This is a genomic window from Herbiconiux sp. (genome assembly GCF_023264855.1).
Classification (GTDB): Bacteria; Actinomycetota; Actinomycetes; order Actinomycetales; family Microbacteriaceae; genus Herbiconiux.
The window spans coordinates 1-115,343 of sequence record NZ_JAHFUW010000004.1 but is presented as its reverse complement, the minus strand read 5'-3'; the positions used below and the strand labels follow the sequence as shown (position 1 = coordinate 115,343).

Annotated in this window: 98 protein-coding genes, 4 tRNA genes and 1 riboswitch (1 of these 103 running past the window's edge); of the genes, 34 read left to right on the top strand and 68 right to left on the bottom strand. The window is 69.9% G+C overall.

Features of this window, described 5'->3' with window-relative positions; translation table 11 throughout:
• Together Q0D75_RS02995 and Q0D75_RS02990 are read left to right on the top strand one after the other, a co-directional pair.
• Positions 1-210, top strand: the end of a protein-coding gene (locus Q0D75_RS02995) for an ABC transporter substrate-binding protein (RefSeq protein ID WP_291049199.1). It extends 861 nt beyond the left edge of the window; 210 of the gene's 1,071 nt are visible here — the last part of the coding sequence; its start codon lies beyond the left edge, outside the window; it ends in the stop codon at positions 208-210.
• 7 nt (positions 211-217) lie between these two features.
• Positions 218-1,618, top strand: coding sequence for an NtaA/DmoA family FMN-dependent monooxygenase (locus Q0D75_RS02990; protein WP_291049197.1), 1,401 nt, complete (start codon positions 218-220; stop codon positions 1,616-1,618).
• Positions 1,619-1,688: 70 nt separating this feature from the next.
• Here the strand turns inward: Q0D75_RS02990 and Q0D75_RS02985 are convergent, their stop codons facing one another.
• The 13 genes from Q0D75_RS02985 to Q0D75_RS02925 form a co-directional block, all read right to left on the bottom strand.
• Positions 1,689-2,669, bottom strand: a complete 981-nt coding sequence (locus Q0D75_RS02985; RefSeq protein WP_291049195.1) for an aldo/keto reductase — start codon at positions 2,667-2,669, stop codon at positions 1,689-1,691.
• Entirely contained in the window at positions 2,666-3,871 is a 1,206-nt protein-coding gene (locus tag Q0D75_RS02980) for a benzoate/H(+) symporter BenE family transporter (RefSeq protein WP_291049192.1), read from the bottom strand. The genes Q0D75_RS02985 and Q0D75_RS02980 overlap by 4 nt, the downstream gene beginning before the upstream one ends.
• A 56-nt stretch (positions 3,872-3,927) precedes the next feature.
• Positions 3,928-5,205 carry an ATP-dependent Clp protease ATP-binding subunit ClpX gene (gene clpX, locus Q0D75_RS02975; protein ID WP_291049190.1) on the bottom strand — a complete coding sequence of 426 codons (1,278 nt, stop codon included), beginning with the start codon at positions 5,203-5,205 and terminating at the stop codon, positions 3,928-3,930.
• 83 nt (positions 5,206-5,288) lie between these two features.
• Positions 5,289-6,110, bottom strand: a complete 822-nt coding sequence (locus tag Q0D75_RS02970) for a sulfite exporter TauE/SafE family protein (RefSeq protein WP_291049188.1) — start codon at positions 6,108-6,110, stop codon at positions 5,289-5,291.
• Positions 6,107-6,850, bottom strand: coding sequence for an AAA family ATPase (locus Q0D75_RS02965; protein WP_291049186.1), 744 nt, complete (start codon positions 6,848-6,850; stop codon positions 6,107-6,109). Before Q0D75_RS02965 ends, Q0D75_RS02970 begins: the two co-directional genes overlap by 4 nt.
• Positions 6,851-6,893: 43 nt before the next feature.
• Entirely contained in the window at positions 6,894-7,559 is a 666-nt protein-coding gene (locus Q0D75_RS02960; protein ID WP_291049183.1) for an ATP-dependent Clp protease proteolytic subunit, read from the bottom strand.
• A gap of 33 nt (positions 7,560-7,592) precedes the next feature.
• The gene (locus tag Q0D75_RS02955) at positions 7,593-8,186 is read right to left on the bottom strand and encodes an ATP-dependent Clp protease proteolytic subunit (protein WP_291049181.1); all 594 of its coding nucleotides are present in this window, start codon (positions 8,184-8,186) and stop codon (positions 7,593-7,595) included.
• 94 nt (positions 8,187-8,280) lie between these two features.
• Positions 8,281-9,666 (bottom strand): GH1 family beta-glucosidase, encoded by a 1,386-nt coding sequence (locus tag Q0D75_RS02950; protein WP_291049269.1) that lies wholly within the window; start codon positions 9,664-9,666, stop codon positions 8,281-8,283.
• Between the two features lie 41 nt (positions 9,667-9,707).
• Positions 9,708-12,071, bottom strand: coding sequence for an alpha-xylosidase (yicI, locus tag Q0D75_RS02945; protein WP_291049179.1), 2,364 nt, complete (start codon positions 12,069-12,071; stop codon positions 9,708-9,710).
• Entirely contained in the window at positions 12,072-14,681 is a 2,610-nt protein-coding gene (locus Q0D75_RS02940; RefSeq protein WP_291049177.1) for a glycoside hydrolase N-terminal domain-containing protein, read from the bottom strand.
• 1 nt (position 14,682) lies between these two features.
• A complete protein-coding gene (locus Q0D75_RS02935; protein ID WP_291049174.1) occupies positions 14,683-15,648 on the bottom strand; it encodes a carbohydrate ABC transporter permease in 966 nt (321 codons plus the stop codon).
• Positions 15,638-16,582: a sugar ABC transporter permease gene (locus Q0D75_RS02930; protein WP_291049171.1), complete on the bottom strand. Its 945-nt coding sequence runs from the start codon at positions 16,580-16,582 to the stop codon at positions 15,638-15,640. The genes Q0D75_RS02935 and Q0D75_RS02930 overlap by 11 nt, the downstream gene beginning before the upstream one ends.
• A gap of 3 nt (positions 16,583-16,585) precedes the next feature.
• A complete protein-coding gene (locus Q0D75_RS02925; RefSeq protein ID WP_291049168.1) occupies positions 16,586-17,908 on the bottom strand; it encodes an extracellular solute-binding protein in 1,323 nt (440 codons plus the stop codon).
• Positions 17,909-18,042: 134 nt separating this feature from the next.
• Between Q0D75_RS02925 and Q0D75_RS02920 the strand changes: the two genes are divergently transcribed.
• Entirely contained in the window at positions 18,043-19,008 is a 966-nt protein-coding gene (locus Q0D75_RS02920; protein WP_291049166.1) for an acetylxylan esterase, read from the top strand.
• A 14-nt stretch (positions 19,009-19,022) separates the two neighbouring features.
• Here the strand turns inward: Q0D75_RS02920 and Q0D75_RS02915 are convergent, their stop codons facing one another.
• From Q0D75_RS02915 to Q0D75_RS02900, 4 genes are all read right to left on the bottom strand, one after another.
• The gene (locus Q0D75_RS02915) at positions 19,023-21,059 is read right to left on the bottom strand and encodes a beta-galactosidase (RefSeq protein WP_291049164.1); all 2,037 of its coding nucleotides are present in this window, start codon (positions 21,057-21,059) and stop codon (positions 19,023-19,025) included.
• 73 nt (positions 21,060-21,132) lie between these two features.
• Positions 21,133-22,275 (bottom strand): ROK family transcriptional regulator, encoded by a 1,143-nt coding sequence (locus tag Q0D75_RS02910; RefSeq protein WP_291049162.1) that lies wholly within the window; start codon positions 22,273-22,275, stop codon positions 21,133-21,135.
• Between the two features lie 81 nt (positions 22,276-22,356).
• Positions 22,357-23,718 carry a trigger factor gene (gene tig, locus Q0D75_RS02905; protein ID WP_291049160.1) on the bottom strand — a complete coding sequence of 454 codons (1,362 nt, stop codon included), beginning with the start codon at positions 23,716-23,718 and terminating at the stop codon, positions 22,357-22,359.
• A gap of 44 nt (positions 23,719-23,762) precedes the next feature.
• Positions 23,763-23,837 (bottom strand) — tRNA-Pro (locus Q0D75_RS02900).
• A gap of 163 nt (positions 23,838-24,000) precedes the next feature.
• On the opposite strand from Q0D75_RS02900, the gene Q0D75_RS02895 reads away from it, so the two are divergent.
• Together Q0D75_RS02895 and Q0D75_RS02890 are read left to right on the top strand one after the other, a co-directional pair.
• Positions 24,001-24,071 (top strand) — tRNA-Gly (locus Q0D75_RS02895).
• 74 nt (positions 24,072-24,145) lie between these two features.
• Positions 24,146-25,006 (top strand): LLM class F420-dependent oxidoreductase, encoded by an 861-nt coding sequence (locus Q0D75_RS02890; protein WP_291049157.1) that lies wholly within the window; start codon positions 24,146-24,148, stop codon positions 25,004-25,006.
• 91 nt (positions 25,007-25,097) lie between these two features.
• Here Q0D75_RS02890 and Q0D75_RS02885 read toward each other — a convergent pair whose 3' ends face one another.
• Positions 25,098-26,309 carry a hypothetical protein gene (locus Q0D75_RS02885; RefSeq protein ID WP_291049155.1) on the bottom strand — a complete coding sequence of 404 codons (1,212 nt, stop codon included), beginning with the start codon at positions 26,307-26,309 and terminating at the stop codon, positions 25,098-25,100.
• A gap of 63 nt (positions 26,310-26,372) precedes the next feature.
• On the opposite strand from Q0D75_RS02885, the gene Q0D75_RS02880 reads away from it, so the two are divergent.
• From Q0D75_RS02880 to Q0D75_RS02865, 4 genes are all read left to right on the top strand, one after another.
• On the top strand, positions 26,373-26,708 hold the full coding sequence (locus Q0D75_RS02880) for a hypothetical protein (protein ID WP_291049153.1): 336 nt from the start codon (positions 26,373-26,375) through the stop codon (positions 26,706-26,708).
• 11 nt (positions 26,709-26,719) lie between these two features.
• Positions 26,720-27,514 (top strand): nitroreductase family protein, encoded by a 795-nt coding sequence (locus Q0D75_RS02875; RefSeq protein ID WP_291049151.1) that lies wholly within the window; start codon positions 26,720-26,722, stop codon positions 27,512-27,514.
• Positions 27,515-27,592: 78 nt separating this feature from the next.
• Entirely contained in the window at positions 27,593-28,057 is a 465-nt protein-coding gene (locus Q0D75_RS02870; protein ID WP_291049149.1) for a hypothetical protein, read from the top strand.
• A gap of 84 nt (positions 28,058-28,141) precedes the next feature.
• Complete coding sequence (locus Q0D75_RS02865; RefSeq protein ID WP_291049146.1) at positions 28,142-28,627, top strand: DNA starvation/stationary phase protection protein; 486 nt, start codon at positions 28,142-28,144, stop codon at positions 28,625-28,627.
• A 139-nt stretch (positions 28,628-28,766) separates the two neighbouring features.
• Here the strand turns inward: Q0D75_RS02865 and Q0D75_RS02860 are convergent, their stop codons facing one another.
• From Q0D75_RS02860 to Q0D75_RS02840, 5 genes are all read right to left on the bottom strand, one after another.
• Entirely contained in the window at positions 28,767-30,320 is a 1,554-nt protein-coding gene (locus tag Q0D75_RS02860; protein WP_291049144.1) for an amidohydrolase family protein, read from the bottom strand.
• On the bottom strand, positions 30,317-31,057 hold the full coding sequence (locus Q0D75_RS02855; RefSeq protein ID WP_291049142.1) for an FMN-binding negative transcriptional regulator: 741 nt from the start codon (positions 31,055-31,057) through the stop codon (positions 30,317-30,319). Before Q0D75_RS02855 ends, Q0D75_RS02860 begins: the two co-directional genes overlap by 4 nt.
• Positions 31,058-31,075: 18 nt before the next feature.
• Positions 31,076-32,152 (bottom strand): DNA glycosylase, encoded by a 1,077-nt coding sequence (locus tag Q0D75_RS02850; protein ID WP_291049140.1) that lies wholly within the window; start codon positions 32,150-32,152, stop codon positions 31,076-31,078.
• A 15-nt stretch (positions 32,153-32,167) separates the two neighbouring features.
• Positions 32,168-32,656 carry a ribose-5-phosphate isomerase gene (locus Q0D75_RS02845; RefSeq protein ID WP_291049138.1) on the bottom strand — a complete coding sequence of 163 codons (489 nt, stop codon included), beginning with the start codon at positions 32,654-32,656 and terminating at the stop codon, positions 32,168-32,170.
• A 136-nt stretch (positions 32,657-32,792) separates the two neighbouring features.
• Positions 32,793-33,404: a DsbA family protein gene (locus Q0D75_RS02840; RefSeq protein WP_291049135.1), complete on the bottom strand. Its 612-nt coding sequence runs from the start codon at positions 33,402-33,404 to the stop codon at positions 32,793-32,795.
• A 72-nt stretch (positions 33,405-33,476) separates the two neighbouring features.
• Between Q0D75_RS02840 and pepN the strand changes: the two genes are divergently transcribed.
• The 4 genes from pepN (at position 33,477) to Q0D75_RS02820 (ending at position 39,414) form a co-directional block, all read left to right on the top strand.
• Entirely contained in the window at positions 33,477-36,029 is a 2,553-nt protein-coding gene (gene pepN / locus Q0D75_RS02835) for an aminopeptidase N (RefSeq protein ID WP_291049133.1), read from the top strand.
• 228 nt (positions 36,030-36,257) lie between these two features.
• On the top strand, positions 36,258-37,232 hold the full coding sequence (locus Q0D75_RS02830) for a mechanosensitive ion channel domain-containing protein (protein WP_291049130.1): 975 nt from the start codon (positions 36,258-36,260) through the stop codon (positions 37,230-37,232).
• Between the two features lie 12 nt (positions 37,233-37,244).
• Positions 37,245-37,676 (top strand): globin, encoded by a 432-nt coding sequence (locus Q0D75_RS02825; protein ID WP_291049128.1) that lies wholly within the window; start codon positions 37,245-37,247, stop codon positions 37,674-37,676.
• Between the two features lie 58 nt (positions 37,677-37,734).
• The gene (locus Q0D75_RS02820) at positions 37,735-39,414 is read left to right on the top strand and encodes an FAD-binding dehydrogenase (RefSeq protein ID WP_291049125.1); all 1,680 of its coding nucleotides are present in this window, start codon (positions 37,735-37,737) and stop codon (positions 39,412-39,414) included.
• A 15-nt stretch (positions 39,415-39,429) separates the two neighbouring features.
• Here the strand turns inward: Q0D75_RS02820 and Q0D75_RS02815 are convergent, their stop codons facing one another.
• Entirely contained in the window at positions 39,430-40,110 is a 681-nt protein-coding gene (locus Q0D75_RS02815; RefSeq protein WP_291049123.1) for a hypothetical protein, read from the bottom strand.
• A gap of 77 nt (positions 40,111-40,187) precedes the next feature.
• On the opposite strand from Q0D75_RS02815, the gene Q0D75_RS02810 reads away from it, so the two are divergent.
• Positions 40,188-41,057, top strand: coding sequence for an acyl-CoA thioesterase II (locus tag Q0D75_RS02810; RefSeq protein WP_291049120.1), 870 nt, complete (start codon positions 40,188-40,190; stop codon positions 41,055-41,057).
• Between the two features lie 25 nt (positions 41,058-41,082).
• On the opposite strand, the gene Q0D75_RS02805 is transcribed toward Q0D75_RS02810, so the two are convergent.
• The 6 genes from Q0D75_RS02805 to msrA form a co-directional block, all read right to left on the bottom strand.
• Entirely contained in the window at positions 41,083-41,445 is a 363-nt protein-coding gene (locus Q0D75_RS02805; RefSeq protein ID WP_291049117.1) for a DUF4440 domain-containing protein, read from the bottom strand.
• A gap of 57 nt (positions 41,446-41,502) precedes the next feature.
• Positions 41,503-41,991, bottom strand: a complete 489-nt coding sequence (locus Q0D75_RS02800) for a thioesterase family protein (RefSeq protein ID WP_291049114.1) — start codon at positions 41,989-41,991, stop codon at positions 41,503-41,505.
• Positions 41,992-42,002: 11 nt separating this feature from the next.
• The gene (gene ettA / locus Q0D75_RS02795) at positions 42,003-43,685 is read right to left on the bottom strand and encodes an energy-dependent translational throttle protein EttA (RefSeq protein ID WP_291049111.1); all 1,683 of its coding nucleotides are present in this window, start codon (positions 43,683-43,685) and stop codon (positions 42,003-42,005) included.
• Between the two features lies 1 nt (position 43,686).
• Positions 43,687-44,199, bottom strand: coding sequence for a hypothetical protein (locus Q0D75_RS02790; RefSeq protein ID WP_291049108.1), 513 nt, complete (start codon positions 44,197-44,199; stop codon positions 43,687-43,689).
• 136 nt (positions 44,200-44,335) lie between these two features.
• Complete coding sequence (locus Q0D75_RS02785) at positions 44,336-44,872, bottom strand: single-stranded DNA-binding protein (protein WP_291049106.1); 537 nt, start codon at positions 44,870-44,872, stop codon at positions 44,336-44,338.
• Between the two features lie 140 nt (positions 44,873-45,012).
• Positions 45,013-45,537 carry a peptide-methionine (S)-S-oxide reductase MsrA gene (gene msrA / locus Q0D75_RS02780; protein ID WP_291049103.1) on the bottom strand — a complete coding sequence of 175 codons (525 nt, stop codon included), beginning with the start codon at positions 45,535-45,537 and terminating at the stop codon, positions 45,013-45,015.
• Between the two features lie 51 nt (positions 45,538-45,588).
• On the opposite strand from msrA, the gene Q0D75_RS02775 reads away from it, so the two are divergent.
• From Q0D75_RS02775 to Q0D75_RS02765, 3 genes are all read left to right on the top strand, one after another.
• Entirely contained in the window at positions 45,589-45,807 is a 219-nt protein-coding gene (locus tag Q0D75_RS02775) for a hypothetical protein (protein ID WP_291049101.1), read from the top strand.
• 63 nt (positions 45,808-45,870) lie between these two features.
• Entirely contained in the window at positions 45,871-46,767 is an 897-nt protein-coding gene (locus Q0D75_RS02770) for a hypothetical protein (protein WP_291049098.1), read from the top strand.
• A gap of 80 nt (positions 46,768-46,847) precedes the next feature.
• Positions 46,848-46,920, top strand: a tRNA-Arg gene (locus Q0D75_RS02765).
• A gap of 87 nt (positions 46,921-47,007) precedes the next feature.
• Here the strand turns inward: Q0D75_RS02765 and Q0D75_RS02760 are convergent.
• The 3 genes from Q0D75_RS02760 to Q0D75_RS02750 all read right to left on the bottom strand — a co-directional run bounded on the left by Q0D75_RS02760 (position 47,008) and on the right by Q0D75_RS02750 (position 51,329).
• Positions 47,008-49,854, bottom strand: a complete 2,847-nt coding sequence (locus tag Q0D75_RS02760; protein ID WP_291049097.1) for a hypothetical protein — start codon at positions 49,852-49,854, stop codon at positions 47,008-47,010.
• A gap of 178 nt (positions 49,855-50,032) precedes the next feature.
• On the bottom strand, positions 50,033-50,983 hold the full coding sequence (locus tag Q0D75_RS02755) for a hypothetical protein (RefSeq protein ID WP_291049095.1): 951 nt from the start codon (positions 50,981-50,983) through the stop codon (positions 50,033-50,035).
• A 127-nt stretch (positions 50,984-51,110) separates the two neighbouring features.
• Complete coding sequence (locus Q0D75_RS02750; RefSeq protein WP_291049093.1) at positions 51,111-51,329, bottom strand: SCO4848 family membrane protein; 219 nt, start codon at positions 51,327-51,329, stop codon at positions 51,111-51,113.
• An 85-nt stretch (positions 51,330-51,414) separates the two neighbouring features.
• On the opposite strand from Q0D75_RS02750, the gene orn reads away from it, so the two are divergent.
• The 4 genes from orn (at position 51,415) to Q0D75_RS02730 (ending at position 53,922) form a co-directional block, all read left to right on the top strand.
• Positions 51,415-52,035, top strand: a complete 621-nt coding sequence (gene orn / locus Q0D75_RS02745; protein WP_291049090.1) for an oligoribonuclease — start codon at positions 51,415-51,417, stop codon at positions 52,033-52,035.
• A gap of 49 nt (positions 52,036-52,084) precedes the next feature.
• Positions 52,085-52,160: transfer RNA gene (locus Q0D75_RS02740), tRNA-His, on the top strand.
• Positions 52,161-52,215: 55 nt separating this feature from the next.
• Complete coding sequence (locus Q0D75_RS02735) at positions 52,216-52,566, top strand: metallopeptidase family protein (RefSeq protein WP_291049088.1); 351 nt, start codon at positions 52,216-52,218, stop codon at positions 52,564-52,566.
• Between the two features lie 69 nt (positions 52,567-52,635).
• Positions 52,636-53,922, top strand: coding sequence for a hypothetical protein (locus tag Q0D75_RS02730; RefSeq protein ID WP_291049086.1), 1,287 nt, complete (start codon positions 52,636-52,638; stop codon positions 53,920-53,922).
• 39 nt (positions 53,923-53,961) lie between these two features.
• On the opposite strand, the gene Q0D75_RS02725 is transcribed toward Q0D75_RS02730, so the two are convergent.
• From Q0D75_RS02725 to Q0D75_RS02710, 4 genes are read right to left on the bottom strand one after another with little or no spacing between them, the layout of a single operon-like run.
• Complete coding sequence (locus Q0D75_RS02725) at positions 53,962-54,483, bottom strand: ATP-binding protein (RefSeq protein ID WP_291049084.1); 522 nt, start codon at positions 54,481-54,483, stop codon at positions 53,962-53,964.
• Positions 54,484-54,499: 16 nt separating this feature from the next.
• Positions 54,500-55,282 (bottom strand): energy-coupling factor transporter transmembrane component T, encoded by a 783-nt coding sequence (locus tag Q0D75_RS02720; RefSeq protein WP_291049082.1) that lies wholly within the window; start codon positions 55,280-55,282, stop codon positions 54,500-54,502.
• The gene (locus Q0D75_RS02715; RefSeq protein WP_291049081.1) at positions 55,279-57,030 is read right to left on the bottom strand and encodes an ATP-binding cassette domain-containing protein; all 1,752 of its coding nucleotides are present in this window, start codon (positions 57,028-57,030) and stop codon (positions 55,279-55,281) included. The genes Q0D75_RS02720 and Q0D75_RS02715 overlap by 4 nt, the downstream gene beginning before the upstream one ends.
• 25 nt (positions 57,031-57,055) lie before the next feature.
• Positions 57,056-57,700, bottom strand: coding sequence for an ECF transporter S component (locus Q0D75_RS02710; RefSeq protein ID WP_291049080.1), 645 nt, complete (start codon positions 57,698-57,700; stop codon positions 57,056-57,058).
• An 89-nt stretch (positions 57,701-57,789) separates the two neighbouring features.
• Positions 57,790-57,890: riboswitch (TPP riboswitch) on the bottom strand.
• Positions 57,891-58,564: 674 nt separating this feature from the next.
• Here Q0D75_RS02710 and Q0D75_RS02705 point away from each other — a divergent pair.
• Complete coding sequence (locus Q0D75_RS02705) at positions 58,565-59,128, top strand: DUF559 domain-containing protein (protein WP_291049079.1); 564 nt, start codon at positions 58,565-58,567, stop codon at positions 59,126-59,128.
• A gap of 110 nt (positions 59,129-59,238) precedes the next feature.
• On the opposite strand, the gene Q0D75_RS02700 is transcribed toward Q0D75_RS02705, so the two are convergent.
• Positions 59,239-59,616, bottom strand: a complete 378-nt coding sequence (locus tag Q0D75_RS02700; protein WP_291049078.1) for a hypothetical protein — start codon at positions 59,614-59,616, stop codon at positions 59,239-59,241.
• 100 nt (positions 59,617-59,716) lie between these two features.
• Between Q0D75_RS02700 and glgX (Q0D75_RS02695) the strand changes: the two genes are divergently transcribed.
• Genes glgX (Q0D75_RS02695) through treZ form a run of 3 tightly spaced genes read left to right on the top strand, consistent with a single transcriptional unit; the run spans position 59,717 to position 66,115 of the window.
• A complete protein-coding gene (glgX, locus tag Q0D75_RS02695) occupies positions 59,717-61,918 on the top strand; it encodes a glycogen debranching protein GlgX (protein WP_291049075.1) in 2,202 nt (733 codons plus the stop codon).
• Positions 61,919-61,931: 13 nt separating this feature from the next.
• The gene (treY, locus tag Q0D75_RS02690; RefSeq protein WP_291049072.1) at positions 61,932-64,313 is read left to right on the top strand and encodes a malto-oligosyltrehalose synthase; all 2,382 of its coding nucleotides are present in this window, start codon (positions 61,932-61,934) and stop codon (positions 64,311-64,313) included.
• Positions 64,310-66,115, top strand: coding sequence for a malto-oligosyltrehalose trehalohydrolase (gene treZ / locus Q0D75_RS02685; RefSeq protein ID WP_291049069.1), 1,806 nt, complete (start codon positions 64,310-64,312; stop codon positions 66,113-66,115). The genes treY and treZ overlap by 4 nt, the downstream gene beginning before the upstream one ends.
• 118 nt (positions 66,116-66,233) lie before the next feature.
• Here the strand turns inward: treZ and Q0D75_RS02680 are convergent, their stop codons facing one another.
• Complete coding sequence (locus Q0D75_RS02680; protein ID WP_291049068.1) at positions 66,234-67,502, bottom strand: DNA polymerase IV; 1,269 nt, start codon at positions 67,500-67,502, stop codon at positions 66,234-66,236.
• Positions 67,503-67,720: 218 nt separating this feature from the next.
• Between Q0D75_RS02680 and Q0D75_RS02675 the strand changes: the two genes are divergently transcribed.
• Both Q0D75_RS02675 and Q0D75_RS02670 read left to right on the top strand, forming a co-directional pair.
• Entirely contained in the window at positions 67,721-69,025 is a 1,305-nt protein-coding gene (locus Q0D75_RS02675) for an alpha/beta hydrolase-fold protein (RefSeq protein WP_291049065.1), read from the top strand.
• Positions 69,022-71,616, top strand: coding sequence for a DUF2156 domain-containing protein (locus tag Q0D75_RS02670; RefSeq protein ID WP_291049063.1), 2,595 nt, complete (start codon positions 69,022-69,024; stop codon positions 71,614-71,616). The genes Q0D75_RS02675 and Q0D75_RS02670 overlap by 4 nt, the downstream gene beginning before the upstream one ends.
• A gap of 72 nt (positions 71,617-71,688) precedes the next feature.
• On the opposite strand, the gene Q0D75_RS02665 is transcribed toward Q0D75_RS02670, so the two are convergent.
• Positions 71,689-72,189 (bottom strand): GNAT family N-acetyltransferase, encoded by a 501-nt coding sequence (locus Q0D75_RS02665; protein ID WP_291049059.1) that lies wholly within the window; start codon positions 72,187-72,189, stop codon positions 71,689-71,691.
• 133 nt (positions 72,190-72,322) lie between these two features.
• On the opposite strand from Q0D75_RS02665, the gene Q0D75_RS02660 reads away from it, so the two are divergent.
• Positions 72,323-72,940, top strand: coding sequence for a TIGR03086 family metal-binding protein (locus Q0D75_RS02660; protein WP_291049056.1), 618 nt, complete (start codon positions 72,323-72,325; stop codon positions 72,938-72,940).
• Here the strand turns inward: Q0D75_RS02660 and Q0D75_RS02655 are convergent.
• The 6 genes from Q0D75_RS02655 to mnmA all read right to left on the bottom strand — a co-directional run bounded on the left by Q0D75_RS02655 (position 72,889) and on the right by mnmA (position 80,477).
• Positions 72,889-73,425 carry a hypothetical protein gene (locus Q0D75_RS02655; protein ID WP_291049054.1) on the bottom strand — a complete coding sequence of 179 codons (537 nt, stop codon included), beginning with the start codon at positions 73,423-73,425 and terminating at the stop codon, positions 72,889-72,891. The genes Q0D75_RS02660 and Q0D75_RS02655 overlap by 52 nt on opposite strands.
• Before the next feature lie 85 nt (positions 73,426-73,510).
• Positions 73,511-75,028: an Asp-tRNA(Asn)/Glu-tRNA(Gln) amidotransferase subunit GatB gene (gene gatB / locus Q0D75_RS02650; RefSeq protein ID WP_291049052.1), complete on the bottom strand. Its 1,518-nt coding sequence runs from the start codon at positions 75,026-75,028 to the stop codon at positions 73,511-73,513.
• Positions 75,028-76,572 carry an Asp-tRNA(Asn)/Glu-tRNA(Gln) amidotransferase subunit GatA gene (gatA, locus tag Q0D75_RS02645; protein WP_291049050.1) on the bottom strand — a complete coding sequence of 515 codons (1,545 nt, stop codon included), beginning with the start codon at positions 76,570-76,572 and terminating at the stop codon, positions 75,028-75,030. The genes gatB and gatA overlap by 1 nt, the downstream gene beginning before the upstream one ends.
• Positions 76,569-76,868, bottom strand: a complete 300-nt coding sequence (gene gatC / locus Q0D75_RS02640) for an Asp-tRNA(Asn)/Glu-tRNA(Gln) amidotransferase subunit GatC (protein WP_291049048.1) — start codon at positions 76,866-76,868, stop codon at positions 76,569-76,571. The genes gatA and gatC overlap by 4 nt, the downstream gene beginning before the upstream one ends.
• Before the next feature lie 40 nt (positions 76,869-76,908).
• Positions 76,909-79,323 carry an NAD-dependent DNA ligase LigA gene (ligA, locus tag Q0D75_RS02635; protein WP_291049046.1) on the bottom strand — a complete coding sequence of 805 codons (2,415 nt, stop codon included), beginning with the start codon at positions 79,321-79,323 and terminating at the stop codon, positions 76,909-76,911.
• Entirely contained in the window at positions 79,323-80,477 is a 1,155-nt protein-coding gene (gene mnmA, locus Q0D75_RS02630; RefSeq protein WP_291049044.1) for a tRNA 2-thiouridine(34) synthase MnmA, read from the bottom strand. Before mnmA ends, ligA begins: the two co-directional genes overlap by 1 nt.
• A 118-nt stretch (positions 80,478-80,595) precedes the next feature.
• Between mnmA and Q0D75_RS02625 the strand changes: the two genes are divergently transcribed.
• On the top strand, positions 80,596-81,573 hold the full coding sequence (locus tag Q0D75_RS02625) for an endonuclease/exonuclease/phosphatase family protein (RefSeq protein ID WP_291049042.1): 978 nt from the start codon (positions 80,596-80,598) through the stop codon (positions 81,571-81,573).
• A 188-nt stretch (positions 81,574-81,761) separates the two neighbouring features.
• Here Q0D75_RS02625 and Q0D75_RS02620 read toward each other — a convergent pair whose 3' ends face one another.
• From Q0D75_RS02620 to Q0D75_RS02610, 3 genes are all read right to left on the bottom strand, one after another.
• Positions 81,762-81,944, bottom strand: a complete 183-nt coding sequence (locus Q0D75_RS02620; protein ID WP_291049039.1) for a hypothetical protein — start codon at positions 81,942-81,944, stop codon at positions 81,762-81,764.
• Between the two features lie 191 nt (positions 81,945-82,135).
• Complete coding sequence (locus Q0D75_RS02615; protein ID WP_291049036.1) at positions 82,136-83,029, bottom strand: hypothetical protein; 894 nt, start codon at positions 83,027-83,029, stop codon at positions 82,136-82,138.
• Positions 83,030-83,213: 184 nt separating this feature from the next.
• Positions 83,214-84,599, bottom strand: coding sequence for a cysteine desulfurase family protein (locus tag Q0D75_RS02610; RefSeq protein WP_291049034.1), 1,386 nt, complete (start codon positions 84,597-84,599; stop codon positions 83,214-83,216).
• Between the two features lie 134 nt (positions 84,600-84,733).
• Between Q0D75_RS02610 and glgX (Q0D75_RS02605) the strand changes: the two genes are divergently transcribed.
• A complete protein-coding gene (glgX, locus tag Q0D75_RS02605; protein ID WP_291049032.1) occupies positions 84,734-86,800 on the top strand; it encodes a glycogen debranching protein GlgX in 2,067 nt (688 codons plus the stop codon).
• A gap of 372 nt (positions 86,801-87,172) precedes the next feature.
• On the opposite strand, the gene Q0D75_RS02600 is transcribed toward glgX (Q0D75_RS02605), so the two are convergent.
• The gene (locus Q0D75_RS02600; protein ID WP_291049030.1) at positions 87,173-88,624 is read right to left on the bottom strand and encodes a DHA2 family efflux MFS transporter permease subunit; all 1,452 of its coding nucleotides are present in this window, start codon (positions 88,622-88,624) and stop codon (positions 87,173-87,175) included.
• Positions 88,625-88,703: 79 nt separating this feature from the next.
• Between Q0D75_RS02600 and Q0D75_RS02595 the strand changes: the two genes are divergently transcribed.
• Entirely contained in the window at positions 88,704-89,339 is a 636-nt protein-coding gene (locus tag Q0D75_RS02595; protein WP_291049028.1) for a TetR/AcrR family transcriptional regulator, read from the top strand.
• Here Q0D75_RS02595 and glgP read toward each other — a convergent pair.
• A complete protein-coding gene (gene glgP, locus Q0D75_RS02590) occupies positions 89,320-91,968 on the bottom strand; it encodes an alpha-glucan family phosphorylase (RefSeq protein ID WP_291049026.1) in 2,649 nt (882 codons plus the stop codon). The two genes, Q0D75_RS02595 and glgP, sit on opposite strands and share 20 nt — an antisense overlap.
• 328 nt (positions 91,969-92,296) lie before the next feature.
• On the opposite strand from glgP, the gene Q0D75_RS02585 reads away from it, so the two are divergent.
• Positions 92,297-94,324: an alpha-1,4-glucan--maltose-1-phosphate maltosyltransferase gene (locus Q0D75_RS02585; RefSeq protein ID WP_291049267.1), complete on the top strand. Its 2,028-nt coding sequence runs from the start codon at positions 92,297-92,299 to the stop codon at positions 94,322-94,324.
• Entirely contained in the window at positions 94,321-96,543 is a 2,223-nt protein-coding gene (gene glgB, locus Q0D75_RS02580; protein WP_291049265.1) for a 1,4-alpha-glucan branching protein GlgB, read from the top strand. The genes Q0D75_RS02585 and glgB overlap by 4 nt, the downstream gene beginning before the upstream one ends.
• A 131-nt stretch (positions 96,544-96,674) precedes the next feature.
• Here glgB and Q0D75_RS02575 read toward each other — a convergent pair whose 3' ends face one another.
• Positions 96,675-97,652 (bottom strand): tetratricopeptide repeat protein, encoded by a 978-nt coding sequence (locus Q0D75_RS02575; protein ID WP_291049262.1) that lies wholly within the window; start codon positions 97,650-97,652, stop codon positions 96,675-96,677.
• 2 nt (positions 97,653-97,654) lie between these two features.
• Positions 97,655-99,508: a hypothetical protein gene (locus Q0D75_RS02570; protein ID WP_291049024.1), complete on the bottom strand. Its 1,854-nt coding sequence runs from the start codon at positions 99,506-99,508 to the stop codon at positions 97,655-97,657.
• A 159-nt stretch (positions 99,509-99,667) separates the two neighbouring features.
• On the opposite strand from Q0D75_RS02570, the gene Q0D75_RS02565 reads away from it, so the two are divergent.
• Positions 99,668-100,723, top strand: a complete 1,056-nt coding sequence (locus tag Q0D75_RS02565; RefSeq protein WP_291049022.1) for an AI-2E family transporter — start codon at positions 99,668-99,670, stop codon at positions 100,721-100,723.
• Here Q0D75_RS02565 and Q0D75_RS02560 read toward each other — a convergent pair.
• The 15 genes from Q0D75_RS02560 to rpsB form a co-directional block, all read right to left on the bottom strand.
• Entirely contained in the window at positions 100,720-101,460 is a 741-nt protein-coding gene (locus Q0D75_RS02560; RefSeq protein ID WP_291049020.1) for an alpha/beta fold hydrolase, read from the bottom strand. The genes Q0D75_RS02565 and Q0D75_RS02560 overlap by 4 nt on opposite strands.
• A 2-nt stretch (positions 101,461-101,462) precedes the next feature.
• Entirely contained in the window at positions 101,463-101,762 is a 300-nt protein-coding gene (locus Q0D75_RS02555) for a hypothetical protein (protein WP_291049018.1), read from the bottom strand.
• 61 nt (positions 101,763-101,823) lie between these two features.
• Positions 101,824-103,464, bottom strand: a complete 1,641-nt coding sequence (locus Q0D75_RS02550) for a sodium:proton antiporter (protein ID WP_291049015.1) — start codon at positions 103,462-103,464, stop codon at positions 101,824-101,826.
• A 76-nt stretch (positions 103,465-103,540) separates the two neighbouring features.
• Complete coding sequence (locus Q0D75_RS02545) at positions 103,541-104,197, bottom strand: lytic transglycosylase domain-containing protein (protein WP_291049013.1); 657 nt, start codon at positions 104,195-104,197, stop codon at positions 103,541-103,543.
• 5 nt (positions 104,198-104,202) lie between these two features.
• Positions 104,203-104,895, bottom strand: coding sequence for a lytic transglycosylase domain-containing protein (locus Q0D75_RS02540; protein WP_291049010.1), 693 nt, complete (start codon positions 104,893-104,895; stop codon positions 104,203-104,205).
• 13 nt (positions 104,896-104,908) lie between these two features.
• Complete coding sequence (locus Q0D75_RS02535; protein ID WP_291049008.1) at positions 104,909-106,726, bottom strand: ABC transporter ATP-binding protein; 1,818 nt, start codon at positions 106,724-106,726, stop codon at positions 104,909-104,911.
• Positions 106,723-107,772 carry an ABC transporter permease gene (locus Q0D75_RS02530; RefSeq protein WP_291049007.1) on the bottom strand — a complete coding sequence of 350 codons (1,050 nt, stop codon included), beginning with the start codon at positions 107,770-107,772 and terminating at the stop codon, positions 106,723-106,725. Before Q0D75_RS02530 ends, Q0D75_RS02535 begins: the two co-directional genes overlap by 4 nt.
• Before the next feature lies 1 nt (position 107,773).
• Complete coding sequence (locus Q0D75_RS02525) at positions 107,774-108,859, bottom strand: ABC transporter permease (protein WP_291049005.1); 1,086 nt, start codon at positions 108,857-108,859, stop codon at positions 107,774-107,776.
• A 108-nt stretch (positions 108,860-108,967) separates the two neighbouring features.
• Positions 108,968-110,587, bottom strand: a complete 1,620-nt coding sequence (locus tag Q0D75_RS02520; RefSeq protein WP_291049003.1) for an ABC transporter substrate-binding protein — start codon at positions 110,585-110,587, stop codon at positions 108,968-108,970.
• Between the two features lie 242 nt (positions 110,588-110,829).
• Entirely contained in the window at positions 110,830-111,387 is a 558-nt protein-coding gene (locus tag Q0D75_RS02515; protein ID WP_291049001.1) for a DivIVA domain-containing protein, read from the bottom strand.
• Positions 111,388-111,414: 27 nt separating this feature from the next.
• Positions 111,415-112,371, bottom strand: a complete 957-nt coding sequence (locus Q0D75_RS02510) for a phosphatidate cytidylyltransferase (RefSeq protein ID WP_291049000.1) — start codon at positions 112,369-112,371, stop codon at positions 111,415-111,417.
• A gap of 16 nt (positions 112,372-112,387) precedes the next feature.
• Positions 112,388-112,942, bottom strand: a complete 555-nt coding sequence (frr, locus tag Q0D75_RS02505; RefSeq protein ID WP_291048999.1) for a ribosome recycling factor — start codon at positions 112,940-112,942, stop codon at positions 112,388-112,390.
• A 58-nt stretch (positions 112,943-113,000) separates the two neighbouring features.
• Entirely contained in the window at positions 113,001-113,723 is a 723-nt protein-coding gene (pyrH, locus tag Q0D75_RS02500; RefSeq protein WP_291048996.1) for a UMP kinase, read from the bottom strand.
• A 139-nt stretch (positions 113,724-113,862) separates the two neighbouring features.
• Entirely contained in the window at positions 113,863-114,690 is an 828-nt protein-coding gene (tsf, locus tag Q0D75_RS02495) for a translation elongation factor Ts (protein ID WP_291048994.1), read from the bottom strand.
• Positions 114,691-114,796: 106 nt separating this feature from the next.
• The coding region (rpsB, locus tag Q0D75_RS02490) for a 30S ribosomal protein S2 (RefSeq protein ID WP_291048992.1) at positions 114,797-115,343 on the bottom strand (547 nt) is incomplete at its 5' end.

Here is a 115,343-nt window from a genome sequence, read left to right as displayed (position 1 = left end):
CTCGACCTCGAGCAGCAGACCCTCTCCGGCGAGGCCTTCGCGAAGCTGATGGAGAGCCCCGCCACCGACGAGCACGGCTTGCTGTACATGGATCTCGACCGGCTCGAGACCGAGATGTACCCGGCCCTGGAGGCCTCCGGGATCACGGACCTGCCGCCCGTGGACGAGGCGGTCGACCTGAGCCTGCTCGACGAGATCGAAGCGAAGTAGCGCGGCCGTGGCGAAGCGGATGATCCTCGGCGTGTTCGAGGCGGGCACGCAGCAGATCGGGGGCACCACGAGCTGGGCTCATCCGCGGAGCCAGAACGGCGACTTCCGCGACATCGAGTACTGGATCGACATGGCGAAGATGCTCGACGACGCAGGGTTCGACCTGCTCTTCTTCGCCGGCGGATCGTTCGGCTACGCGTCGCTGAAGGGCGAACTGTCCGACGTGCTGGTGCGGGCGGGGATGATGTTCAGCCTCGACGGGGCGTACCTCATCCCCGCCCTCGCCGCCGCCACCGAGCGGCTGGGTTTCGTGGTCACCACCACGACCGGGTCGGATCATCCGCTGCACACCGTGCGCAAGTACTCCACGCTCGACCACGTCACGAAGGGCCGGATCGGCTGGAACATCGTCACCGGCGCGTCGCAGAACACGATGTCGAAGATGCTCGGCCAGTCGGAGATGGTGCCGCACGACAAACGCTACGAGGCGGCTGCCGAGTACGTCGAGGTGGCGCTGAAATTCTGGGAAGGCGGCAACGACGACGACGCGGTGGTGCTCGATCGCGAGGGCGGCGTCTTCGCCGATCCGGACAAGATCCACCTCGTCGAGCACGAGGGCGAGTACTACCGCTCGCGGGGATACCACACCCAGCCGCCGTCGCCCCAGCGCTCCCCCGTGCTCTTCCAGGCGGGCACCTCGGAAGCGGGGCGTGCCTTCGCGGCGAGGCACGCCGAGGGCGTGTTCATCCAGGGCACCACGTACGAGCAGACCGCGGCGAGCGTGGCCGACATCCGCCGGCGCGCCGCCGAGCTCGGGCGCGACCCGCACGACATCAAGCTGATCGTGGGGGTGACCATCGTCACGGCGGCGACGAGCGAGGAGGCGCACCGGCTGCGGGCCGAGTTCGAGCAGTTGCAGACCGACGAGCTCGCCGCGCACTACTACTCGGGCAACACCGGGCTGAACCTGATGGAGTTCGACCCCGACCTGCCGCTGAAGCAGCAGCTGCCCGACGACGGCCTGGCGGGCCAGATGGGCGTGAGCAACATCGAGCGCTTCTACTCCCGCCCCGACGGCAGCGCACCGACGGTGCGGGAGATCCTCGACGACCTCAAGGGGCGCGGCACGCGGGGCTTCGCCATCACGGGCGACCCCGTGGAGGTGGCCGACGAGCTCGAGCGCATGATGGATGCGACGGACCTCGACGGCTTCATGCTCGAGGCCGTGTTCAACACCGCCTCGATGCGCGACGTGATCGACCTCGTGCTGCCCGAACTGCGCCGGAGGGGCCGCCTCGACCCGGCGCCCGAGGGCGGCACCCTGCGCGAGCGCCTGCTCGGCAGGGGCCCGCACCTCGCGCCGGAGCACCCGGCCTCCGTGCCCCGCGCAGTAGGTCTGACAGTCTGATCGGACATGCGCTCGAGCCATTCGCCCGGCTGGATGGCAGCCCTCCCGAGATCGGACGACCTGCGTCGCTCTAGAACTCCGGGAGGCGCGGCGTGTAATGCTCCTCGAGCGCGGTGAGCTCTTCGGGGCTGAGCGTCACCTCGAGGGAGGCGATCGCGTCGCTGAGGTGCTGCGGCTTGGTGGCCCCAACGATCGGCGAGGTGACGGCCTTCTGCTGCCGCACCCAGGCGAGCGCCACCTGCGCCCGGCTCACTCCGCGCGCCTCGGCGACCCGGCCCACGGCCTCGGTGATCGCGCGGTCGGCGGCATCCGCCTGGCCGTAGAAGCGCTTCGTGACCCAGTCGGTCTCGGTGCGCTCGGTCTCCGTGCCCCACGGCCGCGTGAGGCGGCCCCGGGCCAGCGGGCTCCACGGCAGCACGCCGACACCCTGGTCGAGCACCAGCGGATGCATCTCCCGCTCCTCCTCGCGCTGCAGCAGGTTGTACTGGTCCTGCATCGACACGAACCGGGTCCACCCGTTTCGCTCGGCCACGTGCTGCGCCTTCGCGAACTGCCAGGCGAACATCGACGAGGCACCGATGTACCGCGCCTTGCCCGCGCGCACCACGTCGTGGAGGGCCTCCATAGTTTCCTCGATCGGCGTTTCGGGATCCCAGCGGTGGATCTGGTACAGGTCGACGTAGTCGGTCCCGAGCCGGGTCAGGCTCGCATCGATGGCGTTCAGGATGTGCGCCCGCGAGAGGCCGTGGTCATTCGGCCCGGCATCGCGCGCCAGTGGGAAAAACACCTTGGTGAAGATCTGCACCTCGTCGCGGCGGGCGAGTTCGCCGAGCATCCGCCCGGTGATCTCCTCGCTGGTGCCGTCGGAGTAGCTGTCGGCCGTATCGAAGGTGGTCAGGCCTGCCTCGAGCGCCTGCACGAAGAACGGCCGCGACTGCTCTTCGGGCAGGGTCCAGGTGTGGGTGCCACGGTCGGGCACGCCGTAGCTCATGCAGCCGAGCACGACGGGTGAGATGCTGAGGCCTGAGCGGCCGAGGCGAACGCTGTTCACGATGATCCTTTCGTTGTGCTGCGGCGGCGCCACGGGAAGGCGCTCCACAGCATGATGACGCCGCCCACGAGCAGCCCCCAGAACGCCGATCCGATACTCACCACGACGATCCCGGATGCCGTGACCAAGAAGGTCGCGATCGCCGGGATGCGATGGGCCGGCACCTCGATCGCCGCCGACACCGAGGTCGCCAGGGCACCGAGCAGTGCCAGACCGGCCACGGCCGTGATGAGGATGGGCGGCGCCGCCGAGATGAGCGCCGTGGCCACCCCTGCGGCCAGCCCGAACACGATGAAGCCGATGCCCGAGGTGACGGTGGCGATCCACCGCTTCGACTTGTCGGGGTGCGAATCCGGGCCGGCCATCAGCGCCGCCGTGATCGCCGCCAGGTTGACGGCGTGGCCGCCGAAGAACGATCCGGCCATCGTTCCGAGGCCCGAGGCCAGCAACGCCGGGCGCGGCGGAACGGTGTAGCCGAAGGTCGACATCACGGCGAAGCCTGGAACGTTCTGCCCGGCCATCGTCACCACGAACAAGGGGATGCCGAGGCTCACGATCACCAGCGGATCGAATGCCGGCGCCACGAACGTCAGCTGCGGCGAGAGCGACGCCTCGCTCAGCCACTCGGTTCCCGCACTCACGCCGATGCCGATCGCGGCCACCACCATCGCCGCCGGCACCGCCCAGCGCGGTGCGAAGCGGAACAGCACCAGCCAGGTCAGGATGACGGGCAGGGCGAGCCACGGGATCTCGATCGCCGCCGTGATCGGCGCCAGGCAGATCGGGAACAGGATGCCGGCGAGCATCGCGCTCGCCAGCGGCCGCGGGATGCTCGTGATCGCGCGCCCGAGCGCCGGCCAGAGCCCGCAGAGCACGATCAGGGCCCCGCACACCAGGAACGCGCCCGTGGCGGCCCGGAAGTCGTTCGTGGTCGCCGAGGCGGCGACCAGCAGGGCCGCCCCCGGAGTCGACCAGGCGAACGAGATCGGCATCCGGAACGTGACGGCGAGCAGGATGCAGAGCACACCGCTCAGCACGCAGACGACCAGCAGACCGCTCGCCGCCTGGGCGTCGTTCGCCCCCACGGCGTGCAGGCCGGCGACCACCAGCACGAACGAACTCGCGAAACCGGTGATCGACGCGACGATCCCGGCAGAGATGGGCTGGATGATGAGCGCGTCTCCCCCGCGACGGACGGTCACCGCTTGGATCGGTTAGAACAAAGCGGCTGAAACGGAATGGCTGCTGCGGCGGCGGCCTAGGCCGACTTCTCTTCGCGGCGCGCCTTGCGCGGCACGATGGTGGGCGCGGCGTTCTCAAGCACGGCCTCGCGGGTGACGATCACCCGGGCGACCTCGTCGGTAGAGGGAACCTCGAACATGATCGGCCCGAGCACCTCCTCCATGATCGCCCGCAGACCTCTCGCACCGGTCTGCCGCAGCACGGCCAGGTCGGCGATGGCCTCGAGCGCATCCGTCTCGAAGTCGAGCTCGACGCCGTCGAGTTCGAACATGCGCTGGTACTGTCGCACCAGCGCGTTACGCGGTTCGGTGAGGATCTGCATGAGGGCGGCCTGATCCAGCGGCAGAACCGTGGTGACCACGGGGAGCCGGCCGATGAACTCGGGGATGAGCCCGAACTTGTGCAGGTCTTCCGGAAGCACCTCGCCGAACAGGGAGGCTTCGGCCTTCTTGCTGTAGAGGGGCGAGTTGAAGCCGATGCCGCGCTTGCCGGCGCGCTGCGAGATGATCTCCTCGAGCCCCGCGAAGGCCCCCGCCACGATGAACAGCACGTTCGTGGTGTCGATCTGGATGAACTCCTGGTGCGGATGCTTGCGCCCGCCCTGCGGCGGAACGCTCGCGACCGTGCCCTCGAGGATCTTCAGCAGCGCCTGCTGCACGCCCTCGCCCGACACGTCGCGGGTGATCGACGGGTTCTCGGCCTTGCGGGCGATCTTGTCGATCTCGTCGATGTAGATGATGCCGGTCTCGGCGCGCTTCACGTCGTAGTCCGCGGCCTGGATGAGCTTCAGCAGGATGTTCTCGACGTCTTCGCCGACGTATCCGGCCTCGGTGAGTGCCGTGGCATCCGCCACCGCGAACGGCACGTTCAGCCGCTTCGCCAAGGTCTGCGCGAGATAGGTCTTGCCGCAGCCCGTGGGACCGATCAGCAGGATGTTGCTCTTGGCGATCTCGACCTCGTTGGCCTGGGCCTCGGCCGAGACGATCGTGGTGCGGGCGCGGGTGCGCTTGTAGTGGTTGTAGACGGCCACCGACAGGGCGCGCTTGGCCGCATCCTGACCGATGACGTACTCCTCGAGGAAGGAGTAGATCTCTTTCGGCTTGGGCAGCTCGAACTCGCCGGCCGCTTCTTCGCTGGCCTCCGAGAGACGTTCTTCGATGATCTCGTTGCAGAGCTCGACGCACTCGTCGCAGATGTAGACACCGGGCCCGGCGATGAGCTGCTGGACCTGCTTCTGGCTCTTTCCGCAGAATGAGCACTTGAGCAGGTCGGCGCTCTCTCCTATGCGTGCCATGCCCAGCCTCCTAGTCGCTGTGTTCTGACGAGCCTAACCCGAACCCCAGACACACTTCGACAGCCACGCACGAATCGAGACCCTTACGGTCGGATCCGTCGCGCACGGCCCGTTCCGCGTCGTCCGCGGCGTGTCCGGCCGAGTTCACGCCAGAGCATCTGGCCCGCCACGAGCACAAGGAACACCGCGAAGGCGATCGAGGCGGCGCGGGTGGGGATGACCGCGGCCGTCCAGCTGCCGGCCACGGTGGCGACGGATCCTGCCAGGCCGATCACGAGACCGGCCCTCAGGTCGGCGTTCCGGCGCCGCAGGTTCGCCACCGACGTGGTGATGCTGCTCGGGGCGATCGCGATCAGCGAACTCCCCTTGGCCACGAGGTCGCCCACGCCGCCGCCGAGCACGAGCGCCGGCACGATCACGATGCCACCGCCCACGCCGATGACGCCGGAGAGCACGCCGGCCACGAAGCCGACGGCCACGAGCAGCACGCCGCCGAACACGGTGAGCTGCGGCGCAGCCGCGCTCGAGGGCTCGGAGAACACCAGTCGCACCGCCACGAACAGCAGGAAGACGATGAACAGCAGGGCGATGGCTCGCGACGGCAGCTTGACCAGCAGCCAGCTGCCGAGAAAACCGCCGCCCACCGCGCCGGCGGCCAGCAGCAGGCCGTAGCCCCAGTTCGCCGTGCCGAGCACGGTGTAGCTGAGCGCCCCCACGATCGTGACGGGCGCGATGGCCAGCAGCGAGGTGCCCGAGGCGAGCTTCTGCGAGAAGCCCAGGATGCCGACCAGCGCCGGCACCACGATCGTGCCGCCGCCCACGCCGAAGACGCCTGAGAGGAAGCCGCCGGCCAGGCCGATGGCGATCAGGATCCAGACGGTGGCGCGCGGCCCCGGCGGCGTCATCCGTTCCCCGCCCGGTCGGCATCGGTGTCGATCAGGTGGCGCAGATAGCGACCGGGCGCATCCAGGAACCGGCGCCAATGGCCCACGAGTTCCAGATCGTCCCACTCGGTGCGCCGGATGCCCCACTCGCCGAGTTCGAGGATGGTGGCTCCCGGCAGGGAGGCCAGCACGGGCGAGTGCGTGGCGCAGACGACCTGCGCGCCCGCCTTCGCGAGGGCGTCGAGATCGGCCAGGTAGCGCAGCGTCGACTGGAACGACAGCGCCGCCTCGGGCTCGTCGAGGCAGAAGAAGCCGGGCGAGTCGATCTTGCGGTCGAGCAGGGCGAGGAACGACTCGCCGTGGCTCATCTCGTGCAGGTCGCGGTCGGGCGAATCCGGCAGCTGCTCGAGATAGCTGTAGTAGCTGTGCATGGTCTCGGCGCGCAGGAAGAAACCCCAGCGCGGCGCCACCAAGCCGCGGTCGAGCTTCAGCCACTCCCCCAGCGGCGACTCGCTCGCGCGGGTGCGGCCTCCCCCGTTGCGGCTTCCGCCCTCGGCGGGGAATCCGAAGGCCATCGCGATGCCCTCGAGCACCGTCGACTTGCCGCTGCCGTTCTCGCCCACCAGGAAGGTGATCCCCGGATCCAGTTCCAGCCCGCCCTGCAGCTGGGCCACGGCGGGCACCGTCATGGGCCACGAACCGGCGACAGCCGGGGCATCCGAGAAGAAGGAGATCTTCCGGATGGCCCGGCTGTCGGTCAACCAGTCCTGGTCGGACACGGCGTCGCTGCGGCGTGCGGTGAGGTCAGCTGACCAGCGCCGGCACGTTCTTGCGCGAGGTGAGCACCTGGTCGATGAGGCCGTAGTCCAGCGCCTCGGCGGCCGAGAGGATCTTGTCGCGGTCGATGTCCTTGTTGACCTGCTCGAGCGTGCGGTTCGAGTGGTGCGACAGCGTCGACTCGAGCCACTCGCGCATCCGCAGGATCTCGCGGGCCTGGATCTCGATGTCGGACGCCTGGCCGCCGCCCTGGCCGGTAGCCGGCTGGTGGATCAGGATGCGCGCGTTCGGGAGTGCGAGGCGCTTGCCGGGCGTTCCGGCCGCGAGCAGCACGGCCGCGGCGGAGGCCGCCTGGCCCAGGCACACGGTCTGGATCTGCGGGCGCACGTACTGCATCGTGTCGTAGATCGCCGTCATCGCGGTGAACGAGCCACCGGGCGAGTTGATGTACATCTCGATGTCGCGATCGGGATCCTGCGACTCGAGCACCAGCAGCTGGGCCATCACGTCATCGGCCGAGGCGTCGTCGATCTGCACGCCGAGGAAGATGATGCGGTCTTCGAAGAGCTTCGCGTACGGGTCCTGACGCTTGAAGCCGTAGGCCGTGCGCTCTTCGAAGCTGGGCAGGATGTAGCGGTCGGTGGGCATGGTGCCGTTGCGGTAGGCACTCGCACCGAAGGTGGGGGTTTCCATGGGTTCTTTTCCCTGTTCTCGTATCGGTGCGGACTAGAGCTGGTCGGCAGCCGTGCCGGCGCCGCCGACGACATCGCTGGCGAACTCGCGAACGTGGTCGACGAAGCCGTACTCCAGCGCCTCCTGGGCACTGAACCAGCGGTCGCGGTCGCCGTCTTCGTTGACCTGCTCGACGGTCTTGCCCGTCTGGTCGGCCGTGATCTGGGCGAGCGTGTGCTTCATGCTCAGGATGAGCTGCGCCTGGGTCTGGATGTCGCTGGCGGTTCCGCCGAATCCGCCGTGCGGCTGGTGCAGCAGCACGCGGGCGTTCGGCGTGATGTACCGCTTGCCCTTGGTGCCGCTGGTGAGCAGGAACTGGCCCATCGAGGCGGCCATGCCGATGCCCACGGTCACGATGTCGTTCGGCACGAACTTCATGGTGTCGTAGATCGCCATGCCGGCCGTGATCGAGCCGCCGGGCGAGTTGATGTAGAGGTAGATGTCGCGCTTGGGGTCTTCGGCCGCGAGGAGCAGGATCTTGGCGCAGATCTCGTTCGCGTTGTCGTCGCGGACTTCCGACCCGAGCCAGATGATGCGGTCCTTCAGCAGTCGGTCGAAGACGCTGGATGGAAGAGCCGTTTCGGCCATGTGTGTCGCTCCAATTCGCTTGCAGTGGTTTGAATCTACTGGAGCGCACCGCTCTGGCGGCCCGTGTTCGCCGTCGGCAGATAGTGGAAGGCGATCAGGCGTGCAGGCGGTGGGACGCGACGAGCTCCGCGAACCAGCCCGCACTGTCCTTCGGCGTGCGCTGGAGCGTGTCGTAGTCGACGCGCACGATGCCGAACCGCTTGGAGTAGCCGTAGCCCCACTCGAAGTTGTCGAACAGCGACCAGACGAAGTAGCCGCGCACGTCGACGCCCCGCGCGATCGCCCGGTGCACGGCCGCGAGGTGCCGGTGCAGATAGTCGATGCGGTCGGGATCGTGGATGTCGCCGGCATCCGTCACCGTGTCGGCGAAGGCGGCGCCGTTCTCGGTGATCATCAGCGGCAGGCCGGGGAACTCCTCGTGCAGCGCCCCGAGCAGCTCGTCGAGGCCGGCCGGCTCGATGTTCCAGCCCATGTCGGTGTAGGGCCCGGGTTGAGGCACGAACTCCACGTCGGAGGCGCCCGGCCAGGGCGACCCGCCCATGTCTTTGTGCCCGTCGCTGTTCTGCCGGGGGCTGACGCCGTCCCAGAGCCGCACCCGGGCCGTGGAGTAGTAGTTCACGCCGAGCACGTCGAGGGGCTGGTTGATCGCCTCGAGGTCGCCCGGCCGCACGAACGCCCAGTCGGTGACCTCGGCGGTCTGCGCGATCAGGTCGGCGGGGTACTCCCCCTTGAGAATCGGATGCGTGAACGCACGGTTCGCGAGCGCGTCGATCTTCTGCATCGCCGCCGGGCCCGTCTCGCCCTCCCCGCGCAGCACGTGGAAGTTGAGCGTGACGGAGTAGTCGGGCTCGTTCGTCACGACCGAGCGGAGCGCCTGCACTCCGAGGCCGTGCGCGAGATTGAGGTGATGCACGGCGGCGAGCGCATCGGCGCCGTCGGTGCGGCCCGGCGCGTGCGCCCCCGACCCGTAGCCGAGGTACGCCGAGCACCAGGGCTCGTTGAGGGTGGTCCAGGTGGCGACCCGGTCGCCGAGGGCCCGGCCGACCACCGCGGCGTAGTCGGCGAAGGCCTCCGCGGTGGCGCGGGCGGGCCAGCCGCCGGCATCCTCCAGCGTCTGGGGAAGATCCCAGTGGTAGAGCGTGGCCACCGGTGTGATCCCGCGTTCCAGCAGGCCGTCGACGAGCCGGGAGTAGAAGTCGATCCCGGGCTGGTTCACGGCGCCGGTGCCCTCGGGCACGATCCGCGGCCAGGCCACCGAGAAGCGGTAGGAATCGAGCCCGAGCGAGGCCATGATGTCGAGATCCTCGTCGAGGCGGTTGTAGTGATCGCACGCCACGTCGCCGGTGTCGCCGTTCCAGACCTTGCCCGGCGTGTGACTGTAGGTGTCCCAGATGGAGGGCCGCCGGCCGTCGGCCGCAACGGCGCCCTCGATCTGGTACGAGGCCGTCGCCGATCCGAACACGAAATCGGGACCGAACATGAGACCGGTGTCGCGATAGTCGTTCCGCAGCACGTCAGGGTTCACCAGGCGACCTCCAGTTCCGCGCCGCGGGCGGGCACGGGATCACCGTAGCCGCCGCCCTCGGGATGCGCGATCCTGGCCGACCAGGCGGGCAGGTCGGATTCCCCGGCCGAGCGGGCACGCACGCACGCGCGCCGCTCACCGAACTCCACCTCGAACACGATCGAGCCGCCATCCGGATTCGTCACCGTGACCTCCCGAACGCCCTGGAACGAGCCCGGATACAGGGTCAGCACGAGCTGATCGAGGTAGTCGTAGTCCGGCCGGTCGTCGCGACCGCCCAGGGCGATCACGGCGCCTTCGCGCACGTAGAGCGGCAGCGAGAGGAAGCCGTGGGTCTCGGTGCGCCAGGCGCCGCCGCGCACGGGCTCACCGGTGCGCTGATCGGTCCAGGTGCCGTCGGGCAGGTAGAACTGCACGTCGCCGTCGGCGCTGAACACCGGAGCGACCAGGATGTCGGCCCCAAGCAGGTACTGCCGGTCGAGGTACGCCACCGCCGGATCGTCGGGGAACTCCAGCGGCATCGGGCGCATCAGAGGCGTTCCGCGCTCACTCGCCTCGATCCCCGCCGCAAAGAGGTAGGGCATCAGGCGGTTCTTCAGTTTCGCGAACACGCGCGTGACCTCGACGGCTTCCTCGTCGAACGCCCACGGCACCCGGTACGACTGGCTGCCGTGGAAGCGGCTGTGGCTGGAGAGCAGACCGAACGCCGTCCAGCGCTTGAACACCGCCGAGTCGGGGGTTCCCTCGAAGCCGCCGATGTCGTGACTCCAGTAGGCGAAGCCGCTGTAGGCCAGCGAGAGGCCGCCGCGCAGGGTCTCGGCCATCGACTCGAACGTCGAGGTGGAGTCGCCGCCCCAGTGCACGGGCAGCTGCTGACCTCCCGCCGTGCCCGAACGGGCGAACAGGATCGCCTCGCCGACCCCGCGCTTCTCCTGCAGCACCTCGAACACGGCCTCGTTGTAGAGCTGCGTGTAGTAGTTGTGCATCCGCTCGGGGTCGGAGCCGTCGAACCACACCACGTCGGTGGGGATGCGCTCGCCGAAATCGGTCTTGAAGGCGTCGACCCCCTGATCGACCAGCGCGCGCAGCTTGTCCTTGTACCACTCGGTGGCATCCGGATTCGTGAAGTCGACCAGGCCCATCCCGGCCTGCCAGAGATCCCACTGCCAGACGTCGCCGTTCGCCCGCTTCACCAGGAAGCCCAGGGCCCTGGCCTCGTCGAACAGCTTCGAGCGCTGGCCGATGTAGGGATTGATCCACACGCAGACCCGCAGGTCTTTGGCGTGCAGGCGCTCGAGCATCCCGTCGGGGTCGGGGAACACCCGCGGATCCCACTCGAAGTCGCACCAGTTGAACTCGCGCATCCAGAAGCAGTCGAAGTGGAACACGGCGAGCGGGATGTCGCGGCGCGCCATCTCGTCGACGAAGCCCGAGACGGTCTCCTCGTCGTAGCTCGTGGTGAAGCTCGTCGAGAGCCACAGCCCGTACGACCAGGCCGGCACCACGGCCGGGCGCCCGGTGAGCCGGGTGTACCGGTCGAGCACCTGCTTGGGGTCGCCCGCGATCACGTAGTACTCCAGCCGCTCCCCCGGCACCGAGAACTGCGCCCGCTCCACGGCCTCCGAGCCGATCTCGAACGAGACGTGCCCCGGGTGGTTCACGAACACGCCGTACCCGCGGTTGCTGAGATAGAACGGAACGCTCTTGTACGACTGGTCGCTCGAGGTGCCCCCGTCGGCGTTCCAGGTCTCGACGCTCTGGCCGTTCTTCACCACCGGGCCGAAGCGCTCGCCGAGGCCGTAGACGAGTTCACCCACCCCGAGCGACAGCTGCTCGTGGATGTAGTGCGGATGCAGGGCGCCCGCGCTGCCGTTGGAGCCGATCGGGGCGCCGTCGACGTTCGCGTCGGGGGCCACGTCGACAGTGGCGACGGACTTGGCCGAGCTGCGGGTGAGCGTGCGCGTGCGGGTCGTGCCGCCGACGGTCGTCCGGGCGCGGAACTCGAGGTTCCAGGGCGCGCCGCGGGTGACGACGGCGCTCAGCTCCCCGCTGGCCAGCACGCCCTCGGCATCGTCGATGCGCACCTCGCCGTGACCGGGCGCAGCCCCCGGCAGCGGAAAGCCGAAGCCGTCGTGCCCGCCCGTGAAGTGCTCGATCCGCACGCCGATCACACCCTCCAGCGGCGAGCTGAGGGTCACCGTGAGCACGGCGCGGTTGAGCGTGTCGCCGCGCGCCTCGATCACCTTCGTCGGGGCCGTGACGCGCAGTGCGCCGTCGACCTCGTCGAGGTCGTAGGCCTCTTGGGCGAAGAGCTTCGTGACGCCGGGTCGCAGCATCCAGAAGCCGTCGGTGAATTTCATCTAGGGGGTGCTGCTTTCTCTGAGGTCGATGAGGGGGGCGGATGGCCCGGGTTCGCGATCGAAGTCGGCCGCCGTGAGGCGCACCGTCTGCTGCGCCTCGAGGCGGATGAGGCGCTCGACGCCCCGGTAGCGGATGCGGTGGGCTCGCCGGGCGCGATCGCCGCGAGCGCGGAAGACGGCCTCGGTGAGCTGTCCGCCGCTCCAGGCGAGACCGACGATCACCCCCGGCCGGGCCACGAGCCCCCGCACCTCGCCGTCGGCGAACTCGGCGGGCAGGGCGGGCAGCAGGTGGAGGCCGCCGTCGTGGCTCTGCAGCAGCATCTCGCAGACCGCGGCCACGAAGCCGAGGTTGCCGTCGATCTGGAACGGCGGATGCGCGGCGAAGAGGTTCGGGTAGAGACCACCCACCCACTGGCCCGCTGGTTTCCCGGCCGCCGCGGTGCGGGCGGCGGCGGCATCGCGGAAGACCAGCCGGAGCAGGTCGGACAATTTGTCCGGCCGGCCGAGCCGCGCCTGCAGCGCCAGCTTCCAGGCCAGCGACCACCCGCTCGAGTCGTCGCCGCGCCGGGCGAGGAAGACGGATGCCGCCTCCCGCAGCTCGGGCGTGAGCGGCGTCGCGCCCGGGAACACGAAGTACAGCGGCGAGACGTGGCGGTGGTGAGGATCGACCGCGGGGAGCTCGGCGCTCCACTCGAGGATCGACCCGTCGGAGGTGACGGCGGGCGACCCGGGCAGCGCCGCCAGGCGGGCGCGCACCCGGGGCACGAGCTCGCGATCGTCGACGCCGAGGCGCTCGGCCACCGCCACCGTGGTCTCGAACATCTCGCGCAGCAGCTGGAGGTCGAGGGCCGACGACACGTCCACGCCCGTGGGCATGCCGTCGGTGTCGCGGAACAGGTTCTCCGGCGAGGTCGAGGGAGCCGTCCCCCATCCGCCGCCGGGCAGCTCGATCAGCCAGTCGAGCCCGAACTCCGCGGCTCCGCGCAGGAGCGGCCAGATCCGGTCGCGCAGCACCCGCTCGTCGACGCCCCCGAAGCGGTCCAGCTCCGCCAGCAGCGTCACCAGCCAGGCCCCGGCCATCGGCCAGAACGCCCAGGAGGGATCGCCGTGCCGTGCGCCGACCGGCGCGGTGTACGCCCAGGCGTCGGAGTTGTGGTGCGCCACCCATCCGCGCGCGCCGTACAGCCGCGCGGCCGTCTCGGCACCGCTCGCGGCGAGCGCCTCCACGAAGCGGAGCAGGGGCTCGGCGGTCTCCTCGAGATCCGCCGGACCGGCGGGCCAATAGTTCATCTGCAGATTGATGTTGAGCGTGTAGCCCGAGCTCCACGGCGGCTGCATCGAATCGTTCCAGAGCCCCTGCAGGGTGGCCGGGAGCCCGCCGGGCCGCGACGCGGCCACGAGCAGGTACCGCCCGTAGTCGAACAGCAGGGCGGCGAGGCCGGGGTCGTGGGCGAGCGGCCCGGCCGGATAGGCGTAGGCCCGCTCAAGCCGCTGGGCGGTGTCGAGAGGGGCATCCCGACCGGTTCCGAGCGGATCGCCCGTGGGCACCGCCGGCGGGTGCAGGTCAGGGCCGACGCGGCTCAGCCCGCGGGACTGATCCGCATCCGCCGCCGGCGGGTGCAGGTGCAGGCCGACGCGGTTCAACAGGCGGGAATGGTCGGCCTGGGCGCGGGCGAGCAGCTCGTCGGCGCCGCGTGCCTGCGCGGCGTCGAGCCGGGCGGATGCTCGCTCCGCGGCATCCTGAACCGAGCCGTCGAGACCCCGGCCGATCCCCGCGTACGTCGTCTCGCTCGCGACCAGCACGAGCACGCGGCTCGACGCCGTGTGCCGCAGCACCCGCACCAGGAGCGCGGCGTCGATCGAGCGGCCGGCGTCATCCGGCCACGTCGCAGCCGGGAAGGAGGGCTCGTGTGCCGGCGGCACGTCGCTCGGCGCCCGCAGCAGCATCCGCCGGTCGAAGACCGTGCCGTCGGGGCCGTCGGTCTCACGGGTCGAATCGTCGATCACCCGCAGCGGGGACTCGAGCAGGAGGTCGAGCTCCGTGCCGGCCGGTAAGCCGTCGATGACGTGCACGAGCACACCGTCGGGCGCCGAGATCGCCGTACGATGCACGACCTCACCGGCGACGAGGGGGCCGGGGGCCGTCGTCCGCCGATGCCGGACGGTGTGCAGACCCGAGGTGAGATCGAGCGTGCGCCGGTACTCGCTCGGATCGTCCGGCCCCACGGGTGCGGGGCTCGGCGCGGCGCTGGCGTCCGCATCCGCGTCCGCATCCGTGACGATCAGCGTCACCGTCGCGAGCGGGAGGTACGCCTGGGAGTAGTCGGACTGCATCCGGGCGAGGGCGTCGCCCGCCGCCACCGGTGCGCCCGAGGCCAGCAGGCGACGCGCGAGAGCGAGCTCGGCCGCGGCCTCCGAGGCCGAAGGGTGCGGCTGGCCCGCCTCACTGCCGGGGTGGCCCGACCAGAGCGAACCGTCGTTGAGGTCGAAGCGCACCGCACGGGTGCCGCCCCAGCACATCGCGCCGAGCCGGCCGTTGCCGAGCGGCAGCGCTTCGAGCCACTCGGTCGCGGGCCGCGAGAAGACGAGGGTGGACAGGGGATGCGTCATCTCAGAAACGCACGCCGCCGGCGGTGACGCCCGACTTCCAGAACCGCTGCAGCGAGAGGAACACGACGGCGATCGGGATGATCGACACCAGGGATCCGACCACGGTGAGGATCTGCAGCCCGGGGATGGTGATCGAGGACTGGCTCCAGCCGGTGAGCCCGACCGTCAGGGGCATCAGCTCCTGGTCGGTGAGCACCAGCAGGGGCAGCAGGTAGCTGTTCCAGCTGCCGAGGAAGGCGAACAGCAGCACCGTCACCAGGCCCGTGCCCATCAGGCGCAGGCCCATCGAGACGAAGATGCGCACCTCCCCCGCCCCGTCCAGGCGCGCGGCCTCGATCAGTTCCGTGGGCACCGACGACTGCGCGTAGATGTAGCACAGCAGCACGCCGAAGGGGTAGACCAAGGCCGGCAGCAGCAGGCCGGCATAGGTGTTGTTGAGGCCGAGGCCCACCAGCAGCACGTAGGTGGGCTGGGCGATCACGGTGCCGGGGATGAGCATGCTGCCGAGCACGATCGCGATCAGCACCTTGCGGCCCCGGAAGCGGTAGACCGCCAACGCGTACCCGGTGACGGCGCTCACGAGCGTGGTGAGCACCGAACCGAACACCGAGTAGATCACCGAGTTCAGGCCCCAGCGCCAGAAGATGCCGCCGTCGTAGGTGCTGAGCGCCACCAGGTTGTCCCAGAGGTGGAAGTCGGCGAAGGCGAAGCCGGGCGTCGAGAAGAGGTCGCCGGTGGACTTGGTCGAGGCGACCACGAGCCAGAGCACCGGGATCAGGAAGTAGGCCGTGGCGACGATCATGGCGACCGTGACCGCGATCATCCAGCCCCGGCTCACCCGGTCGCCGGCGATCCGGTTCACGTCTCCGCCCCGGCGGCGAGGCCGCGGTTCGTCTTCGCCGGTCCCGGATCCGCCCGGAGCGGCGCCGGCCAGTGGCGCGATGCGCGTCAGGGTGTCAGATGCCATCGGTGGCTCCCATCGACCTGCGGTTGGTGATGCGCAGGATGACCACCGAGATGATCAGCGTCACCACGCCGAGGATGACGGCCATGGCCGAGGAGTACTGCGAGTCTTTGCCGAGGGTGGATGCGGCGTAGATCGCCATGTTCGGCGTGAAGTCGCTGGAGATGTTCGAGGTGATGGTCTTCAGCACCTGCGGCTCGTTGAACAGCTGCAGGGTGCCGATCACCGAGGAGAGCGTGGTGAGCAGGATGGCCGGGGCGATCATCGGGATCTTGATGCTCCAGGCGATCCGGGCCTCGCCGGCCCCGTCCAGCCGGGCGGCCTCGTACATCTCGCGCGGCACCGTCTGTAGCGCGGCGAACAGGATGATCATGTTGATGCCGGTGTTCGACCACACCGCGATGTTCGCGATCGACCAGAGCACCGTGCCGGGCGCGAGCAGGTTCACGTCGATGCCGAGCGAGGTGAAGGCCTGGATGATCGGGCTCACGCTCGGCTGGTAGAGGAACCCCCACAGCAGCGCCGCGATGACGCCGGGCACCGCGTAGGGAAGGAAGACCGCGAACTGGAAGAACTTCTTGGCCTTGACCAGTGCCGAGTCGAACAGCAGCGCCAGCAGACCGGCGATGATCATCATCACCGGCACCTGCACCACGCCGTAGAGCAGCACCCGCCCGAAGCTCACCACGAAGTCGGAGTCCTGGAACGCCCGGATGTAGTTGTCGATGCCGACGAAGGTGAGTTCCCGGCCGCCGAAGCCCAGGCCCGATGACTGCTGCGAGAGCAGGCTGTTGCCGATCGCCACCCCGATGGGGGCGGCCAGGAACACCAGGAACAGCACCACGAAGGGCGCGACGAACAGGTACGGGATCCAGGGCCGCCCGGCGGCGGAGAACTTCCGCCGCCGGGTGGCCGTCGGTGCTGCTGCGAGGGCCATCGGCTACTCGGCCACGCTCAGGCCGCGGCTCTTCAGGTCGGCGATCGTGGCCGCCTGCGCCTTGTCCAGGGCCTGCTCGAAGGTCTGCTCGCCGGTGACGACCTTGGCGAACTCGTCCGTCACCGCCGTCTGCGCGGTGCCGTAGTTCGGGCCCTCGACCCAGGTGGAGGGCGTGTTTTCTGCGGCGTCAGCGAAGACCTCGTTGATCACCTGGTCGCCGTAGAAGGGCTGCGGCTGCATCAGAGCCTCGGAGGCGAGACCGTTCTTCGTGGAGGGGAACAGTCCGCCGACGGTGATGAGGGCATCCTGCGTCTCATCGGAGTCGTTCAGCCAGGCCGCGAACTTCGCAGCGGCCGCCGGATCGGCCGCGCCCTTCAGCACCACCACCGCGGCGCCGCCGGAGTCGCCCGAGTTGGTCGAACCGGCGTTGGTCGGCAGCGGAGCGATGCGCCAGAGCCCGCTCGTGTCGGCCGCGTTCTCGGCCAGCAGGCTCGGGAACCAGGCCGCGTAGGAGATGGTGGCGACCTTGCCCGAGTTCACCAGCGCCCAGTACTCCGGGGTCCACATCTGCTCGGTCGTCACCAGGCCCTCGTCGAGCAGGGTCTGCCAGCGTGCGGCGACCAGCTTCGACGCGTCGTCGTTCACCCCGACGGTCCAGGAATCGCCGTCGACGCCGTACCAGCTGCCCTCGGCCTGCTGCACCTCCTGCATCCACTGGCCGATCTCGCTCGGCGAGAGGTTGGCGATGTAGGCGTTCGGGTCGGCGGCGTGGATGGCGCGAGCGGCGGCGAGGTACTCGTCCCAGGTGGCCGGGACCGCGATCCCGAATTTGTCGAAGAGGTCGGTGCGGTACATCATGCCGGCCGGCCCGATGCCCTGCGGGACGCCGTACACGTCGTCGCCGAAGGTCACGGAGGTCCAAGCGCTCTCGGTGTTGTTGTCCTGGATGTCGCCCACGTACTCGGTGATCGGCTGCACGCGGTCGGAGATGACGTAGTCGGGCAGGTCGTGGGTCGAGAGCTGCACGAGGTCGGGGCCGGCGCCCGCGTCCACGGCCGCTTCGACCTTCTGGCCATCGTCGCCGGTCATCCGGTGGAAGCTCACCTCGACGCCGGGGTTGGCCTCGTTGTACTGCGCCACGAGGTCTTCCAGACCCGGAACCCAGCCCCAGAAGTCGACCGTGGTGGTGGCGCCGGCGGCGGTGGAGTCGGTCGCGCCGCCGGATGACGCCGAGCACCCCGCCAGCAGGGCGATCGCGGTGGCTCCGGCGAGGGCGCCCGCCGCGACACGGCGCGCGGTGCGAGATGTGAGCCTCGTTGCTTTCATCGATTTGTCCTTTCAGACGACATTGTCCAGAGTGCAGGTGGTGCCCGATTATTTTGTGCCTTGGTGGAACAAAATGTCAAGCCCGATGCTACAACTGGATTCGACCACCGCCGCTCTCCCCCGAAGGATGCCCCGTGCCCTACACCGATCTGCCCCTGGAACTGTTGCGCGACTACCGCCCGGAGGTGACGGAGCCGCGGGACTTCGACGACTTCTGGTCGGGAACCCTGGCCGAGTCCCGCGCCGTGGGCGGGGAGCCCGTGCTCTCGCCCGCCGAGACGCCGATCACGCAGCTGCAGATCGACGACCTCACCTTCCCGGGCTTCGGCGGCGAGCCCGTGCGCGCCTGGGTGGTGCGCCCGGCCGCGGCATCCGGTCCCTTGCCCACCGTGATCGAGTACAACGGCTACAACGGCGGGCGCGGCCTGGCCGGCGAGAAGCTGCTCTGGGCCGCTGCGGGTTACGTGCACGTGTTCATGGACACCCGGGGCCAGGGCAGCGGGTGGGGCACCGGCGGCGACACCCCCGACCCTCACGGATCCGGTCCCGCGGTCGAGGGCTTCATGACGAAGGGGATCGACAGCCCCGAGACGTACTACTACCGGCGCCTGTACACCGACGCGGTGCGGCTGGTCGATGCGGTGAGCGGCTTCGACTTCGTCGACGAGTCCCGCCTCGCGGTGACCGGCGGCAGTCAGGGCGGCGGCATCTCGCTCGCGGTGGCCGGCCTCGTGCCGGGGTTGCGTGCCGTGATGCCGGATGTCCCGTTCCTGTGCCATTTCCGCCGTGCCGTCGAGGCCACCCCCGAACCGCCCTTCACCGAGCTGGTGCGCTACCTCGCGGTGCACCGCGACGTCGAGCAGCAGGTGTTCTCGACGCTGTCGTACTTCGACGGGGTGAACTTCGCCCGCCGGGCGACGGCGCCCGCGCTGTTCTCCGTGGCGCTGATGGACGGCATCGTGCTGCCCTCGACGGTGTTCGCGGCCTTCAACCACTACGCCGGAGCGCACGAGATCGAGGTCTACCCGTTCAACGGCCACGAGGGCGGGCAGATGCACCAGTGGCTGCGGCAGGCCGCCTGGCTGCCCGCGCAGCTCTGAGGCCCGCGAAGACCTCAGGCGTCTTCGCGCAGCACCGCCACGCCACCGGGCGCGAGCACGAGGGTACCGTCGGCTCGGCTGCCCGACACGAGGTCCTGGCCTGACGCGGGCACCCGCAGCTCCTCGCCGGAATGGTTGATGGCGAAGAGGTACGAACCCGTCTCGCCCACCCGGCGCACAGCCTCCAGCCCCGCTGCGACCGGCACCGTCGGGCGCACTCCGGAGGCGATCAGGATGTCGTCCGTCAAGGCACCCAGGCTCCGGTGATCGAGACGGGCCGACACGTACCAGGCCGCGCCGGCGCCGTCGCCCTCGCCCACGGCACGCCGGGTGATCGCCGGATGCCCCTTCAGCGGCCCGTCCGCGTAGCGCGCGACCACCTCGGCGGCGTCGGCGTGCACCCACTCGCTCCACGTCGTGGCGCGCCATCCGTTGTCCAGGGAGAGCTGCTCCTCGTCCAGCAGCACGAAGAACTCCTCCACGAACACCCCGAGCAGCTCCCGGAACGCGCCCGGGTAGCCCCCGGCGCGCACCCGGTCGGTCTCGTCGACGATGCCCGAGAGGTAGGTCACCACGACCGTGGCTCCCGCGTGCGCCGCCGCCGACACCGCGGCGGCGGCGCGGTCGTCGGCCAGGAACAGCGCCGGCACCACGATGAGCCGGTACCCGTGCAGCGGTGCGTGCGGCGGCACGACGTCGGCCGTGACACCGCGCTCCCAGAGCGCCCGGTGGTACTCGCGGGCCGCGTGCGAGGGCGCCAGGTCGTGGTGCGGCTTCTGACCCGAATTCCAGGACCAGCCCGCCTGGTCGTCGATCAGGATGGCGACCTGCGGCCGCTCCACGAGCGTTCCCCGCAGCTCGGCGAGGGCGCCCAGGATGCGCCCCAGTTCGCAGACGTCGCGCCACACCTTGGTGCGGGTGCCGGCGTGCGGAAGCATCGCCGAATGGAACTGCTCGGCTCCCGCCGTCGACGCCCGCCATTGGAAGAACATCGCGCCGTCGGCGCCCCGGGCCACGTGCGTGAGGCTGTTGCGCACGAGCTCGCCCGGCGCCTTCGAGCGGTTTCTCGACTGCCAGTTCACGGCGCTGGTGGAGTGCTCCATCACGAGCCACGGCCGCGTCACGTCGAGTCCGCGCATCCGGTCGCCCGAGAAGGCGAGCTCCTGCTCCCGGTTCGGGTCGACCGAGAGCGAGTAGTGGTCGTTGGCGAGCACGTCGACATGCGGGGCCCAGCCGGCGTAGTCGACGACGCCGGGACCCTGGGCCACCATGAAATTGGTGGTGACGGGGATGTCCGGAGTCACCTCGCGCAGGGCGTCGCGCTCGGCCAGGTAGTGCTCGAGCAGCGCATCCGACGAGAAGCGGTCGAAGTCGAGCACGAGCCCCGGATTCGGCGTCGACTCGCTGTCGCGCGGCGGCAGCACCTGAGCGAAATCGGTGTACTGGTGCCCCCAGAACGCCGTGCCCCAGGCCTCGTTGAGCGCCGCGACGGTGCCGTACCGTTCGTCGAGCCAGCGGCGGAAGTGCGCGGCCGACTCGTCGCAGTAGCAAAGCCGATTGCCGCCGCCGAGCTCGTTGGAGACATGCCACATCCGCACCGCCGGATGCTCGCCGTACCGTCGGGCGAGTTCGCGCACGATCCGCAGGGCGTGGGCGCGGAACACCGCGGAGCTCGGGCACCAGCCCAGCCGCCCGCCCTGCCAGTAGCGTTCGCCGGTGCGCGACACCGGGAGGATCTCGCGATGCGCCTGGTGCAGCCAGATCGGCGGGGACGCCGTGGGGGTGGCGAGGTCGACGGCGATGCCGCCCTCGTGCAGCAGCGCGATCACGCGATCGAGCCAGCCGAAATCGAATTCGCCGTCGGCGACCTCCAGCGCTCCCCACGAGAACACCCCGACCGTCACGATCGTGACGCCGGCCTCCTGCATCAGGCGCACGTCCTCCGCCCAGACCTCCTCCGGCCACTGCTCGGGGTTGTAGTCGCCGCCGAATGCCAGACCCGGGGTGGGCCAGGGCAGGGAACGGCCGGTGGGCGACACGGGGAGCGGCATGGGCGCAGAGATCCGATCTGTCGGGGAACGACTGGAGAGTGTAGCGGAGGCGGCGACGCGGGGCGCCGCTCGCTCACACGATGTGGCGGATCGCGCTGATGGCGGCGGCCCAGGCGTAGTCGGAGAAGTCGAAGTCGCGCGCCTGAACGGGCACCGGCTCCGAGGCCGGATCCAGTCGGGCGGCGATGCCCTCGTCCATGGCCGCCCAGGCCAGCTCGAGGATGGCGAGACCCTCGCCGGTGACCACGACCTTCTCGGGGTCGACCAGGTCGACGATGGTGGCGATCGCGGTGCCGAGCGCGTAGCCCGCCGCCTGGAAGGCCTTCAGCGCGAGAGGCTCGCCCCGGCGGGCGCTCGCCAGGGCCTCCGAGTACTCGTCGGTCTGCGCGTTCTGCAGGATGGCGGGAACCGTCACGTAGGCCGACACACAGCCGACGTGGCCGCGGTCGCAGCGCGGCCCCGTCGCGGTGACCGGCAGATGACCGATCTTGCCGGGGTGGCCGCGCGCGCCCTTGATGATGGTTCCGTTGGCCACGATGCCTGCGCCGATGCCGGCACCGAGGCCGATCACGGCGAAGGAGCGAAGGCCGACGCCCGCCCCGAACCAGTGGTGGGCCGAGGTGAGCGACTGCACGTCGTTCGCGGCCACGGCCGGCAGCCCTGTGGCTCTGCCCACGAGGTCGGCCAGCGCGACCTGGTCCCAGCCGAGGAAGTGCGATCCGACCACCAGCTGCCGGTCGCCCACGTCTTCCACATCGCCGGCCAGGCACACCCCCACGGCGGTGAGCCGCGGATGCGCGATCCGCAGTCGCCGGATGACGTCGCCGATCAAGGCGACCACGTCGTCGACGGCACGGGAGTCGAGATCGTGATCCTCCCGCAGCACGATTTTGGCGTGCAGGTCGGTTACCGCCACGTAGAGCGCGCTGCCGGTGAGCTTGATGCCGGCGAACAGGGCGGCCTCGGGCCGGATGTGCAGCATCTCGGAAGGGCGGCCCCGGCCGCCGATCGGCAGGGTCTCGCCCTCGGCGACGAGCCCGAGCTCCACGAGCTCGCGGGTGAGACGCGACAGGCTCGTGCGGCTGAGGCCCAGGCGCCGGGAGAGCTCGGCGCGCGACATCGAGCCGTGGATGAGCACCTCGAGCAGCACCGCCCGCTGGCCGTCGTGCAGCTCGGGCCAGGTGCGCTCGCCGTCCGCGGTCGCCGTTGTCCTCACAGCCCGAGCCTAAACGACGAGACCCGCCGGCCCGGCCAGATCGGCGGGGGCGGCGGGTCTCGACTCGGGCGAGCCTCGCGACTAGTGCGAGTGGCCCTCGTGGTCGTCGTGGTCGTGACCCTCGTGCTCGTCGGCGGCGCCGACCAGGTTGGGGCCTTCTCCGTCTTCGGCCAGCGTGGTGAACTCGCTGATGTCGACGGCCTTGCCGTCGGTGTCGACGACCTTCGCCTTCGACAGCACGATCGCCAGCGCCTTGTTGCGGGCGACCTCGGCCACCATCGCGGGGATCTGGTTCGACTCGGAGAGGATCTTCACGAACTCGTTCGGGTCCATGCCGTACTGGGCCGAGGACTGCACGAGGTACTGAGTGAGCTCGTCTTGCGAGACCTTGACCTCTTCCTTCTCCACCACCGAATCCAGCAGGATCTGGGTCTTGAAGGTGTTGGTGCTCGACTCGGTCACCTCGGCGCGGTGCTCGTCGTCTTCGAGGCGGTTCTCGCCCTCGAGGTGACGGTGCACCTCGTCTTCGATCAGCGCCGGGGGAACGGGGATCTCGACCTTTTCCAGCAGCGACTCGACGATCTTGGTGCGGGCTTCGGAAGCCTGGCCGAAGGCCTTCTGCTTCTCGACCTGCTCCTTGAGCGACTTCTTCAGCTCGTCGAGGGTGTCGAACTCGCTGGCGATCTGGGCGAAGTCGTCGTCGGCCTCGGGCAGCTCGCGCTCCTTGACGGAGTTGAGCGTGACGGTGACCAGGGCGTCGCGGCCGGCGTACTCGCCGCCGAGCAGCGGAGCCTCGAACGTGGTGGTCTCACCGGCGGTGAGGGTGTCGAGGGCCTCGTCGATGCCCTCGAGCAGCTCGCCCGATCCGATCTCGTAGGAGATGCCGGATGCGGTGTCGACCTCGATGTCGTCGACGGTCGCCACCAGGTCGAGCTGGGCGAAGTCGCCCGTCTTGGCGGGGCGCTCGACGGTCACCAGCGTGCCGAAACGGCTGCGCAGGCGCTCCAGTTCTTCGTCGACGTCCGAGTCGGCGACGACGGCGGGCTCCACGGCCACCTCGAAGCCCTCGTAGTCGGGCAGCTCGATCTCGGGGCGCACGTCGACCTCGATGGCGAGCTCCAGGTCACCGGAGAAGTCTTCGGCCTTGGGCCACTCGACGATGTCGGCCTGCGGGCGGCCGAGCGGGCGCAGCTCGTTCTCGGTGACGGCCTGGCGGTAGAAGCGGTCGAGGCCGTCGTTGACGGCGTGCTCGAGAACGGCCTCTTTGCCGACGCGCTGGTTGATGATGGGCGGCGGCACCTTGCCCTTACGGAATCCGGGGATGTTGATGGATTCGGCGATGTGGCTGTAGGCGTGATCGATGCTGGGCTTCAGCTCGTCGGGGGTGACGAAGATAGCTATCTTCACACGCGTGGGGCTGAGCTTTTCGACCGTGGTCTTCACGTTGAGTCTCTCCTGATGGTTTCGGTGATGCGAATCAAGTCGTGTCGGGGCGACAGGATTCGAACCTGCGACCTCCCGCTCCCAAAGCGGGCGCTCTAGCCAAGCTGAGCTACGCCCCGGATCGAGAAGACCCAATCCGGTTCGGACACCTGCTTGGGTAGGCGGCTGCCCGCGTTCCGGCGAAATGGCCTCGGCAAGTCTACTGCACGCCGATCGAGGGTCACACAGCACCTTCGAAGCTGTACTACGATGTTCGGGTGCCTGGGGTTTCACCCCCTGCGCGGGGATGTAGCTCAATGGTAGAGCCTCAGTCTTCCAAACTGATCACGCGGGTTCGATTCCCGTCATCCCCTCTCCGTTTATGGTTCGGCCTTCGGCCGACACGATTGAGCTCAGGTTCTCGTGGGAGCGGAGTAGCGTCAGCCCCATGGAACTGGGACTGCATCTGGCCAATCTGACCTTCGAGGGCGGGCCCGCCGCCCTTGCCCCGACACTGGCGCGGGTGGCGCGGGAGGCCGAGGCGGGCGGGATCGCCCGGCTCACGGTGATGGATCACCTCTGGCAGATCCGGGGGGTGGGGCCGGCCGAGAACGACATGCTCGAGGCGTACACGCTGCTCGGGTTCCTCGCGGCGCACACCGAGCGGATGCTGCTGCACTGCCTCGTGACCGGCGTCACCTACCGGGCACCCGGGCTGCTCGCCAAGCAGATCGCCACCCTCGACGTGCTGAGCGGCGGCCGCGCCGGTCTCGGCATCGGCGCCGCCTGGAACGAGGAGGAGGCCACCGGACTGGGGCTGCTCTTCCCTTCCACAAAGGAGCGGTTCGAGCGACTCGAGGAGACCCTGCAGATCTGCCTGCAGATGTGGAGCGACGACGACGGCCCCTTCGACGGTGCCCACTACCAGCTCGGCCGCACGCTGAGCGTTCCGGCTCCGCTCTCCAAGCCCCACCCTTACCTCATGATCGGCGGCTCGGGCGAGCGCAAGACCCTGCGGCTCGTGGCGCAGTACGCCGACGCGTGCAACATCTTCTTCGGCGACGAGAGCGCCCACAAGCTCGAGGTGCTGCGCGGGCACGCGGACGCCGTCGGGCGCGACTACGACTCCATCGAGAAGACCACCATCATCGCGATGGGTCCGGATGCCACGCGCGACAGCGTGCTGGCCTCCCTCGAGACGGCCGCACGCCTCGGCTTCACGGTCACCTACCTCACGCCCGGCACCTCGAGGCCCCTCGAGGCCGTCGACCTCATCGCCGGCCTCACCGACGAGGCCGCCGCGCTCTGATCTCCGGGGTTCGTGCAGGAATACGAGGCGCCGAGCTCACAGAGAGCTCGGCGGTCGCTATTCCGACAAGAACCCCATCCAGGGCGACCTGTCAGTTCGTGAAGCGGGCGGCGAAGTAGTCCGGCGTCGGCTCGATCTCGTAGACGAGGTCGGCGGGCACGACGTCGGTACCGGATGCCACGGAGTACGCCTCCTGCCAGCTCACCGCCTCCCCCGGCGGGACGGGCTCCGCCGGGGGACCGCTCAGCGCGGCGTTCGACGGGTCGGCCACCGGCGTCGCATCCTGACCCGCGACCGACCCCCGCGAGGAGAAGGCCGGCTGGAACGGATCGGACGTGCCGTTGTACAGAGTGATCGTCACGACGATCGCCGTGGAATCCTCATCGCGGGCGCCGTCGGCTGAGGAGGCGTAGACGCTCGGGGCGCTGACCTGCACCTGGAGTCCGTCGTCGTAGGTGACCGTCTGGCCGAAGCGGGCCGAGATGACATCGCCGGCAGCGGCATCCGGTGCCGTGGACGACGGATCCGTGCCGGGCGGGACCGCTCCCCCACCGAACTGGCCGAGCAACCCCGTGGAGAAGACCAGCAGCATGACCGCGGAGACGAGGAGGGCGAGACCTCCTGTCACGATGCCCGCGGCCGCGAGCGGACGGCCGGGGAGGTGCCGCGCCAGCACCAGCACACCGAGCGCCACGGCGGCCACGCCAAGAACCCACGCGCCCAGGTTCACGAACGGCACGAACGATCCGATCAGGGCGAGCACACCGGCCGCGAGAGCCAGGATGGCGAGCGGGCGCGCCGAACGCGGCCGGGAGCCGGAGGGAGCGGAGCGGACAGGGCGCTGTGCAGGGGCGGTGCGCGCCATCGAGGGCCGGCGCGGCGCGGGCGAGGACGGCCGTTTGGGCGAGACCGACGGCGCAGGCGAGTACGGCAGCGCGGGCGAAGACGGCGTGGCTGGCGAGGTCAGTGGCGTGGGCGCCGGACCGCGTCCGAGCCGGGGAGGGGCCGCCTGCGCGCCGTCGGACGGCGACGATGACGGGGACGGCACCGGGGCGGCCTCGAACGGCGACCGCGACGGCGCCGGGAGCGTCGCCGCGCGCGCGACCGCATCCGGAGCCTCCCTCGACGCAATCGGCGTGCCGGGCATCGGGGGCGTGGGCGGCAGCCCGGGGTGTGACGCCGGTCGCGGGGCCCCGACGGGAGTGCTGAGCTCGGCGCGATCCTCCGCACCGAGCGACGGGGGCAGCGGTGGGATGCCCTCCGGGAGCGGCGGAACAGGCGGGCGGCCGGGCTGGTTCGTCATCGCTTCCAGTGTGTCACCCGGGGCGGCCCTTGCCGTGCCGGCGCGGTCGCGTAGTCTGGCGAAATGAGTCCCCATCCGCTGTTCGTGGCGGCCGCGGCGAGCTACACGGCCAACTGCGCGCTCGGCGCCTCCGTGGGGCTCGGGATGATCGATACCCGGCGGTTCCGCTGGGTTCACCACGCGCTCTACATCGCCACGTCGACGCTGGCCGCCGCCGCGGCCGGAAGCGCCGTTCTGCGCGGACGGGCGGGCGATCGACGCGCTGCTCTCGCCCTCGCCCCGGCCGCCGTGCCGCTCACGATCATCCCCCGCATCAGCGCGCGCTCCCGACGGCACGTCGTGCTGGCGCTGACCGCCGCGCCGTTCTTCGCGGCCGGCCTCATCCTGTCGCGAAAGTAGGAGGCGGAGCGATGGAATTCCTCGACGTCGTGCGGCGCCGCAGAACCACGAACGGGCCGTTCCGCCCGGACCCGGTGACCCCCGAGCACCAGCGGCTCCTGATGGAGCTGGCCGGCCGCGCGCCCTCGCAGCTGAACAGCCAGCCCTGGCGCTTCGTGCTGATCGACGAGCGCGCCACGATCGAGACCATCGCCGGCATCAGCGGTGCCAGCATGACCGAGGCGATGTCGAACGGCACCTTCTTCGAACGCTACAAGCCGTACTTCCGGTTCAGCGCCGACGAGATGGCTGCGACGCGCAGCGGCATGCTCTTCGACAAGCTGCCGATGGCGCTCCGCCCCTTCACCAAGCAGGTGTTCACCCCACGCGGGCAGAAGCTGATGAACACCTTCCGTGTGCCGCAGACGCTCGGCGAGGAGAACCGCAAGCTGGTGGCGGGCTCGCCGCTGCTGATCGGCGTCATGCTCGACCGCGCCGAGTACCGCCCCGGCGAGCTCAGCTCGTTCTACTCCGTCTTCAGCATGGGCGCCGCGATGGAGAACATCTGGCTCGCCACCGTGGAACTCGGCATGGGCATCCAGTTCGTCTCGTTCCCGATGGAGGTGCCCGGTCGCTGGGCCGAGATCGAGAGCCTTCTCGGGGTTCCGGATGACCTGGAGCTGATGGCGGTCTACCGTCTCGGCTATCTGCCCGCCGATCAGCAGCGGCCGGCGATCGACTGGTCCAGCCACGAGCGCAAACGGCCCTCGCAGTATGTGTTCCGCAATACCTGCGCCACGCCCGAACGGGGGTGGGACGAGAACTGAGCGGCGACGCCTCCATCCCCTAGTCTCGGATGCAGGGGGCGCGTTCGTGCGACTCCGCTCGACGAAAGGCGCCGACGCATGTCCTCCTCCGAACTCTCCGGTCCCGAATTCAGCGGCGAGACCGCTCTCGAAGCGGCTCCCTGGGAGGTCAAGCTCTCGTTCGGGCTGTGGCTGGCCGAGGCGATCCTGTCGATCGTCGCCGGCATCCTGGTGATCGGCGGCGCGGTGCTCGTGACGGCGGTGGTGGGCCTGGAGGGGTCGGCCGCTCCCATCACCATCGCGATGCTGGTCATCGTGGGTGTGCTCATCATCCTCGTCGCGGTGTTCCGCATCATCGCCGCCGTGTTCATGCTGCGCGGCCGGGTGTGGGCCCGCAACACGCTCACGATCCTCGGCGTGCTCGGGCTGATCGGCATCGCCGCCGAATACCAGACGAGCCCGGCGGTCGGGATCGCGCACGCACTCGTGACGATCGTGGCCCTGATCACCATGTTCCTGCCGAACTCCAACGCCTACTTCCGTCGTCCCTTCCCCGCGAAATAGCGCAGATTAGCCCAGCCTCAGCTTGCTTGCGGAAGATTTCAGCGTGAGTACCGTTGAGGCAAGAGGGAATCGAAAGGACACACCATGACCGAGCTCATCACCACCCCCACCAGCACCACCAGCCCCGATGTCGCCGCGGCGGCCGCGCAGTTCCTGAGCCCGGTCGTGATCGAGCTGCAGGCCCTCGCCGTCAACGGCAAGCAGGCGCACTGGCACGTGCGCGGCGCCAACTTCATCGGCGTGCACGAGCTGCTCGACACCGTCGTGGACCACGCGCAGGAGTACGCCGACACCGCCGCCGAGCGCGTCGTCGCCCTGGGCCTGCCGATCGACGCCCGCATCCAGACCGTCGCCGCCAAGACCGGCACCGCTGAGATGCCCGCCGGTTTCCAGAAGTCGGATGCGACGATCGCCACCATCATCGGCCAGATCGACGTCGCCCTCGCGGTCGTCAACAAGGCCGTCAAGGAGCTCGGCGAGATCGACGCCTCCTCGCAAGACGTCGCGATCGAGATCGCCCGCGGCCTCGACAAGGACCGCTGGTTCCTCTTCGCGCACATCGCCGCGTAACCTCCCCCTCGAGAAGGGCCTCCCGCTTCGGCGGCGAGGCCCTTTTCGCGTTCGGGGCCCCCGTTCGGTCGCAAAAAAGAGTGCATACTCCGAGCTTTCGACCCTTTTTTGCGACCGAACGCGGGGCCGACGGGGTCGCTCAGAGGGTGGAGTGGGTGGGGCGGCCGGCGAGGAGCGTGAGGGCCACGGGGGTTGCGCGGAGCGCGGCGGGGGTGGCCGCGTAGGGGTCGAGTTCGGCGACTGCAAGGTCGGCGGGCGCCCCCACCTCGATGCCACGGCGGCCTCGTGCCGACGCGGCGAGCGCGGCCTGCACGGGGATGCGCTGCTCCGGATGCCACGGCTCCCGGCCGTCGCGGGCCCGGCCCACGGCCGCGGCCATCGTGATCCACGGGTCGAGCGGGGCCACGGGGGCGTCGGAGCCGAGCGCCAGCGTCGCGCCGGCCTCGAGCAGGCTGGCGAGCGCGAAGGAGCGGCCCGTGCGGCCGGCCCAGTAGCGGTCGGCCACGTCGCGGTCGTCCATCGCATGCTCGGGCTGCACGCTCGCCGTGACGCCGAGCGGAGCGAAGCGCACGAAATCGGACTCGGCCACGAGCTGGGCGTGCTCGAGGGCTCCCCCGCATCCGGCCGCCTCGAAGGCGTCGAGCACCAGGCGGTTGGCGTGGTCGCCGATGGCGTGCACGGCCGGTACGAAACCGGCGCCGACGGCACGCTCGAGCAGTGCGGCAAGGTCTTCGGGAGCGATCGTGAGCAGCCCGTGCGCGTTCGGCGAGCCCGCGAGACCCGGGTACTCGTCGAAGCAGTAGGCCGTGCGGGTGTTGAGCGATCCGTCGGTGATGATCTTCGCCGGGCCCACACGAACCAGCGACTCGCCCTCGACCGGCCGGCCGATCGCGTCGCCCGTGCGCATCCGCTCGCCGATGGCGCGCTCCAGGTGCTGGGGATAGACACCGAACTCGACCCGCAGCGCGTCGTGGCCGGCGTCGAGCCGGCGCTCCCAGACCTCGCGGTTCCAGGCCATCTCGAGGTCGACGATGCCGACCACTCCGCGGGCGGCGGCGGCCTGAGCCGCCTCACGCGCCCAGGCGTCGACGGTCTCGGCGGGCGCGTCGTCGAGCGCACGGTGCACGGCGAAGGCCTCGTCCTCCCGCAGCAGGCCGGTCGGATGCCCGGCCAGCCCGAACTGTGCGAGCGCCGCTGTGTTGAGCCAGCAGCAGTGCAGGTCGCCGCTGACCAGCACTACAGGACGTATGCCGCTGACGGAATCCAACGCGGCGGCGGTCGGTTCGTCGCCCCAGAGTCCATCGCGGAATCCGTAGCCCACCAGCATCTCGGCGGCCGCGCCGCCCATCGGCCCGTCGACGTGGGACGGGATCCCGGCCTCGACGCCTCCGCCGGCTCCGGATGCCGCGACCGCGCGCGCCACGATCGCCACCGTCTCCGCCGCCGAACCCGCCCCGCCCACGTCGAGGCGCCGCGAGACCGCGGCCCACTGGCTGAAGTGCACGTGGTTGTCCCACAGCCCCGGGACGATCCAGCGGCCGTCGAGGTCGAGGGCAGGCACGCCTGCGGCGAGGTCCCTCGAGGATTCCCTGGAGGGCACGATGGCGTCGATTACACCGTCGATCACCCGCACATCCACCGGGGCATCCGAACCGGGCAGCCGCCCGCCGGTCAGGAGGATCGACCCGCTCATGCGCCGTGCGCCCCGAGCTCGGGCCCTGCCGCCGGGGTGGGTACTCCGGCATCCGCTCCGCCGGCCGCGCCCTCTCCCGCAGCCCCACCCGCGGCGCTCCCGTCGAACAGGGCCGGGTTCGCCCGCCGCACCTCCTGCGCCAGGGGCGCCGACGCGTACGGGCCGTCACCTTCGAGCTCGCCGACGATGCGGCGCACGGTGTCGTCGGGCCGGTTCTGGCTCATCTTGAGCTTCGCCACGAAGCGCGACACGGGCAGGCGGAAGCCCACCGTGCCGGCGCTGATGCGGTCGGCGTACTCCGAGTTCGCAAGCGTGCCCCGCATCCGTCGAGGTTCGGGCATCGCGTCTTCGAAGTGGTCGACGAGCTGCTCGAGCACGCGCAGGTTCTCGCCGGCTGGCAGGATCTCGGGCACGCCGTAGAGGTGCGCCGTCACGAAGTTCCAGGTCGGAACCGCGGGCGCGGCGTCGTACCAGCCCGGTGAGATGTAGCCGTGCGGGCCCTGGATGATGACCAGCACCTCGTGCTCGCCCCACTCGTGCAGCCGCTCATCCGGTCGCCCGACATGACTGAGGATCGCGATCTCGCCATCCGGAGCCGAGTCGTCGATGAGCACCGGATAATGCGAGGCCACGAGCCCCGTGGAGGTGGAGGAGATGATCGTGGCCCACGGGTTCTCGCGGATCAGCCGCACGATCTCCTGCGGGTCGGTGAGGTCGAAGCTCGGGGTGTGACGCATGGTTCTCCTCGACGACCCTCAGGCCTGATCCTTCGGGCACCAGTAGAGCTTGCGGTTGCCGAACTCCTCCAGCACGATGTTCGTTCCGCAGACCCGGCAGGGCAGGCCCTCGCGCTTGTACACCCAGTGGCGGTCGGCGCGGTTGGCCATCGCCGCCGCGTAGGCCTCGTCGTCGAGGCCGTCCATGGTGAGCATCTGGCCGGTGCGCACGCCGAGATCGAGCAAGTACACCCAGTCGCGCCAGAGCGCGCGGGCCGTGTCGGTGGGCACGAGCTTGCCGGGGGTGTGCGGGTTCAGGCGGGCGCGGAACAGCATCTCGGCGCGGTAGACGTTGCCGATGCCACTGACGACCGACTGGTCCATCAGCAGCAGGCCGATCGGCGTGGCCTTCTTCGCCACGGCGTCGACGAAGCGGTGCTCGGCCTCGGGGCTGTCGTCCAGCAGCGGATCGGGGCCGAGCTTGGCGATGACGGCGGCCACCTGGGCCGTGTCGAGCACCTCGCAGGCGGTGGGCCCGCGGAGGTCGGCCACGGCCGTGTCGGTCAGCAGACGCACGCGCACGGCGCCGACGGGCTCGGGCGGGAACACCTCGTCGACCTCGCCGGCCTTCTCCTGCTCGGCCATCCGCAGGCGGGAGCGGCGGGGCGCGCCGATCGAGCGGATAGAGTCCTCGCCGTCGGCGTCGTCGAGCGAGGGAGCGGCGGCGGTTCCGGATGCCCCGGCAGCGCCCGCGGCGGCGATCTCGTCGATCGTGCCCTCCTGCTGCCGCCCGAGACCATCGGTCTCGGCATCCGTGCCGCGCATGTTCGTCTGGCCCATCCGTCCGCCGGCCGAGCGGATGGTGGCGTCGGTGGTGATCTCGCCCGCGAAGTCCCAGGCACCGTAGATGCCGAGGTGCACACGCAGCCAGAGCTCGTTGTCGAACTCGAGGAACATCTGCTTGCCCACGGCGCGCGCGGCGATCATCTCATGGCCGTCGATCAGCGATGCACCCTCGGCGAAGCGGCCCTGCGGCGAGCTCGCCGCCACCTGCCGGCCGACGAAGTTGTGGGCGAACTGGCGCGCGATGCGGTGGACGGAATGACCCTCGGGCATGGCTGGTCGGGCGGATCAGGCGTCGACGACGCGGTCGCTGATCGTGCCGGTGGCCTCGTACTCGGCGATCTGGGCGATGCGGCGCACGTGGCGCTCCTCGAGCGAGAACGGCTCGTTCACGAACCAGTCGATCAGCGCGATCGCCTCCTCGACGGTGTGCTGGCGGGCGCCGATGGAGATGACGTTGGCGTCGTTGTGCTGGCGGGCGAGCTTGGCGGTGGCCTCGTTCCAGACGAGGGCCGCGCGCACCCCGCGCACCTTGTTGGCCGAGATCTGCTCGCCATTGCCCGAGCCGCCGAACACCACGCCGAGCGCCTCGACGCCGGCCTCCTGGTCGATCACGACCGCGTGTGCGGCATTGATGCAGAACGACGGGTAGTCGTCGATGGGGTCGTAGCTCTCCGGCCCGTGGTCGACGACGTCGTGACCCGCGGCGGTGAGGTGCTCGTTGACCGTCTTACTGAACTCGAGCCCGGCATGATCGGTGCCGATGTGAATGCGCATGAAGTCAGTTTATCGAGACACTTCGACCGAAACCGCAGCAACGGGTTCAGTCGAGAGACACCCCACGGGATCGCAGTCTCAGGCCCTACTCGACGACCCAAGGTGAGCGACGAGCGAAGCCCGGCGCCCCCGGCAACTAGAACTGCGGGTCGCGGGTGCGGGAGCGCTTGAGTTCGAAGAAGCCGTCGTAGGAGGCTGCGGCGACGATGCCGTCCCAGAGGGTGAGGGCGATCTCGCCGGTGGGGGCGGGGCTGATGACCGGGCCGAAGAAGGCGGTGCCGTTGACCGCGATGACGGGGGTGCCGACATCCTGACCCACCCGCTCGATACCGTCGAAGTGCGAGGCGCGCATCTGCGGGTCGTACTCGTCGGACTCGGAGTAGGCCGCCAGCGATTCGGGCAGGCCCACTTCGGCGAGCGCCTCGGGGATGACGGTGTCGGGGTCGAGCGAGCCGCCCGGGTGGATGCGGGTGCCGAGAGCGTCGTAGAGCGGCTTCACGACCTCCTGGCCGTGCAGCTCGGCGGCGGCGGCCACCAGACGCGTGTACCGCAGTGCGCGCGGGAAGAACGCCTTGTACGCCTCGGGCAGGTCGTGGTTGTCTTCGTTCAGCACGACGAGCGACATGATGTGCCAGGTGACGTCGAGGTCGCGGTGCGCGGCCACCTCGTCGACCCAGCGGGAGGTCATCCAGGCCCAGGGGCACGACGGATCGAACCAGAAATCAACCTTCGTCTTCTCTGCAGTCATGAGCCAATCCTCGCACCCGCCACCGACACCCAGGTCATAGGCTGAACGGGCAATCGAAAAGGAGAGCATTCAGTGCCTGGAGAAAACCTCACCCGCGCAGAAGCCCGTGAACGCGCCTCGATCGTCGCGACCACGAGCTACGACGTCGTCCTCGACCTCACAACCGGTCCCGAGACGTTCCGCAGCACCACCACCATCCGCTTCACCGCCACCCCGGGAGCCTCGACCTTCGTCGACGCCATCACCCGCACGGTGCACGCGGTCACGCTGAACGGCGTGGAGCTCGACCCGGCGGAGGTGAGCGACGGCGTGCGCATCCAGCTGCCCGCTCTCGCCGACGAGAACGTGCTCGTGGTCGACGCCGACATGATCTACACCAACACCGGCGAGGGTCTGCACCGCTTCGTCGACCCGGTCGACGACGAGGTCTACCTCTACAGCCAGTTCGAGGTGCCCGACTCCCGCCGCATGTTCGCGGTGTTCGAGCAGCCCGACCTCAAGGCCGAGTTCACCTTCACGGTCACCGCTCCCGACTACTGGGAGGTCGTCTCCAACTCCCCTACCCCCGAGCCGGTCACGGCGGTCGAGGGCCAGTCGGCCACCTGGAGCTTCGAGCCCACCCCGCGCATCTCGAGCTACATCACCGCTCTCGTCGCCGGCCCCTACATCGTCGAGCGCAGCGAGCTCACCAGCGCCGACGGCCGGGTCATCCCGCTCGGCGTGTTCTCGCGCGCCTCGCTCGCGCAGTACATGGACGCCGACTACATCTTCGAGAAGACCCGCCAGGGCTTCGAGTTCTACGAGAAGCACTACGACTTCCCCTACCCCTTCGCCAAGTACGACCAGCTGTTCGTGCCCGAGTTCAATGCCGGCGCCATGGAGAACGCGGGAGCGGTCACCTTCACCGAGACCTACGTCTTCCGCTCGAAGGTGACGGATGCGGTGCGCGAGCGCCGGGTCGTCACCATCCTGCACGAGCTCGCCCACATGTGGTTCGGCGACCTGGTGACCATGCGCTGGTGGAACGACCTGTGGCTGAACGAGTCGTTCGCCGAGTACATGTCCACCCTCGCCACCGCCGAGGCCACCGAGTGGACCGAGGCCTGGACCACCTTCGCCGCCATGGAGAAGAGCTGGGCCTACCGCCAGGATCAGCTGCCGTCGACGCATCCGATCGTCGCGCAGATCAACGACCTCGAAGACGTGCAGGTGAACTTCGACGGCATCACCTACGCGAAGGGCGCCTCCGTTCTGAAGCAGCTCGTGGCGTGGGTCGGTCAGGACGAGTTCATGCAGGGCGTCGCCGCCTACGTGAACACGCACCAGTTCGGCAACACCGAGCTGCCCGACCTGATGGTGGAGCTGGAGAAGACCAGCGGCCGCGACCTCACCAGCTGGACCCAGCTCTGGCTCGAGACCGCGGGCGTCAACACCCTGCGGCCGGCGATCGAGTACGACGAGAACGACGTCATCACCTCGTTCCGGGTGCTTCAGGATGCTCCGCTGGAGTGGCCGACGATCCGCCCGCACCGCCTCGCGATCGGCTTCTACTCGCACGAAGACGGCAAGCTCGTGCGCACCTACCGCGTCGAGCTCGACGTCGACGGTGCCTCGACCTCCGTGCCGGAGCTCGTGGGCCGGGAGCGCCCGGCCCTCGTGCTGCTGAACGACGACGACCTCGCCTACGCGAAGATCCGCCTCGACGGCTACTCGCTCGACACCGCGATCGACCAGCTCGCCTCGATCGAGAGCCCGCTCGCCCGCTCGCTCGTCTGGGGCTCGGCCTGGGACGCCACCCGCGACGCGGAGACGCCGGCCCGCGACTTCGTGCGCCTGGTGCTCGGCAACATCGCCACCGAGACCGAGTCGACCACCATCCGCACGGTGCTCGGGCAGCTCGTGCTCACCGCCTCGTCGTACGTGGCCCCGGCCGCCCGCGAGGAGACCATCCGCACGGCGGCCGACGCCCTGTGGAAGCTGGCCCTCGAGGCGGCTCCCGGATCGGACGCGCAGTTCCAGTTCGTGAAGTTCTTCGCGGCCCTCGCCAGCACCCCCGAGCAGCTGGAGAACGTCGCGCACCTGCACGACGGCACCGTGCTGCTGGACGGCCTGGACATCGACACCGACCTCACCTGGGAACTGCTGATCGCGCTCGTCGCAGGTGGCAAGGCCGGCCAGGCCGAGATCGACGCCACGCTCGCCACCGACAACACGGCCTCCGGGGCGCAGTCGGCGGCGCACGCGAAGGCGGCCATCCCCACTCCTGCGGGCAAGGCGGCGGCGTTCGACTCGCTCGTGTCGGTCGACACCGCTCCGAACGCGATCGTGCGCGCCACCGGGCTGGGCTTCCAGCGCGGCAGCGACCCGGCGCTGTTCGAGCCGCTGGTGGCTCGGTACTTCGAGTCGTTGCAGAAGCTGTGGGACACCCGCAGCTACGCCATCGCGGCCTCCGTCATCAACGGCCTCTACCCGAGCGCCCTGGCGAACCAGTCCCTGCGCGATGCCACCCAGGCCTGGCTCGACGCCCCCGAGAACGCGGGCATCCCGGCCCTGCGCCGCCTCGTGATCGAGAACCTGGCCGGTGTCGACCGCGCCCTCGCCGCACAGGCGCGCGACGCGAAGTAGCAGCTACTAGCTGCGGCAGAGGCCTCTCGCCTTCGGCGAGGGGCCTCTGCCGGTCGCGCCGGTCCCCGCCCGGCGCGAGGGGACATGTTCGGGTGCGGTCGCTTCGCGGCCACGCCCTCACCCTGGGTCGTCGAGAACGCCCCGAGACGTCGGATTCGAACGGAGTTCGTGGCGCACTGAGGGGACGCCAAGGGGGCCTCGTTAGTGTGGAGGCATATGGACTGGAACATGATTTGGACCAACGTCATGAGCTTCATGACGGACTACCGGGTGCCCCTCAGCATCCTCATCATCATCATCGCCGCCTTCGTGATCCGCGGCATCCTGCTGTACGCGGTCAGGCGCCTGGTCGACCAGGTGGTCTCGGGCGTCAAGAAGAAGCAGAACGTCACCGACACGCAGGCGCTCGTCGCCTCGCCGCTCGCAGCCGTGCGGATCGTGCAGCGCACCCGCACCATCGGCTCGGTGCTGAAGAACGTCATCAACGTGACCGTGGTCATCATCACCATCGTGCTGCTGGTGAACACGATCGACCCCACGATCATCGGCTCGCTCGCCCTGCTCACGGCAGCCCTCGGCGCCGGCCTCGGTTTCGGTGCGCAGAACATCGTGAAAGACGTGCTGAACGGCCTGTTCATGGTGTTCGAAGACCAGCTGGGCGTCGGTGACGTCGTCGACCTCGGGCCCGCGACGGGCGTGGTGGAGGCCGTCGGCATCCGCATCACCCAGGTGCGCGACGTGAACGGCACGCTCTGGTTCGTGCGCAACGGCGAGATCCTGCGCGTGGGCAACATGTCGCAGGGCTGGGCGCGCGTGATCATCGACCTGGCCATCCCCTACGACTCCGACATCGACGTGGTGCAGGAGCGCGTGCTCGACGCCGCCGTGGCGATGGCCGCGGAGCCCAAGTGGCGCTCGCGCATCATCGAGCGGCCCGAGATCTGGGGTCTGGAGTCGATCTCGGCGGAGGCCCTGGTCATCCGTCTCGTGGTGAAGACCCGCACCTCGGCCAAAGACGACGTGGCGCGCGATCTGCGGATGCGCCTCAAGCGCACCCTCGACGAGATCGACGTGACGCTGCCCTCGCTGAACACCGTCGTGCTCTCCGGCTTCGAGGGTGCCGCTAGCGTGAAGGGAGCGCGGCCGCCGCGCACCAAGCCGGTCACCACGCAGAAGACCGATCCCCCGAGCTCCACGAAGTAGAACGGCACACGGATGCAGATCACCCCCAGACCCTCGGGAGACGGACCCGTCGGCGACGCGCTCGGTGGGCGTTCGTTCTACGAGCAGATCGGTGGCCACGACACCTTCGTGGCCCTGGTGCAGAAGTTCTACGAGGGCGTCGCCACCGATCCGGTGCTGAAGCCGATGTACCCGGCCGACGACTGGGAGGGCGCCATCCAGCGCCTGACGATGTTCCTCGAGCAGTACTGGGGCGGCCCGGGCACCTACAGCGAGCAGCGCGGGCACCCCCGGCTCCGGATGCGGCACAACCCCTTCAAGGTCAATCCGGATGCCCGCGACCGCTGGCTCGCACACATGGGGGTGGCCGTCGATTCGCTCGGGTTGTCGCCCCTCGACAGAGAAATGCTGTGGAGCTATCTCGAACGCGCCGCGCATGCCATGGTGAATACCTTCGAGGAGTAGCACTCCTCGCGCTGTGCCCGCCGTACCGCAGTACCGCCCCGTGACGAAGGAGTTCCGGATGCCCGTGAGTGCCGACCCCACCGATGTCGTCGTGATCGGCGGTGGCCTCGCGGGGCTCGTCGCCGCGTGCGAGGTGCTCGCCGCCGGCCGCACGGTCACGATCCTCGAGCAGGAGCCCGCGGCATCCCTCGGCGGGCAGGCCTGGTGGTCGTTCGGCAGCATCTTCTTGATCGACAGCCCCGAACAGCGCCGGATGCGGGTGCGCGACTCGCTGGAGCTGGCCCGGCAGGACTGGCTGGGCACCGCCGGCTTCGACCGGCCGGAAGACGACTGGGGACGCAAGTGGGCCGAGGCCTACCTGCAGTTCGCCGCCGGCGAGAAGCGGGCGTGGCTGCGCGAACGCGGCGTCTCGTTCTTCCCCGTGGTGGGCTGGGCCGAACGCGGCGGGTACACCGCTCTGGGGCACGGCAACTCGGTGCCGCGCTTCCACATCACCTGGGGCACCGGACCGGGCGTGGTCGCGCCCTTCGTGGAGCGCTTCCGGGCGGGGGTCGAGGCCGGGCGGGCGCGCATCCTGCACCGGCACCGGGTCGACGAGCTGCTGACCGACACGGCTCCGGATGCCGCGACCCGCGTCACCGGCGCACGGGGCAGCATCCTCGCCCCCAGCCGCGCAGCCCGTGGCGCGCCGAGCTCGCGCGAGGTCGTGGCCGAGTTCTCGATCGAGGCGGGCGCGGTGATCGTCGCGTCCGGCGGCATCGGCGGCAACCACGAGCTCGTGCGCTCGCTCTGGCCTTCGCGGCTGGGGGCCGCGCCGGCCACCATGCTCTCCGGCGTGCCCGAGCACGTCGACGGCCGGATGCTCGGCATCACCGAGCGCGCCGGTGCCCGGCTCGTGAACACCGACCGGATGTGGCACTACACCGAGGGCATCACGAACTTCGATCCGGTGTGGCCGCGGCACGGCATCCGGATCCTGCCCGGCCCCTCGTCGCTGTGGCTGGACGCCACCGGCAAGCGCCTGCCGGTGCCGCTGTTCCCCGGCTTCGACACGCTGGGCACCCTCGAGCACATCCTCTCGACCGGCTACGACTACAGCTGGTTCGTGCTGACGCAGGCGATCATCGAGAAGGAGTTCGCGCTCTCCGGCAGCGAGCAGAACCCCGATCTCACGGGCAAGGATCTGCGCCTGCTCGCCCAGCGCATCCGGCCCGGCGCGCCCGGCCCCGTGGAGGCGTTCAAGGCGAAGGGCGTCGACTTCGTGGTGGCCGACAGCCTGCCCGAGCTCGTGCACGGCATGGTGGCGCTGCAAGACGACAGCAGTGGGCCCTTGGATCCCGCCTCGGTGACCCGGGAGGTGTACGCGCGCGATCGTGAGATCGCCAACCGCTTCACGAAGGATGCGCAGATCACCGCGGTGCGCGGCGCCCGCACCTACCTGGGCGACCGGCTCATCCGGGTGGCGAAGCCCCATCGGCTGCTCGCCCCTTCGGCAGGCCCGCTGATCGCCGTGAAGCTGCACGTGCTCACCCGCAAGAGCCTGGGCGGCATCCAGACCGACCTCGAGGGGCGCGCGCTGGCGCCCGACGGATCGCCCGTGGCCGGCCTCTACGCCGCGGGCGAGGCGAGCGGCTTCGGCGGCGGCGGTGTGCACGGCTACCGCGCCCTGGAGGGCACGTTCCTCGGCGGCTGCCTCTTCTCCGGCCGCGCCGCCGGCCGAGCGGCCGCCCGCGCCTGAGCTTCGGAAGGGGCCTCAGCGGCGGGCGAGCACGTGGCCGCGACGGGTGGTGAGACGGAACCAGGGGCCCGAGCGGTAGATGGAGACCTCGTCGTCGGACTTGAGGAAACCGAGGCTCTCGCTGCAGAAGGCCGCGCCCGCGGGGATGCCGCGATCCGGATCGTCGCCACCGAACGAGGATTCGGGGAGGTCACGGCCCCACACCTCCGAGCGCACACGGTGCACGAGCTGCTCGCCGGTGTCGGCCGGCACCGCGGCCGCCACCTCGGCGATCCCGGCCCGGGCGGTGCTCTCCAGCAGCTGCACCGGGAGGTGGCCGAGGGCCTGCCAGCCGCCGCGCGGCGGGCTGATGCCGGCCCAGGCCACACCCGTCTCGGCGGGCGGTAGCGGAACCTCGATCGGGCCCTCGGCCGAGTTCGACATCACCGAGAGCTGCGCGAGCCGATCCAGCAGGGCGCGGATCGACACCACGGTGTCGAAGGAGTCGGAACTCGCGAGTGCGAAGGTGCGCAACCCGAGCACGGTGGGTGTGGAATCCAGCAGTCCCTTGGGCGTGAGAGCGGCCGTGTAGGCGGCGAGAACACCGAGGCCGCCGATCAGCCGGACCGACCCGTTGTCCACGCGCGCCGCGCGCCCGAGGTACACCTTGAGGTCGCCGAGCGACGCGGCGTCGATGAGGGAAAAGGACTGGACCATCTCTGCTGTCTAAACTACTTCACAGTGAACGGCTCGGGGTGCGTCCGAGCCGTCGTGTCTACGTCACCGGAGGTTCCATGTCCGATCCGCTCTCCGGATTCCTCACCACGCTCGATCTCGTCGACACCGGCGCGCGCACCGATGAAGACATCTTCACCGGTCCGTCGCAGTGGATGCCGAACGGCCGCGTCTTCGGTGGCCAGGTGCTCGCCCAGTCCCTCGTGGCCGCCGTGCGCACGGTCGACGCCGAGCGCGTCGTGCACTCGCTGCACGGCTACTTCCTGCGCCCGGGCGATGCCGCGGCGGGCATCACCTTCGCGGTCGACCGCCTGCACGACGGCCGCTCGTTCTCCACCCGGCGCACGCAGGCCTACCAGAACGGCGTGCCGATCCTGTCGGTCATCTTCTCGTTCCAGACCGAGGACGAGGGCTTCGACCACCAGGTCGAGATGCCCACCGGGCTGCCGGAGCCCGAAGACCTGCCGAGCGCCGTCGACGTGCTCTCGGCGATCGACCACCCGATGGCGCGCACCTGGGCCCGGGAACGGGCGTTCGACATGCGCTACGTCACCTCACCGATCTACACGCACGTGGGCGGCGAGAAGGTGGCACAGCAGGCGGTGTGGCTGAAGGCCCTCGGGCGCCTGCCCGACGACCCCAACCTGCACCGCGCCGCGCTCGCCTACGCGAGCGACTACACGATCCTGGAGTCCGTGATGCGCCGGCACGGCCTGCCGTGGGCCAGTCCCGACCTCAAGATGGCGAGCCTGGACCACGCCATGTGGTGGCACCGCTTCGCGCGCGCAGACGAGTGGCTGCTCTACACGCAGAATTCGCCCAGTGCCGGGGGTGGGCGCGGTTTCGCCCTGGGCAGCATCTTCGACCGGCAGGGCCGCCTGATCGCGAGTGTGGCCCAGGAGGGCATGGTGCGCGCCGGCCGCTCCTGACCCGATCAGACCCTGCCCTTCGGCCTCACCGGTTGGGGACGACGATCGTGCCCTGGTGGAAGCGCAGCACCGGCCCCGGCGTCTGCCAGAGCGAGCTGTGCCTGCTGTCGTGCTCCGCGCCACGCACGCGATAGGTGGCGAGCACGAGGTCGTCGGCCACCCGATTGAACAGCCATTCGGATGTCTCGGGCGTGGCTCTGGGCGGCTCCTGCTGGAGCGCATCCACGACGTCGGAGCGGTTCCAGCGACGGCCGGACCGGCCGATCTCGGCGAAATCCCCAGCGAGGAGGCCGGTGACCCTGTCCTCGTCGCCTCGCACCGGCGAGGAGAGGAGGGCGAGTTCGGCCTGAATCACATCCTCGAACTCGAGACTGCGTTCTTTCCACACAGCTCGACGCTAGCGTGACCGTCCCGGAGGTGCCGCCGGACGCGCGGCGGGGCGGCGTCAGCTGCGGCGACGGAAGGTGAGCGGCTCGTCGAGGTAGGGCTCCCAGGCGGCACGCTCGTGCGGCAGGATGCGACGGGGACGCTCGGTCGCGGCGTCCACCAGCACCAGCGTGGTCGATGCCTTCACGTAGGTGACCTGCGGCTGCTGGTCGCCGGCGAGCGGGCTCTTCACCTCGTAGTAGACGTCGAGGCTCGCGCCGCCCAGGTGCCCGATCCAGAGCTCGACGTCGATCGGCTGCCGGATGTAGGGCATGGAACGCACGTACTCGATCTCCTGGCGGGAGATCACGCTGTGCGTGTCGGTGGTGGGGCTCGCGTCGATCACCGCGGTCGTCCACTCCGCCAGGGCGGGGTCGGCGACGTCGCCGTCGACCCAGAACGCGAAGATGCGCGCCTCCTCGAGGATCTTCAGCATCGAGGCGTTGTTGACGTGCCCGTAGGCGTCGAGGTCCGACCAGCGCAGCTGGATCGGCACGTGCAGGCGCATCGCGGATACGCCTAGTCGCGCGTGAGCTTGCGGTACGCGGAGCGGTGCGGCTTCGCCGCGTCGGGGCCGAGGCGCTCGATCTTGTTCTCCTCGTAGGCCTCGAAGTTGCCCTCGAACCAGTACCAGTTCGCGGGGTCGTCTTCGGTGCCCTCGTACGCGAGGATGTGCGTGGCGATGCGGTCGAGGAACCACCGGTCGTGCGTGATGACCACGGCGCAGCCGGGGTATTCCAGAAGCGCGTTCTCCAGGCTGCTGAGGGTCTCCACGTCGAGGTCGTTGGTGGGCTCGTCGAGCAGCAGCAGGTTGCCGCCCTGCTTGAGCGTGAGCGCCAGGTTGAGGCGGTTGCGCTCACCACCGGAGAGCACACCGGCCTTCTTCTGCTGGTCGGGGCCCTTGAAGCCGAAGGTGCCGACGTAGGCGCGGGCCGGGATCTCGGTCTTGCCGACCTGGATGTAGTCGAGGCCGTCGGAGACCACCTCGAACAGCGTCTTGTTCGGGTCGATGCCGCCGCGCGACTGGTCGACGTAGGAGATGTCGACCGTCTCGCCGATCTTGAGGTCGCCGCCGTCGAGGGGCTCGAGGCCCACGATCGTCTTGAACAGGGTCGACTTGCCCACGCCGTTCGGGCCGATGACCCCGACGATGCCGTTGCGGGGCAGCGTGAACGACAGGTTGTCGATGAGCACGCGCTCGCCGAAGCCCTTGCGGAGGTTCTTGGCGTCGATGACCTGCGAGCCGAGTCGCGGGCCCACCGGGATCTGGATCTCCTCGAAGTCGAGCTTCTTGGTGCGCTCGGCCTCGGTGACCATCTCCTCGTATCGGGCGAGGCGGGCCTTCGACTTGGCCTGGCGGCCCTTGGTGTTGCTGCGCACCCAGTCGAGCTCCTCGGAGAGGCGCTTGGAGAGCTTGGCGTCTTTCTTGCCCTGCACCGCGAGGCGCTCGCGCTTCTTCTCGAGGTAGGTCGAGTAGTTGCCCTCGTAGGGGTAGAGGCGGCCGCGGTCGACCTCGGCGATCCACTCGGCCACGTGGTCGAGGAAGTACCGGTCGTGCGTGACGGCGAGCACGGCGCCGTGGTACTGCGCCAGGTGCTGCTCGAGCCACAGCACGCTCTCGGCGTCGAGGTGGTTGGTGGGCTCGTCGAGCAGCAGCAGGTCGGGCTTCTGCAGCAGCAGCTTGCAGAGGGCGACGCGGCGCTTTTCACCACCCGAGAGGTTGGCGACCTCGTAGTCTCCGGGCGGGGTGCGCAGGGCGTCCATCGCCTGCTCGAGCTGGGAGTCGAGGTCCCAGGCGTCGGCGGCGTCGATGGCCTCCTGCAGCGTGCCCATCTCTTCCAGCAGCGCATCGAAATCGGCGTCGGGCTCGGCCATCAGGGCGCTGATCTCGTTGAAGCGGTCGAGCTTGCCCTTGATCGGGCCGACGCCCTCCTGCACGTTCTCCAGCACGGTCTTCGACTCGTCGAGCTCCGGCTCCTGCATGAGGATGCCGACGCTGAAGCCGGGCGTGAGCTTCGCCTCGCCGTTCGAGGGGGTGTCGAGCCCCGCCATGATCTTGAGGATGGTGGACTTTCCGGCGCCGTTCGGCCCGACGACCCCGATCTTCGCCCCGGGGATGAACGCCATGGTGACGTCGTCGAGGATCAGCTTGTCGCCCACCGCTTTGCGGGCGCGCACCATCGAGTAAATGTATTCGGCCATGTCACCAGTCTATGGCGCGGGTCTGCCCGATCAGGCACGCTCCGGTGGCGATGGGAGGGGCGACCATGCTCGTGTAGGCACCGTGCCCGTACTGCCCGATGAGGCACTGATCGCCCCAGCGCACCGAGAACTGGATGGAGTCGGCCGCGACCCCCACGGTGGTGATGTCGGGTGTGACCTGCATCGCGGCGATGTCGAACCCGCTGCTTCGCAGATTGCTCGTGAACTCCACTCCCCCGGCCTGCGGGTTCGAGGCGATCAGCGCCTGATTCACCTGATCGAAGAACGGCTTGTTGTCGGCCGCCGTACCCTCCGGGAGGAGGGCTGCCGTCGTCGTGGGCGCACTGGAGGCGACCGCGGCCGGAGTGGTCGCCGCGGTGCCGGCCGGCGCCGGATCCGACTGGGGCGTGCAGGCGGCCAGGGCTGCGACGAGCGCGAGAGGCAGAAGCACGGCGGGCGCCGCCCGGAACCTCCATCGCCGCGCCGGAACCGTCTCGTGGAGCGTGGTGTGCATCGCTGCGGTGGTCCTCTCGATCGCGGTGCGCATGGAGCCTGGCCCTCGCGGGGCCCTGTCGAGCTTATTCGCTCGCGGCCGGGCGCGCCTGGGAGTGCACCTCGCCCCGCGCCCCTGAGAAGGACAGCCCGACCCCTCAGAAGGGTAGAAGGGCCTCTTCCGTCTCGGCGGCAGGCATGGCCGACTCGAGGGCCCCGGCGGCGCCGGGTTCTGTGCCACCCACGCTGTCCGGAAGCTCGGCGAAAGAGCCTCCCGGCTCCGGAGCCGACGAGGCCCAGCCCGAACCGGGTGCGGCATCCGGAGGAGTACCCGCACCTGTCGCCGTCTTGGTGTAGACGGCCGTGCCCCAGGTGAGATCGTGCCCCACCGCATCCGCTTCGAGGTCGATCGTGGTGCCGGATTTCTCTCCGGTCTCCCACGAGCGGATGCGGAGCCGGCCCGTGACGACCACGTGCTGCCCGCGATCGATGGAGGCCGCGGTGTTCAGTGCGAGCTGGCGGAAGGTGTTGACCGTGTACCAGTTGGTGTCGGCGTCGACCCAGCGCTTCTGGTCGCGGTCGAACCGCCGCTGGCTGGAGGCGAGCCGGAAGCTCGTGATCTCGAGCCCGGAGTTCGTGGTGATGTGCCGGGGCGGCGTGGCGACGACGCCGGTGATGGTCAAGAGGTCGGGCATGGTGAGGCTCCTTCGAGGTCGAATCGATCGTGACGCACCGAGTCTCGCCGGGAGCGCAGAGCAGAACGGCCGGGATCCCTCATCTGTGGAGAGAATCCCGGCCGTCGCCGCCTGTGCACAACTGGTCTGTGCGTGGGCCCTCAGCCCTTGATGTAGCTCGCGTACGCCTTGCGCACCTTGATGACTTTCGGCACGGCCACCGCCATGCAGTAGCCCTGGCCCGGGTTCTTGGCGAAGAAGTCCTGGTGGTACTCCTCGGCGCGGTAGAACGCACCCAGCGGCTCGAGCGTGGTGACCACGTCGCCGTCCCACAGCTCGCCGGCCCGCACCAGAGCGGCCTCGAAGAGCGCCTTCTGCTCCTCGCCGTCGTAGAACATCGCCGAGCGGTACTGCGTGCCCACGTCGTTGCCCTGACGGTTCAGCTGACGCGGGTCGTGCAGGGTGAAGAAGACGTCGAGGATGATGTCGGCCGGGATGACGGCCGGGTCGAAGGTGACGGCCACGGCCTCGGCCTGGCCGGTCGTGCCCGTGCAGACCTCTTCGTAGCTGGGGTTCTCGACGGTGCCGCCGGTGTAGCCCGACACCACGTCGTGCACGCCCTCGAGGGTGCGGTAGACGGCGTCGAGGCACCAGAAGCAGCCTCCTGCGACAACGAAAGTTTCCATGCCCGGATTCTAGCCGGGCCGGATGTCGGTGGTGCCGCCTACCTTCGAGACATGACCACCATCACACGCACCCTCGGCCCCGAGTTGCACCGCATCCGTCAGGGGTACTGGCGGGTGATCGCGCCATCCGGAGTCGTGCTCGGCTACGTGGAGGAGTTCGAGAGCGACGGCGTACCCCGCTTTCGTGCACGCCGGCTGCTCGGGACAGCGCGGCTCGTCGAGTTCGGCGAGTTCTGGCAGCGTGCGGATGCGGTGGAGGCCCTGCGATGACAGTTCGGGCGACACCGGCGCTTCGGCGCGGCCTCGGCAGAACCGCGGGGTAGTGTGCGGCACATGGAATGGTGGAATGGTTTCGTCCGGTGGCTCGAGTCCTCGAGCGGAGAGTACGTCGTCTCGAGCATCGTGCTGCCGGCCCTCGCGATCATCGTGGCGGGTCTGCTGGCCGCCTGGATCGCGCGCTCCGCGGTGAAGAGCCTGCTCGCCAAGCACGACCGCGAGCTCAAGATCTCGGCCATCGCCTCCCTGATCGATGCGGCCGAGCAGGCCTCCGTCTGGAATTCGCTCACGCCGCAGGAGCAGATCCTCTCCGACCGCGCCACGGGTCAGGCCGACATCCAGGTGCGCCTGCTGCCCATCAAGGGCGCGGACGTGGCCGCGAACTGGGCGGCGCACGCCTTGGCCGAGATGAAGCGCAACTCGGCCACCTTCGGCTACCAGGTCGAGCCCGCGGTGTTCGAGTTCCGCGACCGCTTGATCGAGTGGCAGCAGAAGCCGGGTCGCGCCAAGCGGGTCTTCCAGAGCGACCTGGAGCGCTGGGCCGTCGAAGACGCCTCCACCGAGCGCGAGCTTCTCGCCCATCAGGATGCCTGGGTCGCCCAGCAGCACCACGCCCAGTACACCGATCCGGCCGCCGCAGGTTCGTCCGACGCGGCCGCCCCGGCCACGACGGCGCCGTCCGCTCCGTCGGCGAGCCCGGTCGCCACTCAGGTCTATTCGACACCGCTCGCCCCGTCGGCACCGCTGCCGCCCACGCACGAACCGCGCCCGACCGTGCAGCAGGTGGCATCCGGAACCGGCACCCGCGGGGTGGCACCGGCCGGCAGCACGGCCACCCCGGCCTCACCGCTCGGCGACCTCGAGCTCACCACCGACCCGGGTGAGGCCCGGTCGGCCGGCGAGGTTCCGCCGCCCGTCAACGCCTTCCCGCCGCGCAGCACCTCGACCGACTGAGGGCACGCGCGGGGCTCCGTGCCGACGGATCCCCGAGCCACCCGAGGGGGCCGGGGCAGCCGTAGTACGCTTTGTGCGTCGCCCCTGTAGCTCAGTGGATAGAGCACCGGCCTTCTAATCCGTTTGTCGCTGGTTCGAATCCAGCCAGGGGCACACTCGCATCCGGCTGCGACCGGCAAGACCTCCCACCACGAAGAGAGCCCCTCACAGCACGAGGGGCTCTTTCGCGTTCTGGACGACTCAGCCGCGGCGGATGGTCTCCCGGCGTCGCACCACAAGACCGGCGCCGGCGGCCAGCAGGACGACGGCGATCAGGATGCCCGCCAGAGGCGCGGATCCGGTGCTCGCGAGGTCACCGCCCGACCCTGACGACGCCGTTCCGGCATCGCCGTCGGAACCGGCCGGATCTCCCGCCCCGGGTGCCGCGGTCGGGGTGCCGGTGCCCGTGGGCACAGCCGAGGCCGTGGGAGACGGCTCCGGCGTCACGGACGGCTCCGGCGTCGCCGTCGGCTCAGGCGTCTCGGTCGGTTCCGGCGTCGCCGTCGGTTCCGGTGTCGGCGTCACGGACGGCTCAGGTGTCGCCGTCGGTTCCGGCGTCGCGGTCGGCTCCGGCGCATCCGGCAGCACGATGCCGCTCACCCGGAAGCTGCTCGCGGGCTTCGCCGCGTCGGCCGATCCGCCCGAGCTGTACCAGTACGACGAGAGGCCGGTCGAGAACTGGAAGTCGACCCACGACTGCGGCCACGATCCCCAGAACGCCCCGGTGCGCACCTGAGGCGCGTGGGTGGAGTCGACCTCGACCTCGACGCCCGCGTAGTCGGGCTGCACGGTGAGCGTGCCGTCCGCGTACGAGGCGTCCGAGAAGGTCGACACCACGACGTCGGGCACGGGTTCCAGGGGCGTCTTCACGGTCGGGTCGTCCATGCTCGCCGCATAGCCCGCGACGTCGGCCGTGAGGGTGCCCGCGCCCGACGCATCGATGCTGAGCACCGGATCGCTGATCGTGAAGGGCACGTAGCCGCCGTAGAAGTTCACCGTCCAGGACGAGTCCCAGCTGATGGTGCCGGCGCCGTCGGAGTCGAGCTCCGCCGTTCCGTTCTGCAAGCGGACGATCTGCGTGCCGCCCTCCTTGGTGTGCAGTTCCCGGTTCGCGTAGCTCGCGGCCTGCTCGGTTCCCGCCGCCGTGCGGCGCACGATCACGGTGTCGTCGGCCACGTTGGCGTAGCCGGCCTGGGTTCCGTCGGAGGAACCCGCCGAGAAGTAGTTCGCCGTGCGCGCGGGCGACATGGCCTGCATCTCGGCGCTGCCGGTCCAATCCAGCGAGACGCCCTTCGGGGCGATGTCGGGAGCATCCGTCACCGTGAGCACGACGGCATCGGTGAAGACGGTGCCGAGCGCGTTCGAGATGCGCGCGCGGTACTGCGTGCCGTTGCGGTCGAGGGTCGCGGTGGCGGTGTACTCGGCCGCGGTCGCCCCGCCGATGGTGGTCCAGGTGCGACCGCCGTCGACGCTGCGCTGCCAGGTGTAGGCCGGCGCCGGGTAGCCCGTGGCCGCCGTATTGAAGGTCGCTCCGAAGTTCTCCTCGACGCTCACCCCGACGGGCTGCTGCGTGATGGCGGGAGCGGATCGCTCGGCGGGCTCGAAGCCGCCACCGGCGAATCCGAGCGGGATGCTGACCGTGTTCGACGGGTCGTAGATGCTGCGCACCGGCATCAGGTGGGCCAGCTCGGAGTCCCCGTCGCCCTCACCGGGGAGGATGAAGGTGCCGTCGGTGCGGTACCCCTGGCCGCCGATCTCGAGGTAGCACTGCTGGCTGAGGCAATCGAAGCCCTCCGGCTTCAGAGCGTTGTCCTCCTGCTGGAACTCGTACTCGTAGTCGCGGTCGTTCGCCAAGGCGGAACGCACGCTGTATTCGCCGGTCGCGTGCCAGCGGTCGTTGCCGAGCGGCTCCCAGTCGAGCCAGACCGCCTGCGACTCGGTCACCATCCGGCTCATCGCGAACATGTCGAAGGGAATGCCCGCCTGCGACACGATGATGGCACCGGAGACCGGGGCCGGGATGCCGGAGTACTCCGCCTCGATCGAGATCGTCTGGCCGTCGGCCAGGTCGGTGCTCTGACTCAACTGCACCCAGCTGCCCACGGTTCCGAGCGGATCGCGCAGCTCGTCGCCGGGCTGGGCCGGAGCGGCGACGACGGTCAGCGCCGCCGCGTTCGACACGATCTCCCCCTGCCGGCTGCTCGCGACGGCCTGGTACAGCCGTCCGTCGTCGGTGGCGGAGGCCGTCACCGAGAGGGTCGGATCCGTGGCATCCGGAACATCGGTCCAGCTCGCGCCGTCGTCGGCGCTGGTCTGCCAGCGGATGCTCGGCGCGGGGAGCCCGATCGCCGACGCCGTGAACACGGCCTGCTCGCCCTGGTCCACCGACACGGCGGAGGGCTGCTGCGCGAACACCGGGGCCTGGTCGCGGGTGAGCTCGGGGTTGCCGCCCGCGAACGAGATCGGCACCCAGTTCACGACGTTCCAGGGCAGGTTGGCGACGGCGAACGGCAGACCCTGGTCGCCCCCGGCCCAGTGGCCGTTGCCCACTGCCAAGAAGCACTGCTGCACGAGGCAGTCGTAGTCGGTGTCCCCGAACGACACCGAGGGATTGCCCTGATCGTCGGGCGTGGTGAACGCCGTGTGCACCGTCAGTTCGGCGGTCACGAGCGACCAGCCCTCCTCGGAGTCGGGCACCGAGCTGCCGGTCGACACGGGCGTGTCGGTGATCTGGATCACCGAGCTGGGGTAGGTGGTGCCGGTCTGGGCGAATCCCACGCTCGACGGGGTGTCGCTGGCCGGTTCCTGGATGCGGCCGGTGATCGTGATCACCTCGCCGTCGATCAGTCCCGTGGTCTTGGAGACCGTGAACGTCGATCCCTCGCCGACGTTCGCCGGCACGGTGACGGAGCTGGATGCACCGGCCGCGCGAGCGGATTCCGCGCCGACGGTGGCCGGCAGCGCCCCGCCGACGAGGAACGCGGCTGCGGCGACCGCGACGAGGGCGGCACCTCGTCGGCGATGAGTGGGGATCGGGGGTCGTTTCACGAGGGTCCTCTGGGTCGGAGTGGGTGATCTAGTCGGAGTGGGTGAGCGAAGGGAGTCGACGGGTGCGGAACCGGGTTCGCCGCAGCGCGCGGGCGCGACCACGACCGGCGGGCGTCCGAGCCCCACCGGCCGTGGCCGCAGTCGGATGCCGGAACCGGTCACCGGTCCGGCGGGTCTTCTACGGGGTGATCAGCACGGCCTTCTCGACGGCGGCGTTGGCCGAACCGTGGGCGCCGACCGTGTAGATCGCGTAGCTGAAGCCGGCGGGAAGGGCCGGCAGCGAGGCGTAGCTGAGCGAGACGGCGAAGGCACCGCTGGTGAGCTTCGCCTGGCCGCCGGCGGGCGTGCTGGGGCCACCGCTCCATACCCAGAGGGTGTCGGATGCGACGCGCGAGCTGGTGGGCTTGCCCGCCGAGGGCTGCCAGCCGTTGGTGGTGTCGATCACGCCGATCGAGGCGTAGACGCCCACCGCGGTGGCTCCGCCGTACCCGGATCCCGACACGTAGTAGGTGCTGGTGGCCGTGTTCTTGGTGACCGCGAGCGCCGGGGTGCCGGTGCCGGTCGCGGGCGGGGCCGTGTAGGCGCCGGTGTAGCCGATCTCGCGACCCTGCTCCTGGGCGGCGTTCGCCACCCCGTGGGCGCCGATCGTGAACACGGCCGAGGTGTATCCGCTCGGCTTGGTGTACTGCGTCGCCACGGTGATCGTGGTGCTGAAGGTTCCGGATGCGGTCAGGTTCGCCTGCCCCGTGCCGGTTCCGCCGGGGTGCACCCAGATGGTCTGGGTCTCGACGCGGCTCGAAGAGGGCTTGCTGAGCGAGGGACGCCAGCCGTTCGTGGTGTCGACCGATCCGACGGAGAGGTAGAAACCGGCGACCTGGCCGGTGGAGGGCGAGATCGTCGTGGCGTCGTAGCCCGAGCCGGTGATCGTGAGCACCGTGCCCACGCCGACGCTCGAGGTCGGCGAGACGTTCAGGGTGGGGCCTCCCGTGACCAGCACGGCGCCGGGCGCCGCGAAGGCGGGTGCGGCACCCAGTCCGGAGAGGGCGACGGCGGCCGCGGCCAGGGCCGCGATCCCGAAGCGGGTGAACCGCCGGCGCCGGGGCGCGGGCAGCGTGTCGAGTGTGCTCATTACAGAGTGTCCTTCTGTGTGCAGGAACACGCACGAGCTCGGACACATCATGCGGACGGCGGGTGCCGTCACCGCAATTATGTAGGTAAGGCTAACCTAATTACAAGAGGTGAAAAGCGGGACCGGATCAGGCCGAGGCGAGGGCCACGATCGCCGCGATCAGCGAGCCGAGGGCGATCAGCAGGGAGATGCCGATCAGCACGGCGTGCACGATGAGGAACGTCGTGGGCTTGCCCGCGGAATCCCGGGCGCGCTCGTCGCGGCTGACGCGCTTGTAGAACTGCGGCCACACGATCGCGTTCCAGGCGGCGTTGACGATGAGCAGGATGGCGAGGGTCGTGATCACGGCCGACAGTCTACGAGAGCGGATGCGGCACCCGGGTGCGAGCCGGCGCCGGGCGGCTGTCGGTCCACGGCCCTAGACTCGATGCATGAGTTCTTCCTCCGACCGCCTGGTGTGGATCGACTGCGAGATGACCGGACTCGACCTCGCCATCGACGAACTCGTCGAGGTCGCGGTCGTGGTCACCGACTTCGATCTGCACATCGTCGATCCCGGCTTCAGCATCGTCATCAAGCCCGACGACTCGGCGCTGGCCAACATGAACGACTTCGTCACGAAGATGCACGAGTCGAGCGGTCTCTCCGAGGAGATCCCGAACGGGGTGAGCCTCGCCGACGCCGAATACCAGGTGCTCGAGTACATCCTGAAGCACGTGCCCACCGCGCAGCAGGCGCCTCTGGCCGGCAACACGATCGGCACCGACCGTGCCTTCCTGGCCAAGTTCATGCCGCGGGTCGACGGCCACCTGCACTACCGCAGCATCGACGTCTCCTCCATCAAGGAGCTCTCCCGCCGCTGGTTCCCCCGGGTGTACTTCAACGCGCCCGAGAAGGCCGGCGGGCACCGCGCCCTGGCCGACATCCTGGAGTCGATCCGCGAGCTCGAGTACTACCGCAAAGCGGTGTTCATCGCCGAGCCCGGGCCGAGCTCGGCCGACCTGAAAATCATCTCGGCCGATGTCGTGCGCGAATTCGGCTCGAAGTTGTAATAGAATATTTCTTCGTTGCCCTGCAAAGACGATTTGCCGGGTGAACATGGTGGATATAGCTCAGTTGGTAGAGCGCTGGCTTGTGGTGCCGGATGTCGCGGGTTCGAGTCCCGTTATTCACCCCACTGCCACAAAGGGCCCGGTTCGCCGGGCCCTTTGTGCATCCAGGATCGGAGCATCATGATCGAGCTCGACGCCGAGGCCTTCGAGGAGCTCGTCGGCGACGAACTCGACGAACTCCCCGACGACATGCTCGACGGGCTGGACAACGTCGTGTTCGTGATCGAAGACCGGCCCGAAGACGGCTCACTCGATCTGCTCGGCCTCTACGACGGCGTGGCGCTCACCGAGCGCGGGCAGTACGGCTTCGGCGAGATGCCCGACCGCATCTTCCTGTTCCGCGAGCCGCTGCTGGCCGTCTGCGACGACCTCGACGAACTTCGCGATCAGGTGCACATCACCCTGGTGCACGAGATCGCCCACTTCTACGGAATCGACGACGAGAAGCTGCACGAACTCGGCTGGGGCTGAACGCTCTCGACACGCCGTGGGTGTCGCGTCGCTCCGGGAACTCCCCGCACCGCCCCCTAGCCTGGACGTATGGCAGGCAGCACGAGCACGCAGACGGGTACGGCCGGGCGCAAGGCGCTGCGGGCCGTCGTCATCCTGCTCGGCGTGGTCGTCATCCTGGCCCTGGGGCTGTACGGCCCTGCGACTCTGGTGGGTCCGCTCCCCACCGCCACGGCATCCGTGGTCGACAGCACCGGAGAAGCGCCCGTCTCGGCCGCCCCCGTGGTGCCGGAGACCGGCGCGAGCGCCATCGTGGCCGACGTGGCGAGCGCCCCGTTCGCGACCGGCGGTCTCACCGAGGCGGTTCCGATCGGCGGATCCGCGAAGGTGATCACCGCCTTGGTGGTGCTCGACGCGAAGCCGCTCACCGCCGGCGACGCCGGGCCCGCCATCACCGTCACCGCCGAGGACGTCGCCGGATACCAGAAGTACACCGCGGAGAGCGCCCGCACCGTCGCGGTCGCCGCGGGCGAGAGCTGGACCCAGCGCGAGATGCTGCAGGCCCTGCTCCTGGGCTCCAGCAACAACCACGCCGACGCGCTCGCTCGCTGGGCCTTCGGATCGGTCGACGCCTACCTCACGGCCGCCGCCCGCTGGCTGACCGACCACGGAGCGACCGACACCACCGTCGTCGACACCACCGGTCTCGACGAAGACGATGTGAGCACGGCCACCGACATGGCCAGGATCAGCGCGATCGCGTTCTCGGTGCCGGCGATCGCCGAGATCATGGCGGCCGAGAACGCCCGCGTCACCGGCAACCGCAGCGTCGACAACCTCTCCGGCTACGCCGCCGACGAGGGCTACCGCGGGCTCTCGCGCAGCTACACCGACCAGGCCGGCATCTGCTTCCTGTTCGCCCTCGACGTGCCCGCCGCCGGGGCCACCGACGGCGCGGGAGTCACCCTGTACGGCGCGTTCCTGCGCGAGCCCGACTGGGACACCATCGACGCCGACCTGAGCGCCCTCGCCTCCTCGGCGGCCTCCACCCTGCAGCAGACCCCCGTGGTGACCGAAGGGCAGACCTTCGTGACCTACACGACCCCGTGGGGAGCGACCGTGCACGGCGTGGCGTCGAAGACCGAGAGCCGGATGCTGTGGGTCACCTCGCCGCTGGAGTACGCGGTTGACGCGACCCCCTTGACCACCGGCAACAAGGGGCAGCAGGTCGGATCGGTGACGGTCACGACCCCCGACGGCGACGTGACCGTGCTGCTCGAACTCGATCAGCGGATCGGCGACCCCGGGCCGCTCTGGCGGCTCACCAACCCGGTTCCCGTGATCTCGGCGTTCATCGACTCGCGCACCGCGGGCTGAGCGGATCCGGCCGACTCGCCGATCAGGACGACTCGCCGATCAGGTCGCCACGACCAGCGTCGCCAGTGCCCGCGGGTTCTCGCGCCGGATGAACGCCTGCCACTGCGCCTCCCAGCGGTCCCATTCCCGGGCGTACGGATCGCCGTCCCGGGCGAGAGCGCGGTCTTTTCGCACGGCGTCATCCGCCTCCACCCAGATACGGATGTCGGCGAGCCGCGCATTCCGCCGGCTGAGCGCCCCGCAGCCCTCGACGATCAGCGGCAGGGCGGGATCGATCTCGTGCCATTCGACGGCGCGCTCGGCGACCCAGTCGTACCGCTGCCATCGCGGGGCGCGGTGCTCGCCGCCGATCCGGTCCCGGCCCATCCTCTGCTCGCGGAAGGGAAGGAGCACGTGCTCGGTGATCTGCACGCTCGCCGCCTCCAACCCGTCCCAGCCCGGATAGACGTCGTCGAGGTGCAGCAGCGTCGGGCGGTCCTCGCCCGCCCAGCCGTCGCGCATCCGGAGCGCCAGTTCGGTCTTGCCCGAGCCGCTCGGTCCGTCGATCAGGATCACGGTCATGCTGCGCCTCGCCCCCTCAGCCGATCACGAAGTTCAGCGAACCGGAGACCGTCGCCACGGCGAGCGCGGTCGCGCCGATGGCCGCGCCGATGACGACGAGCAGCCACTCCGCGGCACCGAAGGTCGAGGGGCGCGCCCAGGTGCGCACCGTGTCGCCGCCGAAGCCCCGGGCCTCCATGGCCGTGGCGAGCTTGCTGCCACGGCGCAGCGAGAGCACGAGCAGTGCGAAGGCCTGACCGGCGAACCGGCGGATGCGGCCGGTGTCGCCGAGACCGCGGGCACGCCGGGCCAGTTCGAGGTGGCGCCAGTCCTGCAGGAAGAGGCCGATCAGGCGCATGCCGGCCAGCGCGCCGAGCACGAAACGGCTCGGCAGGTGCCAGACCTGCGCCAGGCCGTCGGCGAGATCGGTGGGGTCGATGGTGGCGAACAGCACGACCGCGGGCAGCCCGATGGCCAGGATGCGCAGCACGGTGGCGATGGCGAGCGCGATCGATCCGTCGCTGATGTGGATCAGCCAGAACTGGAAGTAGATCTGCCCGTCGGTGACGCCGTACAGGAGGGTCGTGATGCCCGCCAGCGGGGCGGCGATCCAGATGGCGATGGTGCGACGGAAGAAGGCGCGGGCGCCGAGGCCCGCCCAGGCGAACAGGATGCTCTCCAGGGCGAGCGCGACGGCCGCCGACACCCAGTCGATGGTGACGAGCAGGAAGGCGCTGAGCACTAGGGAGGCCGCGAGCTTCGCCACCGGGTTGATGCGGGTGATCCGGCCGGTTGCGCGAGCGGGGGTGAGGACGCTCATTCGGGAGCCGCCGGAGCGCTCGTGGGGGTCGCGCTCGCGGTCGTCGCGCTCGCGGGCGTCGCACTCGTGGGCGTCGCACTCGTGGGCGTCGCACTCGTGGGCGTCGAACGGCCGCCGATCACGAGTTCGTGGTCGGCGAGCGCCTCGATGAACGCACGGTCGTGGGTCACGGCCACCACGGCCGTGCCGCGCCGCATCTGCTCGGCGAGCAGGCGCACCAGCTCGGCCCAGGTGCGGGAGTCCTGACCGAAGGTGGGCTCGTCGAGGATCAGGATGCGCGGCCGTGCCACGAGCGCCGAGGCCACCGAGAGGCGGCGCTTCTCGCCGCCGGAGAGCGTGTACGGGTTCGCGGCGAGAAGAGAGCCGAGCCGGAGGCGATCCGAGACCTCGTGCACCCGTTCGGCGATCTCGTCGTGGCCGAGTCCCAGCGCCTTGAGCGAGACCTCGAGCTCGCCGCGCACGGTGCCGGTGACGAACTGGTGCTCGGGGTCTTGGAAGACGACGCCGATGCGGGTGAGCAGCTGACGGGAGCTCCAGGAGAGGGGATCGGGGCCGGGTGCGCGGGGTCGCCGGCGACCGGGCCGCCACGCCGATCGCGGCGCATCCGGAGTCGGGGCATCCGGATGGCCGGACTCGGCTCTGAGGGCATCGCTCGCGCTGACCTCGCCGCCCTCCGGCGGGAGCAAGCCGGCCAGAGTGAGCGCGAGCGTGGTCTTGCCGGCACCGTTCGGGCCGGTGAGCGCGGTGGCGGTGTCCGACCTGATCTCGAGGTCGATCCCGCTCGCGACCGGACGGCCGGGCATGCGTGCGACGGCGAGGTCGTGGGTGCTGAGGAGGAGCTCGGGCGCCGACGCCGGGACCGACGCCGGCTCATGTGAAGGAAGAGTCCGCTCGCGCGTGCGCACGGGCGCACCGCCGAGCGGGTCCTGACCGGGCACCCACACGCCGTCGGCGGCCAGCTCGGCCCCGCGGGCACCAAGCACCGCATCCGGAGCTCCGTCGGCGAGCACTCCCCCGCCCGGCGCCAGCACGATCACCCGGTCGACCACCTCGAGCCACACGTCGACGCGGTGCTCGACCACCACGAACGTCGCGCCCGACTCGCGCAGCACGCCGGCCACGGCATCCCGCACCTCTTCGACGCCTCCGGGATCGAGGTTCGCGGTCGGCTCGTCGAGCAACAGGATGCCGGGGCGCATGGCCACCACGCCGGCGAGCGCCACCCGCTGCTTCTGGCCGCCGGAGAGCTCGGAGGTCGGATGCGCGCGGTCGAGCCCGGAGCCCCGCCCCGGCGCCGCATCCGATCCCGCAGAACCGAGACCCACGGCCTCGAGGGCGGCGTCGACGCGCGGCCAGATCTCGTGGCGGGGCACGCCGAGGTTCTCGCAGCCGAACGCCACGTCGTCGCCCACGCGGGCGAGCACGATCTGCGAATCCGGGTCCTGCAGCACCAGACCGGCGCGGCCCCGGATGCTCGCGGGCGGCATCCCGTCGACGGTGAGCTCGCCCTCCTCCTCACCCTCGTCGGCGCCGCCCAGCACTGCGGCGAAGGCCTGCAGCAGGGTGGACTTGCCGGCCCCGGATGCGCCGAGCAGCAGCACGCGCTCGCCCGGTTCGATCGCCAGGTCGAGTCCGCGCAGCGCCCAGGCCGCGCGTCCCGCGTGCCGCCAGCCCCAGCCGGAGGCGCGCAGGGACGCACCCGCAGCCGAACCGTCGGCGACGGCATCGGCCTGGGTGTTCGCGGGCACGCGCGAGGGCATTCTCGGTGACCTGCTAGACCCTCGCCGTGACCTCGCGTCCGGCGGCGAAGCGGTTCAGCGCGCCGGTGCGGGCCAGCGCTCGCACGACGATCCAGGAGAGCAGGCCGGCGATGACGGCGCCGCCGATCGTGCCGCAGATGATGTAGATCGTCTTGAAGTCGGCGCTGTTGCCCGCGTACCAGAAGATCGAGTCGTTGATGCCCATGGCGAGACCCGCGCCCGCACCCGCCAGCACGGCCACGTAGACGCGGTAGTTGGCGTAGAGGAAGATCGCGAAGACGATCTCGGCGCCGAGCCCCTGCACGAGGCCGGAGACGAGCGTGAGAACGCCCCACTGGGTGCCGACCAGGGCCGAGACGATCGCGGCGACCAGCTCGGTGAAGAGGGCGGCGCCCGGCTTTCGCACGATCAGGCCGCCGAGCACGCCGGCGAAGAGCCAGACGCCGCCGGTCAGGCCCTGCGCGCCGGGCAGTAGTGCCTCGAGGCCGGTGCTGAGCGGCGTGTAGGTGAGGCCCCAGACCCAGAAGATGAGGCCGGAGGCGACCCCGATGACGCTGGCGACGACGATGTCGACGACCCGCCAGCGGTAGCTTCCGCGGCGGCCGGCGCCTGAGGCAGGTTTCGTCGAACGGACGGTGGTGGTGGTGGTGGCGTGCACTGATCGTGCCCTTTCAGTCGGTGGAAGGGGCACGGGTTTGCCGCCGTGGTGGACTCGTGAACCGTTGCTGCGGCTCACGGATCCGCCACCTGCGGCGAGAGATGCCTCCCTGCGCTGGCATGATCCAGATCAGGTTCGACGGTCGAAGGTTGAGAACCTTCCTCTCAGCCCGGCTCACCGGACTCCCGTGTGCCGCCATCCTACCCCCGCCCCGCCCCGCCCCGCTCTGCTCTAGCTCCCGTCCCTCCTCAATCCCATCCCCGCCCCACTCGCTCTCCCCTCCCGGTCCCCTCGCGTCCCCGCCACTTGGCAGAAGTCGCCCTAAAGCGGAGCGGCTTGCCACAACTTGTGGCAAGTCGGGCGTGATTGCGGCGACTTCTGCCAAGTCGTCGACACTCTCGCTCCGTGCGCGGTTGGGGATAGAACGTTCAGGAGAGGAGTTGCTGTGGAGAACGGTCGTCGGCGGGCGGATGAGGTCATGCTTGCTGCGTGCGAACCCAGATACCAGCCTCTCTTCAGGGCGAACCGTTCACCCTGGAGGAGGGCCGACGTGCCGGTCTCAGCGAACGCCGGATGCGCGAGAGGGATCTTCGTCGGCCGCACCGCGGCGTGAGGGTGGAAGCCCGGGTTCCGGTCGGTCTCGAGTCGCGGTGCCGGGCCTACGCGGCGCTGCAACGCCCGGGCCAGTTCTTCAGTCATACGACCGCCGCGCGCATCTGGGGTGTCCCGCTTCCGCCCTGGCATCCTGCTGAGTCCCTTCACGTGGCGGCGCACGCACCGTCGCGGGCACCACGGGTGCACGGAGTCATCGGGCATCAGTTCGAGGACCAGCGCGTGGGCATCCGGTCGCGCCATGGTCTCGCGGTGGCGGATCCCGTCTCCACCTGGCTGCATCTCGCAACGACTCTCGATCACTACGACCTCGTGGCCGCGGGCGATTACCTCGTGCGCACGCCGCACTTTCCCGTTCCAGGCGACCCCAGACCCTTCGCCACCATCGAGGAACTGGCCGGGCGGACGGCTCGCTACGGCGGTCGAGGGCGGCGGAACGCGACACTCGCACTCGACCGCGTCCGCACCGGTGTCGATTCGCCGCAAGAGACCCGACTGCGGCTGCTCATGGTGGACGACGGGCTGCCCGAGCCCCTGACGGATGTACCGATCCACGATTCGGCAGGCGCGCGGATCGCGTGGGTGGACCTGTACTACCCCGGTCTGCGTCTGGTCGTCGAATACGACGGCGAGCAGCACCGCACGAACGACAAGCAGTACGCGCGGGACGTCATCCGGCTGGACTCGCTCCGCGATGAAGGCGAGCACGTGCTGCGGTTCGGCAAGCTCTCCCTCACCGGCACGGGCCTCCCCGCCCTCACTCGCATCCGCGACCGAATGCACATGCTCGGCTGGCCCGAGCGACCCGCGACTTGACAGAAGTCGCCCGGAAACACGCCCACTTGCCACAAGTTGTGGCAAGTCGCGAGGGCTGGAGGGTGACTAGGGCGGGACAGACCGGGCGGGGCGCCGTCGGCCCGGGCAGGCTACTTCTTGAGCGCTCGGATGATGCGCGAGAGCGACCAGCCGGCGGTGACGATGACCGGGATGGAGACCGCGAGCAGCGAGATGAGGTTCGGCTGGAAGGTGGCCGTGCTGCCGGTCTTGACGTACGCGCCGATCGGCACGCTGAGACCGCCGCCGCCGAAGCCCTCGCCACCGGCTTCGCCGCCCATCAGGGGGCGCGAGACATCGGTGGGCACGTTGGCGTTGCCGTTGGTGGTGCCGTTGCCGCCGCCGAAGCCGGCCCACACCAGTGCGACAGGAACGATGCTGACACCGTCGATCTCGACCGGAGCGCCGTAAGCCGCTCCGACTCCGATGGATTTCGTCGCGTCGGTCAGGGTGTCCACGAGGTTCGCCATGGGCATACGCTACCGCGATCACCACCGCCGGGGTAGGGGTGCGCCGGTGGTCGCCCAGTCGGAACCCGGTAGCGTGAACTCCGAATCGACAGGAGATCACATGCAGTCATGGCCAGGATCGGCCTACCCGCTCGGCGCCACCTACGACGGGAGCGGAACCAACTTCGCCCTCTTCAGTGAGGCGGCACACCGGGTGGAGCTCTGCTTGTTCGGCGACAAGGGCGCCGAGACCCGGGTGGAACTGACCGAGGTGGACGCCTTCGTCTGGCACGCGTACCTCCCGCAGGTGCAGCCGGGCCAGCGCTACGGCTACCGCGTGCACGGCGACTACGACCCGTCGAACGGCAATCGGGCGAACCCCAACAAGCTATTGCTCGACCCCTACGCCAAGGCGACCAGCGGCGCCATCGACTGGGACCAGTCGCTGTTCTCGTACAACTTCGGCGACCCGGACTCCCAGAACGACCAGGACTCCGCCAAGCACATGACCTACGGCGTGGTGATCAACCCGTTCTTCGACTGGGCGGGCGACCGCAAGCTGCGCATCCCTTACAGCCAGAGCGTGATCTACGAGGCGCACGTCAAGGGCCTCACCGCGCTGCATCCCGAGGTGCCGAAGGAGCAGCGCGGCACGTATGCGGGCGTCGCGCATCCGGCCGTCATCGAGCACCTGCTGAAGCTCGGCATCACCGCCATCGAGCTGATGCCCGTGCACCAGTTCGTGAACGACAGCACGCTGCTCGACAAGGGCCTCAGCAACTACTGGGGCTACAACACCATCGGCTTCTTCGCCCCGCAGAACACCTACTCCTCCACCGGCGACCGCGGTCAGCAGGTGCAGGAGTTCAAGGGCATGGTGAAGTCGCTGCACGCGGCCGGCATCGAGGTCATCCTCGACGTGGTGTACAACCACACCGCCGAGGGCAACCACCTCGGCCCCACCCTGAGCTTCCGCGGCATCGACAACGCCGCCTACTACCGCCTGATGGAAGACGATCAGCGGTACTACATGGACTACACGGGCACCGGCAACACCCTCAACGTGCGGCATCCGCACTCCCTGCAGCTCATCATGGATTCGCTGCGCTACTGGGTGACCGAGATGCACGTCGACGGCTTCCGCTTCGACCTGGCCAGCGCCCTGGCGCGCGAGTTCTACGACGTCGACCGGCTGTCGACCTTCTTCGAGCTCGTGCAGCAAGACCCCGTGGTGTCGCAGGTGAAGCTCATCGCCGAGCCGTGGGACGTGGGCCCCGGCGGCTACCAGGTGGGCAACTTCCCGCCGCAGTGGACGGAGTGGAACGGCAAGTACCGCGACACCGTGCGCGACTTCTGGCGCGGCGAGCCCTCCACCCTCGGCGAGTTCGCGAGCCGCTTCACCGGCAGCGCCGACCTCTACGAGCACTCCGGCCGCCGCCCGGTGGCCAGCATCAACTTCGTCACCGCGCACGACGGATTCACCCTGCGCGACCTGGTGAGCTACAACGAGAAGCACAACGACGCCAACGGTGAAGACAACAACGACGGCGAATCGCACAACCGCTCGTGGAACTGCGGTGTCGAGGGCCCCACCGACGACCCGAAGGTGCTCACCCTGCGCGCCCGCCAGCAGCGCAACTTCATCGCCACCATGCTGCTCTCGCAGGGCGTGCCCATGCTGCTGCACGGCGACGAGCTCGGCCGCACGCAGAACGGCAACAACAACACCTACGCCCAGGACTCGCCGCTCACCTGGGTGCACTGGGACAGCGAAGACCAGCCGCTGATCGAGTTCACGGCCGCGGTCACCCGGCTGCGGAAGGAGCATCCGACGTTCCGGCGCAGCCGCTTCTTCGACGGCCGCCCCGTCAAGCGCGGCAAGGGCGAGCCGCTGCCCGACATCGCTTGGCTGAACGAAGACGCCACCGAGATGCAGCCCGAGGAATGGGACTCGTCGCTGTCGCGATCGGTCGGCGTGTTCCTCAACGGCCAGGGCATCCGGGCGCGCGATCCGCGGGGCAATCCGCTCAGCGACGTGAACTTCCTGCTCTACTTCAACGCCCACGACGAAGACCAGGAGTTCACCCTCCCCTCGGCCGAGTACGCGCCGAGCTGGGACGTGGTGATCGACACCGCGGGAGAAGCAGCGGATTCCCAGGTGTTCGAGGCTGGCGGGCAGCTCACAGTCGGGGCACGCTCGATGGTGGTGCTGCGCGTCCACCGCGAGCTCGAGGTCGAACCCGACCACTCGGTGGCGGCTTCGCTCACCGCGGCGGCCGACGCGGCTGGTCAGATCACGCCGTCCATCCCCTCAGCCGGCTAGAAAGAGATTCCGGATGCGCGTTCCCCGCTCCACCTACCGCCTCCAGCTGACCGCCGACTTCACCCTGTGGGATGCGGCGCGTCTGGTTCCCTACCTCGCCCGCCTCGGGGCGGACTGGGTGTACCTGTCGCCGATCCTGCAGGCCGAGGAGGGGTCGCAGCACGGCTACGACGTCACCGACCACTCGCGGGTGGACGAGTCGCGCGGCGGGCCCGACGGGCTGCGCGCCCTCTCGGAGGCGGCGCACGAGGCCGGGCTCGGCGTGCTCGTCGACATCGTGCCCAACCACGTGGGCGTGGCGACCCCGTCGCAGAACCCGTGGTGGTGGGAGCTGCTTGCGGGCGGCCGGGAATCGCGCATGGCCGGAGCCTTCGACGTGGACTGGGACGCGGGCGGCGGCCGCATCCGCATTCCCGTGCTCGGCGACGACTCGGTGGAGGCTCTCGAGATCGACCGCAGCGGGGCCGAGCCCGTGCTGCGGTACTACGACAACGCGTATCCGATCGCTCCCGGCACGGCCGACGACGGAGCCTCCGCTCAGGAGGTGCACGACCGCCAGCACTACGAGCTGGTGAACTGGCGCCGCGAGGGCAGCGAGCTGAACTACCGCCGCTTCTTCGCGGTGTCGACCCTCGCGGCGATCCGGGTGGAGGAGCCGCGGGTGTTCGACGAGTCGCACGCCGAGATCGGTCGCTGGTTCCGCGAGGGACTGGTCGACGGGCTTCGGGTCGACCACCCCGACGGACTCGCCGACCCTAAGGGGTACCTCGACCGGCTCGCCGAGCTGACCGGGGGCGCCTACGTGCTGGTCGAGAAGATCCTCGAGGGCGACGAGCCGCTGGAGACCGACTGGGCGACGGCCGGAACCACGGGCTACGACGCTCTGGCCGGCATCGACCGGGTGTTCGTGGATGCTGCGGGCGAGGCCGCGCTCGACGCGCTCGCGGCCGAGCTGCGGCAGGACTCCCCCGTCGTCCCCGAGCCGGGCAGCTACCCCGAGCTCATCCACGACACCAAACGGGCGGTGGCCGACGGCATCCTGCAGTCGGAGGTTCGCCGGCTGGCCCGGGACATCGAGCGCGACGGCGGTCCGCCGACGCCGACCGCCTCCGAGACGGTGTGGGATGCCCTCGCCGAACTGCTGGCCTGCTTCCCGGTGTACCGCTCGTACCTGCCCGCCGGGCAGGAGCACCTCGACACGGCGCTCGCCCGCTCCCTCGAACACCGCCCGGAACTGCGACCGGTTCTCGAGGAGGTCGCCGCCGTGCTCGCCCGCACCGGCGGGGCTGCCGGCGCCCGCTTCCAGCAGACCTCCGGCATGGTGATGGCCAAGGGCGTCGAAGACACCGCGTTCTACCGCTGGTCGCGCCTCACGAGCCTGAACGAGGTGGGAGCCGAGCCCGACGAGTTCGCGGTCGACGTCGAGCGGTTCCACGCCCTGCAGCGGCGCCGGCTCGACACGCTGCCCGGCGCCATGACCACGCTCTCCACGCACGACACCAAGCGCTCGGAAGACACCCGGGCGCGCATCACCGCGCTGGCGGAGGATCCGGATGCCTGGGCCGCCACCCTCGCCGAGCTGCGCCGGACGCATCCGCTCGGCGACGGCCCGTTCGAGAACCTGCTCTGGCAGGCGCTGCTCGGCACCTGGCCGCTGGACCGTTCCCGCGCGCAGGACTACGCGACGAAGGCGTCGCGCGAGGCGGGCACGTCCACGGGATGGCTCGCCGTGAACGAGACCTTCGAGGCGCAGATGCAGGCCGCGGTCGACTCGGTGTACGTCGATCCGATCGCCGGAGCCGCCCTGCAGGCTCGTGCGGAGGCGGTTCGGCGGGCCGGCCGCAGCACCTCGCTGTCGCAGAAGCTCGTGCAGCTCACCACCACCGGGGTTCCGGATGTCTACCAGGGCACCGAGCTCTGGGACCACTCGCTGGTCGACCCCGACAACCGGCGCCCGGTCGACTACAGCGTGCGCGCCGACCTGCTCGAGCAGCAGGACGCCGGCGAATCACCGGAGTTCGCCGGGTCGGCGGGCGAGCCCGACGATCTCGGGGCGGCCAAGCTGCTCGTGGTGTCGGCTGCCCTGCGGCTGCGCCGCGACCGGCCCGAGCTGTTCACCGACTACGTGCCGCTCGAGGCGCGCGGCAGCGCCGCCGGCCACGTGCTGGCCTTCGACCGGGGCGGGGCGATCACCGTCGCCACCCGCCTGCCTCTCGGCCTCGAGCGCCGGGGCGGGTGGGACGACACCACACTCGAGCTCCCTAGCGCCCGCAACGGCTACGTCGACACGCTCACCGGGCGTCTCTACGGTGCCGAGCACGGCGACGGCGGCATCCGGCTCGCCCTGCTGCTCGAACGCTACCCCGTTGCCCTACTGCAGAGGATCGACGAATGACGAACCCGACCGCCTTCCGCGTCTGGGCACCCCGCGCCGCCACCGTCGAGCTGGTTCTCGCCGACGGCGCCGAGCCCGCCGGCTACCGCGCGCATCCGCTGACCGCGACCGACGGCGGCTGGTGGGTCTCCGGCCCCGACGTGCCCTGGGCGCCGGGCCTGCACTACGGTTTCCTGCTCGACGGCGACGGCCCCTACCCCGACCCGCGCTCGCGCCGCCAGCCCGACGGCGTGCACGGCCTCTCGCAGACCGACGACCCCGCCTCGTACGCCTGGCAGGACGGCGACTGGGCCGGCCTGCCCCTGGACCGCGCCGAGATCTACGAGCTGCACCTCGGTACGTTCACGCCCGAGGGCACGCTGGAGGCCGCAGCCGGCCGCCTCGACCACCTGCGCTCGATCGGCGTCACCCACGTCGAGCTGCTGCCGGTGAACGGCTTCAACGGCACCCACAACTGGGGCTACGACGGCGTCGCGTGGTTCACCGTGCACGAGGGCTACGGGGGCCCGGATGCCTACCGCCGCTTCGTCGACGCCTGCCACGCGGCCGGTCTCGCGGTCATCCAGGACGTGGTCTACAACCACCTCGGCCCGAGCGGCAACTACCTGCCGCTGTTCGGCCCGTACCTGAACGACAAGAACAGCAACACCTGGGGCGTCTCGGTGAACCTCGACCACGAGGGCTCCGAGGAGGTGCGCCGGTTCATCCTCGACAACGCCCTGATGTGGCTCGAGGAGTACCACGTCGACGGACTGCGCCTGGATGCGGTGCACGCGCTGGTCGACGGCTCCCCCACCCACCTGCTGGCCGAGCTGGCCGCCGAGGTGGAGGAGCTCTCGGAGCGCAGCGGCATCCGGCGCCAGCTGATCGCCGAATCGGATCTGAACGACCCGGTGATGTTCACGGCACGGGCCGAGGGCGGTCACGGGCTCGACGGGCAGTGGAGCGACGACTTCCACCACGCCGTGCACGTCAACCTCACCGGGGAGACCACGGGCTACTACGCCGACTTCGACTCGGTGGGGGCGCTGGCGAAGGTGCTCACGCGCGGGTTCTTCCACGACGGCACGTACTCGAGCTTCCGCGAGAAGACGCACGGCGTCGAGCTCGACCGGGCGGCGACCGCTCCCTGGCGGCTCGTGGTGGCCTCGCAGAACCACGATCAGATCGGCAACCGGGCCGTGGGCGACCGCCTCACGGCCACGCTCGATGCCGAAGCACTGGCCATCGCGGCCGCCCTCACCCTGCTCGGGCCGTTCACCCCGATGCTGTTCATGGGCGAGGAGTGGGCCGCGCCGACCCCGTGGCAGTTCTTCACCTCGCATCCGGAGCCGGAGCTCGGCGAGGCCACCGCGAAGGGCCGCATCAGCGAATTCGCCAAGATGGGCTGGGACCCGGATGTGGTGCCCGATCCGCAGGAGCCGTCGACGTTCGAGAACTCGAAGCTGGACTGGTCGGAGCTCACGGATGCCGCGCATCCGGAGCACGCCGCCATGCTCGAGGTGTACCGCAGCCTGGCCGCGATCCGGGCCACCCTGCCCGCGGGCGACTCGGTGCGCCTCGCCGACGTGCGCGTCGACTTCGACGACGACGAGCGCTGGCTCACGCTGGAGCGCCCCGGCCTCGTGCTGGTGGTGAACCTCTCCGACGAGCCGCGCCCCCTCGCGCGCATCGCCCCGCGCCTCGGCGAGGTGCTCTTCGAGTCGCGAGCGGCGCTCCGCGGCGAGCCCGCGCCGGCTGCCGGCGCGACGCCCACGGAGGCCGCACCCCGTTCGGTGCTGGTGACTCGCCCCGCAGACTGACTCCGTCCATTCCCGAGGGGTTCGGTTCGAAAAAGCTGCAAATAACGCAGAGCGACCCCGTATACGGCCTCACTATGGCTGAATTGCAGCTTTTTCGAACCGAACCGTCACGCTGTTGCTAGCGCCGGGTACCGTTCCGCTCGGCGGTTTCGCCTGAGCGCGGCGCATTCACCAAAGACGCCGGACGCACGATGTCGGTGCCGAAACGGGCCGTCACGCGGTCGATGGTGCGCTCTGCGTCGTGCCAGCCCTCCGACGGGACGGTCTCGTCGGCCCAGAGGGAAGGCTGATGCACTGTTCCTCCGGCCTCGGAGAGCTGCTCGACGCGCACGCCGATCAGGCGGATCGCGTCGCCGCGGGTGCCGACCGCGTCAAAGACCGCCGAGATCTCGTCGTAGATGCGACGCCCGAGGTCGGTGGGCTCGGACAGTGTGCGTGAGCGCGAGATCGTCGTGAAGTCGGCGAAGCGCAGTTTCAGGGCCACGGTCTTGCCCACCAGCCCGGCCGCGCGCAGGCGCACGGCGACCCGGTTGGACTGGTCGAGCAGCTCGCGGCGCAGCACCTCCGGCGAGCGCTCGTCGACGTCGAAGGTGCGCTCGTGCCCCACGCTCTTCTCCTGCGAGGGCGGCAGCACCTGCCGGGTGTCGATGCCGAGCGCCAGTTCGTGCAGTTTCTCGCCGGAGGCCGCACCGACCGTCCGGATGAGCGCATCCAGCGGGGTCTCGGCGATGTCGCCGACGGTGCGCAGCCCCAGCCGCTCGAGCCGCTCGGCGGTGCTCCCGCCCACACCCCAGAGCGCGCGCACGGGCAGCGGATGCAGATACGCGAGCACCTCCGACGGCCGGATGACGAGCATCCCGTCGGGCTTGGCCCGCCCGGAGGCGAGCTTGGCCATGAACTTGGTGGGCGCCACCCCCACCGAGCACGGCAGCCCCGTCTCGGCGAACACCTGGGCGCGCAGGCGCCGGGCGATCTCGTCGGACTCCCCGAGCAGGCGGCGCGCGCCGGCGACGTCCAGGAACGCCTCATCGATGCTGAGGGGTTCGACGTGCGGCGTGACGGAGCGGAAGATCGCCATCACCTGCCGCGAGTAGTCGCGGTAGAGCTGCATGTGCGGCTCGAGCACCACGGCCTTCGGGCACAGCCGCAGGGCCGCCCCGACCGGCATGGCGGAGTGCACGCCGAAAGCCCGTGCCTCGTAGGTCGCGCTGGTGACGACGGCTCGCCCGGAGCGGCCACCGACGATCACCGGCTTGCCCGCGAGTTCGGGGTGGGAGAGCAGTTCGACCGACGCGAAGAACGCGTCCATGTCGACGTGCAGGATGGGCGGACTCGGCTCGGCCGGCCCGCTGCTCCCGCTCGCGTGGGCGCGCGGCTCGGTGGACATGCCTCGAGCCTACGTCCCACCACCGACACCGTGACCGCGCCGCGACCACACCGCCGGCTGCGCGGCGGGTAGGCCGCCCCACGAGCGCGCGTCCCCGCATCCGACACACCCCGCCCCGAGCGCCCCAACCTCCCAGACTTCACCCAGACCAGGGGAAAATACTGATCGACGCCAGGCCGCCGCCCGGTGCACGACCGAATCGACAGGATCCCTCGCCCGTGAATCCCGTGAATGTCATCCTCGACATCGGAATCCTCTCCGGTCCCTTCGTGGTCGCCGTCTACGCGGCCGCCGCCGTCACCGCGCTCCTGCTGCTGTTCGTCGTGCCCGGCCCGCGCTGGCGCCGTCTGCCCTGGTTCGGCGTCGCCGTCGTCGTCGCGGTGCTGGGCGGCGCCCTCGGCCTCTTCCTCACCTGGCTGCTCTCCGACCAGCTCAACCTCTTCGGAGCCGAGCTCACGGTGGTGGCCCGCATCTGGATCGTCGTCGGATTCGGCGCCAGCGCGATGGCCCTCGCCTCTTTCTGGCGGGGAACCTGGCGCCGGATGATCGCCTCCGTGCTGGCCGTGGTGCTGTTCGTGGCGACCGCGGCGATGAGCATCAACATCGACTTCGGGCAGTACACCACCATCCGCAGCGCGCTGGGGATCAGTGCCTACTCCGCCGAGCTGCCGAAGCTCAACACCGCGACGGCCTCGATCGCCACCTGGACCGCCCCGGCCGGCATGCCCACCACCGGCAGCGTGAGCAGCGTGACGATCCCGGGCACGACCTCCGGATTCGACGCCCGGCCCGCCGTGGTCTACCTGCCGCCGGCCGCCCTCACCGCGAACCCGCCGAAGCTGCCGGTGCTGATCATGCTCTCCGGCCAGCCCGGCAGCCCCGACGATCCGCTGAAGACCGCCAAGCTGCAGGCCAGCCTCGACACCTACGCCGCCGCGCACCAGGGCCTCGCCCCGATCGTGGTCTCGCCCGACCAGCTGGGTGCGCCCGATGTCAATCCGATGTGCGTCGACTCGCCGCTCGGCAACTCGGCCACCTACCTCACCGTCGACGTGCCGGCCTGGATGAAGGCGAACCTCCCGGTGCTCGACGGCCCGCACTACTGGGGCATCGGCGGTCTCTCGCAGGGCGGCACCTGTTCGATCCAGCTGGGGGCGGCGCATCCTGAGCTGTTCGCGGCGATCCTGGATGCCTCGGGCGAGGAGTATCCGCGCATCCACGACGAGCAGAACGCCACCGCCCAGGGCTTCGGCGGCGATGCGGCGAAGTACGAGGCCGCCAAGCCCGCCTCGATCATGGCGGCGAACGCGCCGTACAGCGACATGTTCGCGGTGTTCGGTGTCGGCAGCGAAGACACCGCCTACCTCCCCGGCATCAAGACGCTCTACGCCGACGCACAGGCGGCGGGCATGACGGCCACCTACATCGAGGCGCAGGGCAGCGCGCACGACGCCACCACCTGGTCCTACGTGTTCGAGAAGGGACTGGACCTGATCGCGGATCATTGGGGCCTCAACCGATGACGCCCGCACCGGCCGCATCCGGTTCGGCGGGGCCTGCCCAGGATCCCGCACCCGTAGCACCCGCACCGCCCGCACAGCCCGCAGCCGCACCGCCCGCATCCCTGGCCAGGCGGATGCGGGCCCGCGCGCGCTCCATCCCCGTCACCTGGGTGGTGGTGGCCCTGGTGCTTGCGGCCAGCCTGGTGCGGCTGTTACTGCGTCCCGGCCGCGCCCGCACCGGGGTCGACGACTTCGTCGCGACCGGCTTCGACGCCGTCTTCGTGCGCCACGACTGGATCTCCACCCTCACCTCGGTGTTCTTCGTCTGGAACCCGGTCGTGCTCGCCGTCGTGCTGATCGCCCTGATCGTCGGCATGGGCTGGTCGGAGCGGCGAATGGGGCACCTGCGCACCGCGATCGCCTTCGTGGTGGTGACCGTGGTGGGCATCCTGCTCGGCCTCACCACGCAGGCCCTCGGTCTCGTGCTCGACCTGTACTCGGCCGAGATCACCCGGGTGCACCGCACCGTCGATCCGGTGATCGCGCTGGCGGGCGTGGTGATGGCCGCGAGCGCCTTCGCCGGCCCGCTGCTGAAACGCCGCATCCGGATCGTGGGCTTCACCGTCATCCTGGTGTTCGTGCTGTATTCGGGGCAGCCCTCCGACCTGTTCCGGCTGTTCGCGGCCATCGTGGGCCTGCTGCTCGGGATGGCGATGGCGCACACGCCGATCGTCGTGCGCCGCCCGCGCGCGACCCGGCGGGAGGCCCGCACGCTGCTGGCGGCGGTCGTGGCGGTCACCGCCCTCGGCCCGCTGGTCACGATCGTCTCGCCGAGCGGGAACGGCGTGCTGAACCCGCTCGGGCTGCTGTTCCGCGATCCCCTGCGCGACTACGCCACCATCGCGGCGCGCTGCCAGACCGGCGACTACTCCCGGCACTGCGTCGACGCACTGGCGCTGTCCCGCCTGGACGGGCCCGGCGCCGTGGCGCTCACCCTGCTCCCGCTCGTCGCCCTGCTGGTGTCGGCCTGGGGCATCCAGCGCGGGCGCCGGGTGGCCCTGTGGTTCGCGGTCGGCATCAACCTCGCGCTCTCGCTGCTGGCCGCGGTGTACTTCGGCTTTCTGCCGCTGCTCTCCTCGAGCGAGTTCAGCACCTTCCAGACGGCCGCCGCCGACGACTACCGGGTGTTCGAGATCGTCTCGGCCCTCGTGCCGCTGGCCATCGCGGCCGCGCTCGTGGCCTCGATCCGGCTGTTCCCGGCCGAGCACGGAACCCGGGCCACGGCGCGATTCGCGGGTCTCGCCGTGGGCCTGTTCGCCGGCATCTCGCTGCTCTACCTCGCGATCGTCGTCGCGGTGCGCGACCAGTTCTCCCCCGTCGCCTCGGTCGGCGACCTGCTGCTCGACCTGCCCGAGCGCTTCGTGCCGGTCGGCTTCGTGTCGTTCGAGCCCGCCGACATCTTCCCCACCGGCCCCGTCGCCGTGATCGCCTCGCAGTGGGTGGGAGCGGTGTTCTGGGGAGCGCTGATCGTGGTCGCCATGCTCGGGATGCGCAGCCGGCCGCGCGGATCCTCGAGCGACGAGGCGCGCATCCGGGACCTCCTGGTGAGCGGATCGGGCGGCACCCTCTCGTGGATGACCACCTGGCCGGGCAACCACTACTGGTTCGCGCCCTCCGGCGGCGCGGTCGCCTACCGCGTGATCGGAGGGGTGGCGATCACGACCGGGGATCCGCTCGGGCCGCCGGCGTCGCATCCGGAGACCGCGCTCGCGTTCAGCACGTTCTGCGCCGATCGAGGCTGGACGCCGGCGTTCTACTCGGTCACCCGCTCGCTGCGCGAGCACCTGGCCGAGGGCGGCTGGGCATCGATGCAGGTGGCCGAGGAGACGGTGGTGGATGCCCGGGGCTGGTCGACCGACGGCAAGAAGATGCAAGACATCCGCACCTCGATCAACCGGGCGGCGAAGGAGGGCGTGCGGGCCGAGTGGTTGCCGTACGCGCAGCTGGGGGCGTTCCACAGTGCGCAGATCCGGGAGATCTCGGAGCTCTGGGTGGCCGAGAAGGATCTGCCCGAGATGGGCTTCACGCTCGGCGGCGTGGACGAGCTGATGGACCCCGAGGTGCGGCTGATGGTCGCGATCGGGCCGGACGACCGGGTGCAGGGTGTGACCAGCTGGCTGCCGACCTTCTCGGACGGAGTGGTGGTGGGCTGGACGCTCGACTTCATGCGCCGTGGGCCGTCGAGCATGAACGGGCTGATGGAGTTCTTGATCGCGCAGACGATCCTTCGGGCCCGCGACGAGGGGGTCGCGTTCGTGAGCCTGTCGGGGGCGCCGCTCGCGGTGGCGGATGCCGGGGCCTCCGCGGGCACCGCCCCCGGCGCGGCGCCGGCCGCAGGCATCCTGCCGTTCCTCAGTCGCACGCTGGAGCCGGTCTACGGCTTCCGTTCGCTGCTGCGGTTCAAGATGAAGTTCCGGCCCGAGTTCGCACAGCTCTACCTCGTGTACCGCGACCCGCTCACGCTGCCGGCCATCGGCCTGGCGCTCGGCCGCGCCTACCTGCCCACACTCTCTGCCCGGCAGGCGCTGCGCACCCTCGCCTCGCGCGATTGACGCTCTGCGGTGCCGCGGGTGGCGGTGCCACTGGTGGCGGTGCCGCTGGTGGCGGTGCCGCGGGGCCGATCGTCAGCCGAGTGGGCGGGCGAGCAGCGCCACGACGACCGAGCCGCCCTTGGTGGCCTGGCGGCCCACCTCGGCGAAGCCCAGGCGGCCGTGGAAGCGCAGCGATCCGGGGTTCGGGGGTTCGACGTTGACCTCGCAGTCGACCTCGGATGCCCCGTCGGCGGCCGCCGCATCGAACACCGCCTCGTACAGCAGAGCACCCAGCCCCGCCCCGCGCTGCCCGTCGCCCACCACGATCCGGTCGACGTAGAGAAACGCCTCGCCACGAGCGCTGAACCAGCGGTAGTTCTCGCTGGCGTACTGCAGGCCCGGCGGGAGAGCCAGCACGAAGCCGAGCACGGCATCCGGATGCTCGTCGTCGACCACGGCGACGGCGAGCCGCGACTGCGCCACCAGCTCGGTCATCTCGACGAGGTCGATCTCGTTCACGGCGGGCACGGCGGCCGTGTTCAGCACCAGCAGGTGCGGCAGGTCGGCGGGGGTCAGCGGGCGGACGGTGTGCATCCGTCAACGCTAGCGTGCGGCATCCGGCTCTGTTCGCTGAGCGCGAATCGGGTGCATCATGGAGGCGTTCCTCGGAATGCGGCCCGCTGTCGCCGCATTGACACCAGAGACCGCAAGGCCGATAGGAGCAACGATGACCACGCCCACCCCTGCCCCGACACCGACCAGCGCCGAGGTTTCGGCCGAGATCACCCAGTGGCTGCGCCTGCAGCGCCGGGCCCACCGCGAGTTCGAGGTGCGCCTCGCGGCCATCACCGACTGGGAGGCCCCGACTCCCGACACCGAGTGGAGCGTGCGCGACCTCGTGGCGCACGTGGTCGAAGAGCAGCAGTGGGTTCCGTGGCTGCTCTCGGGGCTGGAGACCGGCCACGCCCGCAGCCGCCTCCGCCCGCTGGAGGACGACCTCCGCCAGGAGTGGCGCCTCTACTCGCTGGCGGCCACCACTGCTTGGCACGACGCCTCCCCCGCCGATCGGGTGCGGCTCTCCTACGACACGGTCGACATGATCGACTACCTCAAGGAGCAGGTCTCGGATGTCACCATCCACACCTGGGATCTGGCGCGCGCCGTGAACACCAACGAGAGCCTCGACGAGGAGCTGATCGAGGCGGTCTGGACCGTGTTCGCTCCGCAGGAGGCGACTCTGCGTGCCAGCGGCCTGTTCGCGTCTCCGGTGCCGGTGCCCTACGACGCCCCGCTTCAGTCACGGCTGCTCGCGCTCACCGGGCGCGACGACCGCCTGGCCGCGTAGGCGGCCGAACCCGCCGGCAGATACACCAGATCGCGCGGGTGGCTGAGGCAGAGTTCGCGCTGCAGGGTGTCGAGCTGCATCCGGAGCGCCTCGAGCTCTGTGACCAGGGCCGACGGATGCTCGTCGACGGCCTCGAGAAAGACGTTGCAGGCCGCGACCATCGCGTTGAGCGTGCCCCAGGCGGCCGAGCGCGGCCGCAACGACTGCCGGGCGGTGCGCACGTCTTTGCGCAGCAGCACGACCGAACGCCGCACCCGGTTGAGGTCGGAATCGGGGTCGGCCCGGTCGAGCGACACCGGCCCCGCCAGCTGCTCGGGCGCGAGCGCGCGCCGTGAGGCCACCTCGAGGCTGAGCAGCCGCAGCGCGTTGATCTCGGCGGCCTTCTCGGTGCGGCGGCTCTTGCCGCGGTCGATCAGCAGCGCGAGCAGCGCACCGGCGGTGACGCTCGTGGTGGTGACGAGGATCTGGGCGATAACGACTTCCATGCCCTCACGCTACGGCCCACCACCGACACTCCCGGAGCGCCTCCTTGGCCCCTCAGGCGCCGACGAGCCTCGCTGGGGCTCGGGGTCAGGAGGCGGCGGCGCGCTCCAGGACGAGCTCGCGCACGCGCGCGGCGTCGGCCTGGCCCTTCATGGCCTTCATGACCGCACCGATGACGGCGCCGGCGGCCTGCACCTTGCCGTCTTTGATCTTCGCGAGCACGTCGGGCTGGGCGGCGAGGGCTTCGTCGATCGCGGCGATCAGCGCCCCGTCGTCGGAGACCACGGCGAGCCCACGGGCGTCGACGACCTCCTGCGGGGTGCCCTCGCCGTCGATGACGCCCTCGAGAACCTGGCGGGCGAGGCGGTCGTTCAGCGCACCGCTGTCGACGAGGGCCACAAGAGCCGCGACATCCGTCGGCGTCACCAGGGCGGAGGGCTCGGCCGAGCGGGCGTTCGCGATGCGCGAGATCTCGCCCGACCACCACTTGCGGGCGGCCTGCGGCGACGCTCCCGCCGATACCGTCGAGGCGACCTCGACCAGCAGTCCGGCGTTCTGCACGTCTTGGAACTCGAGGTCGGTGAAGCCCCACTCGGCCTTCAGCCGGCGACGGCGCGCGGCCGGCGGCTCGGGCAGTGCGGCACGCAGCTCTTCGATCAGCTCGAGCGAGGGCACGACCGGCAGCAGGTCGGGCTCGGGGAAGTACCGGTAGTCGTCGGCATCCGACTTCGGACGACCGGCAGAGGTGGTGCCGGTGTCTTCGTGCCAGTGCCGCGTCTCCTGCGTGATCGTGCCACCGTCGGCCAGGATGGCCGCCTGGCGCTGGATCTCGTAGCGGATGGCCCGCTCCACCGAACGCAGCGAATTCACGTTCTTGGTCTCGGTGCGGGTGCCGAGCGGCGCCGGCGGCTCGCCGGGCACGGTGCGCGGGCGCAGCGAGATGTTCGCGTCGCAGCGCAGGTTGCCGCGCTCCATCCGGGCCTCGGAGATGCCGAGCGACACGACGATGTCGCGGATGGTCGAGACGTACGCCTTGGCCAGCTCCGGAGCATCCTTCTCGGCGCCGTAGATGATGTCGGTGACGATCTCGACCAGCGGAACGCCGGCGCGGTTGTAGTCGACGAGCGAGTACTCGGCACCCTGGATGCGACCGGTCGCGCCACCTACGTGGGTGAGCTTGCCGGCATCCTCCTCCATGTGCGCGCGCTCGATCGGCACCGTGAACATGCGGCCGTCGGGCAGCTCGACGTCGACCGAGCCGCCGAAGGCGATGGGCTCGTCGAACTGCGAGATCTGGTAGTTCTTCGCCAGGTCGGGGTAGAAGTAGTTCTTGCGCGCGAAGCGGCTCGAGGGGGCGATCGAGCAGCCGAGCGCGAGGCCCAGGCTGATCGAGTAGCGCACGGCCTGGCCGTTCACCACCGGCAGCGAGCCGGGGAGGCCGAGGCAGGTGGGCGTGATGTTCGTGTTGGGCTCGCCGCCGAAGTAGTTCGGGGCGCTCGAGAACATCTTGGTCTTCGTGGAGAGCTCGACGTGCACCTCGAAGCCGAGCACCGGCTCGAACAGCTCGAGGGCCTTGTCGTAGTCCATCAGTGCGGCCTTGGCCATCAGACGGCTCCTTCTTCTGCGGCGGTCATCTCGCCGGGGGCGAGATCCGGGGCCTGGCTGATCAGGGTGTGACCCCACTTCTCTTCGAGCAGGCGCTCAAGCGCGCCGCCGACGGTGTAGAGGCGGGCGTCTTCGCGGGCGGGGGCGAGGAACTGGATGCCGACCGGCAGCCCGTCCTCCGCAGCCAGGCCCACGGGCAGCGAGATGCCGGGGATTCCGGCGAGGTTCGCCGGGATGGTGGCGATGTCGTTGAGGTACATCGCCATCGGGTCGCCGTCGTTCTGGCCGAGCTTGAACGCGGTGGTGGGCGCGGTCGGCGAGACCAGCACGTCGACGCCCGCGAAGGCGGCGGCGAAGTCGCGCTGCACGAGCGTGCGCACCTTCTGCGCGCTGCCGTAATAGGCGTCGTAGTAACCGGCGCTGAGGGCGTAGGTGCCGAGGATGATGCGGCGCTTGGCCTCGGCGCCGAAGCCGGCCTCGCGCGTGGCCGACATCACGTCTTCGACGGTGCCGCCGCCGGGCGGGTTGACCCGCAGGCCGAAGCGCACGGAGTCGAACTTGGCCAGGTTGGACGAGGCCTCGGCCGGCATGATCAGGTAGTAGGCCGAGATGGCGTACTCCAGGCTCGGCAGGTTCACCTCGGTGATCTCCGCGCCCGCAGCGGCCAGGATGTCGAGCGCCTCGCGGAAGCGCTCGAGCACGCCGGGCTGGAAGCCCTCGCCGTCGAGCTCGCGGATGACGCCGATCTTGAGACCCTTCACGTCGGCGCGGCGCACGGCCTCGGCCATGCTCGGCCACTGGTCGGTGAGCGAGGTGGAGTCGAGCGGGTCGTGCCCGCCGATGATGTCGTGCAGCAGCGCCGAGTCGAGCACGGTGCGGCTCACGGGGCCGATCTGGTCGAGGCTGGAGGCCAGCGCGATCGCGCCGTAGCGGCTCACGCCGCCGTAGGTGGGCTTCACGCCGACGGTGCCGGTGACGTGCGCGGGCTGGCGGATCGAGCCGCCCGTGTCGCTGCCGAGCGCGAGAGGGGCTTCGAACGCGGCGACGGCCGCCGCCGATCCGCCCCCCGAGCCGCCCGGGATGCGCTCGAGGTCCCACGGGTTGTGGGTGGGACCGTAGGCGGAGTGCTCGGTGGAGGAGCCCATCGCGAACTCGTCCATGTTGGTCTTGCCGATCGGCACCAGGCCGGCGGCGCGGAGCTTCGTCATGACGGTCGCGTCGTAGGGCGGAACCCAGCCCTCGAGGATCTTCGATCCGCTCGTGGTGGGCATGTCGTTGGTGACGATCACGTCTTTGATCGCGATCGGCACGCCGGCCAGCGGATGCAGCGACTCGCCCGCAGCGCGGCGCTCGTCGATGCGGGCCGCAGTGGCCAGGCTCAGCTCGGGGGCCGTGTGCAGGAAGGCGTGCACATCGGGGTCGACCGCGGTGATGCGGTCGAGGTGGGCCTTCGTGGCCTCGACGGAGGAGAGCTCCCCGGCGGTGAGCTTCTCGGCCAGGGCCGCGGCGGACAGGCGCACGATCTCGTGCTGCTGGTTCGTCACTGCTCTTCTCCCAGGATCGCGGTCACGCGGAAGCGCGAACCGTCGTGGTCGGGGGCGCCGGCGAGCGCCTGCTCGGTGGTGAGGGTATTTCCGGGCACGTCGTCGCGGTAGACGTTCTGCAGCGGGATGGGGTGGCTGGTGGCCGGCACGTCGGCCGTGGCCACCTCCGACACCTTCGCGACATTGTCGACGATCGAGCCGAGCTCCTTCGTGAGGCTCTCGATCTCGGCGGGAGTCAAGGCGATCCGAGCGAGGTTCGCGAGATGCGCGACCTGCTCCTGAGTGATTTCGGACATGGTGCTCCGGTGTTCTGTTCGCGAGGGGTGTGCGGTAATTCTATTCGGTGGCGCTTGCGGACGCGTCGGCGTCATCGACCGGCACCGCGTCGGCTTCGGGGGCCGGCGCCGCGTCAGCTTCGGGCACCGCGACCGGCGGGAGCGCATCCGGGCCCTGGGTGACCAGGAGGGCGAACTCTGCGGCGTCGATGATGCGCAGGCCCAGCGCCTCGGCCTTGCCCAGCTTGGAGCCCGCACCAGGGCCGGCGGCCACGAAGTCGGTCTTCTTGCTGACGCTCGAGGCGGCCTTGCCGCCGGCCGCGATGATCGCCTCCTGCGCACCCTCCCGGCTGAAGCCTTCGAGCGAGCCGGTAGCGACCACGGTGATGCCCTCGAGCACTCCCCCGGCGCCCACCGCCGCACCCGGCCCCGGATGCCCGGGGGTCGCGAACTGCACGCCGGCCGCGGCCCACTGCTCCACGATCTCCTGGTGCCAGTCGACCTCGAACCAGGCGATCAGCGCGTCGGCGATGATGCCGCCCACGCCGTCGACCGCCGCGAGCTCGTCGCGCGTGGCGGCGCGGATGGCCTCGATCGAGCCGAAATAGTCGGCCAGGGCACGCGCGGCGACCGGACCGACATGCCGGATGCTCAAGGAGACGAGGATGCGCCAGAGCGGCTTGGTCTTGGCCTTCTCGATCTCGTCGAGCAGCTTGATCGCGTTGGCGGAGAGCACGAAACCCTCGTCGCCGTCGAAGGCCGCACCCGTCGCCTCGGCGTCGAAGGGCGGGTCGGTCTTCTGCCGCTTACGCCGGAACGGAGCCACGACCTTGGGCGACTCGCCGTCTTTGTCGAGCTTCGGCATCCCGGTCTCGGAGTCTCGCACGATCACCTTGATGGGGAACAGATCCGCCGGCTCGAGCGAGAACAGCCCCGCCTCGGTGTGCAGCGGCGGATCGGCCGGCTCGAGCGGCTGCGTGAGCGCCGCGGCACTCACCTCGCCGAGCACCTCGATGTCGAGACCGCCGCGCGATCCGACGTGCTCGACCCGCCCGCGCACCTGCGCCGGGCAGCTGCGCGCGTTCGGGCAGCGCAGGTCGATGTCGCCCTCCTTGGCGGGCGCGAGTGGCGTGCCGCACTCGGGGCACTCCGTCGGCATCACGAACGCGCGTTCGCTGCCGTCGCGCAACTCGACCACGGGCCCGAGCACCTCGGGGATGACGTCACCGGCCTTGCGCAGCACCACGGTGTCGCCGATCAGCACGCCCTTGGCCTTCACCACGTCTTGGTTGTGCAGCGTGGCCTGGCGCACCTCGGAGCCGGCCACCTCCACCTTCTCCATCACCGCGAACGGCGTCGCGCGACCGGTACGGCCCACGCTCACCACGATGTCGAGCAGCTTGGTGTTCACCTCTTCGGGCGGGTATTTGTAGGCCGTCGCCCAGCGCGGCGCGCGGCTGGTGGCCCCGAGCTCCTCGTGCAGGCGCAGGTCGTCGACCTTCACCACGATGCCGTCGATCTGGTGCTCGACGCTCGCGCGGTTGATGCCGTACGAGCGGATGAACTCCGCCACCTCGCCGATCGTGTCGAACACGCGGTAGTGCGTCGACGTGGGCAGACCCCACGTCGCCAGCAGCTCGTAGACCTCCGACTGGGCCGAGACAGGCGGATCGGGCCAGGCGCCGATGCCGTGCACGAGCATCCGCAGCCGGTGCAGGCGGTCGACCACGAGGGCGAGCTGCTTCTCGTTCTTGCCCTCGGACTTCTGCCGCAGCGATCCGGCCGCCGCATTGCGCGGGTTGGCGAACACGCGCTCTCCCGCCGCCTCCTGGGCCGCGTTCAGCTCGTCGAACGACGCGACCGGGAAGAAGATCTCCCCCCGCACCTCGACGAGCGGCGGATGCCCCGTGCCCTTCAATCGGGCGGGGATCGAGGCGATCTGCAGCACGTTCTCGGTGACGTCTTCGCCCACCACGCCGTCACCACGGGTGGCGGCCGTGACGAGCACTCCGTTCTCGTAGCGGAGGTTGATGGCCAGGCCGTCGATCTTCAGTTCGGAGAGGAAGCGCACGGTCGTGGCTCCCGCATCCCGCACCACCTTGGCGGCCCACTCGTCGAGCTCATCTTCGCTGAACACGTTGTCGAGGCTCAGCATCCGTTCGGCGTGCGTGACCGGCGTGAACATGGTGGTGACCGCGCGACCGCCCACGGTCTGCGTGGGGCTGTCGGGCGACTGCAGCTCCGGATGCGCACGCTCGAGCTCGTCGAGCCGGCGCACCATGAGGTCGTACTCCTGGTCGGTGACCGTGGAGGCGTTCTTCTCGTAGTACTCGTCTCGCAGCTCGAGGATGCGCGTGGTGAGCGCCACCGCTTCGTCGCGCGCCGCCTCGAGATCGCCCGGCGTCTCGCTCGGCAGAGCGGATGTCCCCTCCGCCGTCTTCGTCTGGGCTGCGGATGCCCTCCCCCGCGGTGCCATCAGCCGGCTACCGGAACGGCACTGCCGGCGGCAGGGACGCCGGCAGAATCAGCACTGACCGTGCGGTCGATGGTGCACTGCCCGAGCACGCGCGTACCCACGTACACCACGGCGGTCTGCCCGGGCGCGACCCCGTTCAGCGGTGTGAGAGGGGTGATGACGAGCTCGGGCGCGCCCTCGGCGTCGTCGCGCACCCGCGCCACGGCATCGACCGGGTCGGCATGCGCCCTGATCTGCACCTGGCACGCGAAATCGAGATCAGGATGCTCGGGCGCGAGCCCGGCCCAGGTGAAGCGGGAGCCCGCGATCTCGGCGATGTCGAGCGCCTCCTTCGGGCCCACCACCACCGTGTTCTCCTTCGGCCGCACCTCGAGAACGAAGCGGGGCTTGCCGTCGGCCGCCGGCATCCCGAGCTTGAGGCCCCGACGCTGGCCGACCGTGAAGGCGTGCGCGCCCTCGTGCGAGCCGACCACGTCACCGGCGCGGTCGACGATGTCGCCCGTCGCGGTGCCGACGCGCTCGGCCAGCCAGCCTGCCGTGTCGCCGTCGGGGATGAAGCAGATGTCGTGGCTGTCGGGCTTGTTCGCCACCGAGAAGCCCCGCGCGGCGGCCTCGGCCCGCACCTCGGCCTTCGAGGGCGTGGCGCCGAGCGGGAACAGGCTGTGCGCGATCTGCTCGGCCGTCAGTACGCCGAGCACATAGGACTGGTCCTTGGCCCAGGCGGCCGCGCGGTGCAGCTCGAGGTTGCCCGCGGCATCCGTAGCGATGGTGGCGTAGTGGCCGGTGCAGACGGCGTCGAAGCCGAGGTCGAGGGCCTTCTCGAGCAGGGCGGCGAACTTGATGCGCTCGTTGCAGCGCATGCACGGATTGGGCGTGCGGCCCGCGGAGTACTCGGCGATGAAGTCATCGACCACGTCGGCCTTGAAGCGTTCGGAGAAGTCCCACACGTAATAGGGGATGCCGATCTTGTTGGCCGCGCGCTGCGCATCCATCGAGTCTTCGATCGTGCAGCAGCCGCGGCTGCCGGTGCGCAGCGTGCCCGGCATGCGGCTGAGCGCCAGATGCACGCCGACCACCTCGTGACCCGCCTCGACCGCGCGGGCGGCGGCCACCGCGGAGTCGACCCCTCCGCTCATTGCTGCGAGAACCTTCATGGTTCCAGCATACGGCGGGCGTCCGACAGTGGAACGGTGGGCGGTCGCCACCGGAACTACGGGCGATTCGCACCGCAATTCGGGGAAATGCCCAGCGTCGCGGTGCAGAATGAGTGCGATGTCAGCACTGCTCGAGGCGCCGCGCGAGACCCGGGCCGCCAGCCCGCGACGCCGGCCCCGAACCCGCACGGGGGCGGCGGTGGGGGTGTGCGTGCTCGCGCTGCTTCTCGCGGTGTCGCTGGGGTTGCACGTGCTGGTTCCCGAACTGTTCGGGCTGTCGCTGCTGTTCGAGTCGGCCCTCCCCTGGGTCGGCCTGGCCATCCCGGTCGTGCTGATCGCCGCGCTCATCACCCGCAGCAAGGGGGCCGTGATCGCGGCGCTCGTGCCGGCCGTCGTGTGGGGCGCGATGTTCGTGCCCGCGATCGTGCCGCTCTCGTGGAGCGCGCCCGCGGCATCCGGAGACTCGCTCACCGTCGCCAGCCAGAACGTGGAGGCCGGATCGGGCACGGCCGCCGAGTCGGCCCGGGCGCTGGCCGCGACCGGTGCGCAGGTGATCGCCATGCAGGAGATGGACGACGAGGGGCGCGCCGCGGTCGAGGGCGTGCTCAGCGAGAGCTATCCCTATTCGTACGGCATCGGAACGGTCGGGGTGTGGAGCGCCTACCCGATCGAGAACGCCCAGGCTCTGGATCTCGGACTCGGCTGGCAGCGAGGCATCGCGGCCGACCTCTCGACCCCCTCAGGACTGGTCAGCATCTACGTGGTGCACGCCGCATCCGCTCGCCCCGACGACCACGCCACCCGCGACGAGATGCTCGCGAACCTGGCCGACTACGTTCCGCGCGACGAGAACGCGCGCCTGCTGATGATCGGCGACTTCAACGCCGGCAGTTCCGACCGCAACATGGCCGGCCTCTTCGGCACCCTGAGCGAGGCGAACCAGACGGATGGCGGTTTCGGTTTCACCTGGCCCGCTTCGATGCCCGTCACCCGCCCCGACCACGTGCTGCAGCGCGGCATGGCGTTCACGTCGAACTCGACGCTGCGCGTCGGCGATTCCGACCACCTGGCCGTGGTGACCTCGCTGAACCTGTAGCCGGGCCGCTGGGCCCGTTGGGCCGCTCAGCCCGATGCTCTGCGGAGCCGGGCGCGACGCTGCAGCCTAGATGCGCGGCGGGTCCCCGCGCCCATCCGCGGCTCCGCCAGGAGACGCGCCTTCCGGCGGAACGATGCCGGCCCGCTCGCGATCGATCGGACGCTGCCAGACGTAGATGCCGACGGCGATCAACCCCGCCCCAGCGCCAGGAGCAGTCCCCCGACGAGGTGCAGCCGCCCCGTGAAGCTCCACGCCGCTGCCGCGAACGCGAACGTGGCCCCCACGAAGAACCACGTCGAGTTCTGATCGCCTCGCAGCATCCTGCTCCCCGTTCCGGAGCCCGTTCCCGTGTTCTCGCCCTCGCCCTGCATCTCCCGCTCCTCCCGATCCCGGCCGCCCCTGGGGCACCCGCATCCCGAACTGCGCTGTCCCTCCACGCTACGAGTCCCTCCCACCACCCACATCCCCCGCGCGCCCTACCCCGCGCGGCCGATCCCCCATTGGTCGCAAAAATGTGTGTTCGGCCGAGGTTTTGAGCCCGAATTTGCGACCAAACGATCACTCACGAGCTCGAAGGGTCGGCTCGGGCGAGAGCCTCGCGCACGCGGGCCACGGTGTCCTGCGGATGCTCGGACAGGCCCTTCTTGCGCACTTGGACCACGTGGTGGTGGGCGCGATGGCGGAAGTCGTCGAGGCGGACCGCGTCCTTCTCGAACTGGTCGTAGTCGGTTCGATGCTGGTCGCCGTCGTACTCGACGACGACGCGCTGGGTGCGGTACAGCATGTCGGCGAAGCCGAGCGAGTGGCCGCGATCGTCGAAGATCTCCTGGTTGAGCTCGGGTTCGGGCAGGCCTGCGCGCACGAGCAGGAGACGCAGCAGCGACTCCCGGCGCGAGTCCGCTCCCTCGCGCACATCGGCGGCGGCCTCCCGCAGGGCACGTCCGCCCGGGCCTCGGCGGGACAGCGCGACGGATCGCAGGTGGTCGAGCCGAACGTATGGCCGCCGTTCGCCGCGTTCCTGTTTGCGGGGGCAACGCACCAGGTGGTCACCCGCTGCCACCAGGTCGTCGTGGTCGAGCACGGTACCGAGCTGACACCAGGTGGATGCGGCATCCGCTACAGGGAGCCCGTATCGACGCACGATCGTCAAGCCCGTGCCGGTGAGTCGATGCCCCCGTATCCCTCGGAGTCGCGGCACCGGCAGCGGCTTCACCACCCCCACATCCAACGCGCGCTCGGCCTCGAGACGAAGCGGCAGTGGGATACGCCAGAGGCGCGCTGCCGTCACGTGGCTGAAGAACTGCCCCTCGGGGCTGCGCAGGAGGTAGGCCGCGCAGAGCTCACGGTGAGTCATCGGCGGCGCGCTGGCCGGAATGCGCGCACCCGGATACGGCCGCAGCAGGTCGCCGCCCCGCATCCGCGTCGCGGTGAGCCCCGCATCGTGCCCCGCGCGCACAGAGAACGCCCCTCGTTCGAACCCGTCAGGCAGAGGAACACGTCGTGGCACCCGCACAGTGTGCCTCTCACCCTTCCCTTCCTGGCCCGTTATCCACAGCCCTCGGGGCGAGCGATGATCGTTCGGTCGCAATTTCGTGTCCACCGAACGCGCTTTTCGCACGAAATTGCGACCAAACGAAAGTTCAGGGGGTGGAGGGGGCGCGGGTGGAGAGGCCTGCACGGGAGGCCGCGGCGTAGGCCGCGGGGAGTGCGGCCACGAGGGCGTCGACTTCGGCGGGGGTGGTTCCGTGGCCGAGGGTGAAACGGAGGGCACCGAGGGCCTCGGGCTCGGGCACGCCCATCGCGGTGAGCACGTGCGAGACCTCGGGCACCCCGGCCTGGCAGGCCGAGCCCGTGGAGACCGAGAAGCCCGCCATGTCGAGCAGGAACAGCAGCGAATCGCCCTGCGCCCCCGGGAACGTGAAGTGCACGTTGCCCGGCAGTCGCCCCTCGGGCGAGGGGTCGCCCCGCAGAACAGCCCCGGGCACGGCCTCCTGAACTCCCGCGATCAGGCGGTCGCGCAAGGCGGCGAGCTCGTCGACGAATGGCGACCCGGATGCCACGAACCCCGCCGCGCCTTCACCGCCGGCGCCCGCACTCAGGCCACTCCCCACTGCGGCACGCGCGTCCGCGAGGCCCGCCACCCCCGCGCCTCCAGCGCCGTCGCCCGCGCTCACGGCGCCGGCCACCACGGGGCGCTGCCCGGCACGGGCGCTCGCCGCAGCACCCAGCTCGCGGGTCACTTCTGCGGCCGCCGCAGCGAACGCCACCGCGCCCGCCACGTCTTGGGTGCCGGAGCGCACGCGCTGCTGGTTGCCGCCGTGGATGAGCGGCTCCACCTCGCTGCGGCGCGCCAGCACGAGCGCGCCGATCCCCACGGGCCCGCCGATCTTGTGCGCCGACACGCTCAGCGCATCCGCCCCCACCGCCGCGAACTCGATCGGAAGGTACCCGTACGCCGCCACCGCGTCGACGTGCACCGGCACGCCGTGCGACCGCGCGACCGCCACGAGAGCCGCGACATCCTGAACCGTCCCCACCTCGTTGTTGGCCCAGAGCAGCGTCACCAGAGCCACGGATGCGCCGTGCTCCGCGAGCGCCGCCTCGAGCACGGCGGGCGCCAGCCGCCCGACGCCGTCGATGGGCAGCCACACCACCGAAGCGCCTTCGTGCCGCACCAGCCATTCGATCGCATCGACCGTGGCGTGGTGCTCGCCACCCGGGGCGAGGATGACGGGACGGCCCCCTGATGCCACAGCGGTAGCATCCGTCGCCTGCCGCTTCCACCACAGCCCCTTGATGCCCAGGTTGATCGACTCGGTGCCGCCCGAGGTGAAGATCACCTCGATCGGCTCGGCGCCGAGCGAGCCCGCCACCACCTCGCGTGACTCCTCGAGCAGGCGTTTCGCCTCCTGCCCCTGGCTGTGGATCGACGACGGGTTGCCCACCACGCCCAGCGCGTCGACGTAGGCGGCACGCGCGGCGGGCCGCATCGGCGTGGTGGCCGCGTGGTCGAGGTAGACGGGCATCGGGGGCGATCCTGGGAGGGAGGGAGCGAGGGATGGGAACGAGGAAGAGGAATAAGAGCAAGGGCCCGACCGGCGCAGACGCCCCGATCGGCACGATTTCAGGCGGCAACACGCCTGCAACTACTCTAAGTCTCATGACCCCGGCCGACCCCCTCGCTCGGCTCGGCGTTCGTCTGACGTCCCATGGCGGAGAACTGCGCGTCTGGTCCGAGAACGCCACGAGCATCGACCTCTGCCTCTACGACCACAAAGACCCGAACTGGGTCTACAAGTCGGTGCCGCTCACCCGCGACGCGAACGGTGTGTGGACCGGCCGTTCGCGCTCGCTGATCCCCGGCCGCCGCTACACGCTGAAGGTCGACGGCCCGACGGGTGCCGAGCATCCGCAGAACGCCTTCGACCCGGGCATCCCGCTGCTCGACCCCTACTCCCGCGGCATCGTGCGCTCGGGCCGCGAGTTCCGGAGCGTCGTGGTCGACGAGGAGTTCAACTGGAACGGCGTCACCAAGCCGAACACCCCCCTCGACCACACCGTCATCTACGAGGCCCACGTGAAGGGCCTCAGCAAGATCAACAGCCGCATCCCCGAGAACCTGCGCGGCACCTACGCCGGGCTCGCCCACGAGTCGAGCATCGGCTATCTCAAGAGCCTCGGCGTCACCGCCATCCAGCTGCTGCCCGTGCACGCGTTCGTGAGCGAGCAGCGCCTGCAGAAGCAGGGGCTCAGCAACTACTGGGGCTACAACACGCTCGGCTTCTTCGCCCCGCACAACCTCTACGCCTCGAAGGCCGCGCAGGCCGAGGGGCCGAGCGCCATCCTGCGCGAGTTCAAGGGCATGGTGAAGCTGCTGCACGAGGCCGGCCTCGAGGTGCTGCTCGACGTGGTGTACAACCACACCGCCGAAGAGGGGCGGATGGGCCCGACCACGAGCTTCCGCGGCATCGACAACGCCTCCTACTATCGGCAGACGGCCCGCGGCGACTACGTCGACGTCACCGGATGCGGCAACTCGATCGACACCGCGACCCCCGCCGTCACCCGGCTCATCCTCGATTCCCTCACGTACTGGGCGAACGAGGTGCAGATCGACGGCTTCCGCTTCGACCTGGCGGCCACGCTGGGGCGGAACGGCGACCATTACTACGACCCGCAGCATCCGCTGATCACCGGCATCGTCTCGGATCCCGAACTCGCCGGCGTGAAGATGATCGCCGAGCCGTGGGACGTGGGCATGGGCGGCTGGCAGACCGGCAACTTCCCCGACGGCTGGTCGGAGTGGAACGACCGCTTCCGCGACCGGATGCGCAAGTTCTGGCTGCGCGACATCAAGTCGATCCGCGAGAACGGCAACCCCGGCGACGGGGTCGGGATGCTCGCCACCCGGATCGCCGGATCGTCGAACACCTTCTCGCAGCAGCGCGGCCCGCTCGCGAGCGTCAACTTCGTGACCGCCCACGACGGCTTCACGCTCGCCGACCTCACCGCCTACAACGTCAAGCACAACGTGGGCAACGGCGAGGCCAACCGCGACGGCACCGACAACAACATGTCGTACAACCACGGCATCGAGGGACCGACCACCTCGCGGCCGATCGAGCAGTCGCGGCGCCGGGCCATGCGCAACCTGATGGGCACGCTGCTTCTCTCGGCCGGTGTGCCGATGATCACCGCCGGCGACGAGTTCGGCCGCTCCCAGAAGGGCAACAACAACGCCTACTGCCACGACTCCGAACTGACCTGGATCAGCTGGGACCGCCGCACCTGGCAGAAAGACCTCTGGCGCACCACCCAGCACCTGCTGCGCGTGCGCCGTGAGAACCCCGCGCTGCGGCCCGTGCGGTACGGCGTGTTCGGCGAGCGCACGCCCAGCGCCAGCCAGATGGACTGGTACGACGCCGCCGGCGAGTCGATGTCGATCAGCGACTGGAACTCCCCCGAGAACCGCACACTCGTGTACGTGGCGGCCTCCACGCCCGAGCATGAGCCGTTCAACCGGATCCTGACGGTGATTCACGGGGTGGAGGCGCCGATCACGGTGACGCTGCCCGTGCACGACGGGGTGTCGGCGTATGAATTGTTGTGGGATTCGGCTCAGGATGCGCCTGAACCCCACCACCACGACGCTGTTCTTCCCAGATTCACTCCGGGCGAGAGCGTGAGTGTCGCGGCTGCGTCGCTTCAGCTGTATCGGGCTGTCTAGAAGTTTGGCTGTGTTAGCTGCCGGTCGCGCCGGGCTTCGCTCGGCGTGACCGGGCTGCGCCGGTCCCTGCCCGGCGCCGCGCGACATGTGAGCGCGCGGTCGACGGGCGCGGGCTTCGCTCGCACCCGTCGGCCACACGCTCACCTTGGGTCATTGAGTACGGCCTGAGACTTTGGATGCTCGACCTCGCGCCCTGAGACTTCGGGTGCTCGACCTCGCGCCCTGACGCTTCGGAGGCTTCGCGGGCTCCACCCCACTCCCCGAGACTTCGGGTACTGCTCCCTCGCCCCGAGGCTCCGGATGCTCCACCCCACACCCTGAGACTGCGGACGCCTTGCCGCACGCCCTGAGACTGCGGGCGCTGGGGCACGGCTAGTGGGCTGCGGCGAGGGGGGTGCCCTTGCCTGCGGGGAGTAGGAGGGCCAGGAGAGCGGCCGCGAAGAGGACTGCGGCGCCTACTGCGATCGCGGGGACGGCTGCCGCGACGTAGCCGGTGGGGGTGAAGGTGCCACCGGCGCCCGTGAAGACCGCCGTGAGGACGGCGATACCGAGAGCCACGCCGATCTCGCGGAGGGTGGAGTTGGTGCCCGAGGCCTTGGCGTTGTCGGCCGGGGTCATGTTCGCCAGCACCGCCGTCGAGATGGGGGCGAAGACCAGTCCCATGCCGACGCCGGCGAACACGAACGCCGGCACGAGCACGCCGTAGTCGAGGGTGGTCGACATCACCGCCGCGAGCCACGCCACACCCGTGCCCTGCAGCAGCAGCCCCACGACCACGAGCAGGCGCGTGCCGACGCGCGGCGCGATCATCCCGGCCAGGGGCGCGATCACCATCGGTGCGAGCGTCCACGGCATGGTCATCACGCCGGCCTCGAGCGGGGTCGCGCCGCCGACGATCTGCAGGTACTGGATCAGGATGAACACCGACCCGAAGATGCCGAAGCTGAACGTGAGACCGACGATGTTCGCCACGGTGAACGAGCGGTCGCGGAACAGCCGCAGCGGCAGCAGCGGGTTCGGCACCCGGCGCTCCCACAGGATGAACGCCGCCATCAGCACGACACCGGCGGCGAGCGCTCCCACGACCTCGAGGCTCCCCCAGCCCGCGTCGTTGCCCCGCACGATCCCGTAGACGATCCCGAGCACGCCGAGCCCCGCCAGCAGCACGCCCACCACGTCGGCCCGCAGCCGGGCCCCGAACGAATTCGGCAGCGCGAACAGCACCAGCGGCACGCTCAGGATGCCCACGGGCACGTTCAGCCAGAAGATCGCATCCCAGTTCCAGCCCTGGATCACGGCCCCGCCGATCAGCGGGCCGAGCGCCACGCCGAGGCCCGAGATGCCGCCCCAGATGCCGATCGCCAACGGACGGAACCGCGCACTCACCGACCCCACGAGCAGCGTCAGCGACAGCGGCATCAGCGCGGCCGCCCCCACGCCCTGCACGGCGCGGGCGGCGATCAGCATCCACGGCTCGGTGCTGATGGCGCAGAGAGCGGATGCCACGGTGAACAGGGCGATCCCGGCGATGAAGACGTTCCGCCGGCCGAGGCGGTCACCGAGCGCCACGGCGAGCAGCATGAACGTGGCAAAGCTCAGCGTGTAGGCGTTCACGAACCACTGCAGCTGCTCGATCGAGGCGTTCAGCTCGCGGCCGAGCACCGGCAGGGCGCTGGTGACGACGAGGTTGTCGAGCGTGGCCATGAACATCGGGATGCTCGCGGCCACGATGGCGAGCCAGATCGGGATACGGCGACGCGGGGCGGGAACCGCCGTCGCGTCGAGCGGGGCGGAGACGGGTTCCACCGCTTCGGTGAGTGCCATGAGCGACTCCTTCGAAAGACTTAGGTAATCGGATGATTACAAAGATCACCGTAAGTAATCGACTGATACCCTGTCAAGTGTGAGCGAGAAACGATCCCGGATGCCGTCCGAAGAGCGTCGCGAGCTGGTGCTGGATGCCGCGATGACGGTGTTCGGCGATCTCGGCTACGCGGGAGCGACGACCGACATGATCGCGCGCGCGGCGGGCGTCAGCCAGCCCTACGTGGTGCGGATGTTCGGCACCAAGGAGCAGCTCTTCCTAGACGTGCTCGGCCGGGCGCTCGACGCCATCATGCAGGCGTTCCGCACTGCGATCGCCGGCGATCCCGACCTTCCGCTGCAGCGCAGGCTGGGGCTCGCGTACTTCGAGCTCACCGCCAACCGCGGCATCCTGCTCTGCCTGATGCACGCCTTCGCGCTCGGCGCCGATCCGGTGATCGGCCCGGCCGCGCGCTGCGGCTTCATGGAGGTGTACCAGCTGCTCCGCGAGGAGGGCGGCATGGACGCCCCCGAGGCCTCCGAGTTCCTGGCGGGCGGGATGCTCGCCAACGTCGTGCTCGGGGTGCGCCTGTTCGACGACTACGACAGCGACCCCGCTGTGCAGGAGCTGATGGGCGCCGTCTTCCCCGAGAAGCTCGACCTCATCCGCCGCTCGCACCCGCCGCTGAAGGCCGCCACCCCGGCGCGCGGCGGCGTCAGTGCGCCACCGCGATGAGGCCGAGCTCGGCCTCTGAGGCCAGGTTCGCGTGCTTCGGGACCACCCGGACGGTGTAGCCGAAGGAGCCCGCGCGGGAGAGCGCGACCGTTCCCGAGTACACGAGTTCCGAAGGCACCTCTGCGGGCTCGTCGGCGTCGGCCGCGGCGGCCGCATCCGTCAGATCCGCCCCGCCCGTCTCCGCACCGCCCGCCGCCGCCGGGGCGGAGCGCGCGTGCGGCGTGCTCAGCTCGGCCACGGCCGGGTCGCTGAGGTCGTCGCCGTGCACCGCCTGCCCGTAGACGACCTCCACCGCCACGTCGTGCGGCGACAGCCCGCCCAGCTGGATGTGGGCGCGCACGTGCAGCTCGTCGCCCACCTGGGGCGTGTCGTCGAGCCCGCCCGACTCCACGTGCAGCACGGCCACACCGGGCCACGCCGCGCGCACGCGATCCTTCCACTGCGACAGGGATCGCGCCGCCGAGTGGTCGTCCACCGTCATCGCCCGCTCGGCGGTCGCGGCCGGGATGTAGAGCCGCTGCACGTACTCGCGCACCATCCGCTCGGCCGACAGCTCGGGCGAGAGCGTGGCGAGCGTGTGCCGGATCGACTGCATCCAGTGCTGCGGGATGCCGTCGGCGTCGCGATCGTAGAACCGCGGCGCGACCTGGTTCTCCATCAAGTCGTAGAGCGCCTCGGCCTCGAGCGCGTCGCGCTCGGCCGCATCCCCCGCCGAGTCGGCGGTGGGGATGGCCCAGCCGTTCTCGCCGTCGTAGTACTCGTTCCACCAGCCGTCGAGGATCGACAGGTTCAGCCCGCCGTTCAGCGCCGCCTTCATGCCCGAGGTGCCACAGGCCTCCAGCAGCCGCAGCGGGTTGTTCAGCCACACGTCGGTGCCCGGGTACAGCAGCTGCGCCATCCCGATGTCGTAGTTCGGCAAGAACACGATCCGCTGGCGGACGGACGGATCGGAGGCGAACTGCACGAGCTTCTGGATCAGCCGCTTGCCCTCTTCGTCGGCCGGATGCGACTTGCCGGCGATCACCAGCTGGATCGGCCGTTCCGGGTTCAGCAGGATCGACTTCAGCCGCTCGGGGTCGTGCAGCATCAGCGTGAGGCGCTTGTACGTCGGCACCCGCCGCGCGAAGCCGATGGTGAGCACCTCGGGGTCGAGCAGGTTCTGGAACCAGGCCGGCGGGATGGAATCGGGGTTCTGCTCCCGCCAGGCCTCGGTGACCCGGCGCCGGGCGTCGTGCACGAGCTGGCGCCGCATGTCGCCGCGCACCCGCCAGAGCTCGCCGTCGGTGACGGCGTCCGAGGCCCAGTCGGCCGTCGTGGTGTCGCCCGTGCCGAGCTTCGTGCGGGCCAGCTCCTGCAGCAGCGGGTCGGTCCAGGTGGGTGCGTGCACACCGTTGGTCACCGAGGTGATCGGCACGTCGGAGCGGTCGAATCCCGGCCACAGCCCGGCGAACATCCCGCGGCTCACCTCGCCGTGCAGCACCGAGACGCCGTTGGCGCGCTGGCCCAGCCGCAGCCCCATCACGGCCATGTTGAACACGTCGGGCGACCCGCCCTCGTAGTCCTCGGCCCCCAGAGCCAGCACCGACGGAGCCTCGAGCCCCGGCAGCATGTCGGTCGAGAAGTACCTCTCGATCAAGCCCCGCTCGAAGCGGTCGATGCCTGCGGGCACCGGCGTGTGCGTGGTGAACACGGTGCCCGCGCGCACCACCTGCAGCGCCTCGTCGAACGAGAGCCCCCCGCCGATCAGCGTCGAGATACGCTCGAGCCCCAGGAACCCGGCGTGCCCCTCGTTGGTGTGGTACACCTCGGGCATCGGGGCATCCGTCAGCTCGGAGACCACCTCGATGGCCCGCACTCCGCCGATGCCGAGCAGCAGCTCCTGCAGCAGGCGGTGCTCGCCGCCGCCGCCGTAGAGCCGGTCGGTGACCGAGCGCAGCTCGTCGGAGTTGTCGGGGATGTCGGTGTCCAGCAGCAGCAGGCGCACGCGGCCCACCTGGGCCTGCCAGATGCGGGCGTAGAGGGCGCGGTCGTCCGGCAGCGCCAGCACGATCTGCGCCGGCGACCCGTCGGCCATCCGCAGCACCGACAGCGGCAGTCCGTCGGGGTCGAGCACGGGGTAGCTCTCCTCCTGCCAGCCGTCGCGCGAGATCGCCTGCGAGAAGTACCCCGAGCGGTAGAACAGGCCAACGCCGATGATCGGCACGCCGAGGTCCGAGGCCGCCTTCAGGTGGTCGCCGGCCAGGATGCCGAGGCCTCCCGAGTACTGCGGCAGGGCGGCCGCGATGCCGAACTCCGGCGAGAAGTAGCCGATCGACCGCGGGCGCGCCCCCTCGAGCCCTTGGTACCAGCGGGGCTCGCGCAGATAGGCGGCGAGGTCTTCGCGCAGGCTGTCGGCCCAGGCAACGAACCCCGGATCGGCCGCGAGCTGCTCCAACCGCTCGGGTCGCACCGCTCCCAGAAGGGCGACGGGGTCGCCGTGGGTCGCGGCCCAGTCGTCGGGCGAGATGTGCGCGAAGATCTGCCTCGTCGGCTGGTGCCAGGCCCAGCGCAGATTGGCGGCCAGCTCGCCGAGCGCCGAGAGCGACTCCGGCAGCACGGAACGGACGGTGAACCTGCGAATCGCCTTCACGTGAGAGTCTCCTTCAGGGGGAGGGCCATGGGTAGGGCCCCGATCGACCCCGCCAGCCTAAGCCAGAGCTGTTACCAGGTCGTGAACACGTTGCGGGCACCGCTGTTCTCGGTAGGGTCTGAGTGTGGCAGCTACAGGCAAGCAACCCCCGTCCTCCGGCACTCCCAAAGGGCGTGCCAGCGCGAAGTCGAAAGCGGCCTCGGTGCCGTCCAAGGCCAAGCCGGTTCCGGATGCTGCGCCCGCGGCCGCACCGGTGACCTCCGCCGCGAGCACCGCGCCCGCCGCACCCGCGCCGACGCGCGCTCCCGCGGAGACCTTCACGCCCTCGATCGGCCGCATCCCCATCCTCAGCGTCTTCCCGCAGGTGGAGGGCGGCCGCTGGCCCGCCAAGGGCTACGTGGGCGAGGTCATCCCGTTCGGCGCCCTGGTGTTCCGCGAGGGCCACGACGCCGTGGGCGCGCACCTCGAGCTCGAGGCACCCGACGGCACCGTGATCGACCGTCCGCTCACCCGCACCTACAGCTGGGACGACGAGTGGCGGGGCGTCGCCCAGGTCACCTCCGAGGGCGCCTGGCGATTCCGAATCCGCGCGTACTCCGACGACTACGCCACCTGGGAGCACAACGCCGAGGTGAAGATCAACGCCGGGATCGACGTCGAGCTGATGCTCGCGCTCGGCGCCCGGCTCTTCACCCGCCTGGCCGGCGAGGAGCACCGCCCGGCCGGAGAACGTCAGCTCTTCGCCGAGGTCTCCGCCTCGCTGCAGCTGCCCGAAGGCCCCGTGCCCGAGCGGCTCGCCCCCGCCTACAGCGAGGCCGTGCACGAGGCACTGCGCATCCGCCCCGCCGAGAGCCTAGTCACGCACTCCGACTGGCACGCGCTCCGGGTCGAGCGCACGCTCGCCGGCTCCGGCGCCTGGTACGAGTTCTTCCCCCGCTCGATCGGCGCCGAGCAGGCCGAAGACGGCACCTGGACGAGCGGAACCTTCCGCACCGCGGCCGGCCGCCTGGCCGACGTCGCGGACATGGGCTTCGACGTGCTCTACCTGCCGCCGATCCACCCGATCGGCGAGGCGTTCCGCAAGGGCCGTAACAACACACTCGACCCGCAGCCCGGCGACCCGGGCTCGCCCTGGGCCATCGGCTCGGCCGCCGGCGGTCACGACGCCGTGCACCCCGACCTCGGCACCGAAGACGACTTCCGCCTCTTCGTCGAGGAGGCCGCGAAAGCCGGCCTCGAGGTGGCGCTCGACTTCGCCCTCCAGGCCTCGCCCGACCACCCGTGGGTGAAGGAGCACCCGGAGTGGTTCACCACGCTGCCCGACGGCTCGATCGCCTACGCCGAGAACCCGCCGAAGAAGTACCAAGACATCTACCCGATCAACTTCGACAACGATCCCGCGGGCATCCGGGCCGAGTCGCTGCGCATCCTCGAGCACTGGATCGCGCTCGGCGTGCACATCTTCCGCGTCGACAACCCGCACACGAAGCCGCTCGACTTCTGGGAGTGGATCATCCACGAGGTCAACACCGCGCATCCGGAGGTCGTCTTCCTCGCCGAGGCCTTCACCCGCCCGGCGGCCATGCAGGGGCTCGCGAAGGTCGGTTTCCAGCAGTCGTACACGTACTTCACCTGGCGCAACACCCGCACCGAGATCGAGGAGTTCTTCACCGGTCTGGCGCAGGAGACGGATGCCTTCTTCCGCCCCAATCTGTTCGTGAACACGCCCGACATCCTCACCGAGTACCTGCAGTTCGGCGGGATGCCGGCGTACCGCATCCGCGCGGTGCTGGCGGCCACCGGCGCCCCCACCTGGGGCGTCTACTCGGGCTACGAGCTGATCGAGAACGTGGCCCGTCCCGGCGCCGAGGAGAACCTCGACAACGAGAAGTACGAGTACAAGCCGCGCGACTTCCTGGCCGCCGAGGCCGCAGGCCGGTCGATCGCCGCCGACATCACGCGGCTGAACGCCATCCGCCGGGCGCATCCGGCCCTCGGCCAGTTGCGCAACCTGCGCTTCCACGGCAGTGACGACGACTCGATCGTGGTCTACTCCAAGCACCTGCCGGCCGAGTTCAGTCCCGACGGGGTCGCCGACACGATCCTCGTGGTGGTGAACGTCGACCCGCACTCGGTGCGCGAGACCACCGTGCGTCTCAACCTGCCCGAACTCGGTCTGCCCGAGGGCAGCACCTTCGCCGTCACCGACCTGCTCTCCGGCAACGTCTGGCAGTGGGGCACCGACAACTACGTGCGACTCGACGCGTTCAGCCAGCCGGCACACGTCTTCCAGGTCACCCGCGACCTGCCCGCATCCGACTCCCCCGAATCCGACCCTGAAAGCGGCGAACTCTGATGCCCCTTCCCGACGGCGCAACCGCCCTCACCCTCCCCGAGATCCCGGAAGACGTGCTGAACCGCATCTCCACCGGCTCGTACTACAACCCGCACGAGGTGCTCGGGCAGCACCTCGTGAACGCAGAAGGCGTCTCCGACCCGATCACGGTCATCCGCACCCTCCGCCCGCTCGCCGAGGAGGTCAGTGCGGTTCTCTCCAACGGCGCCCGCGCGCAGCTCACGCACCTCTGGGGCGGCATCTGGCAGGGCTTCACGCTCACCGGTCTCAACGACTACGAGATCGAGGCGCGCTACGACGACGGCAGCGTCTGGACCGCGGATGACCCCTACCGCTACTCCCCCACACTCGGCGAACTCGACCTGCACCTGATCGGCGAGGGCCGGCACGAGCGCCTGTGGGACGTTCTCGGCTCGCGCGTCGAAGAGAAGCAGGGCGTCGACACCGTGACGGTCGGCACCGCCTTCGCCGTCTGGGCCCCGCACGCCCAGGCCGTGCGGGTGATCGGCGACTTCAACGGCTGGGACGGCGTGCGCCACTCCATGCGCAGCCTCGGCAGCACCGGCGTCTGGGAGCTGTTCATCCCCGCCCTCGGCGCCGGCAGCAACTACAAGTTCGAGATCCTCACGCAGGACGGCCGCTGGGTCTCCCGCGCCGACCCGATGGCCCGCGCCACCGAGGTGCCGCCGCTGACGGCCTCGAAGATCAACACCACGTCGTACGAATGGGCGGACGGCGAATGGATGACCGCTCGCGCGGCCACGAACCCGCACATCAACCCGATGAGCGTGTACGAGATGCACGTCGGCTCGTGGAAGCTCGGGCTCGACTACCGCACGCTCGCCGACGAGCTGATCCCCTACCTGCAGCACCTGGGGTTCACGCACGTGGAGTTCATGCCGCTCGCGGAGCATCCGTTCGGCGGATCGTGGGGCTATCAGGTCACCGGGTATTACGCGCCGAGCTCGCGGTTCGGCAACCCCGACGACCTGCGCTACCTGATCGACCGCCTGCACCAGGCCGGCATCGGTGTGCTGGTGGACTGGGTGCCCGGGCACTTCCCGAAAGACGAGTGGGCGCTCGCCCGCTTCGACGGGCAGGCGCTCTACGAGCACTCCGACCCGCGCCGCGGCGAGCAGCCCGACTGGGGCACGCTCGTGTTCGACTTCGGCAACAGCCAGGTGCGCAACTTCCTCGTGGCGAACGCGCTCTACTGGTTCGAGGAGTTCCACATCGACGGCCTGCGGGTGGATGCCGTCGCCTCCATGCTCTACCTCGACTACTCCCGCAAGGAGGGCGAGTGGCTGCCCAACCAGTACGGCGGGCGCGAGAACCTCGAGGCCATCAGCATGCTGCAGGAGGTCAACGCGACGGCGTACCGCAAGTACCCCGGCATCGTGATGATCGCCGAGGAGTCGACCTCGTGGCCCGGCGTCACGCACGCCACCAGCCGCGGCGGCCTCGGCTTCGGCATGAAGTGGAACATGGGCTGGATGCACGACACCCTGGCCTACATCGAGCAAGACCCGATGTACCGCCAGTACCACCACGGCGAAATCACCTTCTCGTTCCTCTACGCCTTCAGCGAGAACTTCATGCTGCCGATCTCGCACGACGAGGTCGTGCACGGCAAGGGCTCGCTGCTGCACAAGATGCCCGGCGACCACTGGCAGAAGCTCGCCAACCTGCGCGCCTACCTCGGCTTCATGTGGGCGCATCCTGGCAAGCAGCTGCTGTTCATGGGGCAGGAGTTCGGGCAGCCGTCCGAATGGAGCGAGGAGCGCGGGCTCGACTGGTGGATCCTCGACCAGCCGGTGCACCAGCAGCTGCTCGGGCTCGTGGGGCACCTCAACCGGGTCTACAAAGAGAACCCGGCCCTGTGGGCACTCGACAACGAGCCCTCGGGGTTCGAGTGGATCGACGGCGGATCGTCGTCGCAGAACCTGGTGTCGTTCCTGCGCTGGGACTCCGACGGCAACCCGATCGCGATTCTGATGAACTTCTCTGGGCAGCCGGTCGGGCCGTACCGCGTGGGGCTGCCGTTCGGCGGGCGCTGGGACGAGCTCGTGAACACGGATGCTGCGGAGTATGGCGGGTCGGGCGTGGGGAACTACGGATCGGTCGAGGCGGAGTACGTGCCGTGGTCGGGGCGGCCTGCCTCGGTGGAACTGACTCTCCCGCCCCTGGCAGCCCTGTATCTGAAGCCGCGTAGGGGGTAAGTGTCGGGCCTTCGGCTTGGAGGACGCGAAGGGGGCCGGATATTCACTCCCCGCCTAGGGGTTGAGCGGAGCTCAAAGGCGGCGGGGAGCGAATATCCGGCCCCCTTCGCTACGCTCGGGGACGCTTCGCGTCAGTAGAGGAGGGCTGCTAGGCGGCGGCGGGCTGCTGCAACGCGCGGATCTTCGGTGCCTACTACCTCGAAGTATTCGAGGAGGCGGGTTCGGATGGTGTCTTTGGAGGGCTGATCCTGTTTGGGGAAGAGGTCTAGGAGGCGGGCGAAGGCGTCTTCGACGTGGCCGCCGGAGAGGTCTAGGTCGGCTACTAGGAGTTGGGCGTCCAGGTCTTCGGGGGCGGATGCTGCCGCCGCGCGGATCTCGTCTAGGGACTTGCCGTCGAGGCGGTCGAGCAACCTCACTTGGGCCAGGCCCGCCACGGCTAGTGCATCTCGGGGGTTCTGGGCGATCGCTGTCTGGTACTCGGCGATGGCGGTGGCGTAGTCGCCATTGGCGATGGCGTCGTAGGCTTCCGCGTGGTGCGGGGGCAGGGGTTCTTCGACGGGCTCGGGGGTGGGGGCGTCGGGGTCGAGGCCGGGGACGGTGACCGTGCCGGTGACGCCGTTCTGGGCGGCCAGCTGGAGCACCTGCTCGAGCACGGCGCGCACCTCTTCTTCGGGGTAGCCGCCCTGGAAGAGGGAGACCGGGCGCCCGCCGACGAGGGCGGCGACCGTGGGCACGGACTGGGCCTGGAAGGCCTGCGCCAGCTGGGGGTTCGCCTGGGCGTCGACGCCGACCAGCACGAGGCGGCCGGCGTACTCGGTGACGACCTTCTCGAGCACGGCGGTGAGTTCGACGCTCGCCTCTGCCCAGTCGGCCTTGAGGTCGACGATCACGGGAACCGTGTTCGAGAGTTCGATGAACTGGGTGAAGGTGGCGTCGTCGCCCTGCAGCACGAGGGAGGGCAGGGCACCGGCCGGAACCCCCGTGGCGGGCGCACCGGCACCGGCAGCGCCTGGTGCTGCAGCGGCGCCCGCGGGGGCATTCGCGCGGTTCACGAGCGACGACAGGTCGACGGCTCCGCGCAGGTTACCGGCGGCGGAGGGCGGGGGCATGCTCACGGCAACTCCTTGGCTTGGATGAGTCCCTGGGTGAACCCGAGCAGTTGGGCCTTCGCGGTGTCACCCGACGGCGGGATGTAGAACAGCAACTGGTAGTCGTAGACGGCCTCGGCGCCCTTGGCGGTCTCCGTCACACCCGAGAGGGCCTTCACGGCGCCCTCGGGGCTCACGGTGGCTCCGGACTCGACCGGCTTCACCGTCTCCGACTCGCGCAGGTCGACGGCCACGAGCGCACCGGATCCGCTGGTCGCGAGCGCGATGTTCTCGCCGGTGCCGGCCACCTGGGCGAAGTCGATCGTGGCCGTCGTCGGCAGGGCGGCCTTCTTGGCGTTCTTGTAGTCGACGCCCACCTGGGTGCGCAGGGTGTCGCCGGTGGCGTCGATCAGGTCGATGTACTGGCTGGAATCGCCCACCGAGAGGATGTCGGCGTAGGCCGTCTTCAGCTCATCCGGCGTCATCTTCAGCAGCTTGGTGTCGGGCGCCAGCACCGAGGTGCCCACGCTCGCCGCCGCCACCGGGGGCAGTTCCGTGTCGGGCTCGAGCGTGATCTCGTAGTAGACCTTGTAGTTCGACCGCGGGGTCTCCTGCACCAGCATCAGCGCGACCGGCGGAACGGTGGTGTCCTCGCCCTGCAGGATGGTGAACACCGACTTCGGCCAGGTGCTGCTCGCCTGCGGCAGCACGACCTGCAGCGGACCGGCCGGGATGGCCTGCGGGGCCGGGTACTCCGGGTAGGCCGCGCGGATGGCGTAGGTGGCGCTGCGCAGCTCGAGGGCCGGGCCCGAGAAGCGGGCGGCGAGCGCATCGGCGCTGGAGGCGGCATCCGCCTCGGCCGTGGTGGTGGAGATGGTGGAGACGATCGCCTCGAGCTGCGCCTCGGTGACGGCGGGCGTGGGGGTGTCGTCGTCGATCGCCTCGGTGGGCTCGGCGTCGGCACCGGGCGTGGCCGCGGGGTCGGGCGTCGCGTCGGCGGAGTCGGATGCGGCGGCGGTCGCGACCGCGCCGTCGGTGGCCACCGGCTCGGCCGCCTGGGGCCAGTAGTCGGCGGAGCAGCCGCCCAGGGCGAGCACGGAGACGAGCGCGACCGGGATGGCGATCCGCGGGGCGATCGAGCGCCGGCTGCGGCGCACGCCCGACTCGATGGCGTTCGTGCGCGACGGCGAGAAACGCTTGCCCTTCGGCAGTGCGGGGGGCTTGCGACGGGGGCGCTGCGAGCGCCGCAGGTGCAGGAGGCCGAGCACCAGCAGCACCAGCCCGGCCAGCAGGAACACCACGCCGGCGGTCAGCAGCGGGCCCACCCACGGGGTGGCGTTCGGGATCGGCCAGGAGATGCTGATGTTCGTGGGAGCCGGCGCCGATCCGTCGGACGCGATGATGACGGAGTACCCGGCGGGCAGATTGACCGTGCGGTACATGGCCTCTTCGGTGCTGAACTGCTCGAGCCAGAGGTCGCTGCCGGCCGGGTCGGCCGATCCGCTGGCCACGTTGTCGGCGCCGTCGGGGTCGGCCGCGACGTCGGTGGCGGTGAGATTTCCGGAGGCCTCGTCGTACCCGATGGCGGTGTACGCCGAACCGTTCAGCCAGGCCTCGATGTCGGACGTGCGGCCGTAGGCGGCGAACACGGTGTCGCTGCCGGAGAGCACGAGGGTCTGTTTTCCGGTGTGCGTGCGCAGCGTCTCGGAGTCGATCATCGCGTAGGGCGCGTCGCCCTGCAGCTTCACCGTGGCCGCCACCGTGGACGGTGGGAGGAACACGGTTCGCTGCGCGATGCCGGCGCCGATCAGCGCGGTCGCGATGATGAAGGCGAAGATGGCGAAGATAAAGCGCACGAAGACTCCTGACAGGGACATTAAAAGATAGCCGATGCGGCACGCCTTCCCCCACAGCGTACGTTCAGGCGGCATTCACCGGGGCCGGGAATCGCCGTGGACCGATGCCCGATCGTGATCTTCTGCGCCCAATAGGATTGGACGACGCCCACCCCACCGGCGCAGTCGAGGGAGCCAGCCGTGAAGATCCAGAATGCGTTCACCCTCGGCATCGTCGCCACGCTCGGCGTCGGTGTCGGCCTTCTGATCCTTGGTGCCGTGGTGTCTCTGGCCACGATCCTCACCTACATCGGCGTCGCGATCTTCGTCGCGCTGGGCCTGGATCCGATCATCTCCTGGCTCGAGCGCAACCGCTGGCCGCGCTGGCTGGCCATCCTCACCGTCTTGGTGGCGGTTCTGGGCGTCTTCACAGGCCTGGTGTTCGCCGTGGTGCCCATCATCGTCGAGCAGATCTCCCAGCTGATCGACCTGGTGCCCACCATCGCCAACCAGGTTCTCGACCAGAAGTGGCGCGATTCGGTCACCGAGGGCCTCGGCGGGTTCATCGACGTGAACGAGGTCTACAAGGCGGTCGTCGACTACTTCGCGGATGCCGGCAACGTCACGGCTCTGGCCGGTGGCGCGCTCCAGGTGGGCATCGGCGTCGCCAGCGGGTTCTTCGGCGCCGTCATCGTGCTGATCCTCACCCTGTACTTCACCGCCTCGCTGCCCGGCATGAAGCGCTCCGTCTACCGCCTGGTGCCCGCGTCCAAGCGTGAGCGCTTCGCCGACCTGAGCGAGCAGGTCACCGGAGCGGTCGGCCGCTACGTCGTGGGCCAGATCACCCTCGCGCTCTGCAACGGCATCCTGAGCTTCATCTTCCTGTCGATCATCCAGGCGCCGTTCTCGGCCGTGCTGGCGTTCCTGGCCGGGATGCTCTCGCTGATCCCGCTGGTGGGAACCATCTCGGGGTCGACGATCATCGTGCTGGTCTGCCTCATCCCCGGCCTCGGATCGCCGTTGACCGCGCTGATCGCCGCGATCTACTACATCATCTACATGCAGGTGGAGGCCTACCTGCTGAGCCCCAAGATCATGAACCGGGCCGTCTCGGTGCCGGGCTCGATCGTGGTGATCGCGGCGCTGGCCGGTGGCACGCTGCTCGGAGTGCTGGGCGCGCTCGTGGCCATCCCGATCGCGGCGTCGATCCTGCTCATCATCAAGCAGGTCGTCATCCCGATCCAGAATGAACGCTAGGGAACGTAACTCGTCGGCAGCGGATACGCGGCGGCATTGACGCGCGCCACGATCTCGTTCAGCACGCGCCGCACCTGCTGCTCACCCACCCAGAGGTGCTTGCCGCCCTCCACCGCCACGAGCTCCATGCTCGGCACCGAGGCGAACCGTTCGCGGGCCTCGTCGGGGCGCAGGTAGTCGTCGAGCTCGGGAACGATCGCCACGAGGCGCTTGCCGTTGCCCTCCCAGGCGGCCACCTCCTCGGCGCTCGCCCGGTGCAGCGGCGGTGAGAGCAGGATGGCGCCGTCGATCGGGTACTGCGCTCCGTAGCGCAACGTCAGCTCGGTGCCGAACGACCAGCCGACGAGCCACGGATGCGGCAGCCCGCGCTCTTCGACGAAGCGCATCGCCGCCTCCACGTCGAAGCGCTCCGACTCTCCCCCGTCGAAGGCGCCGTCGCTGGTGCCCCTGGGCGAGGTGACGCCGCGCAAGTTGAAGCGCAGCACGGCGAGATCGGCGAGGGCGGGCAGACGTGCGGCAGCCTTGCGCAGCACGTGCGAGTCCATGAAGCCGCCGTGGGTGGGCAGCGGATGCAGCGTCACCAGGGTGGCCGCCGGCGCGCCGCTCAGCGGCAGCGCCAGCTCACCGACGAGGGTGAGCCCGTCGCTCGTGTGCAGCTCGATCTCCTCGCGCCGGGCGGGCAGCTCGGTGCCGGCGCGGATCTCGATCGGTTCGGCGGCGTTCGATTCGTCAGGCATCCTCAGGCTCCGATCTTCCAGCAGTGGGTGTGCCAGTGGCGGCGGGCGGCGAGGTCGCTGGCGTCGCCCATCACGCCGTCGGCGCGCCAGGTCACCAGGTGCGCGACGCCCGGCGTCACCGTCTTGCCGCATCCGGGGCAGATGTAGTCCTTCGTGGCCGAGGCCGCGGAGACGGGCTGCACGTTCCAGACCCCGTCGCGTCGCACCTCGGTGCGCCGCCAGCCGGCCATCATCCGTTCCAGGCCCGACTCCTCCTCGTCGCCTCCGCCCGCACGGCGGCGGGGTCGGTTGCTGCGGGGCATGCCCTCAATCCTACGAGGCGCGCGGGAGGCGCGGCCGGCCAGGTGGCACCGGATGCCGAACTCAGTGCGGCTCGGAGCCCTCGTTCTGCTGCAGCCGCGACTCCTCCTGGTCGAGCATCACCTGCGCCCGTACCAGGATGCGCGACGCGTAGACGCCCCGTCCGCGGGCGTCCAGCAGCGCCACCCGCTCGGCCTTGAGCACCTCCAGCCTCAAGATGCGGTACTGCCGATGCGGGGCCACGCCCTCGGCTTCGGCCGAATGGGCACGCTCCCACGCCGACTCGCTGCGCAGGTCGGCGTCGCTGCGCACCCGGTCCACCACGCTCTCGTCCACCACATCGCCGCTCGGCAGGCTCAGCGCGGGCGACTCGAGCACCTGCAGGCCGGCCGAGCGCAGTTCGTCCACCAGCTGGGCGAACTCGGCGTGGTCGGCCGCCTCGTCCACCCCACGGAGCTTCGTGAGCCTGATGATCCACGGCAGGGTGCCGCCCTGTGCGATCAGCGTCACGATCGACACGGTGAAGGCGATCAGGATGAGCTGGCTGCGATACGGCGTCGACTCCGGCAGCGACTGGGCGGCCGCCACGGTGACCACCCCGCGCATCCCGGCCCAGGTGAGCACCAGCCCGCCCCGCCAGCCGGTGGCCTCCTTGGCCTCGATGCTCTCCGGGTCCTTCCGGTGCGCGCGCAGCCGCTGTGCGGCCAGCAGCGGCCCCACGAAGAGGAAGCGGATGACGAAGAGCACGGCCGCGGCGAGCAGGCCGAGCAGTACGGCCCCGATCGCGTCGAGGTCGGCGGCGCCCCGGTCGCTCTGCTGCACGGCGTCGACGACGATGTCTTTGATCTCGAGCCCCATCAGCAGGAACACGCCGTTCTCGAGCAGGAACTGGATGGTGCGCCAGTTCAGCCGCTCGCTGATGCGCGTCGAGGCCGAGAAGTACCGGGCTCCTTGATGACCCGTGTAGAGGCCGGCCACCACCACGGCGAGCACCCCGGAGGCGCCGATCGCCTCGGCGGGGATGTAGGCGATGAAGGGGATGACGAACGACACGGCCGTGGTGAGCACCGAGTCGGTGAGCTTGGCACGGAAGAACACGGTCACGATGCCGACCACGAGCCCCACGGCCGCCGCCACGACCGAGGAGTAGCCGAAGTCGACGGCCACGCCGCCGAAGCCGCTCATCGCCACCGCACCGGCCGAGGCCGCGATGGCCGTGCGCAGCAGCACCAGAGCGGAGGCGTCGTTCACGAGACTCTCCCCCTCCAGCACCGCCACGAGCCTCGGCGGAAGCCCCAGGCGTTTGCCGATCGAGGTGGCGGCCACGGCATCCGTCGGGCTGATCACCGCGCCGAGCGCGATGGCGGCCGCGAGGTTCAGGTCGGGCAGGATCATGTACAGCAGGAAGCCCGTGATCAGCGCGCTCACGATCACCAGCAGCACCGAGAGCACCGCGATCGAGCCGACGTTGCGGCGGAAGTCGACCAGCGGCAGGTTGATCGCCGAGGAGTACAGCAGCGGCGGCAGCACGCCGGCCAGGATGATCTCCGAGGGCACGTGGATCGGCGGCACACCCGGGATCAACGAGATGCCGATGCCGATCACCACGAGCAGGATGGGCGTCGCCAGGCGCAGCTTGGGGGCCAGAGCCGAGACGCCCACCAGGATGATCAGGCACACCACGGCCACGAGCTCGGGTTTCATGCGCTCAGCCTACTGAGCCCCGGTACCCCACCTGAATCTCACGAACGGCCGCCCGGCCGGAGCCACGATCGCCGGCTCAGTACCAGCCACGGTCCTCCGACGAGGCCCACGCCTCACAGGGCGTGCCGTACACGCCCGCGATGTACTGCAGACCCCAGTTGATCTGCACGTTGGGGTCGGACTCCCAGCCCGGCCCCATCTTGCTGCCCGGGAGGGCCTGAGGGATGCCGTGGGCGCCCGAGGAGGCATTGTGCGCCTCGGGGTTCCAGCCGGACTCCCGGTTCCACAGAGCCAGCAGGTAGTAGTAGTTGTCGATGCCCCAGCCGTAGCCCATGACCGCCTGGTAGGCGATGTCTTGCAGGCTGCCGGCGGCGGGCGGGCCCGGCGTGGGCACGACGTTCGCCGTGCATCCGCCCGACGCAGCGGCGGCGCCTCCGGTCGACACCGGGATCGACACCGCGACCGGCTCGGGAGCCGGCGGAGGGGGCGGCGGGGCCTCGGTGACGGTGTACCCGTCGCGGCTCACGGAGAGGCCCGCACCCGCAGCTACCTCGAGCGACTGCGCGTCGCCGGCGGAGGCCGTGATCTCGGGGGCGAAGTCTTCCGAGGCGTTCGCGCCGACGGAGTGCGGGTCGACCGCGAACAGCATCACGAAGGCGGCGGCCACGCCGAACGCCATCACCTGAAGCCCCGTGCGCACGACGGGGTTGGTGGTGGTTCGGTTGAGGGACATCGCTCTCAATACCAGTGGTTCGCGTCGGAATGCGCAAGGGCCGAGATCGGATCGCCGTACCGGCCGGCGATGTAGCCGAAGCCCCAGAGGATCTGCGTGGCGGGGTTCGTCTGCCAGTCGGCGCCGGCCGAGGCCATCTTCGAGCCCGGTAGCGCCTGGGGGATGCCGTAGGCGCAGCTGGAGCTGTTCAGGGCGTTCACCCGCCAGCCGGACTCGCGGCTCCACAGGGCGATCAGCGCGTCGAACTGCGCGCCGGTCCAGCCGCGCTCGGCCGCCAGGGTCTGGGCGATGGCCTGGGCGCCGCCCGGGTCGGCCGTCGCGAGGTCGGGGTTGGGGCATCCGTCGTCGGAGGAGGACGACGCCGACGAGCCTGCCGTCGGAACCGCGGCCTCGACGATGATCGGCTTGGGCGCCTCGGTCACCGAGTACGCGTCGCGGAACACCGAGGCCGCGACCGAGCCGCTCACGTCGAGTTTCTGGGTCGAGACACTGCTCTGGGCGAAGTCGCCGTCGAACGAGGCCGAGGCGGGCGCAGCGTTCAGGTTCGGGGCCACGGCCGTCACGAACAAACAGGCCGACACGGCCGCGAGTCCGACGATCTGCAGAGCGACCCGACCCGGATTGCCGGTTCGCCGAGCGGCGCCACGAGCCGGGGAGACGGACTGCGGGCGCACGACGGTCTGGGAGTGCTTTGCCACGATTCGTCCGATTTTAGCCCATGGATGCGGGTTCTCCCGAGGTCGGAGCGGATTCCAAGGCCGCCAGCAGTCGCCGACGCTCGGCCTGCTGCACCGGATCCGGCACCGGAAGGGAGGCCAGCAGCCGCTTCGTGTAGGCGTTCTTCGGGTGATCGAGCACCTCGGCGCCGGTCCCTTCCTCCACCAGAGCACCGTGGTAGAGAACCGCGATCCGGTCGGCCAGCACGTCGATCACGGCCAGGTCGTGGCTGATGAACAGGGCCGCGAAGCCCAGCTCGAGCTGCAGCTCGGCGAACAGCTCGAGCACCTTCGCCTGCACCGAGACGTCGAGAGCCGAGGTGGGCTCGTCGGCGATCAGCAGCTTCGGCTCGAGCGCGAGGCCGCGCGCCAGGCTCGCGCGCTGGCGCTGCCCGCCGCTGAGTTCGTGCGGGAAGCGGTCGCCGTAGCTCTTGGGCAGCTGCACCGCCTCGAGCAGCTCGTCGACCCGCTTGCGCGCGCCCGCCGGGTTCGCGGCCCGGCCATGGATGATCAGGGGCTCGGCCACCGCGTCGGCGATCGTGAGCAGCGGGTTGAAGCTCGCCGCCGGATCCTGGAACACGAAGCCGATGTCGGCCCGTAGGGGCTTGAAGCGCCGCTCCGAGAAGTCGAGCATCTCGAAGCCGAGCACCTTCAGCGAGCCGCCCGAGATGCGGGTGAGGCCGCCGATGGCCCGGCCGATCGTGGTCTTGCCCGATCCGCTCTCCCCCACCAGCCCCAGCACCTCGCCGGCGCCGATGCGGAACGACACGTCGTTCACGGCCCGGAAGCCCTTGCGGCCGAACCGGCCCGGGTACTCGATCGTGAGGTGCGAGGCCTCGACCACCGTCTCCTCGTTCGTGCCGGCGGCCGTGTGCTCGTCGGTGCGCAGAGCCCGCTGCCGGGCGCGCTCCTCGGTGCGCACGCGGCCCTGGCCGATCCGCGGCACGGCCGCGAGCAGCCGCTTGGTGTAGTCGGCCTGGGGATCGGCGAACAGCGTCGCCGCATCCGCCTCCTCCACGACCTTGCCCTGGTACATCACCACGACCCGGTCGGCGAGATCGGCCACCACACCCATGTTGTGCGTGATCAGCACGATCGCCGTGCCGAACTCGTCGCGCAGCCGCCGCAGCAGCTCGAGGATCTCGGCCTGCACGGTCACGTCCAGGGCCGTGGTCGGCTCGTCGGCCACGATCAGGCCGGGGTTCAGCACGAGCGCCGCCGCGATCACGACGCGCTGCTTCTGGCCGCCCGAGAACTGGTGCGGGTAGTGGTCGACCCGGGTCTCCGGATCGGGGATGCCCACCTTGCGCAGGATCTCGATCGCCTCGCGCTTCGCCTCGGCCTTGGAGAGCCGCTGCCCGCTGTGCGCGCGCAGTCCCTCGGCGATCTGCCAACCGACGGTGAAGACGGGGTTGAGGGCCGTGGAGGGCTCCTGGAACACCATCGACACGTCCGAGCCGCGCACCGCACGCAGCTGGCCCTGGCTCAGCGTGACCACGTCGTTCGTGGCCGTGCCGGCGCGGTTGGAGAGCACGATCGCGCCGCTCGTGGTGGCCGTCTCGGGCAGCAGGCCCAGGATCGACTTGGCCGTGACGGACTTGCCGCTGCCGCTCTCGCCCACGATGGCGAGCACTTCGCCGCGGTTCACGGTGAGGCTCACGCCGTCGACGGCGCGCACGGCGCCGGCATCCGTGGCGAACGAGATGGCGAGGTCGTCGATGGTGACGACGGGGCCGGTGCCCCGCGGATCGGCCTTCGGCTGACGGTCGCCGCGCGGGCCGCCACCGCTGTTCGTGGTGTTGACGGTGCTCATGCGTTCTCCTCGCGGATCTCGACGTCGGAGGGCAGGGTGGTGTCGACCGAGGTCGCCGAGGGCGCCCCGGCCACCGCCTTGACGCGCTTGCGTCCGCGCAGGCGCGGGTCGGCCAGGTCGTTCATGCTCTCGCCCACCAGGGTGATGCCGAGCACGGCGAGCACGATCGCGAGGCCCGGATACAGGGCCGTCCACCAGATGCCGCTGGTCACGTCCGACAGCGCCTTGTTGAGGTCGTAGCCCCACTCGGCGGCGGCCGTCGGCTCGATGCCGAAGCCGAGGAAGCCGAGCCCGGCGAGGGTCAGCAGCGCCTCGGAGGCGTTCAGCGTGAAGATGATCGGCAGCGTGCGGGTGGCGTTGCGCAGAACGTGCCGGAACATGATGCGCGGCGTCGAGGCGCCCAGCATCTTCGCCGACTCCACGAAGGGTTCGGCCTTGATGCGGATCGTCTCGGCCCGGATGACCCGGTAGTACTGCGGGATGAACACCACCGTGATCGACAGAGCCGCCGCGAAGATGCCGCCCCAGAGGCTCGACTGGCCGCCGCTGATCACGATCGACAGCACGATGGCCAGGAGCAGCGAGGGGAACGCGTAGATGGCGTCGCCGATCACCACGAGCACGCGGTCGAGCCAGCCGCCCAGGTAGCCCGACACGACGCCGAGCAGGATGCCCGCGATGATCGAGAACACCACGGCGATCACGATCACCAGGATGGCGGTCTGGGCGCCCCAGATCACGCGCGAGAACACGTCGTAGCCGCCGACGGTGGTGCCCATGATGTGGGCGGCGCTCGGCGGCTGCTGCGCACCGAACGGGCCGGAGGCATCCCGCAGCTGGGCGAAGCCGTACGGGGCGATCAGCGGCGCGAAGGCGGCCACCAGGATGAAGATGGCGGTGAGGCTCAGGCCGGTGACGAGCATCCCGCGCTGCAGGCCCACGCTCTGGCGCAGCTGCTTGAGCACGGGGAGCCGGCTCAGCAGGGAGGGCCGGGCCGGTGGCGTGGCCGGTGCGGACCCGGCGGTCTCGGTGGTCTCGGTGGTCATCTCAATACCTCACGCGCGGGTCGATCAGCGCCGCGATCACGTCGACGATGAAGTTGGTCACGGCCACGATCACGGCGAGCAACGCCACGATGCCCTGCACGGCCACGAAGTCGCGGGCGGCGAGGTAGCCGGCGAGCTGGAAGCCGAGGCCCTTCCACTCGAAGGTGGTCTCGGTGAGCACCGCACCGCCCAGCAGCAGCGCGATCTGCAGGCCGATCACCGTGATGATCGGGATGAGCGCCGGCCGGTAGGCGTGCTTGCGCACCAGACGGAACTCGCTCACCCCGCGTGAGCGGGCGGCATCCACGTAGTCGGTACCGAGGGTGCCGATCACGTTGGTGCGCACCAGGCGCAGGAAGACGCCCGCCGTCAGCAGACCGAGCGTGATGCCGGGCAGCACGGCGTGCGCCAGCACGTCGCCGATGGCCGCCGGGGAACCGAGCTGGATCGCGTCGACGAGGTAGATGCCCGTCTTGTTCGGCAGGGTCTGCATCGAGAGCTCGGTGCGGGTGGTCGCCCGCCCGGCCACCGGCAGCCACTGCAGATAGACCGAGAAGACGAGCTTCATCAGCATGCCCGCGAAGAAGACGGGAGTGGCGTACCAGAGGATGGCGAGGATGCGCAGCACGGCGTCCGGCAGCTTGTCGCGGTGGGCCGCGGCGAGCATCCCGAGCGGGATGCCCACGATGAAGGCGATGATGAGCGCGTAGAAGGCGAGCTCGAGGGTGGCGCCGCCGTAGGTGAGCAGCACCTCGGTGACGGGGCGGTTGTCGCTGATGGTGTTGCCGAAGTTGCCGGTGAACACCTGCCCCAGATACTCGAAGTACTGCACCAGCACGGGCCGGTCGTAGCCGGCCTCGTGGATGCGCTCCTGCAGCTGATCGGCCGTGAGCCGCCCGCCCTGCGCCGCGGTGATCGGGTCGCCGATGGTGCGCATCAGCACGAAGACCAGGGTGACCAGGATGAAGATGGTCGGGAAGATCAGCAGGAACCGCACCAGAAGGTAGCGGCCCAGCCCTCCCCCGGCGCTCTTGGGCTTGGGAGCGACGACCGACGGGGTGTCGGTCGGGAGCAGACTCGTTGTCATCGTTGCCAATCAGTCATCGGGCCCGGGCAGTCATCAGGGCCTCTCGGGTGGGCGGATGCCGCAGGAAAGGGCGACCGGTGATCCGGCCGCCCTTTCCGTCTGTTCGAGCTATCCCTTGGTCAGGGGTGCGTAGCGGAACTTGAACGACGCGTCGAGGGTGACCCCGCCGACATCCGTTCCCGCCACGGCCACCTGGGCGCCCTGCAGGTAGGGAACCGTCGACAGGTCGGCGGCCTCCTTCGTCTGGATCTCCTCGATGATCGACTGGCGCTCGGCCGGGTCGGCCGTGGAGGCCTGCTGCAGGATGAGGTCGTTGACCTCGGGGTTGTCGTAGTGGTTGCCGAGGAAGTTCTCCTTGAGGAAGAACGGCGTCAGGTAGTTGTCGGCGTCGGAGTAGTCGGGGAACCAGCCCAGCTGGTAGGCCGGGTAGAGGTCGGCCGTGCGGTCCTTCGCGTACTGCACCCACTCGGTCGACTGCAGGTTGACCGTGAACAGGCCCGAGGTCTCGAGCTGGTCTTTGATCAGTGCGTACTCGTCGCCCGAGGAGGGGCCGTAGTGGTCGGGGCTGTACTGCAGGTTCAGCTCGACGGGGGTGGTGATGCCCGCCGCCGTGAGGGTCTGCGTCGCCTTGTCGACCGAGGGGCCGCCCGATCCGTCGCCGTAGGTGTCTTTCAGCACCTCGGTGGCGCCGGTGAGGCCGGCCGGCACGAAGGAGTACAGCGGGGTGTAGGTGCCCTTGTAGACCTGGTCGGCGATCTCGTCGCGGTCGATCAGGTCGGCGACGGCCTGGCGCACGGCCAGGGCCTTGGCCGGGTCGGCCTCGCCCGTGGTGGCGCCGAAGGGCTGCGTGTTGAAGTTGAACGTGATGTAGCGGATCTCGCCGCCGGGGCCGTCGTAGACCTTCACCGCGTCGTTGCCCGAGAGGTCGTCGACGTCGGTGGCCGAGAGGCTGCGGAACGCCACGTCGATGTTGCCCTCCTGCACGTCGAGCTTGAGGTTGGACGAGTCGGCGTAGTACTTGGCGTTGATCGACGACTCAGCGGGCGGCAAAACGCCCTTGTAGCCGTCGAAGGGCTCGTACGAGATCAGGTTGTTGAAGTCGTAGCTGGTGATCTTGTACTGGCCGGCGAAGGCCTCGCCCTTGACGATGTCTTCATCGGAGGTGATCGAGTCGGCCGAGAAGACCTCCTCGTCGACGATCGGGCCGGCGGGGCTGGAGAGGATCTGCGGGAAGACCTGGTCGTCGGGGTTCTTGAGGTTGAACACCACGGTGAGGTCGTCGGGTGCGTCGACGCTGTCGAGGTTGTAGAGCAGCGACGACGGACCGTTGGGGTCGGCGATCGCGATGTCGCGGTCGAAGGTGAACTTCACGTCGGAGGAGGTGAGCTCGTTGCCGTTGGCGAAGGTCAGGCCCTCCTTGAGCTTCACCGTGTACTCGGTGGGGCCGGTGAATTCGGCGCTCTCGGCGATGTCGGGCTCGACATCCGGGCTGCCGTAGGGGGTGTTCATCAGGAACGGGAAGACCTGGTTCATCACGGCGAACGAGCCGTTGTCGTACGAGCCCGCCGGGTCGAGGGTGGTGACCTTGTCGGTGGTGCCGACGATCAGCGCGTCACCCGAGGTGGTGGTGCCGCCGCCGGCGGCGCAGCCGCTGAGGACGAGGGCGAACGCGGCCGTGCCGGCGGCGATCACGAGAGTGCGCCGGATGAATGGGGTTGGGGATGTCATATCCGCAGAAACCTCTTCCTGTGTGTGAGCGTGCCGGGCGCGACGATGCGCGGACGACTCGCGTGTGCTGTGAAGACATAGTTAACACACAGAACGACGTGCCCCAAGCGGGGGACACCGCGAAATGAGGGATCTTTACGTGATCGAAATGTAAACGCAGGATTCTGCGACGTCACGCGCGAAATCCCCGCCCGGATGAAAGGATCTTGCTTGCCTCGCCGGCCGGTGAGGATGCGGCCGGGTCAGCGCACGGCGAGCATCACGTCGACCACGGCGTCGAGCACCGCGTCGACCTGCGTCTCGCTGTATCCGCCGCGGCGCGAGCGGAACACGGCGGTCCGCACATCCGACACCGAGACCGGGGCCCCCGCACGGAAGTACTCGACCAGCTGGTCGGCGAAGGCGTCGACGTCTTTCTGGTGGTAGCCCACACGCAGAAAGCCCGCGCCGCTGAACTTCTCGCGGTCGGGCCGCTCGAGGCGGGCCAGGATCTCCCCGGCCTTCTCGCGGGTCTGCTCGTACCAGGCCGCGTCGCCGACGGCCTGATAGGCGCGGTCGCGCTCGCGCAGGGCGAAGGCGTCTTCCAGCCGCTCCAGGGCCGCGTCGACGGCCGGGGGGTAGTACCCGCCCTTCTGCATCGAGAAGGCCGTGGTGCGCACCACCTCGGCGGTCAGCACCTCGCCCGCGGCTTCGGCTTTGCGCTCGTCGTAGGCCTGACGGGCCTTCATCAAGAAGTCGTCGACCTCGGCCACGTCGTAGCCGAGGCTCGAGTTTCGGGTGCGGGGGAACGGTACGGTCACGGCTCTATTGTGCCAGTAGCCGCCGGATCAGCCTGCGAAAACGACCCAGAGCACGTACGCGGCGGCGGCGGAGGGCAGGATCGAGTCGAGCCGGTCGAGGAATCCGCCGTGCCCAGGAAGCCACGAGCTCATGTCCTTGATGCCGATGTCGCGCTTCAGCAGCGACTCGCACAGGTCGCCCACGGTGGCGGTGAAGGTGATCACGGCGCCGAAGATCAGGCCGAACCACCAGGGCTGCCCGAGCATGAAGATCGCCAGAAGCACGCCGCCGATCAGGGCGGCCACGGCGGCGCCCGCGAAACCCTCCCAGGTCTTCTTGGGGCTGATGGTGGGGGCCATCGGATGCTTGCCGAAGTTGAGGCCGGTGGCGTACGCCCCGACATCCACCAGCACCACGGTGACGATGAAGGCCAGAACCCACCACTGCCCGCCGTCTTTCGAGGCGAGCAGCACGGCGATGCTGCCGAGGAACGAGACGTAGACCTGCACGAAGGTGCTGGCGGCGAGGTCGCGCAACACCCCGACGGCGGTGGGCCGCGGCGGGATGAACGCCACCTCGATCAGCCGCCAGAGCACCACGAGCAGGATGCCGGCGAGGGCGACGAGCCACTGACCGGTAGCACCCCAGTAGTAGGCCGCCGGCACCATCGCCACGCCCGCGATCACCGTGGGGATGCGCGGCACATGGATGTTCGCGTGCCGCAGCGCGTTCGCGAGCTCCAGCGTGCCGAAGGCGACCAGGATCACGGCCACCACCATGAACACCTGCTTCAGCAGCACCAGGCTCAACACCATGACCCCGGCGAGCACGACGCCGATCAGGATCGCCGACACGAGGTTGCGGCCGGAGCGGGCCGTGATCTTCTCGTTGGCCTCGTCGAACTGCTCTTTGCGCGCCCGCACCTGCGCCTGGATGTCGGCGCGCGACAACGAGCGCGGCCGCCGGGTAGGGGGCGTCCGGCTGGGACCCGGTTCGTGGCTCATTCTCGGCCGATCGAGGTCAGACCTCGAGGAGTTCGGCTTCCTTGCGCTTCAGGGCGTCGTCGACGGCGTCGACGGACTTCTTGGTGATGACCTCGAGCTCCTTCTCGCCGCGCGCCACCTCGTCGTCGCCGACCTCGCTCTTCAGCGCGTCGAGGTCGTCCTTGGCCTTGCGCCGGATGTTGCGGATCGAGACCTTGCCGTCTTCAGCCTTGGTGCGCACGATCTTCACATACTCCTTACGACGCTCCTCGGTGAGGTCGGGAAGGGTGACGCGGATGATCGTGCCGTCGTTGTTCGGCTGGGCGCCGAGGTTCGGTACGTCGCGGATGGCCTGCTCGATGTCGCGCAGCGCGCTCTTGTCGTAGGGCGTCACGAGGAGGGTGCGGGCCTCCTGGTTCTGCAGCGAGGCGAGCTGCTCCAGCGGCGTCGGCGTGCCGTAGTAGGAGACCAGGATCTTCTGGAACATCGCCGGGTTCGCGCGCCCGGTGCGCACACTCGAGAAGTCGTCCTTGGTGACCTCGACGGCCTTGTTCATTCGGTCGGTGGCATCCGCCAGTACATCCGCGATCACGGGGAACTCCTTCGGTGGTTCGTGCTCTTCAGTGTAGTCAGTGCCGCATGGCGCGGAATCAGTGGGACGTCGCCACGAGGGTGCCGATCCGCTCGCCGCGGATGGCCTTCGCCACGTTGCCGGCCGGCTCCATGCCGAACACGTGCATCGGCATGCCGTTGTCCATGCACAGGCTGAAGGCGGTCGAGTCGACCACTTTGAGACCCTGCACCAGGGCGTCGTTGTAGGTGAGGGTGTCGAGCTTCACCGCATCCGGAACGATCCGCGGATCGGCCGAGTACACGCCGTCGACGCCGTTCTTGGCCACGAGCACCTCATCGGCGTGGATCTCGAGCGCACGCTGGGCGGAGACGGTGTCGGTGGAGAAGTAGGGCAGGCCCGCACCGGCACCGAAGATGACCACGCGGCCCTTCTCGAGGTGGCGGATGGCGCGGCGTGGGATGTAGGGCTCGGCGACCTGGGTCATCGAGATGGCGCTCTGCACGCGGGTCTCGGCGCCGGCCTGCTCGAGGAAGTCCTGCAGGGCGAGGGCGTTCATGACGGTGCCGAGCATCCCCATGTAGTCGGCCCGGCCGCGGTCCATGCCGCGCAGCGAGAGCTCGGCGCCGCGGAAGAAGTTGCCGCCGCCGACGACGATCGCGACCTCCACCTCACGGGCGGCTTCGGCGATCTCGCGGGCCAGCCCGCTCACCACGTCGGGGTTCACGCCGAGGGCGCCGCCACCGAACGCCTCACCGGACAGTTTCAGGAGTACTCTGCGCTTCTGTTCCGGTTCCGACATCCGTGATGCATCCTCTCGTCATGCCTGTGCCCAGGCTATCGGGTTCCGGCGCGCCTCACGGGCGCGCCCGGGCAGGGAAAAGGGCTCGGATCGATCGATCCGAGCCCCATCCGGTGCTCTAGTCCACTACGGGATCTGCTTACGCGCCGACCTTGAAGCGGGCGAAGCCGGTCACCTGGATGCCGGCGTCGGCCAGCACCTTCGACACGGAGAGCTTGTTGTCCTTCGCGTAGTCCTGCTCGAGCAGGGCGACCTGCTTGAAGAAGGCGGTGACGCGACCCTCGACGATCTTGGGCAGAGCCGCTTCGGGCTTGCCCTCGTTCTTCGAGATCTCGGTCACGATCGCGCGCTCCTTCTCGACGGCCTCGGCGGGCACGTCTTCGCGAGCGAGGTACTGCGGGTCGGCGAACGAGATGTGCTGCGCGATGCTGCGAGCGGTCTCGGCGTCGGATCCGGTGTACGCCACGACCACGCCGACCTGCGGGGGCAGGTCTTTGGAGGTCTTGTGCAGGTAGATCTCGAAGGCGTCGCCGGTGAGACGCGAGATGCGGCGCAACTCGATCTTCTCACCGAGGATGGCGGCCTCGTCGTTGATCACGTCGGCGACGGTCTTGCCGTCGGCGGGGGCCGCGAGGGCCTCCTCGACGGTCGACGCACCGGCGGCGAACGTGGCCTCGAGCACCTTGTCGGCGAGGGCGATGAACTTCTCGCCCTTCGCGACGAAGTCGGTCTCGCAGGCGAGCTCGATCAGCGTCGCGGCGCCGTCGCCTTCCTTCGCGGCGACGAGGCCTTCGCTCGTGGAGCGGTCGGCACGCTTCGCGTTGCCCTTCGCACCCTTGAGACGCAGGATCTCGACGGCCTTCTCCATGTCGCCGTCGGCCTCGACCAGAGCGTTCTTGGTGTCGACCATGCCGGTTCCGAGCTGCTCGCGCAGCGCCTTGACATCAGCCAGGCTGATTGTTGCCATGTTGTTTCAGACTCCTTGAAATATCGCGCGGCCCGTTTCGCGGGTCACGCTACCTCACCGTGGTGACGGCGGGATGACGCGGTGTGGATGACACCGTGCCGGATGATTACTTGGCGGCCTTCTCGGCGTCGGTGGCCTCGGCCTCGAGCTTGGCCTCAGCGGCCTCGTCGGAGACGACCTGGTGCTCGACCACGAGGGACTCGTCGGTGATCTCGGCCAGATCGGCGGCAGCAGCCGCGTCGGCGTCGTTCTCTTCGACGGGGACCTCGGCGGCGATGACCTCGGCGACGGCCTCGGTGTCGACCTCACCGGAGATCTCGCCGTCGACGGCCTCGATCTTCTCGGCCTCGCTCTGCGGGTTCTCGGAGGCCTGAAGCAGCTCGCGCTCCCACTCGGCCAGCGGCTCGACGGCGGACACGTTGCCGGTCTCCTCGGGCTTCTGGTGGCGCTGGATGAGGCCCTCGGCGGCGGCGTCGGCCACGATGCGGGTCAGCAGGGCGACGGAGCGGATCGCGTCGTCGTTACCCGGGATGGGGTAGGTGACCTCGTCGGGGTCGCAGTTGGTGTCGAGGATGCCGATGACCGGGATGCCCAGCTTCTTGGCCTCGTCGATCGCGAGGTGCTCCTTCTTGGTGTCCACGACCCACAGCGCC

Excerpts from the sequence above, each read along its gene's own strand:
- Q0D75_RS02665 (WP_291049059.1), bottom strand. The coding sequence starts at position 72,189 with ATGCACACCGTCCGCCCGCTGACCCCCGCCGACCTGCCGCACCTGCTG.
- Q0D75_RS02535 (WP_291049008.1), bottom strand. The coding sequence starts at position 106,726 with ATGAGCACCGTCAACACCACGAACAGCGGTGGCGGCCCGCGCGGCGAC.
- Q0D75_RS02950 (WP_291049269.1), bottom strand. The coding sequence starts at position 9,666 with ATGTTCGGTCCCGATTTCGTGTTCGGATCGGCGACGGCCTCGTACCAG.
- Q0D75_RS02870 (WP_291049149.1), top strand. The coding sequence starts at position 27,593 with ATGTCCTCCTCCGAACTCTCCGGTCCCGAATTCAGCGGCGAGACCGCT.
- Q0D75_RS02520 (WP_291049003.1), bottom strand. The coding sequence starts at position 110,587 with ATGACATCCCCAACCCCATTCATCCGGCGCACTCTCGTGATCGCCGCC.
- glgX (WP_291049032.1), top strand. The coding sequence starts at position 84,734 with ATGACCCCGGCCGACCCCCTCGCTCGGCTCGGCGTTCGTCTGACGTCC.
- Q0D75_RS02810 (WP_291049120.1), top strand. The coding sequence starts at position 40,188 with ATGTCCGATCCGCTCTCCGGATTCCTCACCACGCTCGATCTCGTCGAC.
- Q0D75_RS02790 (WP_291049108.1), bottom strand. The coding sequence starts at position 44,199 with ATGCACACCACGCTCCACGAGACGGTTCCGGCGCGGCGATGGAGGTTC.
- Q0D75_RS02820 (WP_291049125.1), top strand. The coding sequence starts at position 37,735 with ATGCCCGTGAGTGCCGACCCCACCGATGTCGTCGTGATCGGCGGTGGC.
- gatB (WP_291049052.1), bottom strand. The coding sequence starts at position 75,028 with ATGGCCAAGGCCGCACTGATGGACTACGACAAGGCCCTCGAGCTGTTC.
- clpX (WP_291049190.1), bottom strand. The coding sequence starts at position 5,205 with ATGGCACGCATAGGAGAGAGCGCCGACCTGCTCAAGTGCTCATTCTGC.
- Q0D75_RS02550 (WP_291049015.1), bottom strand. The coding sequence starts at position 103,464 with ATGAAACCCGAGCTCGTGGCCGTGGTGTGCCTGATCATCCTGGTGGGC.
- pyrH (WP_291048996.1), bottom strand. The coding sequence starts at position 113,723 with ATGTCGGAACCGGAACAGAAGCGCAGAGTACTCCTGAAACTGTCCGGT.
- Q0D75_RS02610 (WP_291049034.1), bottom strand. The coding sequence starts at position 84,599 with ATGCCCGTCTACCTCGACCACGCGGCCACCACGCCGATGCGGCCCGCC.
- msrA (WP_291049103.1), bottom strand. The coding sequence starts at position 45,537 with ATGGAAACTTTCGTTGTCGCAGGAGGCTGCTTCTGGTGCCTCGACGCC.
- Q0D75_RS02725 (WP_291049084.1), bottom strand. The coding sequence starts at position 54,483 with ATGACCGTGATCCTGATCGACGGACCGAGCGGCTCGGGCAAGACCGAA.
- Q0D75_RS02670 (WP_291049063.1), top strand. The coding sequence starts at position 69,022 with ATGACGCCCGCACCGGCCGCATCCGGTTCGGCGGGGCCTGCCCAGGAT.
- Q0D75_RS02755 (WP_291049095.1), bottom strand. The coding sequence starts at position 50,983 with ATGAGCACACTCGACACGCTGCCCGCGCCCCGGCGCCGGCGGTTCACC.
- gatC (WP_291049048.1), bottom strand. The coding sequence starts at position 76,868 with ATGTCCGAAATCACTCAGGAGCAGGTCGCGCATCTCGCGAACCTCGCT.
- Q0D75_RS02530 (WP_291049007.1), bottom strand. The coding sequence starts at position 107,772 with ATGACCACCGAGACCACCGAGACCGCCGGGTCCGCACCGGCCACGCCA.
- Q0D75_RS02570 (WP_291049024.1), bottom strand. The coding sequence starts at position 99,508 with ATGTCCCTGTCAGGAGTCTTCGTGCGCTTTATCTTCGCCATCTTCGCC.
- tsf (WP_291048994.1), bottom strand. The coding sequence starts at position 114,690 with ATGGCAACAATCAGCCTGGCTGATGTCAAGGCGCTGCGCGAGCAGCTC.
- Q0D75_RS02720 (WP_291049082.1), bottom strand. The coding sequence starts at position 55,282 with ATGAGCGTCCTCACCCCCGCTCGCGCAACCGGCCGGATCACCCGCATC.
- Q0D75_RS02800 (WP_291049114.1), bottom strand. The coding sequence starts at position 41,991 with ATGCGCCTGCACGTGCCGATCCAGCTGCGCTGGTCGGACCTCGACGCC.
- Q0D75_RS02770 (WP_291049098.1), top strand. The coding sequence starts at position 45,871 with ATGGAATGGTGGAATGGTTTCGTCCGGTGGCTCGAGTCCTCGAGCGGA.
- Q0D75_RS02735 (WP_291049088.1), top strand. The coding sequence starts at position 52,216 with ATGATCGAGCTCGACGCCGAGGCCTTCGAGGAGCTCGTCGGCGACGAA.
- Q0D75_RS02825 (WP_291049128.1), top strand. The coding sequence starts at position 37,245 with ATGCAGATCACCCCCAGACCCTCGGGAGACGGACCCGTCGGCGACGCG.
- Q0D75_RS02785 (WP_291049106.1), bottom strand. The coding sequence starts at position 44,872 with ATGCCCGACCTCTTGACCATCACCGGCGTCGTCGCCACGCCGCCCCGG.
- Q0D75_RS02830 (WP_291049130.1), top strand. The coding sequence starts at position 36,258 with ATGATTTGGACCAACGTCATGAGCTTCATGACGGACTACCGGGTGCCC.
- Q0D75_RS02935 (WP_291049174.1), bottom strand. The coding sequence starts at position 15,648 with ATGGCATCTGACACCCTGACGCGCATCGCGCCACTGGCCGGCGCCGCT.
- Q0D75_RS02940 (WP_291049177.1), bottom strand. The coding sequence starts at position 14,681 with ATGACGCATCCCCTGTCCACCCTCGTCTTCTCGCGGCCCGCGACCGAG.
- ettA (WP_291049111.1), bottom strand. The coding sequence starts at position 43,685 with ATGGCCGAATACATTTACTCGATGGTGCGCGCCCGCAAAGCGGTGGGC.
- Q0D75_RS02620 (WP_291049039.1), bottom strand. The coding sequence starts at position 81,944 with ATGCAGGGCGAGGGCGAGAACACGGGAACGGGCTCCGGAACGGGGAGC.
- Q0D75_RS02625 (WP_291049042.1), top strand. The coding sequence starts at position 80,596 with ATGTCAGCACTGCTCGAGGCGCCGCGCGAGACCCGGGCCGCCAGCCCG.
- Q0D75_RS02925 (WP_291049168.1), bottom strand. The coding sequence starts at position 17,908 with ATGAAAGCAACGAGGCTCACATCTCGCACCGCGCGCCGTGTCGCGGCG.
- Q0D75_RS02885 (WP_291049155.1), bottom strand. The coding sequence starts at position 26,309 with ATGACGAACCAGCCCGGCCGCCCGCCTGTTCCGCCGCTCCCGGAGGGC.
- Q0D75_RS02815 (WP_291049123.1), bottom strand. The coding sequence starts at position 40,110 with ATGGTCCAGTCCTTTTCCCTCATCGACGCCGCGTCGCTCGGCGACCTC.
- Q0D75_RS02955 (WP_291049181.1), bottom strand. The coding sequence starts at position 8,186 with ATGGCCGAAACGGCTCTTCCATCCAGCGTCTTCGACCGACTGCTGAAG.
- Q0D75_RS02850 (WP_291049140.1), bottom strand. The coding sequence starts at position 32,152 with ATGCCCGAGGGTCATTCCGTCCACCGCATCGCGCGCCAGTTCGCCCAC.
- Q0D75_RS02880 (WP_291049153.1), top strand. The coding sequence starts at position 26,373 with ATGAGTCCCCATCCGCTGTTCGTGGCGGCCGCGGCGAGCTACACGGCC.
- mnmA (WP_291049044.1), bottom strand. The coding sequence starts at position 80,477 with ATGAAGGTTCTCGCAGCAATGAGCGGAGGGGTCGACTCCGCGGTGGCC.
- Q0D75_RS02655 (WP_291049054.1), bottom strand. The coding sequence starts at position 73,425 with ATGGAAGTCGTTATCGCCCAGATCCTCGTCACCACCACGAGCGTCACC.
- Q0D75_RS02575 (WP_291049262.1), bottom strand. The coding sequence starts at position 97,652 with ATGCCCCCGCCCTCCGCCGCCGGTAACCTGCGCGGAGCCGTCGACCTG.
- treZ (WP_291049069.1), top strand. The coding sequence starts at position 64,310 with ATGACGAACCCGACCGCCTTCCGCGTCTGGGCACCCCGCGCCGCCACC.
- Q0D75_RS02680 (WP_291049068.1), bottom strand. The coding sequence starts at position 67,502 with ATGTCCACCGAGCCGCGCGCCCACGCGAGCGGGAGCAGCGGGCCGGCC.
- Q0D75_RS02730 (WP_291049086.1), top strand. The coding sequence starts at position 52,636 with ATGGCAGGCAGCACGAGCACGCAGACGGGTACGGCCGGGCGCAAGGCG.
- Q0D75_RS02560 (WP_291049020.1), bottom strand. The coding sequence starts at position 101,460 with ATGCCTGACGAATCGAACGCCGCCGAACCGATCGAGATCCGCGCCGGC.
- Q0D75_RS02840 (WP_291049135.1), bottom strand. The coding sequence starts at position 33,404 with ATGACTGCAGAGAAGACGAAGGTTGATTTCTGGTTCGATCCGTCGTGC.
- Q0D75_RS02855 (WP_291049142.1), bottom strand. The coding sequence starts at position 31,057 with ATGCGTCACACCCCGAGCTTCGACCTCACCGACCCGCAGGAGATCGTG.
- orn (WP_291049090.1), top strand. The coding sequence starts at position 51,415 with ATGAGTTCTTCCTCCGACCGCCTGGTGTGGATCGACTGCGAGATGACC.
- Q0D75_RS02660 (WP_291049056.1), top strand. The coding sequence starts at position 72,323 with ATGACCACGCCCACCCCTGCCCCGACACCGACCAGCGCCGAGGTTTCG.
- treY (WP_291049072.1), top strand. The coding sequence starts at position 61,932 with ATGCGCGTTCCCCGCTCCACCTACCGCCTCCAGCTGACCGCCGACTTC.
- Q0D75_RS02510 (WP_291049000.1), bottom strand. The coding sequence starts at position 112,371 with ATGAGCCACGAACCGGGTCCCAGCCGGACGCCCCCTACCCGGCGGCCG.
- Q0D75_RS02865 (WP_291049146.1), top strand. The coding sequence starts at position 28,142 with ATGACCGAGCTCATCACCACCCCCACCAGCACCACCAGCCCCGATGTC.
- yicI (WP_291049179.1), bottom strand. The coding sequence starts at position 12,071 with ATGAAATTCACCGACGGCTTCTGGATGCTGCGACCCGGCGTCACGAAG.
- Q0D75_RS02525 (WP_291049005.1), bottom strand. The coding sequence starts at position 108,859 with ATGACAACGAGTCTGCTCCCGACCGACACCCCGTCGGTCGTCGCTCCC.
- Q0D75_RS02930 (WP_291049171.1), bottom strand. The coding sequence starts at position 16,582 with ATGGCCCTCGCAGCAGCACCGACGGCCACCCGGCGGCGGAAGTTCTCC.
- Q0D75_RS02775 (WP_291049101.1), top strand. The coding sequence starts at position 45,589 with ATGACCACCATCACACGCACCCTCGGCCCCGAGTTGCACCGCATCCGT.
- Q0D75_RS02970 (WP_291049188.1), bottom strand. The coding sequence starts at position 6,110 with ATGACGCCGCCGGGGCCGCGCGCCACCGTCTGGATCCTGATCGCCATC.
- Q0D75_RS02960 (WP_291049183.1), bottom strand. The coding sequence starts at position 7,559 with ATGGAAACCCCCACCTTCGGTGCGAGTGCCTACCGCAACGGCACCATG.
- Q0D75_RS02915 (WP_291049164.1), bottom strand. The coding sequence starts at position 21,059 with ATGCCGCTCCCCGTGTCGCCCACCGGCCGTTCCCTGCCCTGGCCCACC.
- Q0D75_RS02860 (WP_291049144.1), bottom strand. The coding sequence starts at position 30,320 with ATGAGCGGGTCGATCCTCCTGACCGGCGGGCGGCTGCCCGGTTCGGAT.
- Q0D75_RS02555 (WP_291049018.1), bottom strand. The coding sequence starts at position 101,762 with ATGCCCCGCAGCAACCGACCCCGCCGCCGTGCGGGCGGAGGCGACGAG.
- Q0D75_RS02890 (WP_291049157.1), top strand. The coding sequence starts at position 24,146 with ATGGAACTGGGACTGCATCTGGCCAATCTGACCTTCGAGGGCGGGCCC.
- Q0D75_RS02700 (WP_291049078.1), bottom strand. The coding sequence starts at position 59,616 with ATGGCGAACCTCGTGGACACCCTGACCGACGCGACGAAATCCATCGGA.
- Q0D75_RS02845 (WP_291049138.1), bottom strand. The coding sequence starts at position 32,656 with ATGCGCATTCACATCGGCACCGATCATGCCGGGCTCGAGTTCAGTAAG.
- Q0D75_RS02545 (WP_291049013.1), bottom strand. The coding sequence starts at position 104,197 with ATGTCCCTCAACCGAACCACCACCAACCCCGTCGTGCGCACGGGGCTT.
- Q0D75_RS02600 (WP_291049030.1), bottom strand. The coding sequence starts at position 88,624 with ATGGCACTCACCGAAGCGGTGGAACCCGTCTCCGCCCCGCTCGACGCG.
- ligA (WP_291049046.1), bottom strand. The coding sequence starts at position 79,323 with ATGGCACCGCGGGGGAGGGCATCCGCAGCCCAGACGAAGACGGCGGAG.
- Q0D75_RS02875 (WP_291049151.1), top strand. The coding sequence starts at position 26,720 with ATGGAATTCCTCGACGTCGTGCGGCGCCGCAGAACCACGAACGGGCCG.
- glgX (WP_291049075.1), top strand. The coding sequence starts at position 59,717 with ATGCAGTCATGGCCAGGATCGGCCTACCCGCTCGGCGCCACCTACGAC.